Raw genomic sequence first — 98339 nt, forward strand, 5'->3', positions numbered from 1 at the left:
CGAGAAGAAAGAGCAAGAGAAAGAACAGAAAGAAAAAGTCAGAGTAAAAGACAGAATAAAAGACAGAAAAAAAGCCGAATTATCCTGGCGGCGAGAGTGCAATAGGACCACCTGAATCCATGCCGAACTCAGAAGTGAAATGTTGTAACGCCGATGGTAGTGTGGGAAGTTCCCATGTGAGAGTAGGACACTGCCAGGTTTTTGAATTAGAGAGAGCCTCCGTAGCGATACGGAGGTTTTTTGTTTTTGTTTTTTTGGGGGGGAGTAGGTAGGATTTTAAGCTTTCTTTTTTATCTTATCCTTTTTCGCTATCCTCTCTTTCTGCTCTATCCACTACTTACCGCTCTCTGTTTTGTTTACATAACCTTTATTGGTTTTGGTTGTTTATTGGAGAGTTACAAAAGAAGAAGCTAATAAAAGGGAAAGCTATCAGAGAGGATAAAACAGAACAGCCCACAAAGACAGAGAAAAAACAGACAAACAGACAAGAAAAAACGCTAACTATTCCTAAGTTAGCGTTTTATTATTTCTGGGAATTGAGTTGTTTTAAAACCCATAACATTACAAATCGGTTAGTTTATTGTCATAGGTTTTTAGTATAAAAATTAAAGATCTTCTTCTGCGTCTTCTTTTGCCCATTCTAATGCACGTTTAACTGCTTTTTTCCAACCTTTATAACGACGCTGTTGTTTAGCTTCATCATGATCTGGTATGAAAGTTCTTTCGATAGCGGCTTTATTTCTTAGTTCTTCAAGATCTTGCCAAAATCCTGTTGCTAAACCTGCAAGATATGCAGCCCCTAAAGCCGTTACCTCTTTAACTGTTGGGCGTTCTACTTGTGTATTAAGAATATCAGCTTGGAATTGCATTAAGAAATTATTAGCCGTTGCACCCCCATCTACCCGTAAGGTCTGTAATTTTTCTCCTGCATCAGATTGCATTGCCTCTAGCACATCACGGGTTTGGTAAGCGATAGATTCAAGTGTAGCTCGAACAATATGATTACGGTTTGCACCACGTGAAAGTCCAACAATTACTCCTCGTGCATATGGATCCCAATAAGGCGCTCCTAAGCCTGTAAAGGCTGGAACAACATAAACACCATTACAATCTGAAACTTTTTGCGCAAAGTATTCCGTATCAGAACTATCATGAACAATTTTTAATTCATCACGTAGCCATTGGATAGATGCGCCTGCAACAAAAACAGAACCTTCTAATGCATAAGCAGGCTCACCTTGCGCATTACAACAAATAGTTGTTAATAGACCATTGTTAGAGGTAATCGCTTTTTCACCAGTATTCATTAACATGAAACAACCTGTGCCATAGGTATTTTTTGCTTGTCCTGGATTTACGCAAAGATGTCCATATAATGCAGCTTGTTGATCGCCTGCAATCCCTGCGATTGGAATACGAATACCACCTTTACCACCGATATTAGTTTGCCCATAGATTTCTGAAGAGTTTTTCACTTCTGGTAACATAGAATGAGGAATGTCTAGAATTTCCAACATTTTTTCGTCCCATTGTTTGGTATGAATGTTAAACATCATGGTACGAGAGGCATTTGTATAATCAGTAACGTGGACTCGACCTTGAGTTAATTTCCAAATTAACCAAGTATCGACAGTGCCGAAAAGCAATTCACCTCGTTTAGCTTGTTCTCTTGCCCCTTCCACATTGTCTAAAATCCACCTTACTTTTGTACCAGAGAAGTAAGGATCAACTACTAAACCTGTCGTATTACGAATATAGTCAGTATATCCAGCCGCTTTTAATTTATCACAGAAGTCAGCTGTGCGGCGGCATTGCCAAACAATGGCGTTATAAATAGGTTTTCCTGTGTTTTTATCCCAAACAATCGTGGTTTCACGTTGGTTAGTGATACCAATAGCGGCAATTTGATCAGAACTAATACCTGTTTTGGCAACAACTTCGTTTAAAGTAGAACTTTGTGTTGCCCAAATTTCCATTGGGTCATGTTCTACCCAACCTGCTTTTGGATAAATTTGTGTAAATTCACGTTGAGCAATACCAACAATATTAGCGTCATGATCGAGTAGTACTGCACGAGAACTGGTTGTTCCTTGATCTAATGCAATGATATATTTTTTATCTGTCATAGTAGTTACCTTTGAAGAGAATAATTAATTATCAATTTTACAACGATTACAAGGAAGATTATTACCAATAAAATAGCGATAACCCCAAGCACCAAATAAAGCACCTATAATAGGAGAAATGATTGGAATTAATGCATATGGAATAACCGTTCCGCCGGTTAAGGCTATATCTCCCCAACCGAAGAGAGTTGCAAATAGTTTCGGTCCGAAATCACGCGCGGGGTTCATTGCAAAACCAGTTAAAGGACCCATTGAAGCACCTAATACAGCAATCAAAATTCCGATAAGCAGTGGGGCTAATGGACCACGAGGCACGCCATTACCATCATCTGTTAGTGCTAAAATGAGTGCCATTAATGTTGCTGTTAGTACAATTTCAACCAGTGAGGCAGTTAATAAATCAATATGAGGATTAGGATAAGTAGAGAAAATGCCTGCGGTAAATAGGCTATCAACTGAACCTCGAGTTATATGTTGACTTGTTTCGTAATCAATAATGACACCTCGATAAAGAAGATAGACAACTGCTGCACCAAAAAAAGCACCTACAATTTGAGCAATGATAAAGGGAACAACTTTTTTACCGTCAAAACAGGCAAATTTCCAAAGTGCAATCGTAACTGCTGGATTAAGATGTGCACCAGATACGCCAGCTGTGAGGTAAACTGCTAAAGCAACGCCCATACCCCAAACAATACTAATTTCCCAAAGACCAAATTGTGCGCCTGCAACACGTACTGCAGCAACACAACCACAACCGAAAAATATTAATAATGCAGTACCAAGAAATTCAGCAATACATTGACCTTTAAGTGAGTGATCGCGTGTCATAAAGACTCCTTAAGTAGAAAAGTAAGGTTATTTACGTTCGTAATAGAATCTTTATGAGGTATTTAAGTATTAAATCGAAAGTTTATAAAGTGTTCTTTTTGTTAATTGAGAAGTATGTCAAAAAAAGTTAGCAAGTTTTCTTAAAAAATGAGTGATAATTCACAAAATCATTAAAATAAAATGTGAACAATTTCGTTAAAAATAAAAACTCTCTCGTTTTAGCTCAAAGAAGCGTAATAATAAGAGAGTTTTTTAATTAACCACCAGCTAGTTTGACTTTAAAACCTTTACTTTCAAGGAGTTGTTTGATTAATTCTCGATTTTCACCTTGGATTTCGATTGTGTTATTCTTTACCGAACCACCACAACCACAACGCTTTTTTAGCTCTGACGCAAGTTGGGTTAAAGCTGTATTGTCGAGATCCAGACCAGTAATGACACAAACACCTTTGCCCTTGCGCCCAGATGTTTGTCGTTGGATACGAACAATACCATCACTTTTTGGGGGTGGTATTGTGGTTTTTTCTGGTTTGATACGACCAAGTTCAGTGGAATAAACAAGCTGACTATCTGACATAGACTATCCTTGAATAGAAGCATTGATTTGTTTTAATACTGCAATCGGATCTGCTGCTTGGGTAATTGGGCGACCAATTACTAAATAATCAGATCCTGCTTCAATCGCTTCTTTTGGTGTCATAACTCGGCGTTGATCTCCTAATTGACTACCTTCTGGACGAATACCTGGTGTAATTAATTTAAAATCAGCCCCACAGCGTTGACGTAAAATTTCCACTTCTTGTGGAGAACAAACCACACCATCTAACCCAGCCCGTTGGCTTAAACGTGCTAAGCGAATAACATGTTCTTCTGGTGAGGTATTTACACCAATTTGTAATAAATCAGCATCTTCCATACTAGTTAAAACAGTAATAGCAATAAGAATTGGCGCGTCCTTTCCATAAGGTTCAAGAATTTTTTTTGCTGCTTCCATCATTCTTAAACCACCACTAGCATGCATATCAACCATCCATACACCTAAATCAGCTGCAGAGCGTACTGCTCGCGCAACAGTATTTGGAATATCATGGAATTTAAGATCAAGAAAAACATCAAAATGACGTTTTTGTAATTCTTTAACAAATTCCGTACCTAAAGTGGTAAACATCTCTTTCCCCACTTTTAGACGACATAGGCTTGGATCAAGTTGATCAACCAGCTGCATCGCTTCTTTTCTCGTTTCGTAATCTAAAGCAACAATAACTTTATTTTCCATGATTTTCCTCATTATGTTTTAAGGTTAATTATCAATCGGCGTAATGGTTTCCCAATGACGGCAAGATGGACATTGCCAAATTAATTTATGGCTTTGAAATCCGCAATGATGACAGCGATATTTAAAGCCTTGTTTTAAACGTTCATCAACAATATTGTAGAGTAATTTTAAGCTTTCCTTACCATTACCATCTTCTACTTCGTCAATTTGATATTGAATAAAGCGATGGAATAAGCGCATAGTAGGTTGCTTTTCTAATTGATGGTAAAGGTAATTTTTGGCAGCAAGTGTACCTGATTTTTTTTCAAGATAATGAGTCATCGTTAATACGACAGTACTGCTTGCTTTTTGTTGTTGTAAATGGATTAAATAATGTTCAAATTCGCTAAGGTGTTCTGGGAGATGTTGATAATATTGGATTAAAGCAGGTAATGATTCACTGACATAATCAATATTTTGTTTTGCCACTTTTTGTAATGTGTTAATTGCTTGTAAATAATTATTTTGTAAAGCATATTCTTGCGACAAAATAAGCGTTGCTCGGACGCAGTTGGGTGATACGGTTAAGGCTTTGGTTAAGTAAGTAATAATTTGCTGGCGATTTTTTTGTTCTTGTTTCTGTTGTAAAGCTAATTCACAGTAGTAATGTGATAGGGAAGTATTACTTTCAGATTGTGTTAATTTTCGATAACGTTCCCCTATTTCAATAGCTTTATGCCATTCTTTTGTTCGTTGATAAATATTGGCAAGTTCATGTAATGCGTTTTCGGTATAATCAGGTTCTTCGCAGAGTTCTAGATAGAGTTTTTCAGCACGATCTAAAAAACCAATGAACATAAAGTCTTTAGCAAGTTGTTGTTTGGTGAGCAGCTTTTGTTCATATGTATAATTAGGATTGCTATCGATATTTTGGTGGATTCGTAATGCTCGATCAACTTCACCACGAGAACGGAAGAGATTGCCTAAGGTTAATTCAGCTTCAAATTGTGAGCTATTATCGATAGCATTTTCAGATTCTTGCTTTTCCAACATTTTTAAGAAAAGATCGACAGCCTTTTCTTGTTGATTAGAAAGTAAAAAGTTTACCCCTGTCATATAATCACGGGATAATTTATTACTAATTTCCTCTTGATCTTTTTTGGCACTCCGATTTCCCATATACCAGCCATAAGCAGCTGCAATGGGGAGTAGGAGAAACAGCAGTTCTAGCATTATGCGTTTTTATCTCTTGCCGTCATTAATTCATTAATTTGTTGTAATTGTTTTTTATTCTGACGATTAAGTACAATATTTTTCATTTTTAATTTAAGGTAAAAGAATCCTGTTACTAACCAGCCGAGTAAAAAGCCGAAGCCAAAGAGAATTGCAACGAGAGAAGAGAGTTGAATATTACTTTTTGCAATAATGTAATTTACAGCAATCACTTGATCATTATTTGCGCCGACTGTAATACCTACAATTATTAAAGCAATGATAATGACGAGTGTTAGAATATATTTTAATTTCACGTTGCCTCCTAGGATAAACAGACTTGAAGATAGTTCATTATGCCAAAAATAGTGCAACTATAATAGTGAAATTCTGAATTTAGAAAAAAGAGATAAAAAATAAAAGCTGTTAATTAGAATGAATTAACAGCCCTATGAGAGAAAATAGATCATAATAAATTAATTATCAACACGTTCACGCAATTCTTTTCCAGCTTTAAAGTGCGGAACTGATTTTGCTTCAAGACTAACTTGAGAGCCAGTTTTTGGATTACGACCAGTACGAGGTTGACGATAACGTAATGCAAAACTACCAAAACGGCGGATTTCAATACGATCCCCTTCTTCTAAGGTAGTAGAGAGATGTTCTAAAATTTCTTTCACAGAACATTCAATTTGTTTAATCGGCATAGCTGGGTGGCGATTAACTAACTTTTCAATTAATTCTGACTTTGTCATGTTAGTATCCTTCTGTAAAATCGTAGAAAATCCGATATGCTAGACATATCGGATTTTTTTCAATCAATAGATGATCAAGGATTATTCACCTTTTGCAGCTTTGAAAGCTTCAGCCATTGCGTTAGGAATAACAACGTCTTCTTGTTTGTTATTTACGTTTGCTAACGCTGCTGCTTCTTCAGCTTCATCTTTTGCACGAACTGATAAGTGAACAATACGTGCTTTACGATCAACGCCAGTGTATTTAGCTTCAACTACATCACCAACATTAACATCGCCGTTTAGATCTGCTGCACGGATATAACCTTCAACACTGTTGTCTAGCTCAACTTTCACGCCTTTAGAATCAGCTTCAACGACTTTCGCACTTACAACACTGCCTTTTTTGTTTACAGCAACAAAATTGTTGAATGGATCTTCTTCAAGTTGTTTGATACCTAAAGAAATACGTTCCTTAGCAGCATCAACTTGTAATACGATTGCTTCAACTTCATCGCCTTTTTTGTAGTTACGAACAGCTTCTTCACCAGGTATATTCCAAGAAATGTCTGATAAGTGAACTAAACCATCAATACCACCTTCTAAACCGATGAAAATACCGAAGTCAGTGATTGATTTGATCTTACCTGATACTTTATCACCTTTGTTGTGAGTATCAGCGAATTGTTGCCATGGATTTGGTTTGCATTGTTTTAAACCTAAAGAAATGCGACGACGTTCTTCATCGATTTCTAATACCATTACTTCAACTTCATCACCTACGCTAACAACTTTAGATGGGTGAATGTTTTTGTTTGTCCAATCCATTTCTGAAACATGAACAAGACCTTCAATACCATCTAAGATTTCAACAAAGCAACCATAATCAGTTAAGTTAGTAACTTTACCAGTTAATTTGCTATTTACTGGGTGATTTTCAGAGATAGCCGCCCATGGATCTTGACCTAATTGTTTTAAGCCTAAAGAAACACGGGTACGATCACGATCGAATTTTAATACTTTAACAGTAACTTCATCACCAACGTTTACGATTTCGCCAGGGTGTTTAACACGTTTCCACGCCATATCAGTGATGTGTAATAAACCATCAACACCACCTAAATCAACGAATGCACCGTAGTCAGTTAAGTTTTTAACGATACCTTTAACTTCCGCACCTTCTTGTAAGGCTTCTAATAATTGATCACGTTCTTGGCTATTTTCTGATTCGATAACAGCACGACGAGAAACAACTACATTATTACGTTTTTGGTCTAATTTGATAACTTTAAATTCTAATTCTTTACCTTCTAAGTGAAGTGTATCGCGCACTGGGCGAGTATCCACTAATGAACCAGGTAAGAATGCACGAACGCCATTCAACTCAACAGTAAAACCACCTTTTACTTTACCATTAATTAAACCAACAACAGTTTCTTGAGCTTCGTAAGCTTTTTCTAATGCGATCCAAGATTCATGACGAACAGCTTTTTCACGAGAAAGTTTAGTTTCACCGAAACCATCTTCAACAGCGTCTAACGCAACTTGAACTTGATCACCAACTTGAACAGTGATTTCACCTTGTGCATTTTGGAATTCTTCAGCAGGGATAGCTGCTTCTGATTTCAAACCAGCATCAACGAAAACAAAACCTTTGTTGATAGCAACAACGGTACCAGTAACGATTGAACCTTGACGAGTTTCAAGTTCTTTTAGTGATTCTTCAAAAAGTTGAGCAAAAGATTCTGACATATAAATTAATCTTCAATAAGTTAATAACGACCGTCTAACTTCCTATTAAACGGGGCTGATAATAATTGTTTATTCGTCCTTGAATAAACACAGGAAAATGATTTATCCCAAATGAGGGAGTCGTTGACGAATATGTTGTAATGCCAACGCAAAGACTTCATTGATAGAAAGGGAAGAGGAGTCTAATAGAATCGCATCGTCCGCTGGAACAAGCGGCGCTACAGCGCGATTTCTATCACGATAATCTCGCTCCTGAATTTCGGATAAAATCTGGGCAAAATTACCATTAATTCCCTTTTCCTGCAACTGTTTTAAGCGTCTTTTTGCACGTTCTTCTGCAGTGGCATCAAGAAAAAACTTAATATTGGCTTGAGGAAATACAATCGTTCCCATATCTCGTCCATCAGCGATTAAACCTGGTGCAATAGCAAAATCACGTTGTTTTTGTAATAGTGCTGCACGGACTTGTGGGAATACTGCAATTTTTGAAGCATAATCAGCAACTTGTTGTGTACGAATTGTATCACTTACATCTTGTTGATCTAATAGTGTGCGTACACCGTTTTCATCTGGAATAAAGTGAATTTGAATCTTTTGAGCTAGCTGTGCTAATGCTTCTTCATTATTAAAATCAAGCTGATGCTGCCATGCGGCTAAACCAAGAATGCGATAAATAGCACCAGAATCAAGTAAGTGAAAACCGAATTGTTTAGTGAGCGCTTGACATAGTGTTCCCTTACCTACGCCACTTGGACCATCAACAGTAATAATGGTTGCTGTCATTGTAATTACCTGTATAACTAAGAAAAGATGCCGCACAGCATTTGTGCGGCGAGATAGGTAAATTATACTGATTCTTCTAATAGCGAGCAAAATTATTTATGTGCAGATACTTGGGAATCAAAGTGGCTGCTTGGTGTGAGATACTCTTCACGGTTTGGATCTACTAATTTAGATTTTTTGATCATTTTCTCAATCGTAACACCTTGTACTAAGATTGAAAATACGACAACGGCATAGGTCATAATTAGGATAATATCTTTTACGTCTGTTCCGTTAACAAAAACCGTTTTTGCTGGTAATGAAAGTGCCATAGCTAAGGCAAGTCCGCCACGCAAACCACCCCAAGTCATAATTTTTAATGTATATGGATTGTAAGTACGAAAGCGTTTTAAAACAGAATATGGTATCCATAGGCTGATATAACGTGCGATTAGACAAATTGGAATTGCTAATAACATCATTAAGAAACCTTTAAAAGTAAAATCGATCAGTAATAATGCGAAACCAATAAGGAAGAATAGGAGTGAATTTAAGAAGTGATCAATCATTTCCCAAAAATGATCGAGGTAGCGTTGACTTTGTTCTGAGAAACCACGATGTCGAGTCCAGTTACCTACCATAATACCAGATACAACCATCGCCAATGCACCAGAAACACCTAGCATATTCGCTAACATAAAACCTGCTGTTGGAATAGTGAGAGTTAATAAAATTTCTAAACTACCATCATCTGTTGCGGAGATAAGTAAATGCGCAATTAAACCGAGAATAAAGCCAAATAAAACACCTCCGATTGCTTCATGTAAAAAGAGATGTAAAACTTCACTAGCTGTCATTTTTTCAGAACTAAATGCAACGGTAAGAATTGTTACGAAAATAACAAGACCAACACCATCATTAAATAATGACTCCCCTTCAACTTGCATAGAAAGGCGTTTTGGTGCACGTAAATTCTTGATAATTGCCAATACCGCAATAGGGTCGGTTGGTGAAATTAACGCGCCAAATAATACACAGTAAATGAAATCAATAGGGAGATTAATAAGATTGGCGAAAAGATAAATTAATGTACCAATAACAAAAGTTGAGGCTAAGGTTGAAAAAAGGGCAAAGATTGTAATTTCCCATTTTTGATCACGCAATACAGGAATTTTGATTCCTAGTGCGCCAGCAAATAATAAAAATCCAAGTATTCCATCAAGGAGGAAACTTTTGAAGTCAATTTTTTGCATAACTTCAATCGCAATAGAATCTATTTGAAACCAACCGAGATAGCCAAGGAGTAATAATAATAAAGAACCAACCATTGCTGCTGCTGTAATAGCAATCGTGGACTGAATTTTATCGCTAATCTTGCTAGTTACAAAACCGAGTATAATTGAGATAGCGGATAAAAAACAAATATAAGTATAGATACTCATAGTACGCCTTCTGGAGTAAAGTCATTAACGCACGCTATTAAAGCAATTCAATATGGATAAGTAAAGTAGTAGTATGTAGGTATATTTAAAAATTACTTGAGTAAGTAGGTAAAGTTTGTTGAAAAAGTATTGATGTGCGCATTTGTTGGCAAGATGCTTGCGTGAAGCAATAAGATGCTATTTCACCGAATATTTAGACTTCTGTTTGCGTATATTTTTATGCTGTATAGGCAGAAAATCTTACCCCATGATTCATTGCGTTATCCCTAGATGCTTAAACCATAAAATACTCAAAAATCTCAGGCAATCGTTGCAATAACGTTTCTTTACCAGCGATATTTTCGTCTTTCCAAGCATTCAGTAAAATTTCTGGTGTGAACTGCTGCTTAGCTATATCTGCAAGTGGTGAATAACTAAGGTGCCAATATTCGATGCCTATTTTCTTATTACTAGGAAGATTAACAAAAGGTAAGGAAAAACCATAATGCTCAATATTTTCTACTAAAAACTCAACAAGTGGGGTAAAGTACCCATCATGTTGATACTCTTGCGGTTCAAGAAGAAGAGATTGTCCAATAGGGAGTAAATTAGGGGCAAATACATCAATTTCCGTTCCCCAGTGATGACGGCTGGCTCCTGGTAAAGTTGACCAACGTAAAATCGCCTCGCATTTTTGCCATTCAGAAAAGAGAGTAATATTGATGAGATTCCCTTGGTCATCGTGTACTTTACGTATGCCATTAAATTTATGATTCCAAATCCATTGTTGGCGTCCAAAATCACGAAAACTACTTGCTGGTTGGAGATCAATGCCTGCTTTTTTAGCAGCTTGTTGTAGCGCAAGGAATGCTTTTACCGCCTCTTTTTGTAAAAAATGGGCTGTAGAATGATTAGAGGGTAAAGGAGATAAATGTTGGCGAGATTTTCCAGTTAAACAGTCAACGGATAACATATATTATTCTCCTAATAATCGTTTTAGTATTTTAGTGTGTACTTGTGCTAGCGTATGCAAATCTTGGCAACTGACACATTCATCAACGCGATGAATCGTTTTGTTTAAGGGACCTAGTTCAACGACTTCAGCGCCCATTAAAGCGATAAAACGCCCATCGGAGGTGCCACCACTAGTTTCAAGTGTTGGTGTAATGTTGGCAACCTGTTGAAGTGATTGTACCACTGCATCAACCAATTTGCCTTGGGCGGTTAAAAAAGGTTGCCCAGATAACCACCATTCAATTCGATATTTAAGGTGATGTTGTTGTAATAGCTGTTCTACGCGTTGTTTGATTTTGTCATCAGTGGTTTCAGTATTAAAACGCAGATTAAATTGCAGATAGAGTTCACCTGGAATGACATTATTTGATCCAGTACCAGAGTGAATATTTGCAATTTGTAAACTGGTTGGTGGAAAAAATTCATTACCTTGATCCCATTCAATATTGACTAAGTCATGGATAAACGCAGAGGCCTTATGGATTGGATTTTCTGCAAGATGTGGATAAGCGACGTGTCCTTGAATACCTTGAATATACAGATTGCCCGTGATTGAACCTCGACGACCATTTTTCACAATATCCCCTAATTTTGCAGTACTAGATGGCTCGCCGACTAAACAATAATCAACTTTCTCACCACGATCCATTAAAGTTTCAACAACTTTTACCGTACCATCTTTTGCCGCTGCTTCCTCATCAGAGGTAATTAAGAACGCAATGCGCCCTTGGTGGTCGGGATATTGTTGGACATAGTGTTCAGCTGCCACAATCATTGCTGCTAGTGAACCTTTCATATCAGCGGCACCACGACCATATAAAAGATCACCGACAATTTCAGCCGAAAATGGCGGGTAATGCCATTGTGTTTCATCGCCTGTTGGAACCACATCAGTATGCCCAGCAAAGACAATAGTTGGTGAAGAATCACCATGAGTTGCCCAGAGATTTAAGGTTTCACCAAATGGCAACCATTCAATGTTAAACCCAAGTTTTGCTAAGCGATCTGCAATTAATTGTTGGCAACCTTCATCTCTTGGGCTGAGCGATGGGCGACGAATTAATTCTTGTGCTAAGGCAATCACTTGTTGTTTCATTTTGTTACCCCAAATGCAGCTGCATACTGTTTTTCATTAAAACCAATTAATTGGATTTGTTTGCCTAATACAATAGGACGTTTAATTAAGGTAGGTTGTTGGAGAAGTAGTTCGATCACATTGTGCGAATTTATGTTGTTTTTAGTTTGTTCATCTAAATTTCGCCATGTCGTACTACGTTTATTAACTAAATTTTCCCAGCCAAAAATCTCTGTTACGTGTTGTAAAAATTGGTGATCAATGCCGTGTTGTCGATAGTCATGTAATACAGCTTCGAGTTGATGTTGTTGTAACCAAGCAAACGTTTTTTTCACCGTATCACAATTTTTAATGCCATAAACAGTTAACATAATTATTCCTAATTAATAAAATTTTTTTTATTTGAAATCGCTTTATACTAACAAAGAAACCTCATATAAGGAAACAGAGCAGATAATTTTAATAGGAGAAATCAATGACACAACATATTGATAAACTGGCTTGGATTTTTGTAGAGCAACGTCGAGTATTAATGACCAGATCTTATGGCAAGGATCAATATTACCTCCCAGGTGGTAAACGAGAGCAGGGAGAAAGTGATCAGCAAGCATTAATCCGTGAAATTAAAGAAGAATTAAATGTTGATTTGATACCTGAAACATTATCCTTAGTTGAAGTGTTTCAAGCACAAGCTCACGGTAAAGCAGAGGGAGTAATGGTAGTAATGCGGTGTTATCAAGGTGATTATCAAGGACAATTACAGGCAAGTGCAGAAATCGAAGAACTTCGTTGGTTAACTACCACAGATAAAACAATTTGTTCGCAAGCGGCTTGTTTAGTATTGGATTATTTGGCAGAGAATGGGTTAATTGATTAAGTATAAAAGCCAGATACTATGATCTGACTTTTAAGATTAGCTAACAAACTGGTACACAATTTGATGATGATAAGGTTTATTCGCTTTTTGAATCCCGCCATATTGATACCATTCTGGGTGGTTTGGTGTGTCTGGTAAGGCTTCTGGCTCAAGCGCAATCGCTTGATAATTTTGATAAGTTCCAAAATGGCTTGGATTACCTGCTAAGAAATTACCTGTATAAACTTGTATTGCAGCTTGATTTGTAGATAACAATAATGTGAGGTCGCCAGTTGCAGAAATTAATTTTGCTGCGGGCTTTAACTCTCCCAATGTGCCCTGTAATAAGAAAGCATGATCATAACCACCAACAGCTAATTGATCTTGATCGCATAAAAAATCTTGGGCTATCGTTTTGGTTTGACGAAAATCAAATCCAGTTTGTGCTACTGTTGTTAAAGGGCGATTGGGAATACCCTCGTGATCAACAGGTAAATAGTGATCGGCAAATAGCTGTAATTGATGTTGGCGTACATCAGAATTTGTGCCATCAAGATTGAAATAAGCATGATTGGTTAGATTTAATGCGGTATCTTGGTCGGAAATAGCGGTTAAATCTAATACTAATCGATTATCTTCTGTTAAATGATAGCGGGCTTGTACAGAAACATTTCCAGTAAAACCTTGATCACCATCAGCAGAAAATAGTGAAAAGAGCACCGTATTTGCAGTAACGTGGCTAACTTGCCAACGGCGTTGATCAAACCCGTTTCCACCATGTAAGGTATGACGATTTTGTTGATTTTTGACGATCTGTTCAGTTTTGCCATTTAGGCGGAATTTACCTCGATGAATGCGGTTGGCGAAACGCCCAATAGTTGCGCCTAAGTAGGCTTGATTTTCCGCTAATTTTTCTAAAGGGCAACTGCATAATGTTTCACGTAATTGACCATTAACAGGAACTTTTATTGATAATAATGTTGCTCCCCAATCAGTTAACTGAATTTGCATTCCTTTGTGATTACCTAGCGTAACTAATTGATAGGGTTGTTGATCAGATGCTTTTGTCCGACTGTGAGTTAACATAAATGTACTCCTTGAGAAGCAGTACAAACATAAAAATCCTCTTTTAATCCAGTACGTATTTCATAATTATCGGCAATAATTTTACGCACAGCGTCAACACGATCATGTGGGGCAATCGCAACAATGCAACCACCAAAACCACCGCCTGTCATACGTGCACCACCAGTATCACCTATAGCGAGTTGTGCTAGTTCTACGAGGTAGTCAATTTCAGGTACGGTGATTGCAAAATCATCGCGCATGGAGTCATGTGATTGTGCCATTAATTCACCTAAACGCTTAATATCATTATGTTGTAAGGCTTCAACCGCTTCTAATACCCGTTGATTTTCGGTAACAATATGCTTAGCTCGTTGGTAGGCTAATGGATTAGTTTGTTTAAGCTCTAGAGCTTTTGCGTTAAATTGCTCGACAGAAACATCTCTTAAAGCTTTTACACCAAAGAAAGCGGCAGCTTGTTCACATTGTTGACGGCGAGTGTTGTATTCACCATCGACTAAGTCGTGTTTAACATGTGAGTTGATAATCATAATTGCAAGATTATCTGGGATTGGCGTTGGAACTGTTTCTAAACTGCGGCAATCAATCATTAATGCATGATGTTCTTGACCTAATGCAGAAATTAATTGATCCATATTGCCACATTGACAACCAACGAAAAGATTTTCGGATTTTTGTCCAATTAAGGCTAATTCTGTATTGGTAAGCGGTAAATTACCTAATTGTTGGCAGAATTTTCCTGTTGCGACTTCTAAGGCAGCAGAGGAACTTAATCCTGAGGAGAGAGGTACATCACCACTAATCACTAAATTTGCCCCTTGTTTAAATTCAGGACAAGCTTGCTGGATAAAATGAACCACGCCACGAATATAGTTGCACCACTTACGTTCAACAGGTTTGATCTCTTCTAATAATGAAAATTGATCAGTTTCATTGAGATCGGCGGCAAAAATATGGAATTGGTGATCATCACGGGTACTACCACAGATTGATGTACCATAATTAATGGCACAAGGCATCACAAAGCCATCATTATAGTCAGTATGTTCACCAATTAAATTAACTCGCCCTGGTGCATAAACTTGTAAAGTTGGTTGAGTAGCAAAATGTTCAGTAAAAACTTGTTTAGCTTGTTGAATTGGGTGCATAAATTCCTCACTCATTTAGTGTTGGCTATAATGGATAGTTGATAGTGCAGCAAGGCGTGCGGCGGCTTGTTCGGCAGTTAAATCTCGTTGTGATTCGGCTAACATTTCATAGCCAACCATAAATTTACGCACAGTGGCAGAGCGTAAAAGTGGTGGATAGAAATGCGCATGTAACTGCCAATGTTGGTTGCCTTCTTGATTAAATGGGGCACCATGGAATCCCATTGAATAAGGGAATGAAGTAGAGAATAAATTATCATATTTAGTGGTAAGTTGTTTAATCGCTATCGCTAAATCATCTCGTTGAGCTGGTGTTAAATCGGTTAGACGTTGAATATGTTCTTTTGGTAATAATAATGTTTCAAATGGCCAAACTGCCCAAAATGGAACGACTGCAACCCAGTGTTCGGTTTCAACTACAATTCGTTCTTTGCGTTGCAATTCTTGTTGAACATAATCTACTAATAAGATAGATCCATGTTGTTGTAAGTATTGGCGTTGCATCAGATCTTCTCGGGCGATTTCATTCGGCAGAAAACTATTTGCCCAAATTTGTCCATGTGGGTGTGGATTTGAGCAACCCATCGCAGCGCCTTTATTTTCAAAGATTTGCACCCAAGGATAGTGTTGTCCTAATTCAGTTAATTGTTCTTGCCAAACTTTAATCACTTCGACAATTTCTGCTTCACTTAATAAAGGTAATGTTTTGCTGTGATCAGGTGAAAAACAGACCACACGGCTTTCTCCCGTAGCTTGAGAAACTTGGAATAGTGGATTATCACTGACGGGAGGTGTTGGTGTTTGATGCAATAAAGCAGAGAAGTCATTTTTAAACACAAAAGGTTTGGAATAAGTTGGATTTTCTTCCCCCGTAATGCGTTTATTCCCTGGACATAAATAACAAGTGGGATCATGGCTAGGCTTTTGTTCATCTGCAATTTTTTCTTGTTGACCTTGCCAAGGGCGTTTGGCGCGATGAGGTGAAACGAGGACATATTCGCCTTTTAAAGGATTATAGCGGCGATGTGGGTGTTCAGTAGGATCAAAAAAATCACTCATAATCTTTTCCTTGTATCTGCGACAAAATGAAAACGTTTACAAAATTTTATGTAAGATACCAATTATTTGTCAAAGAAACTGTTATCTAGATCACAAAAAGAAGATATTTATCGCTTTATATCTTTATTTAGCGTTATTATTTAACCAAATTATGTAACAAAGTCATTGAAGGGTTGAAGATATGGTAACAATTCGTGATGTCGCTAAACTTGCAGGTGTTTCAGTCGCTACGGTTTCTCGAGTTTTAAATAACCATGAGAGTATTAGTGAGAAAGCAAAAAATAAAGTATTACAAGCTGTTACAGAATTAAATTATCAGCCAAATGCGAATGCACAAGCATTGGCTTCTCAAAGTATTGATACTATTGGTGTTGTTGTAACAGATGTAACCGATGCTTTTTTTGCTATTTTAGTAAAATCAGTTGATCAAGTTGCTGAAAAATATCAGAAAAATATCTTAATTGGTATTGGCTATCACAATGCAGAGAAAGAGCGCAAGGCTATAGATAATTTATTACGTAAACGTTGTACTTGCTTGGTAGTGCACGCTAAAGCTTTATCTGATGATGAGTTAGCAAATTATCTGAAAACCGTAAAAGGAATGGTGGTCATTAACCGTATAATTCCTGGGTTCGAGAATCGCTGTGTTGGGTTAGATAATACGAAAGGAACAGAGATTGCTACGGAAACTTTAATTAAATATGGACATAAAAATATTGGTTATATTGGTTCTAACCACCCAATTCACGATGAAACTGCCCGCTTACAAGGTTATCTCAATATGTTACAAAAATATAATTTACCCATTCGTAAGCTTGCGATAACTAAAGGTTCTCCTAATTTTGAAGGGGGAGAAGAAGCGATGATTAATCTACTTAGTTATAGTAGTGATTTAACAGCGGTAGTTGCATATAACGATTCAATGGCTTCAGGAGCAATGTCTGTCCTTAGTGAAAACGGTATTATTGTACCAAAAGATTTTTCTGTGATTGGTTTTGATGATATGCCAATCGCTAATCATTTGATTCCGAAATTAACGACAATTCGATATCCTATTGATTTAATGGCTAATTATGCAGCTGAATTAGCTTTGAGTTTGGCAAATGATGATACAAATCTACCAAAATCGATTCAATTTAACCCAACGTTAGTTAGACGATTTTCTGTAGAAAGATGGCAAAAATAAAAAAATTGTAATGGAGTTACATTTTTGTGAAACCGATCACATCAAAATGAAAAAAAAATCGGTATGCTATTAATAGTTATATTTCTACAGAAGTGGTATGGAAAGATAACAAAACAGTTGGTTAGTGAATAATGAACTGTAATAAAGAAGGAAATAGTTGTTAGCTTTAACACAATGAATTTCCAGTAAAATTACCATCAGGAGATCTGTATTATGAAGAAAATTATTTTAAGTACGATTGCTTTATCATTAGGTTTGGGTTTAGGTTCTGTAGCACAAGCAAAAGATGTTCGTATTGGTGTAACCATTTATAAATATGATGATAACTTTATGTCATTAATGCGTAAAGAAATTAATAAAAATGCAGAGCAAATTTCAGGCATTAAATTGTTAATGAATGACTCACAAAATGCACAATCAATTCAAAATGACCAAGTAGATGTGTTACTTTCTAAAGGTGTTAAAGCATTAGCCATCAACTTAGTTGACCCTTCAGCTGCACCAACCATTATTGCTAAAGCGAAATCAAGTAATGTGCCAGTGGTATTCTTCAATAAAGATCCAGGTCAAAAAGTTATTGATAGTTATGATAAAGCGTATTATGTCGGTACAGATCCAAAAGAATCAGGATTAATTCAAGGCGACTTAATTGCAAAACAATGGCAAGCGAATCCAGAATGGGATTTAAATAAAGATGGTAAAATCCAATTTGTTTTATTAAAAGGTGAGCCAGGCCACCCAGATGCAGAAGCACGTACTAAATATGTTATTGAAGCGTTAAATGCAAAAGGTATCCAAACTGAGCAACTCTTCTTAGATACAGGTATGTGGGACGCTGCAATGGCGAAAGATAAAACTGATGCATGGTTATCAAGTTCTAAAGCGAAAAATATTGAAGTCATTATCTCTAACAACGATGGTATGGCAATGGGCGCATTGGAAGCAACGAAATCTCACGGTAAAAAATTACCAATTTTTGGTGTAGATGCGTTACCTGAAGTTTTACAATTAATTAAGAAAGGTGAAATTGCGGGTACAGTATTAAACGATGGGGTAACGCAAGCTAAAGTTATTGTGGATTTTTCTAACAATCTAGCACATGGTAAAGAAGTAACAGAAGGAACGCAATGGGAAATGAATAATCGTTATATTCGTATTCCATATGTTGGTGTAGATGTAGATAACTTAGGTGATTTTTTAAAGTAATACCGTAATGTAAGTTCCTAGAGGGGATAATTTCCCCTCTTTCGTTAGTTTGGGGTTAGATATGTCAATGCAAGTCGAAAACCGAAGTGAAATACTGTTGGAAATGAAGAATGTGAGTAAATCATTTCCCGGTGTGAAAGCGCTCGATCATGCAAACTTAACGGTACGTTCATATTCCGTGCATGCATTAATGGGTGAAAATGGTGCAGGGAAATCAACATTACTGAAATGTCTGTTCGGTATTTACGCTAAAGATGAAGGACAGATCCTTTATCTTGGAAACACAGTTAATTTTAAAACATCAAAAGAAGCACTAGAGAATGGGATTTCGATGGTGCATCAAGAGTTAAACTTAGTTCGCCAAAGAAGTGTAATGGATAACCTTTGGTTAGGTCGCTATCCTTTAAAAGCAGGATTTGTTGATCACGGTAAAATGTATCGTGATACTAAAACTATTTTTGAAGAGTTAGGAATAGATATCGATCCAAAAGAAAAAGTCGCTAAATTATCTGTTTCACAAATGCAAATGATTGAAATTGCGAAAGCTTTCTCTTACAACGCAAAAATTGTGATCATGGACGAGCCAACCTCTTCTCTCTCTGAAAAAGAAGTGGATCACCTATTCAAGATTATTGATAAATTAAAAAATCGTGGTTGTGGGATCATTTATATTTCTCACAAAATGGACGAAATTTTCAAAATTTGTGATGAAGTAACCATTTTACGAGATGGTAAATGGGTGAATACAGTTGCGATTAAAGATACCAATATGGATCAACTGGTGGCAATGATGGTAGGACGTGAGCTCACACAACGTTTCCCAGAAAAACATAATGTGCCAAAAGAAACAATCTTAACGGTAGAACATTTAACAGCTAAAAACCAACCCTCAATTCAAGATGTCAGCTTTGAATTGCGTAAAGGGGAAATCTTAGGGATTGCAGGGTTAGTCGGAGCGAAACGAACAGATATCGTGGAAACCATTTTTGGTATTCGTGAAAAGAGAAGTGGTACGATCACTTTACATGGTAAAGAAATGCGTAACCGCAATGCGTTAGAAGCCATTAATAATGGTTTTGCATTAATTACTGAAGAGCGACGTTCAACAGGGATTTATGCAAATTTAAGTATTGAATTTAATTCATTGATTTCAAATATGAAAGCTTATCTAGGTAAGTTTGGTTTATTGAGTACTTCAAGAATGAAGAGTGATACACAATGGGTAATTGATTCAATGAATGTGAAAACGCCATCTCATCGTACTAATATCGGTTCATTATCAGGTGGTAACCAACAAAAAGTGATTATCGGTCGTTGGTTATTAACACAACCCGAAATTTTAATGATGGACGAACCAACTCGTGGGATCGATGTTGGCGCGAAATTTGAAATTTACCAATTAATGATGCAGTTAGCCGAAAAAGATAAAGGAATCATTATGATCTCCTCTGAAATGCCTGAATTATTAGGTGTAACCGACAGAATTCTAGTGATGAGTAATGGTCGTGTTGCGGGGATTGTCGAAACGGCAAAAACTTCACAAGAAGAAATTTTGCAACTTGCTGCGAAATATTTATAAGTTGATAAAAGGATTGAATTATGGCTGGTATTCAACAAAAAAAATCACTAGATTTTATGAAACAAAATGCGATTTATTTTGTTCTTTTAATCTTATTAGGTGTTATCGTTTCTCAAGATGATACTTTCTTAAGCTTACTTAACTTTAGTAACATTCTTACGCAATCATCAGTTAGGCTAATTATTGCACTTGGTATGGCAGGAATCTTGATTAGCCAAGGAACAGATTTATCTGCAGGTCGTCAGGTTGGTCTTGCAGCGGTAGTATCAGCAACCATGTTGCAGGCATTAGATAATACCAATCGTGTTTTCCCTAATTTAGCTGAAATGCCAATTCCTGTTGTGATCTTAATTGTCTGTGGAATTGGCGCTATTATTGGTATGCTCAATGGATTAATTGTTGCTTATCTCAATGTAACCCCGTTTATTGCAACATTAGGTACAATGATTATCGTATACGGTGCTAACTCACTTTACTATGATGCAGTAGGTTCTTCTCCTATTGCTGGTTTTAGCAAATCATTTTCTGATTTTACGCAAGGGTTTATCCAGCTAGGAGATTTCAAACTCTCCTACATTACTATTTATGCTGCGATTGCGGCGTTTTTTATCTGGGTAGTATGGAACAAGACTCGTTTTGGTAAAAATATGTTTGCTATTGGCGGCAATCCAGAAGCTGCACGTGTATCAGGGGTAAACGTTGCCCGTAACTTAATCTTTGTTTATGTCCTAGCTGGGGCATTCTATGGTTTTGCTGGTATGTTAGAAGGTGGACGTATCGGTAGTGCAACAAATAACCTTGGTTTTATGTATGAGTTAGATGCTATCGCTGCTTGTGTAGTTGGTGGGGTATCTTTCGCTGGTGGTGTAGGAACAGTAATTGGGGTGATTACTGGGGTAATTATCTTTACTGTTATCAACTATGGTTTAACATATATTGGCGTTAACCCATATTGGCAATATATTATCAAAGGTACCATTATTATCTTAGCGGTAGCAATTGACTCATTAAAATATGCTAAGAAGAAATAATTGCTAATAAACTCATTGTAAATTCCTTGTTAATTTTAAAGTCGGTTTCTGCACCTTAACAGTTATTGTGAGGTGCAGTTTTTTTATTGTGCGAGTAATTAAGAATACCCTATTCATCAATGAGAATTGATAGTATGCTTATGCAGTATTATTCAAGTAAAGGTGAATTACTATGAAAAAAGCACTTCCACTGATCATTTCTATTGCTTTACTTGCTGGTTGTGCATTATCGCCAGAAGAACAGCGAGCAATGGAAAAGGCAAAAATTCGTCAGCAGCAAGCCTTACAAGTATCATTAGCAAAACAATGTGATGTAGAAACTGCCTCACTGATGCAGCGCCATTTTGATCAAGATATTGGCTTAACTGAAAAACAACAGAAACGATTTGAAGCAGAATATACCAAGAAAGTAAATGCCCCCATGTTCCAAGCTTGCTATAAATTAGCCTTGCAAAATTATATGGCAGAAAAACAAATTAGACAGATGGAATTAGAAAGACAATTTTATGATGATTATCCTCCTTATGATTTAAGACCTCGTTGGCGAAGACATCGGTTATATTGGTGAGAATATTGAATTGTAATAATATAAATAAGGTCGGAAAGTATCCGACCTTAATTTTAGGATTAATAGCCTAAAGTTGCTCCATCAGGATTACGTGGATCAGATGCACCATAGAAACCATCATCTCTTGCTTGGATAATTTGTACACGTCCCATAGTGGCTTTAGTAACTACTTTATATCCTTGTTTTTCAAGGAGATGAATTGTATCGGGGCTAATTCCCTCTTCGATACGTAATTCATCTGGTAACCATTGATGATGCACACGAGGGATATTGATTGCTTCAGCAACATTCATATCATAATCAATGGTATTTAAAATACTTTGTAACACGGTTGTAATGATGCGGGCACCACCTGGACTACCTGTAACTAACCAAGGTTTGTTATCTTTCATCACAATGGTTGGTGTCATAGAAGATAACGGTCTTTTCTTCGCTTCAATTGCATTCGCTGTACCGCCAATTAAGCCAAAGGCATTTGGTACACCAGGTTTGGAAGAAAAATCATCCATTTCATTATTGAGTAAGATTCCTGTACCTTGGGCAACAATGCCTGTTCCAAAATTGAGATTTAGGGTGTAAGTTACGGCAACAGCATTACCAAATTTATCCATAATGGAGTAGTGTGTGGTTTGATCACTTTCGTAAGGCTGAGGTTTACCTGGTTTTATTTCGCTAGATGGAATAATTTTATCATCTTGGATTTTTTGTGCTAATTCGTTAGCATATTTCTTTGAAATTAACCCTTGTAATGGAATTTTAACAAAGTCAGGATCGCCTAAATATTCGGAACGATCTGCATAAGCTAATTTCATCGCTTCCGCATAATGCTGAATTGCTTTAGCACTATTTACGCCATATTCATTTAATGGATAACGTTCTAAGATATTTAAAATTTGTACTAGATGAGCACCGCCTGAACTTGGTGGCGGCATAGTAACAATTTTATAACCACGATATTCACCTGTAACAGGTTTGCGTTCTGCTACTTGGTAACTTTTCATATCTTCTAATGAGATTAAACCACCATGTTTTTCCATTTCTTTCACAATTTTTTCTGCGATTTCACCCTCATAAAAGGCTTTAGCTCCTTGTTTTGCGATCAAACGTAAGGAGTGAGCAAGATCTTTTTGAATTAAGCGATCACCACTTGTTAACGGTGCCTCATCTTTAAAGAAAATTGCTTTTGTGCTTTCCCATTTACCCAAGTTATCTTTTTCGACTGCAAGGGTTTTACCGAGAGTATCACTAATAATGAAGCCGTTTTCAGCTAGTTTAATAGCAGGTTCAATGACTTTTTCTAATGGCATTGTTCCCCATTTTTTCAGTGCGTATTCCATACCTGCAACGGTACCAGGAACACCAACAGCAAAGTGAGTAAAGAGGGATTTTCCATCTACCACATTACCTTTTTCATCTAAGTACATATCTTTATCTGCTTTTAGTGGAGCAACTTCACGGAAGTCAATAGCAAAATCTTCACCTGTTTTGGCATCATGCAGCACCATAAAACCACCACCACCGATATTGCCCGCATTTGGTAACACTACTGCTAAAGCAAAACCTACTGCTACCGCAGCATCGATAGCATTACCGCCTTGTTTTAGAATGGATAATCCAACTTCTGTGGCGAGATGTTGTTCAGTTGCAACCATTCCATTCTTACCATAGATAGGATGAAAAATATCTTTACTACTGTCATAGCGTTGAGCTGCGGCAATAGTTTGAGTGCTTATTTGATCATTGGCAAGTACTATATTCGCTTGAACATTCAGGGTAATTAGAGGAAGAGAGAGCAATAATGGTAATAAACTTTTTTTGAAAAGTGATGAGTGTTTTTTCATATTATTTTCCTTGTTTATGATAGTAATTGTAAGAAATTATTTTTAACAAATTGATTACAATATTGCAAATAAAAAATGATGAGCGAAATAGTATTGGGATTAGTTAATATTGTTTTATGCTCCGCTGAGAATAATGCCTTGTTTTGTAATTTCTGTGTAGTCCAAAGCCTGTGCTCCGTTTTGCCGAAACCCACGTTGCATAAGATTTTTTTGTCCATTTTAATAACTTCTCAATCATGCCAATGTAAATGAATTGGGAAGAAATATGTTGCTCTCAAAGGGTAAGAGCTTGCCCAAAATTATGATAAATAAGGTGAAATTAAGAGAGTAGTTTGCTATCGCCCTTATGAATTAGACAGAGAAAATGATTGCTAATACATTGAGAGTTAGTAGTGTTAAGGACTAGTTATCAGGAAAAAGGCTACTGAATGGATTAGATTTAATTGCATTAATGGGTATTTCTCCTCATATTAGGCAACTTATTTGGGGAACATCTAAAGTTGAACAATGTTATCAAGATGTGCAAATAATTATTACAACAAATATAATGTCTCCTACTTAATAATATATAACAATCAGAAAATATTTCTTATGATATAAAAATAGTTTAAAGCACTTATAGCGCTTTAAACTATTTTGAATCAAGAATATATTTGATATGGAATAAATTAGTTAAGGTTTTTTATTTTCAGAAGATGATTCATTTTGTTGTGTTTCATGTAGAATCATATTAGCAATAGCTGTACTAATTTTACTACCTTTTATTACTGCACCATTTAATGTGGCGTTTTTACCATCACGTAAAGTTGCTTTATTACCTTTTGTAATAGTAGAAAGTTTCGTAATAAGAGTATTATCTTCGTCAGCATTTTCATTTTCTTCTGTTTCTTCTATTTGAATTTCTTCTATATCAATGGTTACTGCCTCATTATTTAAATTCGCTATACTCAAATTATTATTTATATTTCTTTGAATATAAAAATTACGTAATGCGGTATACATATAATCTGAGTTAAGCCAAGTTTCCTTATCAGTAAATAGCAAATTATCCTCTATTTTTGGATTAGATGGATATAGAGTATTTTCTGGTATACTATTGTTATTTTCTGATGGCTGATCAGAGACTATTGGTAATTTATTTGTGGTAGTGATTGGGCGCTGTGCCAAATCTTTCACTATTTGTTGATAGTTTGTATGTTCAACATATTGCGCAACAGGAATATCCATATCCTCGCGGACTTCCTTTTGATATGGTTTATTATCGCTCCAATGGCGTGTGTAATAACGATCTAAACCACCATTCCATTGGATATAACTCCGACGTTGGATACCCTTATCAATATTTATTTTAATTCCGGTGGCATCAATATTTTGGGCATGTGTTTGATCAGGTAAATGCGCTGCAATAATAATACTTTTATCATTGATAAAATTTTCTCCTTGAAATGTAATATTTCCTTTAGCGAGAATTTTGCCTGGTTTACTTGTGTTAATAACATCTTGTATTACTTGTCTCTCTTCAACAACAATATCGTCAAAATTGGTATAAATATTTGTTTTATTTAATTTGCTATTATGTTGATCAATAGCTTTCCCTAACTTGAGATATTTCTCTGCAATTTTATTATTCCAATCATCAGATGATACACCTGTAGGTGCTGTAGTCGGAGCTTCAATATTAAAATATGTCCAGATAGGGCTATCTGCTGAATAAATTGAAGCAGGATTAATTGGACAATCGCCTCCAGAATTATTGGTAGTACAAAGTTGTGTATTTGGATATGGTAATAAATGTCCATCAAATACATTATTTTCAGGTAATGTAGTTGGCATTGAATAATTGTGTGGAGCAACTCTTCCTGCTTTACTAAAATCAATCCATTTTAATAAATTCCAATTAATGAGTTGTTCACTATTCTCTGGACGGAGATAGTGATATGTTAAATTATCAGTGCTAATTACTTCAGCTTTCGTTGTGAAATGACGATTAGTGTTGTTTATATTATTAATATTTAAACTAATATTTTTTTCTGCTTCAATAATACTACTGTCATTATCTAAACGCTCCCCCTGCCCCGTTGCATGGTTATCCTTATCCAACGTACGACCAAACACAATGTCGCCACCACTGTAAATCGAGGCGCCACCTTTTTTATTGGCTTCATACTGTGTCGTTCGATTGGTAACATTCATAACTCCAATGTCTAACCGTTTTCGTGCTGCAATCACCGCAGCATGGGTATCCTCAGTACGTTCATCTTGATTGAGGAGACTGTCTGCTTGTAACGCAATGTGGTCGCCATAAATGCGTCCTGTGCCAATATTGTCAATGTGCTTGGCTTGAATGTGCGTTATGCTGCTATTGTCATCAGCATAACTGTTAATCAGACCACGATTGTCTAAGGTATCTTCAAGGGTGAGCGCGACCGCACCACTTTGTATTTCACCACTTGTGGGTTGTTGTAAGGTGCGCGCTTGAATGGTTGTGCTTTGTTTAGCGCTCACTGTCCCTGCTTGGCGAACCGCTTTTGGCGTATGTAGCGTGATATTCCCTTGCTGCGCAAGCATGTTGGCGTTAGCTTGGTTTTCGATTGTGTCGCGGGTAACGATGTTCACATTTTGCTTTGCCCCAATATACCCACTATTGATAATCTGCCCTTGACTATCAATCACCACATCGCCCGCTGCTGCACCAATATGTCCTGCATTGCGCACACCTAACCCGCTTTCCGTCCCAATCAGGTGGATTTGATTGGCATACATGCCACCTAACTCAGCAACATCTACCGCATACCCCTGAGATGCTGTTACTTCACTGCCACGAATCACTTGGAGGCTACTGGCACTTTTTGTTGATTGTGCTGGAACCTGATTTTGCCCCGTGGTAACCGTTAATTGATTTGCCCAAATCCCCGCATTGACATTCACTTCTTTGGCGATAATCTCGGTGTAGTCTTGTCGATGGCTATCTAACCCTCGCCCCGATACCGTTATCTCACCCTGTTCAACTCGATACCCTTTTACTTGCCCATTTTCAAGCTGAACTTGCCCTGTGGTCATTGTACTGCGTCTTGCATTGATAAAACCACACCCCTCACAATGAATACCATTCGGGTTGGCGATAATCACCTCTGCTTTGCTTCCCGCCACTTCAATATAGCCTTTTAATTGACTTGGCTTGCTGGCATTGACTTCGTTTAAAATCACTTTTGCTTCACCGCCCACTAAGTAAGGATTGGCTTGTACCCAACCACCTTGTTCGGTTTTTACATTTTTGCGGCTGTTATTGAGAATCGCCCCACGAGTATTGACATCAAATTGTTGGTATTTGTTATGTGATAAGCCTTTGTCATTGGGCGTTTGGATATTAACTTGTGGTAAGCCATTGGCGGTTTGTAACACAATCGGTTGTTGGCTTTTTGGTGCCTGACTATCGGCACGGATTTGGAGTTCATCAGCAACTGCGCTAGCGGAAAAAGAGGAGACCGCCAAAACGCCTAACAGGCTATAAAGTCCCATCATTAACGGGGTTAATCTCCAGTGAATCAGCATGCGAGAGAGATTGGTAAAAACGCGATTGCCTGATTGAGGTGCTTTCCCTATTTTAGTTGTTATCTCGGAAACGACAACGAAACGTTGTAAGAGTCTGTTAAAGATGATGCGGTAACAATGTTTGTTCATTACTTTTCTCCTTAACGTTAGAATGAATAACTCAGGCTAAAGCCTGTCGTTACATGTGAAGTACGAAAACCTGATGGTTTATGTAGCGGTATACCAGCAAAATACTCATAAGATAATCCCCAAAGATTACCTCTTAAACCGATAGCGCTCCCGAGTAGATTTTTACCGAGGAACTCACTTGTATAGTTACCACTAACATGACCACCATCTAATGCGAGATAAATTTCATGCCCTTTATTGGCAATATTCCAGCCTAATTCATTACGCCATACCCAACCACGCTCTCCTGTGAGGGTTAATTCACCATCGAAACCTCGCACGGTATAACGTCCTCCAATACTAAACATATCTTGTAAAATCAATGGGGTTTTATTCCATTGGGCTTGCCAATAGCTGTTAAATTGTAGAGGTTGTTGCCCAAGCGTGAATGGTTGTCTAAACGCTAAAGAAGCCGTAATAATTTTAGGACGTGATGTTCCTTCTCCCCATTTTTCTTCTGGTGCAGGGATAGAACGATAAGCGCCAGTTCCTTGCTTGTAGTTGAGAGCAATATTTAATGTCGCATTTCCTAAACGCTCTTGATGAGCTAACCCAGCGGTCCAACCTGCCATGCGGCGATGTTGAATGGCGATTTCTGCATTATCAACAAAGTTTCGACTTGCTCGATGCCAAACGCCGAAAGTGGCACTGGTTTTTCTTATATTATTACGGTACAGCATACGAGAAAGCGCAATGTTAGTTGTTTTATTGCGTCCCGCGTATTCATAATTGGTAAATGCGCCAAAAACAGTTTGATGATAGCGGTTTTGGGTAGAAGAAAAGTTTAGTAACCACTCTTTCCAAGGAATGGCATAATATAAACTGCTGCTACGGCTACCATGTCGACCTGGGGCATCGCTATCTCGGGAAATGCTTTGTGTCCAAGAGGCATAAAAAACATCATTGAGTGAGAGTAAATTTTCTATTGAAATTGTTGCGCCAGCTTGTAAACGACCAGTGGCTTTACTACCACTATCATCTAATGATAATGCTAAGCGATAAGGAAAGGCTTGCTTGAAATCAATCTGTATATCACTTTCACCTGGTAAAGCATTTATATCTTTCGCTGGTACAATCTGAATATTGGCATCTACATGAGGTGGGCGTTTTAAATTCTCTAAGCCTTGTTCAACATCACGAATATTAAGTAATTCCCCTTGAGAAATGGGTAAAGCAAACCAAATTGTGCCTTTATGCGCTTTTAATGCTGCACTATGATCGCGTAATTGAATATTACGTACTTTACCTGGTACCACAGTTAAAACTAAACGCCCACTACGTAAATCTTGCGGTTGAGCCAAAACTCGGGTTGTAACAAAGCCTTTTTCAATAATGGCATTTTGTACTCGTTTGATAATCTCGCTGATGCCTTGACTACCTAAACAATGTGGCAAGGTGAGGTCTTTTGGGGCATATACGGCTGGTAATGCCCAATCAAAGTTGGTCTTGAATTTGTCTGTTGGTAGATTATCAATAGCATTATTTTCTAGCGAAAACTCTGTTAAATAGAGAGCGGAAATGGTAAAACAAGGCGTGTCTATAGGAAAAGATTGAACCTTATCACCTTGCGTATCTATATGAACTTCTCGATGTTCGTCAAAATTTGTTTGACGAGCTTGTTGTTGTTTTTGTTGTAACCGCTGTTGCTGTGCATCTAGGTGTTGTTGTTCTTTATATTTTATTAAATCCATAGATGAACTATTCTCTATAGCAATAGCACTATATGCAATAATGCTGAGACAGCATAATAAAGAAAGTGATGAAACTTTACTCATCTTAAATGTATAACCTTTTGTATGTATAATTGACAAATCTTGTTACTGAATTTTAATTTTGTATAAATTTTCTCTTGAATGTTTATAGATGTAAAGCTTCTTTACTTTTCTAACTAAACATAAGTAGGAGAAATGGGGTGTTTTTTGTATTATCTAAGTTATAGATGATCAATTTCCTCTATTTTTTGCATATTGTGTTGCAGAAAAGGCTTAATAATTTCAGTTAATAATTGTCCATCAGGAAATATCAAGCTTGGTGCAATATCAAATAGCGGAATTAACACAAATTCACGCTTTTTCATTTCACAATGTGGAATAGTTAAACGTTCTGATTGAATTATGTCTTGATTAAATAGCAATATATCTAAATCTAAAGTACGCTCACCCCAACGACGCAATCTTACTCGTCCTTGTGCTTGCTCAATAGATTGTAATACATCTAATAATGCCAATGGTGTAAGCGCTGTGTGTAGTTGAGCAACGGCATTGACATAATCAGGTTGATCTTGTGGACCTAATGGCTGACTAGTATAAAAAGGGCTGACGGCAATTAATTGCAGATCAGAATGATGCTTTAAAGTTTGTAAGGCAGTAATAAGCTGTTGTAATGGTTTATTCAAATTACTGCCCAAGGCGATATAGACATTATTCATATCATTTACTATTTATTGGTAACAGAAGCTGTTTTTCTTTTTCGATTCTGTGAACGATAACGGCGGCGAGGGCGACGTTTTTTTTCTCTATCATTCTCTGCATAGCGTTTTTGTTGTACTTGAATTAATTCGTTGCGCTGAGCAGTATTACTTTGTTGATATTCATACCACCAAGCAGCTAATTCAATAGTTTCACCATGTTCAATTTCAGCACGCATCGCTAATAAATCATAGGCTGCACGGAATTTTTGATGTTCTAATGTTAATTGAGGGCGCTTACCTGTGCGTTTAGTAAAGAGTAATTGTAACGACCAAATATCTCGAATTGTTGCTGTATGGCGACGTAAAATTGCGACACGTTGACAGATAAGGTGAAGTAAATCATTACTCGCTAAAGAATAAGCATCAAAATTATTTAATCCACCTTCATTTTTTAAAACTTCAATTCGCTCACGCAATGGATACCAAAAAAAAGCAGCAAAAATAAAAGCTGGATTAATACGTAAATTATCAGCAATACGTTCGTCAGTAGAGCGCAATGATTTTAATAACATCTTTTCCGTAAAAGAGTCGCCTTTTTCAGTAAAAAATGGCATTAATGCTGGGAATAATTGCTGGAATAGTTGGTATTTATATAAAAGTAGATAAGTTTTTTCACCTTGTCCTGTTTGTAATAATTTTAATGACTCATCGAATAGGCGAGCAGCAGGAATATTTTGTAATAACGGGGCTAACTCATAAATGGGTTGCTCACACTGCTTATCTAAGAACATATCTAATTTCGCCATAAAGCGAACTGCTCGCAGCATTCTAACGGGATCTTCTTGATAACGTTGTACTGGATTACCAATAAGCATTAAACGACCCGCTCGCAAGTCTTTGAGTCCATTAAAGAAATCATATAGTTGATCTTTATTTGGATTGTAGTAAAACGCATTAACAGTGAAATCACGACGTGCAGCATCATCTTCTAATGTACCGTACACATTGTCGCGTAATAACATTCCTGCGGCACTTTGTTTGGCAAATTTGTCATTATTAACATCATCATGTGCAGCACGGAAAGTAGCTACTTCAATAATCTCTTTACCGAAAAGAATATGGGCAAGGCGAAAACGGCGACCTACTAAACGACATTGTCGTTGAAATATTTTTTGTATTTGTTCTGGACGAGCATTGGTTGCAATATCAAAATCTTTTGGTGTTTTATTTAATAATAGATCGCGTAAGCAACCACCAACAACATAAGCTTCAAAGCCATGTTTTTGTAATTTCTCAACAACTTGAAGGGCTTGACGGCTAATAAGATGTGGATAGATGCCGTAATTTGATGCTTTAAGAATATACGAAGACGCTACTGACTTATTAGGTCTGCGAGAGAGAGCTTTCTTTTCAGTTGGTTTATTTTTAATACTAGTGTTTATGATTGATTCACTAGTAGGTTGCATACTTTCTTCTTTCGTATTTTTTTTCTGAAAGAGTTTTCGAATATAGTTAAAAATAGTTCACCTCAAAAAATGTTTCATTAAAAGTGTACATGGCTATAAATAATAAACTCTCCCTAAATGAGGGAGAGATGTCTAGTTGTACAAAGTTGAAATTATAGGAGTTAACCACCAATTTGCTTTTCGCGGATCTCTGCAAGCGTTTTGCAATCAATGCAAAGATCTGCTGTTGGTCTAGCTTCTAAGCGTTTAATGCCAATCTCAATACCGCAAGACTCACAATAACCGAAGTCTTCAGACTCAATCTTTTTAATAGTACGTTCAATTTTCTTTAAAAGTTTACGTTCACGATCACGATTCCGTAACTCTAGGCTAAATTCTTCTTCTTGAGTTGCACGATCTGATGGATCTGGGAAATTAGAGGCTTCATCACGCATATGAGCTACAGTACGATCAGCTTCCCCTACGATCTGGGTATGCCATGCAGTTAAAATCTTTTTAAAATGAAGTAGTTGTGCTTCATTCATATATTCTTCATTTTTTTTCTCTTGATAAGGCTCAACACCTGCAAGAGCTAAAATACTGAGTGATGATTTTTGCGTGTTTGCGGTCATTTTTTTAATCTCTCCTAGATATCAAATTTTATAGTACAAGTAACTTACGGAATTCCAAAATGAGCAAATAATGCACTAAGAAGTAAGAAAGATTTGAGAATGAATTTCCGTCAATTTTTATATTACTTGTAAGGTGGCTTTCAAAAAGCCGCATATAAATAGCAAAACTTCTACTGTTTAGCAAATAAATTTTTCTAGCTTATTGAAGAAAGCGAAAGCAATTTTTATCTTTTTTGTGAAATTTCGAGGAAGCTCACATTTTTGTTGATTGTTTTTTGCACTGTCATAAAGCGTAATTAAAGTGTTACGTTATGTAAAAATAATGACAAAAATAACTTTACTTAAGTTAGCCAATATGGAGCGTATCTGTTTACTTTTTTTCTTTAGTACTTTGTTCATTTTATATTTACCGATGGTATGGTTAGACTCCGTTTATTTTATCGGTTGCATTGGTTTATGTTTATTATTGGGCTTAGGGCTGTTGTTAATTCGACATTATAGAAATGTAGGAATTTGGATATTAGTAGTTAGTTTGTCTTGTTGTTGGGCGATTTATCAAGTAAAAGATTTATTACATCAGCAACAACAGCTCCATAATTTAAATGTTACGTTAAAACAGGTGGAGTTACAGATTGAAAAAGTATTGCATCAAGGCGATTATCAAACTGCATTTGGCTTATTAAATCTACCTCAGGAAAAACAATTATATCGAGTTTATGTTAATTGGCAGCCTAATGAACAATTACAGGCAGGGCAAGTTTGGCAAGCTCAGATAACATTAAAACAAATGGCGGCACGTTTAAATGCTGGGGGTTTTCAACGACAAAGGTGGTTTTATGCAAACCGAATTGTTGGAAATGTAACGGTGAAACAGGCAACCTTAATTAAAGATCAACCCTCTGTACGTGAACAACTTTTGCGCTTTGCAGAAACTAAAATATCCTCACAGTTTGCTAAGGGACTATTACTGGCATTGGGGTTTGGTGAAAAATCACAACTTACCACAGCACAACTACAACTATTTCAACAAACAGGTACAGCACATCTGATTGCAATTTCGGGGTTGCATATTGGATTAGTTATGTTGCTAGGTGTGATGATCGGGCGAGGAATGCAATATCTATTGCCTACACGCTGGATTACGCCTACTTTGCCGCTGTTATGTGGGCTTGTGTTAGCCACGATTTATAGTTATTTAGCCGATTTTTCAATTCCAACTATTCGTGCGTTATTAGCACTTTCTCTATTATTGTTGTTACGTTTGCAACGTAGTTATTTAAATTGGTGGCAGCTCTATTTACGTTGTATTGCGTTATTTGTGTTATTTGATCCATTAATTTTATTGAGCGATAGTTTTTGGCTGTCGGCTTTAGCTGTTTTATGTTTATTGCTTTGGCAGACTTTATTACCTTTATCTGCATGGCAATGGCGAGGACAGGCTCTTTCTCAGTTGGGTAAATTACGGTATTACATTATTGCTTTAATACATTTACAAGTTGGCTTGATGTTACTATTTACTCCTGTTGTGTTGTTTTTCTTTTCAGGGATTAATCTACAAAATCTGTTGATTAATTTATGGATTGTCCCTTTATTTAGTTTTGTCCTGATCCCTTGTATTTTAACGTCAATTTTAACCTTTGATCTCTTTAATAGTTGGCAATGGTGTATAACTGTTGCCGAATTTAGTATTAAAGCATTAACTTGTTGGCAAAGCACTTGGCGAGATTTATCATTAATTGAAGTACGTTGGGTGAGTATAGGGTGTGTATTATTTTGTGTATTGATTGCTAGTTATCTCTATTTCTATCGTCAAACACCAGTAGTTCAATCCAATTTAATTACTCAATTACACCCTAAAAAATTACAACTTAAAGTAGAGTTACTTACATCACATCATAACTTAGCGCGTCTGTTGTGCTTTTTCATATTGATGTTATGTGGGCAACTTACATTGCTTGGTTACAGCTATTATCAACAGTGGCAAACAAAATGGTCATTGGAAATGTTAGATGTTGGTCAAGGGTTGGCGATCTTAATTCGCCAAGGTAATTATGGAATATTATATGATACGGGCGCGAGTTGGGACGGCGGTAGTATGGCGGAGTTAGAGATATTACCTTATTTGCGCCGACAAGGTATTCATCTAGAAAAAATAATGTTAAGCCATGATGATAATGATCATAGTGGTGGTGCAAACAAATTATTCCAACATTATCCGCAAGCAACACTATTCACTCCTTCGCAGGTCAGTTATGCCGATAAAAGACCATTGCCTTGTGAACAAGGACAATCTTTTCAGTGGCGAGCATTGCGATTTACCATTTTAGCCCCGTTAGCTATTGTTCCCACTGCACGCAACCAGCATTCTTGCGTGGTATTGATTGATGATGGTACCTATCGTGTATTACTCACAGGTGATTTAGATCGTCGTAGTGAATTACGTTATTTAGCCTCATTTCCTCCAGTGGATATTTTGCAAGTCGCCCATCATGGGAGTAAAACCTCAACTAGTCAGCCTTTTTTACAGCAGATTCAACCTAAAATAGCATTGATTTCGTCAAGCTTAACAAATCGTTGGCGCTTCCCTCATCAGGAGGTCTTAGAGCGTTTGCAGCGACAGCAAGCCAAAATATTGAATACTGGTTGGGACGGACAGATTTCAGTACGCATTACGCGAAATAACCAATTAGAAGTGATTCGACAGCGTAATTCAGCTAAAGCGTGGTTTACGGATTTACCTAATTTACAGCGACCATCGCTTGAGTTGGAGAAATAACAGAATAAGGGTAGAATAACGCCTTAATGCTATTTTTAAAGTGAATAAATTGTCTGTATGAATGATCAAGACTTTTCTACCAAAGAAACTTTTAAACGTTTATGGCCAATGATTTGGCAATATAAATCTGGAATATTAATTGCGATTGTTGCTTTAGTGTTTAATGCTTTAACAGAGGCTGGCTTACTTTATTTATTAAAACCATTACTTGATGAGGGGTTTGGTAAAGCCGATCTTTCCTTTTTAAAATGGTTACCCTTTATTGTGATTGGTCTCATTATTTTACGTGGATTAACCAGTTTTGTTTCTGATTATAGTTTGTCTTGGGTATCGGGAAATGTTGTGATGGTGATGCGTCGAATGTTATTTAAACATTTGATGTATATGCCAGTCAGTTATTTTGATCATCAAGCGGCAGGGAAATTGCTTTCTCGTATTACCTACGATTCAGAGCAAGTGGCAAACTCTTCTTCAAATGCGCTGATTACTATTGTCAAAGAAACCGCAACAGTGATCTCGTTGTTAGCCTTGATGTTATATACCAGCTGGCAACTCTCATTAGTATTGTTTATTGTTGGGCCCATTATTGCCGCTTTAATTAGTGTAGTCTCTAAGCATTTCCGCCGTTTAAGTAAAAATATGCAAAACTCAATGGGCGAGTTGACGGCAAGTGCAGAGCAGATGTTGAAAGGACATCGCGTGGTGTTATCTTTTGGCGGACAAAAAATTGAAGAGGAACGTTTTGATGTTGTCAGTGATGATATGCGACGCAAGAGTCTGAAAATGATGGCTATGAGTGCCATTTCAGATCCTATTGTGCAAATTATTGCCTCGTTTGCATTGGCAGTCGTATTGTATTTAGCGACGGTACCAACCATGATGGGAGGACAACTGACCGCAGGTGATTTTACCTTAGTTTTTTCCTCAATGTTTGCATTATTGCGTCCATTAAAATCATTAACAAATGTTAATGCACAATTCCAACGAGGTATGGCTGCTTGTCAAACACTATTTGCTATTTTAGATTTAAAAACGGAAGAAGATCAGGGACGTTATATTACTGAACAAGTTAAAGGTGAAGTACGTTTTCATGATGTGAGCTTTTATTATGAGGGCAAAGATGAACCTGCGTTATCGCATATTTCTTTCTCGATTCCCGCAGGGAAAACCGTTGCTTTAGTGGGGCGTTCAGGCTCAGGGAAATCGACAATCGCAAATTTAATGACACGTTTTTATGATATTCAACAAGGTGAAATCTATCTAGATGAACGAAATATCAAGGATTATACCTTAGCGAATTTGCGTCAACATTGTGCAGTGGTATCACAACAAGTACACCTATTTAATGATACAGTTGCCAATAATATTGCTTATGCAGCGACTGATAAATATAGCCGTGAAGAGATTATTGCGGCGGCAAAAGCAGCGCATGCAATGGAATTTATTGAAAAAATGGAACATGGTTTGGACACGATGATCGGCGAGAATGGTGTATCGCTATCAGGTGGACAACGGCAGCGTTTAGCGATTGCACGAGCATTGTTGCGTAATGCCTCAGTACTTATTTTAGACGAAGCAACATCAGCATTAGATACGGAATCTGAACGAGCAATCCAACGTGCATTAGAAGAATTACAACAACACAAAACCTTGTTGGTGATTGCACACCGTTTATCTACGATTGAGCGTGCCGATGAAATTTTAGTTATTGATCAAGGACAAATTGTTGAACGTGGTACGCATCAACAATTATTGCAGCAAGGGCAAGTTTACGCACAACTGCATAAAATGCAGTTTGATGGCTAAACAAGGGGCGATATGAAATTTTGGTATCAACAATCATGGTTACAGTGGCTGTTATTGCCATTGGCTTGGTTATTCCAATTCATCACTTTTTTACGCAGAAAAGCTTATCAAACAGGGTTATTTGCTAGCTGGAAAGCACCTTGCCCTGTGGTTGTGGTCGGTAATTTGTCTGTGGGCGGTAATGGGAAGACACCGCTAGTTGTTTGTTTAGTAGAGCAGTTACAAGCAAGGGGTATTCGTGTTGGGGTAATTTCTCGCGGTTATGGTGGTGAAAGCAATGACTACCCGTTTTTGGTTTGTGCAAGTGCTGATCCTCGAAAAACAGGTGATGAGCCAGTCCTGATTGCAAAACGAACAGCTGTACCTGTTGCCATTTCGCCGAATCGTCGGGAAAGTATCGAACTGCTTTATAAAGCTTATCACCCACAAATTATTATTAGTGATGATGGGCTACAGCATTATAAATTACAGCGAGATGTTGAATTAGTGGTAGTTGATGGTGAACGTCGTTTTGGTAATGGGCATTTATTGCCAGCAGGACCATTGCGTGAATTACCACAACAACGTTTAGCAACGGTAGATGCGGTAATTTGTAATGGTGGGACGGCACAAGCCGATGAAATTGCGATGCAGCTCACAGCTAAGATGGCAGTGAATTTATCTACTGGAGAACAACGAGCATTAACAGAATTTTCTCAAGTGAATGCAGTGGCGGGGATCGGGTATCCGCCACGTTTTTTTGCCACTTTGCAACAACAAGGTTTAACTATACTTGAACAACAAGCTTTTGCGGATCACTACGCCTTTCAAGCGGCTGATTTAGCGAAAATTGATCATAAAGATATTCCACTATTTATGACGGAAAAAGATGCGGTGAAGTGTGCTGCTTTTGCTCAAGAAAATTGGTGGTATGTGCCTGTTACAGCAGAAATTGCTCACAATGAATTAACCTCTTTAATTGACAAAATCATAGCTAAAGTAGGTATAGCAACTTACAAGGAGTCTTGATGAAATCTTCTGTTATTACAATGTTGGCTTGTCCACGTTGCCATCAAGCATTATGTTTTGATGCAGAACAACAACGCTTTATTTGTGAAAATGAACAAGTGGCATACCCGATAAAGAATGGTATTCCCGCCTTATTACCAGAAAATGCCATTTCTCTAACGATTACAGATGAACATTCCAATCACAATCCCACAGAAGGAGCGTAAAATGAGTTTTACTGTCATTATTCCTGCTCGCTATGCGTCTAGTCGTTTACCTGCCAAACCATTAGCCGATATTGCGGGTAAACCGATGATTCAACATGTATGGGAAAAAGCACAATTATCAGGAGCGACACGCGTTATTGTTGCCACGGATCACCCGCAAATCGTTGAGGTGGTTCGAAGTTTTGGTGGTGAAGTTTGTTTAACCTCAGAGGCACACTCCTCTGGTACAGAGCGTCTTGCTGAAGTCGTGAGTCAAATGAAGTTGCCTGATGATGAAATTATTGTGAATATTCAAGGTGATGAGCCTTTAATCCCCCCTGTGATTGTGCAGCAAGTTGCGGAGAACTTACAAAAATATCAGGTTAATATGGCAACCTTGTCGGTAAGTATTGATGAGCCACAAGAGCTATTTAATCCTAATGTGGTGAAAGTGTTAACGGATAAAAATGGCTATGTCTTGTACTTTTCCAGAGCAGTGATTCCTTGGCAACGCGATCAATTCACTACGGTTTACCAACAGCCATCACAAATTCCCACTTTATCCATTGAAGAGCAAGATTATCAGCGTCATATTGGTATTTATGCTTATAAAGCAGGGTTTATTCGTCAATATGTGGCGTGGCAACCAACGAAGTTAGAAAAATGTGAATCGTTAGAACAGCTGCGTGTGCTATGGCATGGTGAGCGTATTCATTGTGAACAAGCAAAAGAAGTGCCTGCGGTTGGCGTGGATACAATGGAAGATTTAATTAAAGTTCGTGAGTTACTAGCACGTTAATCCTATGTTTGATGCAAAAGTTTTTCTGCGAGATGCACCAGAGCAACCTGGTGTTTATCGAATGTATGACCGTAACAATACGGTCATTTATGTCGGTAAAGCAAAAAATCTGAAAAAACGCCTTTCTAGTTATTTTCGTAAACAAGTTAGTAGTAAAAAAACAGAAGCATTGGTTGCCGCAATCGATCATATTGATACAACAATTACCCATTCAGAAACCGAAGCGTTATTACTAGAGCATAATTTTATTAAGCAGTACCAGCCTCGTTATAACGTGTTGTTGCGTGATGATAAATCTTATCCATTTATTTTATTAACTAATGAACGTCATTCACGGATTACCCCCTATCGTGGAGCGAAAAAAATTGCGGGGGAATATTTTGGTCCTTATCCACACTCTTCTGCCGTGCGGGAAACCTTATCATTGATGCAAAAATTATTTCCTATTCGTCAATGTGAAAATAGTGTGTATAACAATCGGTCTCGTCCGTGTCTGCAATATCAGATTAAACGCTGTTTAGCACCTTGTGTTGCTGGGTATGTGAGTGATGAAGAGTACCAGCAACAAGTAGAGTTAGCTCGCCTGTTTTTACAAGGTAAAGATCAACAGGTTGTTACACATCTGATTAAAAAAATGGAGCAAGCTAGCCAACAGTTAGCGTTTGAAACTGCGGCACGTTTTCGTGATCAAATTCAAGCGGTACGCTCGGTAATGGAAAAACAATTTGTTAGCAATGATCGTCTAGATGATATTGATATTATTGCGATTGCATACAAATCAGGATTAGCTTGTGTACAAGTATTATTTATCCGTCATGGTAAAATTTTAGGAAATCGCAGCTATTTTCCCAAAATTCCAGCTAATACCAGTTTGACGGAAGTGATTGAAACTTTTCTTGGACAATTTTATTTACAGGCACATCAAGGCCGTAGTATTCCAGATAGTATTGTCTTGGATCATACCTTAGCAGAAAAAGTGATGTTGGAAACGTTATTAAGTGAACAGGCGGGGCGGCAAATTCAGATCCAAGATAAAGTGAAAGGAGAAAAAAATCGTTATCTACAATTAGCGCAAACCAATGCTAAAGTCGCATTGACTACCCAATTACAACAACAAGGGAGAATTGAAGAACGCTATCAGGCGTTACAAGTTTTATTAGGAATAGAGAATATTCAACGTATGGAATGCTTCGATATTAGTCATACGATGGGGGAAAACACTGTAGCTTCTTGTGTGGTATTTGGGGCGGAAGGTCCATTAAAAGCAGAATATCGTCGTTTTAATATTGAAGGCACGCATGGCGATGATTATGCTGCGATGGAACAAGCTTTGCAGAAGCGCTACGACAAAGATCTCACTGCCGACAAAATCCCAGATATTATTTTTATTGATGGCGGCAAAGGACAGTTGAATCGCGCATTAGCTGTCTTTGACAATCTAAAGGTAGATTGGGATAAGCGTAAACCTAAATTAATTGGTGTAGCGAAAGGCGTTGATCGTAAAGCAGGGTTGGAAACCTTATTAATTGGGCATACAGATCGAGAGATTCATTTAGCGCCAGATGATCTAGCCTTACATTTAATTCAACATATTCGCGATGAATCACATAATCATGCGATTTCTGGACATCGTAAAAAACGGCAAAAGGCTTTTATGCAAAGTGGTTTAGAAAGTATTCCTGGTGTAGGAGCCAAACGTCGTCAAGCATTATTAAAATATTTAGGTGGTTTACAAGGGGTGAAAGCGGCTTCGGTGGAAGAAATAGCTTCAGTGAAAGGAATTTCTCGTGCATTGGCAGAAAAAATCTTTGAAATTCTAAAACATTGATTTTGTTTATAGGAAAAGTGCGTCTTATGCTTTACAATAGCGTCGCATAGTGTTAAATGATCTGGTGATCAAGATGAAGTTAAATATTCCAACCTTTTTGACCTTTTTCCGTGTGGTACTCATTCCATTCTTTATTCTCTTGTTTTATCTTCCATTTAGCTGGGCACCGTTATGGACTGCTATTATTTTTACAGTGGCGGCAGTAACAGATTGGCTAGACGGTTTTTTGGCGAGAAGATGGAAACAAACAACAAGGTTTGGGGCATTTCTTGATCCCGTTGCTGATAAAGTAATGGTCGCAGCGGCGTTAGTTTTAGTGGTGCAACATTATCACGTTTTCTGGATCACCATTCCTGCAATCGTTATGATTTCTCGAGAAATTATTATTTCAGCCTTGCGTGAATGGATGGCGGAGTTAGGCGATCGTAATAAAATTGCTGTTTCTTGGTTAGGCAAAGTAAAAACAACTTCACAAATGATCGCGTTAATTGGTTTATTATGGCGTTATAATCCAACAATGGAGATTATTGCGATTATAGCGCTTTATATTGCTGTTATTTTGACAGTGTGGTCGATGTGGCAATATTTAACTCTAGCGAAAGAGAGTTTATTAAGTGAAGATGAATAGTTAAATTAATATTGATGAAATCGCCCTCAAATGGAGGGCGATTTTTTTACATAGATTTGCGATTGTAGAAGTAGGGGTTTTTGCATACAATAGCAAGCCGTTTTTAGCGACAGGATAAGAATTGTGGCAAAAATTAAATTAATTGTAGGTTTGGGGAATCCAGGCAACAAATATAGCGATACTCGCCATAATGCTGGCGAATGGCTAATAGAGCGACTCGCGCGTCGTTTTAATGTAAATTTAAAGGAAGAAAATAAATTCTTCGGCAAAACGGCAATGGTTACTATTGCAGGGCAAGATGTACGTTTATTAGTCCCAACGACATTTATGAATTTAAGTGGAAAATCAGTAGGGGCATTAGCAACTTTTTATCGTATTTTGCCAGAAGAGATTTTGGTTATTCATGATGAATTGGATTTACCACCAGGCAGTGCCAAATTAAAACTTGGCGGTGGACATGGTGGACACAACGGTTTAAAAGATATTATTGCGCAGTTAGCAAATAGTAAAAATTTTTACCGTTTACGTCTAGGAATTGGTCATCCTGGTGATAAAAATTTAGTGGCTGGTTATGTATTAAGTAAAGCTTCGCCACAAGATCAGCAGTTAATTGATCAAGCGTTAGATGAAGCAGAACGTTGTGTTGAAATTTTGATTAAAGAAGGAATCGATAAAGCGATGAATCGCTTAAATGGATTCCATGTAGCATAAAAAGGACAAATTATGGGGTTTAAATGTGGTATTGTCGGTTTACCAAATGTTGGTAAATCAACGTTATTCAATGCGTTAACTAAAGCTGGAATTGAAGCAGCAAATTATCCGTTTTGTACCATCGAGCCAAATACAGGGGTTGTACCGATGCCAGATAGTCGTTTAGATGAATTGGCAAAAATCGTGAATCCACAACGAGTGCTACCAACCACGATGGAATTTGTGGATATTGCTGGTTTGGTTAAAGGTGCATCAAATGGCGAAGGACTCGGGAATAAATTCTTAGCTAATATTCGGGAAACAGATGCGATAGGACATGTGGTTCGCTGTTTTGAAAATGATGATATTGTGCATGTTGCAGGGAAAATTGATCCTGCTGACGATATTGAAGTAATTAATACAGAATTAGCATTAGCCGATTTAGAAAGTTGCGAAAAAGCAATTCAACGTTTGCAAAAACGTGCTAAAGGTGGCGACAAAGAGGCAAAATTTGAATTATCTATTATGGAAAAATGTTTGCCCGTTCTCGAAAATGCAGGCATGATTCGTTCGATTGGTTTAGATAAAGAAGAATTACAGGCAATTAAAAGCTATAACTTCTTAACGTTAAAACCAACAATGTATATTGCCAATGTGAATGAAGATGGATTTGAAAATAATCCGTATCTTGATAGAGTGCGTGAAATCGCAGAGAAAGAGGGGGCTGTAGTAGTTCCTGTATGTGCGGCGATTGAAGCAGAGATTGCAGAACTAGAAGACGAAGAAAAAATAGAGTTTTTGCAAGAGCTTGGGCTAGAAGAACCTGGTTTAAATCGTGTGATTCGTGCGGGTTATAAGTTATTAAATTTACAAACTTATTTCACTGCAGGGGTAAAAGAAGTGCGTGCTTGGACAGTTCCAGTTGGGGCGACAGCGCCAAAAGCTGCTTCAGTGATTCATACCGATTTTGAAAAAGGGTTTATCCGCGCAGAAGTGATTAGTTTTGCGGACTTTGTGGAGTTTGGTGGTGAAAATGGCGCAAAAGAAGCAGGTAAATGGCGTTTAGAGGGGAAAGAGTATATTGTGCAAGATGGTGATGTAATGCACTTTAGATTTAATGTCTAACTTTGTAATAATAGTGATGAAAAAGGAGAGGTGAAATCCTCTCCTTTTTTATAAACTTACATATTCTGCATGATATCTTCGGCAAATTCACTGGTAGAACGTAACGTTGCGCCCTGCATCATATTCGCAAAATCTGCGGTAACTGTTTTATTAGCAATAGTTTTTGCAACCGCAGAAACCACTAAATCGGCTGCTTCAAACCAGCCTAAATGACGCAACATCATTTCACCGCTCAAAATTAATGAACCTGGATTAGCAATATTTTTACCAGCAATGTTTGGTGCAGTGCCATGTGTTGCTTCAAAGATAGCGGCATCTGTACCAATATTTGCCCCAGGAGAAATACCGATACCACCTACTTGTGCAGCAAGTGCATCAGAAATGTAATCACCATTTAGGTTTAATGTCGCAATGACATCATAATCGGTCGGGTGTAGGAGAATTTCTTGCAGAAACGCATCTGCAATGCAATCTTTAATGATAATTTCTTTGCCTGTTTTTGGATTGGTAAGTTTTAGCCAAGGACCTTGATCAATGAATGTCGCCCCGAATTCAGTAGCAACTTGGTATCCCCACTCTTTAAATGCACCTTCAGTAAATTTCATAATATTACCTTTATGCACTAAAGTTAATGAATCACGATTATTATCAATCACATATTGTAAGGCGGCTCTCACCAAGCGTTGTGTGCCTTGTTTAGAAACTGGTTTAACACCGATACCACACTCTTCTGTAAAACGGATCTTTTTTACGCCCATTTCTGTTTGTAAGAAATGAATTACTTTTTTTGCTTCATCAGAACCAGCCGTCCATTCAATGCCAGCATAAATATCCTCAGAGTTTTCACGGAAGATCACCATATTGATTAATTCAGGGTGTTTTACGGGACTTGGTGTACCATCATAATAGCGAATCGGACGTAAACAGTTATAGAGATCTAATCCTTGACGCATAGCCACGTTTAAAGAGCGAATTCCACCGCCAACGGGTGTCATAAGTGGACCTTTAATTGCAACATGATATTGACGAATAGCCTCAATCGTTTCATCAGGCAACCAAGTATTTTCACCATAAACTTGATTTGCTTTGCCACCTGCGTAAATTTCTAACCATTGGATTTTGCGTTTTCCTGCATAAGCCTTAGCGACTGCGGCATCAATGACTTTCTGCATTGCTGGGGTAACATCAACTCCAATGCCATCTCCCTCAATAAAGGGAATAATTGGTTGATCAGGTACAATTAATTGACCATTTGCAGTAAGTTGGATAGGTTTACCTTGGGTTGGCTTTTTTATATGAGTTTGCATGAGTTGTCCTTCCAATAAGAAATTTAAGAAAACAAAGGAAAAATAATTTTTTGAAGGCTGCTTTTGCTAAGAAATTTAGTCAGGGATAGTCAGCAATCAAATAGGTTTTAGTATAGAATAAATGCCTAATTGGAACAGGTATCTACATCACATTTTTAACATTCTTTTAATAATTTAATGAGAAATTTTACGCGTACAAATTATCGAAATTCACGAAAAGCATCAGGAATAAAACGGCAACCTACTTTGTCAGAAACTAAGGTTGTTTTATTTAATAAACCGTATGATGTATTGAGTCAATTCAGTGATGAAGCAGGACGACAAACCTTAAAAGATTTTATTTCGATAGCAGATATTTATCCTTGTGGTCGGCTTGATCGTGATAGTGAGGGGTTAATGATCCTGACAAATCATGGTGAGATTCAGCATCGGTTAACAACACCTAAATTTAAATTAGCGAAAACATATTGGGTGCAAGTCGAAGGCATTCCGACAGAGGAAGCGCTTACTGAGTTGCGTAAAGGTGTGATACTAAATGATGGTAAAACCTTGCCCGCAAAGGTGAAATTAATCCCTGAACCGATAAATTTATGGGAACGTCATCCACCCATTCGAGAACGTAAGCATATTCCAACCAGTTGGTTAGAAATTACTATTCATGAGGGACGTAATCGACAAGTACGCAGGATGACTGCACATATTGGTTTTCCGACTTTGCGTTTAGTGCGTGTATCATTGGCAGGTTTTCGTTTATTTGATTTTCCAGAACTGGCATTAGGTAAAAGTTATTTATTAAATGAGAAGGAAAAACGACAATTATTACAACGTTTGAAATTAGCGGAGGAGATATGTTAAATCCAAGAATTACTATGGCTTGTGTCGTACATTGCCAAGATAAATTTTTATTTGTTGAGGAATTTGAATACGGCAAGATGACGCTTAATCAGCCAGCAGGTCATTTAGAAGAAAATGAAACCTTGTTGGAGGGGGCAAAAAGAGAATTATTTGAAGAAACAGGGATTGTTGCGGATATGCAGGCGTTATTGGGTGTTTATCAGTGGCACGCACCTCGTTCAGGAAAAGATTATTTTCGTTTTGTGTTTATTGTTGAATTAGATGAGTGTGTTGAGCCACAACCGCATGATAGTGATATTAGTGGTGCATTATGGCTTACAGTAGAGGAGTTTCAACACTATATTCAACAAGAGGGAAATGCTGCACGTAATCCGTTAGTCTGGCAATCTGTATCAGATTATTTAGCAGGAAAACGTTATCCGTTAGCGGTATTACAGAGTTTTAATTTTGTTTAAGCTATCTAATAAATTCCCTCTCTTGTTAATTTAGTGTGAGTGAAGAGAGGGAATCGTTTTCAAGGAAATGATGTATTTATTGCAACTCTTGTTTTGCCTGTTTGTAGATTAACCACGCCGCTTTTAGAGCGAGATAAGACATACAAGCCGCCACGATCAGATCAGGTAAATTGCTTTGAGTATAGAATACAGCGATTGCGGCTAAAATAACCATTAAGTTACCAATCGCGTCATTCCGAGAGCAAAGCCAAACACTTCGCATATTGCTATCTCCCTCTCGGAAAGCATAAAGTAGAAATGCAATAAGCAGGTTGGCAACAAAGGCTAATATACCAATAATTCCCATTTCGTGATAGTTAGGTATTTCTCCCTGCCATAGTTGGTAGAGGGTAGAGAATACAATACAAATACCAAAAATTCCCATAGTATAGGCTTTTAATAATGATGCTTTTGCTCGTAAATTTAGCGTTTTGCCCAATACAAATAGACTGATGAGATAATTAGCACTATCACCTAAAAAATCTAAACTATCGGAGAGGAGTGATACAGATCCTGCTTTAATACCTCCAATAATTTCTACAATAAACATAAGTGCATTAATAGAGAATGCCCACCAAAGTATTTTTCGATATTTTTCCGATTGTATGGTTGTTGAGCAACAATGTTGATGTTCACACGCCATAATAAACTCCTTTACTTGAAAAGAAATAGGACTAGACTATAAAGCCTGTAGTCATTACAGGGTCAAGCGTATTATGCAATTTTTTACAATTAAACAACTGAGTTTAAAAAGTGGCATTCATATTGAAACAATTCGTTTTTATGAAAAATCACAGCTAATTTTTCCTGCTCAAAGAGCAAGTAATGGTTATCGACAATTTACTGTAACGCATTTGCAGCAATTAAAATTTATTAAATCTTGTCGTACGTTAGGTTTTGATTTATCAGAAATTAAAACGTTGTTGATGTTACAAAATTCTCCAGAAACAGATTGCCAAGATGCTAATCAGATTGCAGAACATCATCTATTGTTAGTAGATGAGAAAATTAAAGAGTTACAAAAAATTCGTGAGTTATTAGAGAGCATGGTGCAGTGTGATCAACATACAGTTAAGCAGTGTTTAGTAATTAATACCTTGAAAGATAAGGGGTAAAAATAACGCTTGCCTATAGTAGTAAGACAAGCGTTTGATTTACACACAGGAGAAAGAGAAATTAAATCTCAATATCTGCGAATAATGCAGTACTGAGGTAACGTTCCGCCGCAGACGGTAAAATAGCAACAATTAATTTATCTTTAAATTCTGGTAGTTTTGCAATACGATCCGCAGCAGCTACTGCAGCACCAGAAGAAATTCCTACTAAAAGACCTTCTTTTTCAAGTAACAAACGAGCAGTTTTAATTGCCGTATCACTATCTACTTTTTCAACACGATCAACTAATGATAGGTCAAGGTTTTTTGGAATAAAACCTGCTCCAATTCCTTGAATTTTGTGTGGACCTGGTTTTAATTCTTCCCCAGCAAGATATTGAGTAATAATTGGTGATTCTTCTGGTTCAACAGCAACTGAAACAATGTTTTTCTTCTGGTCTAATTTAATATATTGTGAAATACCAGTAATGGTACCACCAGTCCCTACTCCAGCAACAAGCACATCAATTTTACCTTCACTATCATTCCAAATTTCAGGACCAGTTGTTTGGCGATGGATAGCAGGGTTAGCTGGGTTTTCAAATTGTTTAAGCATCACATAACGATCTGGATCAGAGTTTAAAATTTCTTCTGCTTTCGCAATGGCACCTTTCATACCTTTAGCACCTTCAGTCAAAATAAGGTTTACACCAAGGCTTTTTAGGAGTTTTTTACGTTCATTACTCATGGTTTCAGGCATTGTAATAGTAATTTTATAACCACGAGCAGCAGCAACATAGGCAAGTGCAATGCCAGTATTACCACTGGTTGCATCAATAATTTCTTTATCTTTAGTTAAAATACCATCTTTCTCTGCTTGCCAAACCATATTGGCACCAATACGGCATTTTACGCTGAAACTTGGGTTACGACCTTCAACTTTCACCACAAGATTACCGTTTTGTCCAAAATGTTGTAAACGAACGAGAGGAGTGTGGCCAATACTTAATGTGTTATCTGCATAAATAGTCATAATTAATTTCTCCGAATGATATATTCATTGATTAAGATGCAAGTAGATTACTCTTAAGCAGAAAAGATGAACAATGCCTATTGGCTATATTTTATAACTGAATGGAATTTATCTTAGAGATGATACGCTTTTTAGCTATAAAAAAGCCAACAAACAGCAAGTTTGTTGGCATAGATGAAATAAAGAAAATTATAAAATTTGGCGTTGTAGTTGCCCAATAATTTGCGGATTTTCTAAGGTAGAAATATCTTGTGTGATGACTTCATTTTTCGCAATCGAACGTAATAAACGGCGCATAATTTTACCCGAACGTGTTTTTGGTAAGTTTTCTGCAAAACGAATATCTTCTGGTCGGGCAATTTTGCCAATTTCTTGTGCCACCCATTGTTTGAGTTCTTCGGCGACGTGTTTAGCCTCCTGATCATCAGGAATTGAACGGTTTAATACCACGAACGCCACAATCGCTTCCCCTTTGATTTCATCTGGTTTACCAACAACAGCCGCTTCTGCGACTTTTTCATTAGCGACTAATGCTGATTCAATTTCCATGGTGCCAAGACGATGCCCTGAAACATTGAGTACATCATCAGTACGACCAAGAATCCAGAAATAACCATCTTCATCACGATGAGCTGAGTCGCCAGCGACGTAATATTTACCACCGAGTTCTTCAGGAAAATAGGTTTTCTTATACCGTTGATCATCATTCCAAACCGTACGCAACATAGATGGGAAAGGGCGTTTTATGACTAAAATACCACCACTGCTATCGGTAATTTTTTGTCCAGTTTCATCAACAACATCTGCCATAATGCCTGGCTGTGGTAAGGTACAAGAACCTGGTTTTAAGGACGTAATACCAGGTAATGGGGATAACATTATTGAACCCGTTTCAGTTTGCCACCAAGTATCAACAATCGGGCAGCGCCCTTGCCCAATAACATCATATAACCATATCCATGCCGATGGATTAATTGGTTCCCCTACGCTACCTAATAAACGTAATGAGGAGAGATCATATTTACGTGGAATATGATCACCAAAGCGAGTTAAAGCACGAATTAAAGTCGGCGAGGTATAAAAGACATTGACTTTATGGCGCTGGATAATCCGCCAGATCCGTCCCGCATCAGGATAACTTGGTACCCCCTCATAAATGACTTGTGTTGCGCCATTGGCTAATGGACCATAACAAACATAGGAATGCCCTGTAATCCAGCCCACATCAGCACTACACCAATAAACATCTTCTGGTTTATTGTCAAAGATATTGCGGAAAGTATTAATTGCGCCGAGTAAATAACCAGCGGTACTATGCACAATGCCTTTTGGTTTACCTGTTGAACCTGAGGTATAAAGGATAAATAAAGGATCTTCGGCATCTAACCATTCAGGCTCACAAAATGCAGGTTGATTTTTTGATAATTCGTGCCACCAAAGATCTCGTCCTTTTACCCAAGGTGTATCAATATTTAAGCGATAATAAACAATCACTTTTTCAATGGTTTCGCAGCCCATTTCTAAGGCATTATCGACAGTTTCTTTTAGTGGAATAATTTTACCACCGCGTAAACCGCCATTAGCGGTAATGACTATTTTCGCGCCAGCATCTTCAATACGATCACGTAATGCACTGGCAGAGAAGCCGCCAAAAACAACGGAATGGATTGCCCCAATTCTGGCGCATGCTTGCATAGCAATCACAGCTTCGACAACCATCGGCATATAAATCACGATACGATCACCTTTACGAACACCTTGTTCACGCAGCGCATTAGCAAAACGACAAACACGATTATGTAGTTGTTGGTAAGTAAAGGTATTCACTTGCCCAAAATCAGATTCAAAAATGAGAGCCACTTTGTCAGATTTATCAGGTAAATGCCGATCTAAACAGTTATAGGAGGCATTGAGTTTGCCATCAATAAACCATTTATAGAAAGGGGCATTACTGCCATCAAAGATGGTCATAAATGGTTTTTTCCAACTAATTAATTCTCGTGCTAAATCTGCCCAATAATTTAAATAATCTTGATCAGCAAAGTCCCAAAGTTGTTGATATTGTTCATTATTACCGATATTCGCTTGTTGACGGAATTCATCGCTAGGAGGGAATATACGGTTTTCTTTTAAGATTGAATCTAATTGTTGCATAAGCATCTTCTCCTTAGTGAGTGAGTAAGAGCGATGCACGGCTTAACGAATCGCTTAGGTATTAACAACTTACAGAAAAGTTAAATAATAATCAATTTTTTGTTAATAAAATGTTTTAATCAAGATCACAAATTTGATAAATTTTTGCCGAAAAATAAATATATAGGGGGAAATGTGATAATTGGAAAGAAATGAGCAGATGGTAAGATTGAATTTCTATCAATATAAGAGAATATCTTTATAGCAAAAGTTTGATAGTTTAGAGGTCGGATACAAGTCTCCGACCTACACTTTATTTTCTAATCACATCATTTGATGATACAAATTTAATTGAAGAGAAAAACAACTCGGATTTTTTTTGGGGGGGGGGAAATGGCAATTTCAAGCATCACATCAATCATCAAAAAGGATATTCACAAAGTTTGGGAACTTATTTTAGCGGTGGAGAACTACCCTGCTTGGCGGAGCGATATTCGCAAAACGAAAATAATTAATGACAAGCAATTTATCGAATATAGCAAAGAGGGATATGCCACGACATTTACCATTACCGCCCAAGAACCCTATAAACGCTGGGAATTTGATATGGAAAATAGCCATATCAAAGGGCATTGGATTGGGGTTTTTATTGCTAAAGGAGATGAAACGCAAATTGAATTTACAGAAAATGTCATTGCCAAAAAGTGGTTTATCAAACCTTTTGTCAAATTTTATTTAGCAAAACAACAAAAGCACTTTGTGCTTGATTTAAAAAAGGCGTTGGAATAGTCATCTCACTCGAATTTTTAAATCCAACAATTTTTGGTAAGGGTTTGAAAGCGTCGGATACAAGTATCCGACCTCTTTGTATTTTATAGTTTTATTACTAATTGATCATAAGCGCGTTTTGCTTTAGCCCGTGCTTGTTCTGTTTCTTCTGCACTGGCTAAAATTACTCCTAACCGACGGTGTCCGTTCACTTCGCCTTTACCGAATAAACGTAAGCCTGTATCAGGTTCAGCTAACACTTTTTCTAAATTAGCAAAACTGACTTGTGTTGATTTACCCTCAACAACGATTGCTTTGGACGCACTTGGTGCAAGTAATTTAATTTGTGGAATTGGTAAGCCAAGAATAGCTCGCGCGTGTAGTGCAAACTCAGACAGATCTTGTGAAATTAGGGTAACCATACCTGTATCATGTGGACGAGGTGAAACTTCATTGAAAATAATGTCATCACCACAAACAAACAATTCAACGCCAAAAATGCCGTAACCACCTAATGCACCAGTGATTTTTTCAGCGATTTGTTGGGCTTTCTGTAAAGCCACTTCACTCATTACTTGTGGTTGCCAAGATTCACGATAATCGCCATCTACTTGAACGTGCCCTATTGGGGCGAGGAAAGCGGTGCCATCACGATGACGAACGGTTAATAAAGTAATTTCATAGTCAAATTTGATAAATCCTTCGACAATGACCCGACCACCGCCAGCACGCCCACCCTCTTGGGCATATTGCCATGCTTTTTCTAAATCATTTGAATTTTTTAGAATACTCTGCCCATGCCCAGAAGAGCTCATAATTGGTTTGACTACACAAGGTAAACCAATATCCTTCACTGCTTGTTGAAAATCTGTGAAGTTATCAACAAAACGGAATGGTGAGGTAGGCAAACCTAATTCTTCAGCCGCTAAACGTCTGATTCCCTCACGATTCATCGTTAATTTCACTGCTTTTGCCGACGGAATGACGTTAAAACCTTGTTGTTCTAACTCGACTAACGTATCTGTTGCAATCGCTTCGACTTCTGGGACAATATAATCAGGTTTTTCTTTTTCAATCAATGCTTTGAGTGCTGCACCATCTAGCATTGAGATAGTGTAGGAACGGTGTGCTACTTGTTGTGCAGGCGCATTGTCATAGCGATCGACTGCAATCACTTCGACGCCAAGGCGTTGTAACTCAATCACAACTTCTTTCCCTAATTCGCCTGATCCTAGCATCATTACTTTTGTTGCTACAGGTGTAAGCGGTGTACCCAATGTTGTCATAAAATATCCTCTGTTGTGTGCAAATATAGTCTATAGATCTAGTAAAAAATAAAAAGCCAAGTTAGAAAACTTGGCTTAAAAAATTAGTGATTTAAAAAACTGTCATCAAGGAGTAAATCCTGATTATTATTAATGCCAATGCCCAGTTCTAATACTTTTTGGGCGGCAATTTTAGCATCAGCGAGTGAATGTTCGGTATAGGTTCCACACTGATATTCATTTAATTCAGGAATCTGTTTTTCACTTTCAACTTTTAATACATCTTGCATGGCTTTTTCCCAAGCAAGAGCAACTTGTTGTTCAGTTGGAGAGCCAATTAAACTCATATAGAACCCTGTACGGCACCCCATTGGTGAAATATCAATAATTTCTACATTACTACTATTTAAGTGATCACGCATAAATCCAGCGAAAAGATGTTCAAGGGTATGAATGCCTTTCGGACTGATGCTATCTTTGTTTGGTTTGCAAAAGCGTAAATCAAAAACGGTAATTTGGTCGCCTTTTGGGGTTTGCATCGTTTTAGCAACACGTACGGCAGGTGCTTGCATTTTGATATGGTCAACTTTAAAACTGTCTAGTAATGGCATGAAAAAATCCTTATTTTTAATTTAATTGAACTTTTCTAAAATCGCTTTGTCTTATAAGCTGCAACATAATGGTTGTTTAAATTAGTTCCTTAGGTTATTGCCGCTCAGATGAGTGGCTTTTTTTATTTTAAGATCGGAGACTTGTGATTGTATAGTCATTTCTTAGAACAAATTTTTATTTCTTATAAAGAAATACTCACTTGTTATAAATAATTAAGATCTAAAATAATTTTTCCTTGTGTAGCACCTGTTTCTAATAAACGGTGTGCCGTTTGTATTTCTTTAAGTGGAAAAATTTGTGCAATCTGTAAATGTAATGTGTTATTTGCTAAGTAACCTAACATAGTAGCGAGATCATCTCGGCTTGGTACGGCAAGCATTTTTTCCACAATCAGTTGTTGTTGTTCACCAGCCTGTTGTAATAAAGGGACATAAATGGTTGGAATACAGATCACACGTCCACCTTTTTTCACCATTTTTAACGCATTTACACCACTTTCACCACCGACTAAATCAATAAAGAGATCAGCCTGTAAATCGGGATAATTTTTTGGCTGGTGATAATCAAACCATTGTGTTGCACCTAATGCTAATGCCGCTTCACTTTTGCCTTGAGAGCAGATAACGGAAATTTTCACTGGTTGTTTAGCAAGTAATTGCAACAATAAATGACCTACACCACCTAATGGTGCAGAAAGCAGAATATGTTGCTCTGGTTGTAAGTTAGCTTGTTTTAATATTTGGTAAGCAGTTACTGCAACGGTTGGCATTGCACCTGCGGCAAGTAATGAAACTTGTTCAGGCACATTTGCCACTAAAGCTGCATCGACCGCGACATAACGCGCATAACCGCCACCCTCAAAAGTGAGGGCGGTAACACGATCACCAATGGTAAAACCACTTTCACTACCCGCCTGAATCACAATTCCAGCAACATCAAATCCTAAAATAGCAGGAAAGCGTGATTTAAATTTTTCTGCTCCCCACCCTAACCCTTTGCGTGTTTTAAAATCAACAGGATTAATGCCTGCAAAATGATTTTCAATTAATACTTGCTGTGGAGAAATTTCTGGAAGAGGTAAATGTTCTTGAAAGATAAGAACATCTGCTTCACCAAACTGACTAATGGTTGCACCGTAATTTTGCATAATATTGTCCTAATATTTCAGTAAATAATATGATTTATAATTATTTTTTATTGTGATCATTTTTCCCCATAATCCTGATTGCCAGTATATCAGAATGTACTTTAACCGCTTTTATAATATTTCATTATATTAAAGTGATTTTTCATATTTAGAAATGTGATGTGGGTCATTTATTATTTTTGCTAACCCTATTTATAAATGAATATACGAGGATTAAATTATGTCAGTATTCCCAATTCACACGATTGAAAGCGCACCTGAATCTACTCGCTCAGTATTAGAGGCAGTAAAAAAAGCAAATGGTTTTATTCCTAACTTAATTGGCGTATTAGCCAATGCGCCTACTGCATTAGAAACTTACCGTACTGTTGGCGAAATTAATGGACGAAATAGTTTAACAGCAGAGGAAAGAGAAGTGGTACAAATTACGGCGGCTGTTGTAAATGGCTGTGGGTTTTGTGTGGCGGGGCATACAAAAATTTCATTAAAGTTACTGCGTATGCCTAAAGAGGTGGTCGAGGCGATTAGAACAACGGCGAGAATTGATGCGTCTGCAAAACTTGATACGTTAGCGCGTTTTACACTTGTTGTAATTTTGCAAAAAGCAAAACTGACGCAAGCGCAATTACAGGCGTTTTTTGCTGCAGGGTATACACCACAAAATGCGATTGATGTTATTTTAGGGGTGAGTCTTGCTACATTATGTAATTATGTTAACAATCTTGCAGAAACGCCAATTAATCCAGAATTGCAGGAGTTTATTTAAATTTATGGGGGATTAATGATACTTAGACTACTGACAAATCAGAGTTAAGTAAGATCTTTATAAAATACTCAATGGGTTCCCTTGTGTCTTTCCCGAATGGAGGAAAGATTTTTAGGCAAAAAACGTCTAATTTTTCAGAGTTTTGTGAAGAAAAATATCAGTTTTTTGCCGCCCGAAAAATCTTGACGAAATGAGGAAGTAGCATGGTACTAGGGTGTCTATTATTCACAAGTTCGTTCAGCTCACTTGTTCACCCTTCGGGTCGCTGCAAGCAGCGCTCAAAAAGCAATGCTTTTTGTTTTTCCCACTTTTCTTTGCACGAGCAAAAAATGGAGCGCCCTTTAGGGTGAAACCTAAATCTCAATGTGAGTGAAAAATAAACCCAAAATGAATATGACTTGTCAACAAACTGAATAATTATATTGCTAAATTCATTATCTATTTTGCGCAAACAAGATCTTAGCACTCTGATTATTTTTCTATTGCAAGATAAAAATAAACATATATTATACAACCCTATTTTTACTTGGGTTCCCTCACCCCAAATGATATATGTAATAAAAAGGACACAAGATGATTTCAGCACAAACACTATTTAGCGATCGTGAAAAACGTCGCGCACTTATTTTATTAACCTTTTTCCATATTTTTATCATTGCGATCAGCAATTATCTCGTGCAAATTCCCTTTACAATTAACCTAGCTTGGTTCGATTTTAGTTTTCATAGCACATGGGGAACATTAACTTTCCCATTTATTTTTCTTGCTACGGATTTAACCGTACGAGTATTTGGAGCAAAAGAAGCGCGCTGGATTATTTTTTGGGTGATGTTGCCTGCATTAGTCGTAAGTTATGTGATTTCTACATTGTTTTCAGATTCGCAGTATCAAGGTGTGGTGGCATTAGCAACTTTTAATCTCTTTGTTTTTCGCATCTCTTTTGCTAGTTTTGCGGCGTATGTATTTGGTCAATTATTGGATATCCTTGTTTTTAACCGACTCAGACAATTAAAAACGTGGTGGATTGCGCCAGCGAGTTCAATGGTATTTGGTAGCCTTTGTGATACTTTTGCGTTCTTTGCGATCGCGTTCTATCACAGCACAGATCCTTTTATGGCAGCAAATTGGGTAGAACTTGGTTTTGTGGATTACGTATTTAAGCTTTTTATTGGATTACTCTTTTTTGTGCCAGTGTATGGTGTGGTGTTAAATGCCATTATGCGTAAGTTAGCTATACTAAGTCTGACGCAAACAGCAGAAAATCATGGCTAATTGGCAATATAAATATCAAAACGATGGTTTTTCGTTTTCTGGCTAAAATGAGGGATTTTATTAGCTAAATAATTGGCATAATCGGGGCGTTTAACAACAACTCGGTGTGCCAATTTCAATGCGATTTCCAGTAACTGATCGGCATCTAAATCTGCACCTACCAACGACTGAAAGACGCGCATCTCTTTTTTCACTAAGGCACTTTTTGTTTTGTGTGGGAACATAGGATCTAAGTAAACCACATCAAAATGGTTGGTTTGCGGATCTAATTCTGCGATCGTTTTTATTGGCAATAATTGCATTCGTTGCTGCATAAACTCACCAATTTCTGCATCTTGATAAGCACGTTGCAAACCATCTGCTAATAGTGCTGCTACCACAGAATGACGCTCGACTAATGAAACGTGGCAACCAATCGAGGCTAACACAAAGGCATCTCGCCCTAATCCTGCTGTTGCATCAAGTACGTGTGGCAATTTACCTTTTTTTATGCCAACAGCTTTAGCCACGGCTTCACCTCTACCGCCGCCAAATTTACGCCGATGTGCCATCGCGCCTTCAACAAAATCTACTGTAATTGGACCTAATTTTGCTTCATCTGTTTTACGCAACTCTAAGCGTTGCTCAGTGAGAACTAAAGCAAATAGCGCGTTATCTTGATGTATGAATTGCCATTTATCAATTAATTGTTGGAATTTTTCTGGCTGTTGACTCTCATTAATTAATTGAATTTCCATTATTTCCTCACCAAATAAACACCACTTTCGATATGGTGGGTATAAGGGAATTGATCAAAAAGTGCTGCTTTTTCAATGCGATGTGTTTGGCATAAGGTTGCTAAATTCTGTACTAATGTTTCAGGATTACAGGAAATATATAAGATATTGTCGTACTGCTGTACCATTTGCAACGTTGCTGGATCTAAACCTGCTCGCGGTGGATCAACAAAAATTGTATTACATTGGTAATCTTGCAGATGAATGCCTTTTAAGCGATTAAATTCACGCACACCTTGCAATGCTTGCGTAAACTCTTCGGCAGACATGCGGATAATCTGCAAGTTGTCGATATGATTTGCTGCAATATTAAATTGCGCTGCTTGCACAGAGGGTTTAGCGATTTCTGTAGCGAGCACTTTATTAAAATTTTGTGCCAACGCAATCGAAAAATTGCCGTTTCCACAGTAGAGTTCCAATAAATCGCCTGTAGCATTTTGTGTACAAGCCAATGCCCATTCAATCATCTGACAATTTATGCCTGCATTTGGTTGAGTAAAGCTATTTTCTACTTGACGATAAACATAGTTTTTACCATTGATTGGCAATATTTCATCAATAAAATCCTGATCTAAACAGATCTTTTGTTTATTAGCACGACCAATCAACTGTAAATTAAAACCCTGTTGTTCTAATTGGGTTTTTAGCTGTTTCGCAGCAGCAAGCCATTCGTCATCTAACGTTTTATGATAAAGCAGGCTAACAATAATCTTATTGCTTAACGTACTCAAATAATCAATTTGAAACAGCTTATAGCGTAAAACGGGTTGCTGCTTTAATAATGGCAACAGAGCTTGCATCATTTGATTGATTAATAAACTCGCAATCGGGAATGTATCGATACGTTGTCGCTGTTTGGTCTGCTGATCAAACATAATGTGATATAACTCTTCTTGCTCGTGCCATACACGAAATTCTGCACGCATACGATAATGTTGTCGTGCAGATGAAAATAGCGCAAGCTCAGTTTGGGTGTAAGGAGCAAGTAGTTGAGTTAAATAGTTTTTTTTCTGTGCTAATTGTGTTGAATAAGCTATTTCAGAGAAATCAGTCTGCATAATTTTTTTAATAAAACAAAATAATGGCGGAGATTTTAACATAAAAAATAGCTTAGGCTGAAAAACAGGAAAATTATTCGTTAAGTTTGATTTACTTCACTATTCTGAAAAATAAACGTAAAAAGGCTTGAAAAGAGAATGTTCTCGCATTATGTTCTTAAACAAGAACAGGATTTTTTTCTTGGCTGGAAACAGCCTTCATACAAAGAGAGGTAAATGTTATGACCCTAAATATTACTAGTAAACAAATGGATATTACTCCTGCAATTCGTACTCATATTGAGGAACGTTTAGCTAAATTAGGTAAATGGCAAACCCAATTAATTAATCCTCACTTTATTTTGCAAAAATTACCAAAAGGATTTGGGGTAGAAGCGGTGATTGGAACACCTTTTGGTGAGCTTGTCGCCAAAGCAGAACACGAAGATATGTATTGTGCAATTAATGATGTACAAGAGAAATTAGAACGTCAACTTAATAAACTACAACATAAAGGGGAAGCGCGGCGTGCTAGCGAACGCTTAAAAGATTCATTTAATTAGTTTTTATATTTGAAATGGAGGTCTAGCAAGCGCTAGACCTTTTTTATGGGATATTAAAAACCTATTACCCTATAGTAATAGGTTTTTTGTAGGTTATTTTTTATAAATATATGAACCATTGTCTTGGCGGATAAATTTCGCGCCATTTGGTAATTGGAGTTCAGATACACGCCCTGCATTATTCACTTTAACCGCAACTTTATCCCCAGGTTTAAAACTACTTAATGCATTACCCGCTCCGTTTGCTTTTGTCATCGCATTCACATCGGCAATATTTAATTTGTTATCACGGAAAACTTGCATGAGTGAGGTACCTGCTGGAACAGTTAAATATTTAGTGGTACCACTTGATGAGGTAGATGGTGTTGATGCCGTCGCTTTAGGTGTTTTTGCAACGGGTTTTGCTTCAACCACAGGTATATTTTTTCCCTCAAGTAGCGCTTGAGCTCGACGACTTTCTTGTTGTTTTGCTTTGAATTCTTCGCGAGCTCGTTGTTCTGCTTTTGCTTTCGCTTGAGCAATTAACCGCGCTTGTTCTGCTTCATAAGCTTTTTGTTCAATTTGATTAAGTTGTTCTTGTGTCAGGGTTGGTTGTGTTTCTACTGCGTTTGCACTATTTTCTGCCGTATTAGCAAGAGTATCTGTTGTTATTGAAGAATGGGCTGAGCTTTGAGGTGCTCCTTTATGACTATCTTGTGTTAACGCGTTAACCTCTGCCACATTATTTGCTGCGGTATCTGCTACTGCTGGTGTTGATGTTGTTGCGCCATTTGCTGGGGAACTTTGCTGCGCAGCAAGGTTTGTTTCTGAAATTTCGTTTGGGTCAATCGGCTGAAACTCTACTGGTAAAGTATTCTCTTGTGATAATAAGTGATCGACTGGTTGACTACTCGGTTTTAGCCAAATAAATAGGCAGATAATTAGAATTAAAGCAATAGATGTTATGGCTAAACGGCGATAACGTGTTGGTAAATTTGTGATTACATGAGTTTTATTCTGAGTGGTTGGTTCGTTCTCAGAATCTTCATTCTCATCTGTTGTTTCAAAAGATTGAGTTGTTGTATCTTGCTCTAGTGATCTTTTAGCTAATAACGCTTTAAGTTTATCCAAAAATGAAAGGTGTGATGACGGTTTTTGAGGAGATTTCTTCGGAGTAATAGGTTCAAACTCATCGAAATCTAAATTCAATTCATTTTGTTTGTTGTCTTGTTGTTCAGGTTGTTGTTCCTTGTCTATATTGCTCACGATATACCTCAAACTATTAAAAATAGGGAAATATTTTTTGTTTTTGGTAAGGCGCATTGTTCAATTTGCCTTACAGAAAATTCATTAGTTCACCCATTGTGGGTTACAGAGTGTTTACATTTAGGTGTGCTATTTTAAAGGAAAAAATAACGTATTACTAAGTTTATCTTGAGTTATGTCAGAATATTTTTAGCTGTACCATGTTTTACTTTTTTCACCTGCAATTTCGCGCGCTAATTTTGGTACGAGATAACCTGAAGAAATCGCAATTAATTCACGATAAATGGTTAATGCTTGTTGATCATTTAGCCAAAAATGGCTTGCGCCTTCAACTTTATCCAATAGATGTAAATAATACGGTAAGACGCCAACGGAAAATAGCTTATCACTTAATGCTTTTAAGGTCTGGGCGCTATCATTAATCCCTTTTAATAATACCGATTGATTTAACAACATGACGTCTGCTTGTTTGAGTTTTGATAGATGCGTGGCAAGTAGATCATCAATTTCATTAGCATGATTAATATGCAATATCATCACTTTATTGAGTTTAGATTTTGCAAAAAGTTGTTGTAATTCATCGGTAATCCGTTGCGGAATAACAACTGGTAGGCGAGTATGAATGCGCAATGTTTTAACATGTGCAATTTGTTCTAATTGTTCCATTAACCAAGCAATTTCGTGATCCTTTGCCATTAAGGGGTCGCCGCCTGAAAAAATGACTTCTTCAATTTCAGGGTGTTGCGCAATGTAGTTTAAAGCTTTTTTCCAGTTGGTTTTATTACCAGGATTATCCGCATAAGGGAAATGGCGGCGAAAACAGTAACGACAATTCACTGCACAACCACCTTTGACCATTAATAACACCCGATTATGATATTTATGCAATAAGTTTGGCACAGGATTATCTTGTTCTTGCAAGGGATCTTTGACAAAACCAGCAACAGGTAAAAATTCTGCTTGCGAGGTCATTACTTGTAAAAAAAGAGGATCATTAGGATCGCCTTTTTGCATTTTTTCTACAAAGGGCAAAGGAACACGCATCGCAAATAAACGGCGCGCAGCAATATCTTGCTGATAATTTTCCATGGGTAGTTTGAGATAGTTTATGAGTTCAACAGGATCAGAAATCGCCGTTGTTAGATAATCTGTCCAACTTGATACTTCTCTAATCAGGTAGTTTTGGGTTATCATAAGCACTTTTAAAAACGTGAGCCTTTTATGCAAAACAAAGGACACTATTTTTTCATTAATGAGGATATTATGGCAAGTTATTCTACCAGTGATTTCAAACCAGGTCTTAAATTTATGCAAGACGGTGAGCCTTGTGTAATTGTTGAAAATGAATTTGTGAAACCTGGAAAAGGGCAAGCATTTACGCGTACTCGTATTCGCAAACTGATTTCTGGCAAAGTGTTAGATGTAAACTTTAAATCAGGTACAACAGTAGAAGCAGCAGATGTTGTGGATACTAACTTAACATTCTTATATAAAGATGAAGAGTTCTGGCACTTCATGAACAACGAAACCTTTGAACAACTTGCAGCAGATGTAAAAGCGATTGGCGATAATGATAAATGGTTGTTGGATCAAGCTGATTGTATCGTAACGTTATGGAACGGTTCGCCAATCAGTGTAACCCCACCAAATTTTGTTGAGTTAGAAGTTGTGGATACTGACCCAGGTTTGAAAGGAGATACTGCAGGTACTGGTGGTAAACCAGCAACATTAAGTACTGGCGCAGTAGTGCGTGTTCCATTATTCGTACAAATCGGTGAAGTGATTCGTGTGGATACACGTTCAGGTGAATATGTTTCACGTGTGAAGGATTAATTTAAACTTAATCTTGTAGATGAAAAATCCTCTGAAACCGAGTAGGTAAAGAGGATTTTTATTTATGGAGTTTAATCAGTAAAAGGATAATGAAATGAGTGCAAAATTGCCAATTAGCGTTACGATGCTAGTCAAAAATTCAGCGAAATATTTAGAGCAAGTATTAAGTGCATTAGCACAATTTGATGAAGTCGTACTATTAGACAATGGTTCAACGGATAATACGCTCGAGCTTGCACAAAAATTTAATAATGTCGTGGTTAAACACTCGCCTTTTATTGGTTTTGGTCCATTAAAAAATCTTGCCGCCGAGTATGCGAAGCATGATTGGATTTTAAATATTGATAGTGATGAAGTATTACCGAATGCGTTGGTAGAAGAACTTAGCACACTGGATCTAAACCAGACTAAAACGGTTTACGCATTATCTCGTTTAAATCACTATCGTGGTAAAGCCATTAAAACGTGTGGCTGGTATCCTAATTATGTACCACGTCTTTATCATCGCCAGTATGTACGTTTCAATCAAAAATTAGTGCATGAAGCATTAGACATTCCAACTGATGTGGCTGTTGTGCAATTACAGCAACCTTTTTTACATTATTCTTTTGCTGGTGCAGCAGATTTAATCCAAAAAATGCAGCAGTACACGACATTGTTTGCCGAACAACAAGTAGGAAGAAAAAAATCTTCTGTGTTTTCTGCCATTTCACATGGGCTTTCATCATTTATTAAGCATTATTTTTTGAAAAAAGGTTTTTTAGATGGGCAAGATGGATTTGTGATTTCCTGTGCAAATGCAATGGGCGCATATTATAAATATATCAAGTTAATGGAGTACAATCAGCGTATTACCACATCATTGATTATTACGACCTATAATCGTCCAGATGCGTTAGAGGCAGTATTGAATTCAGTATTACAGCAACAGCAATTACCCACAGAAGTATTAGTTGCTGATGATGGTTCAACAGAAGAAACCAAGAAAGTGATTGAACGTTATCAAGCACTATATCCAATTCCACTAATTCATTGTTGGCAGCCAGATGAAGGGTTTAAATTAGCGGAATCAAGAAATCGAGCATTAGCAACTGCCAAAGGTGATTATATTATTGTTGTCGATGGCGATATGGTGCTACACCCTTTATTTGTTCAAGATCATATCCGTTATGCAACACGTAACGTATTTGTTCAGGGGAGTCGGGTTTCCTTACCAGCAGCAAAAACAGATGAGATTTTACGCCAACCAAGTCATTATCCAACGATAAAATGGTACCAATCTGGGATTGAAACTCGGTTTGAAAAACGTTTATCAGCCTGCCATCTCTATTGGTTAAACCGTCTATTACATAAAGCAAAAACCAATTATTACAAAGGGGTTCGAGGGTGCAATATGGCATTTTTCCGTGAAGATGCCTTAAAAGTAAATGGTTTTAATAATGATTTTGTTGGTTGGGGGCGGGAAGATAGTGAGTTTGTCGCGCGTTTTTTTAATGCAGGCATGAAACGTCGGGATATTCGTTTTGCCGCGATTGCTTATCATTTATGGCATAAGGAAGAAGCAAGAGATGCGTTGCCACAGAATGATCAACTGTTAGCGCAAGCAATTAATGACAAAATAATTTACTGTAAAAATGGTGTGGATCGTTTTTTAACTGAGAAATCATAATGCTACGCCAACTCTATACAATATTGTTATATTTATTACTGCCTGTAGTGTTAGCCCTATTCGGCTGGAAAAGTCGCAAAGAGATTGGCTATCGCCAGCGTTGGCGAGAACGGTTTGCTTGTTGGCAACAGGCATTACAACCAAATAGTGTTGTCATTCATGCAGCTTCTGTTGGCGAAGTATTACTTGTTGCGCCATTAATTCGCCAACTCTTAGCCCAATATCCTGCCACGCCACTTACTATTACTACTTTTACGCCAGGTGGTTCAGATCAAGTACACACATTATTTGGTAAACAAGTGCAGCATTGTTATCTGCCTTTTGATTTACCATTTCTAATGCGTCGTTTTATCACACAATTACAACCGAGAGCCTTTATTATTGTCGAAACGGAATTATGGTTTAATTTATTACATCAATTACGTTTACAAAAGATTCCAACGTTATTAATTAATGCACGTTTATCAGCGAAATCCGCTAAACATTATCAATATTTTTCTGCTGGATTAACTGAGGTTTGGCAAGGTTTAACAGCTGTTGCTGCACAAGATCAATTAAGTGCAGAACGCTATCAAGCCTTAGGTGTGCCCAAAGACAAAGTGCTTTGTACAGGGAATTTAAAATTTGATCTGGTCCTCTCTGATCAGGAGATTGAAGAGTATCGAGCAGCGAAAAAACACTTGATTGGTGAACGTCCTGTTTGGATTGCAGGCAGTACACACGCAGGTGAAGAAACATTGATTTTAGCGGCTCATCAACGTCTGTTAGCAACCTATCCTGATTTATTATTAATTTTAGTGCCTCGTCATTCTGCCCGTTTTAGTGAAGTTGAAAATTTACTACAAGCAAATTCACTGCATTATCAAAAACGGAGTGAATGTCAGTATATTGAACCGATGACCCAAGTTTTATTAGGCGATACGATGGGTGAGTTATTAAAATTGTATGCGTTGGCAGATATTGCCTTTGTTGGCGGCAGTTTAATTGAACGTGGTGGGCATAATCCATTAGAACCACTGTTGTTTAAAATGCCTGTCGTAACAGGGAAATATACCTTTAATTTCAAACAGATTTATAGCACGTTAGTTTCTTTATCAGCGGTACTTGTGGTGGAAAGTGCAGTTGATGATTTAACTGCAACCATTACCACTTTATTGGTCGATTCAGTAAAAGCAAGCCAATATGGTGAGCAAGGATTTGCTTTTTTACAACAGAATCGTGGTGCATTACAGCGCACATTAACTTTATTAACACCCTATTTAAGTGAGAAAAAAGAGAATGATTACAATGATTTATCCAGGAACATTTGATCCCATTACTAACGGACATCTTGACATTATTTGTCGGGCGGCTAAGTTGTTCCCTAAATTAATTGTAGCGGTTGCAGCGAGTCCGAGTAAAAAGCCAATGTTCTCATTACAACAACGTTTGGCAATGGTACAAGCGGCTACCGCTGATCTGGATAATGTGGAAATTCTTGCTTTTGACGGCTTGTTAGCACATTTAATTTTACAGCGTAAAATTCAAGGCATTATTCGTGGTGCTAGAACATCTAGTGATTTTGACTATGAATTACAACTGGCACATCTAAACCGTTTATTAACCAATGGCGTGGAAAGCCTATTTTTCCCACCATCAGAAAAATGGTCGTATGTTTCCTCAACAATGGTGCGTGAAATTCTATTGCACGGTGGGGATATTCAAAAATTAGTACCAGAACGTGTATTTGCTCAAATTACTCAAGCGGCTTGATAGCCTTGTAGCAAAGCCTGCCAATTCTGTTCAGTAAAATGAATTTGGTAGCGCTGAATTTCTTTTTGAAATGAACGATATAGCCGCTGTAAGTTAGCGGCTTTCCATTCATCTCCCGCACGAAAATTGCATTTATCAAAATCAAGTAACCAAAATTTATATTGTTGCTGATGCGTTTGTAACAAAATATTGTGTGCATTGAGATCACTATGGAACACTTGTTGATCGTGCAGCTGTTTAATCAGTTGTCCAATTTGTCGCCATAATGCGTCAGGTAAAGCACGTTGTTGTAGTACCGCAACGAGATCTTGTCCATTTTCAATTAACTCAATCAAAATATCGGCACGATAGCAACAGAAAGTGCGGGTAATTCGTGCGGCGATAGGCGTAGGAATAGGTAAACCTTTTTGTGTAAGTTGTTGTAATAGCTTAAATTCTTTAATGCTTCGACTACGAGATAAACCTAAATATAAAAAATGGTCTTTAATCAATTTACCGAACAATCCACCTCGATAATAATGGCGTAAGGCACTATTACACCCCACTTCTGCTTGTGTATTGATAAACCACGTGGTACCTCGCCCTTTTGCTGAACCTAAAATTTTGTGCTGTTGTTGCCAAAATTCAGGATCAAAATAACGGCTTAAATCGGTATCCTTTAGTGCAGGGTGAAATAAATAGTGGATTTTACGCATTTTTATCCTCGTATTACTGCGTAGAAAACGGTTTTTGATTAAAATAGTTGGCAATTTTAGCATATTAAGAGTGAATTCCATGAGTCTATTTTCTCAACCACCAAAATCATTATGTATTTTACGCCTCTCTGCGATTGGTGATGTATGTAATGCCTTGGCTGCTGTACAGCAAATTCAAGCCTATTATCCGACAACGAAAATTGTATGGATTATTGGTAAAGTTGAAGCACAACTCTTTAAAAATATTCCTAATATTGAATTTATCGTATTTGATAAAAAACAAGGTTGGCAAGGGGTATTTGCTTTATGGAAACAATTACGAGCCTATCAATTTGATGCTTTGTTGGATATGCAAGTTGCCATTCGGGCTTCAATTTTGTCATTAGGTATTAAGGCAAAATATAAAATTGGTTTTAATAAAGAACGCGCTAAAGAAGGACAATGGTTATTTACTAATCGTAAAGTTGGGGCTGCGCGAGGTTATCATGTATTAGATGGTTTTTTGAGTTTTGCGGAATATATTGGTGTACCGATACAAGCGCCTTATTGGCACTTTCCAATTAGTGATGAGGATCGTCAATATGTACAAAAATTTATTGATCCTACACGAAAAACCGTTGTTATCTCTCCTTGTTCGAGCAAAAAAGAGAAAGATTGGCTATTAGAGCGTTATATTGAAATCGCTCGGTTAGCGGCAGAAAAAAATCTCCAAGTCATTATTACTGGATCGCCTAATGCGTATGAAATGTCTGTGGCAGAACAGATATGTCAAGGCTGTCCATTACCTATTTTGAATTTGGCAGGGAAAACTTCATTGCAACAGTTAGTTGCTTTATTGGGCGAAGCTGATCTGGTGATTACCTCAGATTCAGGACCAGCACATATGGCAACGATGCAGCGAACCCGAGTATTAGGTTTATATGCTTGTCATAACCCACAACGTACAGGTCCTTATTACGATGTTGATAATGTCATCTCGGTATATGCACAGAATGCACAACAACAATATGGAAAACATTGGCAGGCATTACCGTGGGGTACAAAAGTTTATGGAAAAGATTTAATGGCGCAGATTACTGTAGAACAAGTCGCTGAAAAAATGTTCCAGCTTTTAGCAATAAAGTAGTTTTTTAACTTGCTTTTTAAGCAGATTTGAGTACAATTTGCGACCTTACAGTCGTTCCGTTTTTTCGTTCCTTGCTTCCGCAGATTGGCGACTGGTCTATAGTCGGAGGCTGATTAACCCGTAAGGAGCAGTAATGCGTCACTACGAAATCGTGTTTATGGTTCACCCAGATCAAAGTGAACAAGTACCTGGCATGATTGAACGCTACACAGGTTCTGTAAAAGAAGCTGGTGGTCAAATTCATCGCTTAGAAGATTGGGGTCGCCGTCAGTTGGCTTACCCAATTAACAAACTACATAAAGCACACTATGTGTTAATGAATGTAGAAGCACCGCAAGAAGTCATCGACGAGCTTGAAACAACTTTCCGTTACAACGATGCAATTCTTCGTAACGTAATTATTCGTACTAAGCACGCCGTAACAGAAGCGTCCCCAATGGTTAAAGCAAAAGATGATCGTAAAGCTTTAGCTGATGTTGATAACAACGATTTTGAGGATGCTGAAGAGTAATTTGAAGATTGATAATCGTTTTTCGCTGATTGGAACCGTTGTTTCACAGCCAAAACGACATCAAAGCCCAAGTGGAATAGTGCATTGCCAATTTTGGTTAGAACATCGTTCACAACAGCAAGAAGCTGGATTAACTCGGCAAGCATGGTGCAAAATCCCTATTCAACTTAGTGGTCATCAATTAACAAGTAAAACTCAAGGCATTACGGTCGGCAGTAAAATTTGTGTATTAGGATTTATCCATGCACATAAAACTAAACAAGGTATTGACCAATTAGTATTACATGCCGAGCAAATCGAATTTATAGATTAGGAGAATCGCCACATGGCACGTTATTTCCGTCGTCGTAAGTTCTGCCGTTTCACAGCGGAAAATGTAGTTGAAATCGATTATAAAGATATTGCTACATTAAAGAACTACATTACAGAGAGCGGCAAAATTGTCCCTAGCCGTATTACCGGTACTCGTGCGAAGTACCAACGCCAATTAGCTCGTGCAATCAAACGTGCACGTTATTTAGCGTTGTTACCGTACACTGACAATCATCAGTAATTAACAAGAGAGGATACGGTAATGCAAGTCATTCTTTTAGATAAAGTTGTTCACCTAGGTAATGTTGGTGATCAAGTAAATGTAAAATCTGGTTATGCACGTAATTTCTTAATCCCACAAGGGAAAGCAGTTATGGCAACTAAAGCAAATATCGAGTATTTTGAATCTCGTCGTGCTGAATTAGAAGCAAAAGCAGCAGCATCATTAGCAGCAGCGCAAGCGCGTGCAGAAAAATTAGCTGCATTAGCAACAGTAACTATCGCTTCTAAAGCAGGAGACGAAGGTCGTTTATTTGGTTCTATTGGTACTCGTGATATTGCTGAAGCAATTACAGCGAAAGGTGTTGAAGTTGCGAAGAGCGAAGTTCGTCTTCCTAATGGTGCATTACGCACTCTTGGTGAACACGAAGTGCGTTTCCAATTCCACGGTGAAGTGTTTGCTTCATTAAATGTTGTTATTGTTGCAGAATAATTACGTTTAATTGTTCTTAAAAACATTAAAACCCTAGCTATTTGGCTGGGGTTTTATTTTTTATTACCAAGCTAATTTAATCACTATTTTTACAGGATAAATGTTATGCAATGCCCTTGCCAATCGGGTTTAGCCTATACAGATTGTTGTCAATCATTACATCAACATCATCAATTTGCCCAAACCGCTGAGCAATTAATGCGTTCACGTTATGCCGCTTTTGTGTTAGCTGAGATTGATTATATTGTAGAGACGACAGTACCTGCCCAGCAGACATTACTAAATAAAAAGGCGCTACGTCAGTGGTCATTGAATACACAATGGTGTGGTTTAGAAATCATAAAATTTATTCCTGAAGCAGATAAAAATCACGCTTTAGTTGAATTTAAAGCCTATTATCAAGAAAACGAGAATATACAAGCCCATCACGAGCTTTCTACTTTTGTGAAAATAGCTGAAAAGTGGTATTTTCTTGATCCAACAGTACCTTGCAAATTAACAATGAAACAGCCTTGTTTATGCCATTCAGGGAAGAAATTTAAACAATGCTGCGCCCCATTTTTATCTTTACACTAAAACTATGACGATACCTTTTTTCTTCTTGATTGATTTTGAACAACAGCAGTCTATTGTTGTGCCATTGGAGAAGGCAGCCGAACAAGGGCTTTATTTTGATATTTTCGGTAAAAATAATGTACCCTCAACTTTTTCTGTACCAGAAGACGCGCTGCAGTTAGGCATCTCGCCAATGGATTTTTCGAGCTATAAACAGGGGTTCTCTTTAGTTCAGCAAGAAATTCAACGTGGCAATAGTTATTTACTAAATTTAACTTACCCCACACAGATTAAAACGAACTATTGTTTGATTGATATTTTTATGCAGAGTAATGCCCCATATAAATTGCTCTATCAGGATAAGTTTGTCTGTTTTTCACCAGAATGTTTTGTGCGGACACAAGGGAATAAAATTTATACTTATCCAATGAAAGGAACGATTGATGCAACGTTGCCAGATGCAAAAGCACAGCTATTATCTTCGCCAAAAGAATTATGGGAACATCATACGATAGTGGATTTGATGCGTAATGATTTAGCGATGGTGGCGAGCAATATTGAAGTCTTGCGTTTTCGTTATGCGGAATTAATTCAGACTGAACGAGGGGCAATTTGGCAAACAAGTTCAGAAATTGTTGGTGATCTTCCTGTAAATTGGCGCGATGATCCGTTAGCGATTATCAAAAAAATGCTGCCCGCAGGTTCAATTAGTGGCGCACCAAAAGCGAAAACCGTCGAGATTATTCAGCGTGCAGAACAGCAGCCAAGAGGCTTTTATACGGGGGTATTTGGCTATTTTGATGGTGAATGTTTAGAAAGTGCGGTATGTATCCGTTATATTGAGAAAACGGAACAGGGTTTACAGTTTCGTAGTGGTGGTGGCATCACTCGTCATAGTGATGTAATGAGTGAATACCAAGAGTTGCTAGCGAAAATATATATTCCAACGCAACGAGGATAGAGAATGTTTTTTTGTTTTGAAACGATTGCCATTCAAAATGGAGAGGTACAGCATTTAAGCTATCATCAAGCACGCTACCAGCGAACGGTACAACACTACTATCAAATGAATTATCAACACTTTGATTTTTCAACAATTATTCAAGTGCCAACTGAATTTCAACAAGGATTAGTACGCTGCCGCATTGACTATAACCAAACTGATTTTCAAATTCAGTTTTTTCCCTATCAACGACGCCAATTTCGATCTTTTCACCCAGTGATTGCAGATCAGATCGACTATCAATTTAAATATTGTCATCGTGAACCGTTAAATCAGTTATACCAACAACGACAAGGCGCCGATGAAATTTTAATTGTACAGCAAGGACAAATTACAGATTGTAGTATTGGTAATCTTGTTTTTTTACGGCAAGGAGAATGGTTTACACCAGCACAACCTTTATTAGCAGGAACCCAGCGACAACGTTTACTAGAACAAGAAAAAATCCATTTACGCACTATCTTATTAACGGAACTCGAGCTCTTTGAAGAAATTAGATTGATAAATGCCCTAAATCCTTTAGATAACGTATGAAAAACACAGAAGTATTCACGGAATTTCCGCTATAATAGCCAGCGGAAAAAGGCATTGTTATACAGTCGCATGTTGATAGTTAAAAGAGGCATAAAAAATGATGCAGACTATTCAATCACAAGATCAAGGTTATTGGTTATTAACTCAAGGTTCAGCTCTCTATTTACGAGAAAGTGAGTTGCCTTATGGTAATGCAGTGGAACATGGCGTTGCAGGGTTACAAGGGTGTGTGATTGGGGAGTTTCATCAGCAGCCATTATGGTTAGTGGCAGAAATACCAAATGATCAACAGCGTGAGTACACCTCATTACGTACACAACTGTATCGTGATGAAGACGTGTTTAATTTGTTAAATCGAGGTGTGGCTCTGAATTATTTTTTTACCACTCATCGTTTTTGCAGCAAATGTGGTGAGCGTAATTATTTACCTACTGATGAGTTTGCGGTGGAATGTCCAAAATGTGGTTATCGTCATTATCCAGTGATTTGCCCTTCAATTATTGTGGCGGTAAGACGAGGAAAAGAAATTTTGTTAGCCAATCATCGACGCCATATTGGGGGAATTTATACCACATTAGCTGGGTTTGTTGAATCAGGGGAAAGTTTAGAACAAACTGTGCAACGTGAAATTTTTGAGGAAGTTGGACTGAAAGTAACAAATATTCGTTATTTTGGCAGCCAGCCATGGGCATTTCCAAATTCATTGATGGTCGGTTTTTTGGCGGATTATGAAAGTGGTGAGATTTGTTTACAAGATAGTGAGATCCATGATGCAAAATGGTTCCGTTATGATGAAACACTGCCAATGTTACCACCAGAAGGAACGATAGCGCGCAAATTAATCAAAACAACATTAGCACTCTGTGCAGAGGATTAAAAATTTATGACTGAATTAAAAAATGATCGTTATTTACGTGCATTATTACGTCAGCCAGTGGATATGACACCTGTTTGGCTGATGCGACAAGCAGGGCGTTACCTGCCAGAGTATAAAGCGACACGCGCCCAAGCAGGCGATTTTATGTCATTATGCCGTAATGCGGAATTGGCTTGTGAAGTAACGTTACAACCATTACGGCGTTATGCGTTAGATGCAGCGATTTTATTCTCTGATATTCTGACAATTCCTGATGCAATGGGGCTTGGATTAAGCTTTGGCGCGGGAGAAGGACCAAAATTCGCTAAACCCATTACCAGTAAAGCAGATATAGCACAATTACCAATTCCTGATCCTGAAGATGAATTAGGATATGTGATGAATGCGGTAAGAACAATTCGTTGTGAATTACAAGGCTCAGTTCCATTAATTGGTTTTTCTGGAAGCCCGTGGACATTAGCGACTTATATGGTTGAGGGGGGCTCAAGTAAGTCATTTAGCAAAATTAAGAAAATGCTTTACGCGGAACCACAGCTATTACACCTGTTGCTTGATAAATTAGCTGATAGTGTCATTTTGTATTTAAATGCCCAAATCAAAGCAGGCGCGCAAGCCGTAATGGTGTTTGATACTTGGGGGGGCGTATTAGGACATCAGGAGTATCGAGAGTTTTCGCTACGTTATATGGAAAAAATTGTCGCTGGATTAATACGTGAAGCAGAGGGACGCAAAGTTCCCGTTACGCTCTTTACCAAAGGTGGTGGTTTATGGCTGGAAGCGATTGCGGCAACAGGGTGTGATGCAATAGGACTAGATTGGACGATTGATATTGCGGAAGCCAAAAGACGTGTTGGTGATCGTGTTGCGTTACAAGGGAATATGGATCCAAGTGTATTATATGCACCAGCAGAACGTATTGAACAAGAAGTCAAAACAATTCTAGCGGGGTATGGCGAGGGCTATGGACATGTCTTTAACTTAGGGCATGGTATTCATCAAGATGTGCCTGTTGAAAGTCCAAAAGTCTTTGTTGATGCGATTCACCGCTATTCTAAATCCTATAAAAAAGCATAAGGAAAGAGAATGCGTAATCCAATTCAAAAACGATTAGCTAATCTAGAAAGTTGGCAGCAACTCGTCTTTATGGCGTGTTTATGTGAGCGTATGTACCCAAATTTTGTCATGTTTTGTCAGATTGTGGAACAACCGCAACACGCTAAGATGTATCACAATATCCTAAATCTTGTTTGGGAATACTTAACAGTAAAAGATGCCAAAATTAATTTTGAGCATCAGTTAGAGAAGTTTGAAGAAATTATTCCAGATATTAACGATTACGATTTTTTTGGTATTGTGCCAGCAGTAGATGCGTGTGAGGCTTTATCCGATTTATTGCATACCATTATTGCGGGGGAAGCATTGGAGCAAGCAGTCAAAGTAAGTGTATTATCATTACAAACCGTTGTTGTCTCATTAGAAATAGAAGAGAACCGAAAGCTTAGTGAAAAAGAACTGAAAGAACATGAACTCATTACTGCTGAATTAGATATACAATGGGCAATTTATCGCACATTAAATTCGTTAGAAAATCGTGATATTTCAGTAATTAACCAGTTAAAAAATGAGATCCGTGCCACAAAAATGAGTAATATTGGAGTTGAAATAAGCAATTAATGTAATTTTTTTCTAATTTTGTGAATAAAGGGCTTTTAATCTGACGCAAGTTAGATTAATCTGTTGGTTCATGACAAGGCTTGAGCTGGGGTGGAATAGGGGATCTTCACCAATTAAAGCTATCTCGGCTTGCGATAAAAGAGATTGAAAAAGAGATAATCTATTCAATTTGTAACCATAGTAAATTTATAGAGGGTAATTATTTATGAACAAGACTGAATTAGTTGACGTAATTGCACAACGTACTAACTTAAGTAAAAAAGCATCTAAAGAAGCATTAGAAGCAACTTTAGAAGCAATTACAGAAAGCCTTAAAGCAGGTGATCCAGTACAATTAATCGGTTTCGGTACATTCAAAGTGAATCAACGTCAAGAACGTACTGGTCGTAATCCACAAACTGGTAAAGAAATTAAAATCCCAGCAACTAAAGTTCCAGCCTTTGTTTCAGGTAAAGCATTAAAAGATGCTGTTAAATAATTAAGATTGAGAGAGAAAAAGTCGCTGTATAGCGACTTTTTTATTATCTTTACTTTACTTAGAGACTGTGGACTGCTGATAAAATAGACGCTATCCAATGTAGGATTTTACTGCAGGTTGAGTAAAATATTGTTTATCTTCCCAACGTAACATGGTCATCTTATTTCCCCAAACACACCCTGTATCTAATGGATAAATATTTTTTGCTGTTGGATAATTAATTAGACTAGCCCAATGTCCAAATAGTAGATTAACTTGTTGATAGAGTGGATTTTGTAACTCAAACCAAGGGATTAAATCATCTGGTGCCGCTTGTGGTGGGCGTTTACACGCAAATTCTAATCGTTTGTTATGAAAGCAAAAACGCATTCTGGTAAAGACATTAATACTATAACGTAATCGTTCAATACCAGTGAGGGTAGGTCGCCAATGATCGGGCTGATCGCCATACATTTCTGCAAGTAAGGTTTGATAATCGCCATTTTGTAAAACTTGTTCTACTTCATGCGCACACTGTTTTGCGGTGGCTAAATCCCATTCTGGGCTAATTCCTGCATGAGTAATCACAAAGCCTTGTTCCTTTGAACGATCAATTAATAATGGTTGCTGACGTAACCAAAAGATAAGATCTGCAAAATCTGGTGCAGAGAAGATAGCATCAACACGATCTTTTTCTTTTACTTTTTTGATGCCGTAAGCGGTAGCAAGTAAATGGAGATCGTGGTTGCCTAAAACAGTTTGTGCCGCGGAACCAAGTGATTTTACAAAGCGTAAACATTCCAATGACTTATCGCCACGAGCAACCAGATCACCGACTAAATAGAGTTTATCTTGAGTTGGATTGAAGTTCACTTGTTGTAATAACAGTTGTAACTCATCAAAACAGCCTTGTAGATCACCAACAATATAGGTTGCCACAATTTCTCCTTACAAAGTGCTTAATAAATATGCCAGATAAAAGAAGTAAGTTGTGAGTAATATTCCTCCCTCTAAGCGTGTAATTTTGCGTCCTGTTGCGGCAAACCACCAGAGTAATAAGGTGCTAATAATTAACATGGCAAAATCCAGATATGATACTTCGCCCACTTCGAGAGGGAATATTGCTGCACAAGCCCCCATGACAAAAAAGAGGTTAAAAATATTGCTACCGACAACATTGCCTATTGCAAGATCTGAACTCCCTTTTTTTGCTGCAAAAATTGAAGTCGCTAATTCTGGTAATGATGTTCCTGTAGCAACAATAGTTAAACCAATAACAGCATCACTAATACCAAAATTATGCGCAATTTGTATTGCAGCCGAAACAAACAGATCACCTCCCCAGATTAAAGCGATAAGTCCAATAACGAGAAAGAAAATTACTTTTGTCATGGGAAGTAGGGCTGTGATTGCTTCCTGTTCAGTATCTTGTTGCTGTGTAGTTGAGAAAGTAAAACTCAGAAAAAGAATGAAAAAAAGGAGTAAAATTAAACCATCTGCGCGTGAGATTGTGTCGATGAGTTGTATATTTAATAGCTTATCAAAGCATAAAATAATAAAAGCAATAGCTGCTAATAGTGAGAAAGGGATTTCTTTTTTGATGGAACTTGCTTTTATTAAAATGGGAGTGGCTAATGCACTTGCCCCTACGATGACCAGTGTGTTGAATAAATTACTGCCAATGATATTACCAACAGAAATCCCCGCGTTTCCTTTTAATGCTCCCCAAAAGCTAGTAATAAACTCAGGTAATGATGTGCCAAAGGCAACAATCGTTAAGCCAATAACAAGTTCATTAATATGAAAGCGTCTTGCTAAGGCAATCGCGCCATCGGTAAAACGATCAGCCCCCCAGAGAATAAATACAATACCAATAAGTAGCGTGAGATATTCCATTCTAATCCTCAATCTTCTCTACATTCTCATTTTTCATCTGAGGAGGATTATCAGCTAACCAGTTTGCTAAACGAGCATAGTCAGCAATACTCAGGTTTTCCGCACGATCCGTTAAATTAATATCTAATACGGTTAATTGTTCAGCAGAAAAGAGATCCATTAAGGAGTTACGTAATGTTTTACGACGTTGATTGAATGCTTGAGTACATACTCGATTTAGCCAATAGAGATCCTTTACTGGGTGAGGTAACGTTTTATGCGGTACCAAACGTACAACAGCAGAATCTACTTTTGGCGCAGGTTTAAATGCGGTTGGTGGTACTTCTAACACAGGAATAACCTGACAAAAATATTGTGCCATAATGGTTAATTTTCCATATGCCTTGCTATTCACCCCTGCGCATAAACGATTAACCACTTCTTTTTGTAACATAAAGTGCATATCTTGAATCACATTATGATACTGGAATAAATGGAACATTAATGGAGTGGAAATGTTATACGGTAAATTACCAAAAATTCGTAATGGTTTTTGGTGGTTAGTGGCAAATTGCTTAAAGTCAAAGTGCATTACATCTTGTTCAATGACAGTAAGTTTTTGATGTAAGAATGGGTGATGACGTAATCTTTCTGCGAGATCTCTATCTAATTCAATCACTGTCAAATGATCAATTTGATCTGCAACAGGTTCGGTTAATGCACCTAATCCAGGTCCAATTTCAATAAGGAAATCTTCTTTTTGTGGATTAATCGCGGCAACAATGCTTTGGATAATATGATCATCATGTAAGAAATTTTGACCAAAACGTTTTCGAGCGGTATGTCCAAGGTGAGTTTTTGAATTCATAAGTTTTTATACTATTTTTTACGTTTAATTATGGAAAAAATGACCGCACAAAATGTGCGGTCGGTAATAGCGTGCAGTTTATGCTACAAAGATTATTTTTGCAAAATCTTAATGTCTGCTGAACGGCGTAAAGTTTTTACCCAATCTTTAGACGCTTCCATCGCTTGTTGATTAACAATTTGCTGGTAGGCTTTCTGCATATAGCTATCTTTGGTTCTATCGCCTTGGCGAGTATCAACAACTTGCAAAATATGCCAACCATATTTTGTTTTAAAAGGTTGGGAAATTGCCCCTTTTTTTGTATTTTTAATCATGGCTTGAAATGCAGGTTCATAGATTTCTGGAACATTCCAACCTAAGCTCCCCCCATTTGCGCCAGACAGGTAATCTTTGGAGTAGGTTTTTGCAGCATCTGCAAAAGAGGTTTTATTGGCAAGAATATCGGCGCGTAAAGAACTAAGTTGTTGTTTCGCTTGCGCATCATTTAATAATGGATTTGTCTTGATTAAGATATGATTGACTAAGTATTCAGGTACGGTAACTGTTTTAAGGGTGCCTTTTTGCTGCGCATCGTTGAACATCTGTTTTGCTAATTGTTCAACTTGTTCACGTGATACAGAAATATTCTCACTAATCGCTTTATCGCGAATTTGCCCCATAATAATTTGATGGGCGATTTGCTGGCGGAATCTTGCTTCACCAATGCCTTGGTAATCCAACGCATCTAAAAATTGACCATAAGTTAAGCCATTTTGTGCGGCAATTTGCTGCATAATTTGTTGAATCTGTTGTGGAGAAACAGAAATTTTCGCTTCAGCAATCGCTTTTTGTACTAGCATATCATCAATAATGCCTTCCAATGCGGCGGCACGGTTTTCTGGGGTATTGGCTTTCTTGCCTAAAGCTTTTGTTACTTGGCTATTAAGAATCGGCGTGCCATTGATCGTTGCCACAACTTTTTCTACAGCATAGCTGGTTGCAGTGAAAGATAAACAACCTGCCAGAAGAATGTATTTGATCCATTTATGTTTCATATAATGTTGTCCTTTGCAATGTAAAGTTTGTATTAGAGTTTTAAAATGATAAAAGGTTTCAATCAGATCGTAATAAATCCACCTGAAAACAACCATCAAATTTCATGGTTTTGACTTGGATTTGTTCTTGTCGCGAAGTTGGAATGTTTTTTCCTACATAATCAGCTCGAATAGGCAATTCTCTATGCCCACGATCAACAAAAATAACCAATTCAATCTTTGTTGCTCGTCCAAAGTCAATTAACGCATCTAATGCAGCACGAATCGTTCTCCCTGTAAATAAAACGTCATCAACCAAAATGACATTTTTATTTTGAATATCAAGCTGTTCTGAGGCACCACGATAAACAGGGAGTTCAGTAGCATCAGCATACTCTAGGTCATCACGATAAAATGTAATATCTAATTCCATATATGGCAATGTAATGTTGGTAAGTTGAGCAATTTTTTGTCGTAGCAACTCAGCAATTTCTGCGCCTCGTCGCTTAATACCAACAATAATCACATCATCAAGTGATTGATGTTTTTCTATAATTTCATGAGAAATACGAGAAATGGTACGAAAAAACTGATTCTCATCGATAATCACTTTTTCCATAAATTAACTGACCTTATCTAAGATAATAAACTGCTGATAAAAATAGCATAAAATCGGGAGTAACGCACATTGAAAACGCATTTTTGGTGAGAAAATAACCGTGTATAAATAATTTATTTATACACGGTTAGCACTAAAGGTTAAATTGCCCAATGCCCTGCATAAAAGATCACAAGGACGATAGCAATGACTACCGTACCAACATTGAGTTTTTTCCATTCACCAGATATGATACGACCGATAACTAATGCGGCAAAACCAAGCATAATACCTGTTACAATATTGGCTGTTAGCACGATAAATACAGCACAAATTAAGCCACTCATTGCGCCAACAAAATCATCAAAATCTAATTTTGCAACATTACTAAGCATTAATAAACCAACATACATCAACGCAGGTGCAGTAGCATAACCTGGTACTAATGCGGCTAATGGTTGGAAAAATAACATTAAGAGGAATAATAGCCCAACGACAATCGCGGTAATGCCTGTTTTACCACCAGCCGCAGTACCTGCAGCCGATTCTATATAGACAGCAGCAGGCGCAGTGCCAAATAATCCAGAGAAAAGGCTACTTACAGAATCAGAGGTTAATGCTTTTCCCCCATTGATAATTTGCCCATCTTTGTCTAATAGATTTGCTTGTCCAGCAACGGCGCGAATGGTTCCTGTGGCGTCAAAGACAGCGGTCATCACTAACGCAAATACGGCAGGTAATACCATCGGTTGTAACGCGCCAGCGATATCTAATTGTAAGAAGTGAGAGGTTTCACCAAATGATGGTAATTTGAAAAATTGCCCTGCAAATTTGACACTTGGATCAAAAATTAAGCCAATGATAGTAATGGCAATGATCACTAATAGGATACCACCTTTTACTTGCAAACGTTCTAAGCCGATAATTGCCGCTAAACCTAATAACGACATCATTACGGGGAATGAGGTAAACTCACCGAGTTTTACTGGTAATCCTGCATTATTTCCAACCACTAAGCCAACGCCATTGGCAGCAATTAATAAGAGGAATAATCCAATGCCGATTCCTGCACCGTGAGCGATACTGGCTGGCAGATTACGTAAAATCCAAGCACGGATTCCTGTGGCAGAAATGACACTAAACAAGATCCCCATTAAAAATACCGCACCTAATGCAACAGGGATACTTACTTGTTGTCCTAATACTAAACTGAATGCGGTAAAGGCCGTAAGTGAAATAGCGACGCCGATTGCCATTGGTGCATTTGCCCAAAAACCGATTAAGATAGATCCTAAGCCCGTTACTAAACAAGTGGCGATAAAGACAGACTCAGCAGAAAACCCCGCATTGCTTAACATTCCTGGTACGACGATTACGGAATAAACCATTGCTAAGAAAGTTGTGAGTCCCGCGATTACTTCTTGACGTAAAGAACTTTTACGGGCTGAGAGTTCAAAACGTTGTTCTAGCATATTAGCCATTGAATTACCTTTAAAAATGGATACTGATAAAAAATGAGGTGTGAATTTTACCTGAGATGAAAAAAATCTACTATCGAAAAATGCAAACGTTTGCCTATTCTGTTAAAAATTAAACGAAGATAATACGTTTAGTAAGAAATCCCCTTTAGTCTTTACCAAAAGTTCCGAGTTGATTTAACAGTGGTATCTCTAAAGAGGATTTTATTTAACCTTATAATGCTATCTTTCTTGTAATGATTGCTTCATTCGCGTGATTGGTTTAATCAGATATTGGAAAATGGTTTTTTCGCCTGTTTTAATATCAACAGAAGCGATCATACCTGGTAAAACGGGTAATTCATGCCCATCTTTATCAGTTAAATGACTACCTGATGTTCTGATTAATACACGATAGAAAGAGTTATTGGGGTTCAAGTTAAGATCGCTTGCTTGACGTTTATCTTGTAACGTACTTGGACTAAGCAGTGTAACGATACCCTCTAACCCGCCATAGATAGCATAATCATAGGCACTCAATTTAACGACAGCTTTCATACCAGGGCGAATATATGCCACATCTTTTGGATTAATATACGCCTCAACTAATAAGTTATCCTCGACGGGAACAATCTCCATAATATCTTGCCCAGCGGAAATTACTCCGCCAATCGTATTGACCCGAATATTTTTTACAATACCTTTTAATGGCGCGCGCAGCAAAGAACGCTCCACAGGATCCGCTCGCGCAGCAAGGTTCTCTTTTGCTTGATCAAGATCGCCCTGAATACGTACTAATTCATTGCTGGCATCGGTGATATATTTATGTTCACGCTCAGAAATTTGCAATGCCATATCATTGGCTGATCGTTTCATGCGCAGTAATTCAACTTGAGAAACCGCGCCTTTGTTTACCATGGGTTCAGTGAGTGCAATTTCAGAATCGAGTAATATTTTGCTTTCGCGTAGCGTTTTGATAGCCTCATCTAACGCCTCTTTTTTCGCTCGGTAAACACCCATTTCACGTTCACGCATTTCAACAGGAATATTTTCAGGGAAGAGTAAAGGCTTACCAGAAATTTCTGCTTTGAGACGGATAGCGATTGCTTCTAAGTTATCTACTTTCGCTTGTGTTTCTCGCAGAATCGCAGAGCTTCGGGTATCATCAAGTTTTAGCAGAACTTGTCCTTTTTCAACTAAATCACCCTCTTTGACCATCATCTGACTTAGGATACCAGGATCTAAACTCTGAATAATTTGTTCACGGCTATTTGGAATAATTGTACCTTGCCCACGGGTAACTTCTTCAATTTTGCTAAAATAAGACCAAGTGATAAAAACGATGAGGAATGCCGTTAATAGCCAAATCATCGCAAATAAACCAGTATGCTTTTCTTCTTGCAATGCTGCGTGTAAATCATTGAGTAAATGTAAGTCTTTACTGGCGATATTTTCCTTAACTTCTTGCTGACTGGTATTGGTTTGCACAGAGCGAGTTGCTATATTTTCTTTGATCTTACGTAAAAAAGATAAGATTTTATGTAATTGCTTATTTATCATTTCTAATATCCAATACTACGCTTGATTATTGTCTGGCTGCTTTTGTGTTGCATCTTGATTTTCAGAAACTGTGTGAGAGTTTGTTTGTTCCTGATGCTGTACCGCAGGCGCAGCTAATTTTTGTAAGATAACCTCTTTTGGACCGTCCATCACGACTTTACCGTTTTCTACTACCACAATTCGGTTGACTAATTGCAGCACCTGAGGACGATGAGTAATGACAACCAATGTTCGATTTTGTAGCCATTGTGCAAGTCCAATGAGCGCTTGTTGTTCATGGAATTGATCTAATCCTGTCGTTGGCTCATCTAATAACACGACTTTAGGATCTTTGAGAGTCATTCTTGCTAGGGCGATAGCTTGTTTTTGCCCACCAGATAACCCTAAGCCATTTTCACCTAGCTGCATATCTAAACCACGTGGGTGAGATTGAATTAAATTTAATAGCCCAAAGCGCTGTAACGCTTGTAATAAGGTTTGATCCGATGGGAAAGAATCCATTCTCCCAATATCAAGATTTTCTCTTAATGTACCTAAAAAGAGGCGAGGGCTTTGTTCTAATAATAAAACTTGATTACGTAAGAAATAAGGATCTAACTGTTGTAAGTTAATTCCATCTAAGGTAATGCTGCCTGCGTTTACATCGTATAGCCCTACGCCAAGTTTCAATGCGGTGGATTTTCCACTACCAATTTTCCCTAAAATGGCAACTTTTTCACCTGGTCGAATCGTTAAATTGAAATCTTGTAGTACAAATTGACCATCTTCTTGGTATTTAAAGCTGACATTTTTAAATTGTAAATGCCCTGAAACTTGCTGTAGGCTGATGTAATCCCGATCGATAGATTTATCAATCGGCTTTGAGACGATGCCATCAACCCCTTTGAGGGCAGTCCATGCTTGTTGGAAACGATTTGCTAAACCTGCGATTTGTCCTAATGGTGCTAAAGCACGACCCGATAGAATAACCGACGCAATTAATGCTCCCATGGTGATACGAGAACTAGGATCCTCGCTATGGATCAAGTAGGTACCAACAATGACGAGAATGACCGTATTTAACTGCTGTAATGCGGTGATAATATTGACGACAAAGTTACTAATATCTTTTACTTTAATAGAAGAGTAAGAACTTTTCGCTGTATAGTAATCCCAACGTTTTTGCGCCCATGACATGGCATTATTGGTTTTAATTGTTTCAATTCCCTCAATCGCCTCAACAACTAAACCTTGACGTTGAGATGATTCTCGCATTGATTCATTAATGGCTTTTGCTAAAGGGAATTGCGCAACGATACCAATAATAATTACAGTAGGAATAATCATTGCTGGTACAATAGCCAGTTTTCCCCCAACAATACCAATAACACTAATAAAGAGAATTAAAAATGGAAGATCGACGATAGTTAGTAAACTTGCACTGGTTAAAAATTCCCGTACTGCTTCAAAATCACGTAGATTATTGGCATAAGAACCAGAAGAGGCAGGGCGATTTTGTAAACGTAAAGACATGACGCGCCGAAAGAGCATTGAACTAATAATTAAATCGGCTTTTTTCCCTGCAATATCCGTTAAACGCCCGCGAATCATTTTCGCCATAAATTCAAAAGAGATGGCAAGTATCACGCCAATACTTAATACCCATAAGGTTTCATAAGCTTGGTTAGGGATAACACGGTCATATACATTCATCACATATAATGAACTGATCAGGGCTAATAAATTGATAACAAAGGTTGCCAAAATAACCTGATAATAATATTTCTTAAAGCGCCAAATAATCTTAAAAAACCACGTTTTAGGCAGCGCATATTCAGGCAGTTCAGAGCGAGTATCTTTTGCCAAGCGAGGTTTAATAAACCAGCAATAGCCAAGATATTTTTCGGCTAATTCTGCTTCATTTAGTTGGGAAGTAAGATTGTCTGTGTGTGTAATGGTATAAACGCGATTTCCTTTACTATCTTGATCGATATGCGTAATAACAACCGCTTCCTCATTATGTAATAACGCTAAAACGGGAACAGCGAGAGAAGGAATATCCTGTAAAGAGCGTTGTGAAAGATTATTATCAAACCCCTCGCTACGCAAATATTCACAAAGCACAGAAAAATCAATACTATTTCCCGTACGACGAATAGAATGTGTCGCCAATGTTGGTACAGATAATGGCGCCCCTAATAACTGAGTAACCAGCGCAATATTTTCAATAATAAGTTTCATAATAATTGAGAGATTATTTTAAATTTGTTGCCCAGTGATATGTCATACCTTGCGAATAAAGATAATCTAAATAAGTATGACGGAATTGATACTCGGTACTTACTCGACTTAATTCTGCATTTAATAATTCATTTTCTGCATTAAGTAGATCAAGTAGCGAACGTTTGGCAATCGAAAATTGCAATTTGTAATATTTTGTTACTTCATTTAGCGAGTTGACTTGATTGCTCAGTGTTTTCAGCTGTTTGTGATATTCATCTAAATTAATCAGCGCGGTACGTGTTTTTTCTTGTAAGTCTAATACTGTTTTATCTAATCGATTTTTCTCTGCATTGAGTAGTTGAGCTTTCTCTTGCACACTATAAGAATTAGAACGATTAAACATATCCCAAGAAACATTTAAATAGACCTGACGATCATCTTTAGTAACCTGCCCAACAAGATCTAATTTAGGATAATGGCTTGCTTTTTCCGCTTCTAGATCGGCTTGTGCTGTTTTGATATTAGCATTAGCTGTTTGATAAGAGGGGTGCAAGTTTTCTGCTTGAGAATAGCTTGTTTCCAGTAAAGCACGCGTCATGGTTTGGAAAGGATTACTTAAACTGTTTCGGCTCACTTTTGTACCAGAATAACGTTGTAATTGACTCAAGGTATCTTGTAATTCACGTTCTGTTGCATTCATTTGTTGTTCAACAGCAAAGAGTCGGGCTTGTGCCTGTACAAACTCCGAACGTCGTCCCTCATCGTTATCTGCAATCGCGCCAATTTCCTGAATAATACTTTGTAAACGAACTAATCCGCGAGATTGTGCCGCGATAGAGTCTTTATGTCGTAAGGCATTTAAATATAACTCGGTTATACGATAAGTCAGATTCTCTTTACTCTCATTATATTTATGGCGTAAAGCATCTTCATTAGCAACAGAATGAGCGATTTTCTTCTCTACTGCGCCAAAGGAATAAATATTTACTGATGCTGATACACCAGGCGTGAATTGGTGCTTATTAGATGTATCACTATTTCTAGAATACTCATCTAGTGATTGGCGTCCAAAAACAGATAACGTTGGATAATGTCCAGAAATGGCTTGTTCCGTTTGATTACGAGCAACCATTGTATTGGTTTTAGCTTCAAGTAATTCGGGATCTGTCGCAAAAGCATTGTCTAAAATTTGTTTTAAAGTTGTTTTATTAGCAAAAGCATTATTTATACTTGTTAAATAAAATATACAGCTAATCATTGAATATATTAAAGTTTTTCTTTTCATATAGGTATGCTCCACTTTCGTCTCTATTCGTAACTTTATAATACTCGTAAGCAATAAAAATTGCGCATTATAGGATAAGTTTTACGTAAGCTTACTTTATATAAACTATCAATAAAATAGGCAATTCCTATTATTTATAATAATTAACAAAATGGAAACAATATTTGTTGATTGGGGGGGGGTAAATTGGTTTTTATTTTATTTATCAATAAATTACATTTAGATTATTAATTGATTATTAGTGAAAATAAAATTAAATAAACAAAAGTTTAAATATAGAATCTTAATTTTTAACATTATATATACATTTTAATAGTTGAATTATATGAATAATTTCTTATAGCATAGCGCACCATTTTTTACATAAGACAACATAAACTTACTTAACGAAAAGGTAAAAGGTAGTTATTTGTCAACTGATAGATTCAGTGTGTAATGAAAATGAAAGTTTCTAGTTCAAGTAGAAGAAAAATACATTAAGTAATATTTAGGTATTTCAATTCTACGATCAAGTCTTAATAAAAATAGATTGGAGAATTTTTTATATGGATTTATTGTTAAAAATTAAGCAAATGAAGATAACTATAAAGCCAGGGAAAACATATATAGAGAACGCAGTACCAGGAGAAACTTATCAATTAGTCGATCCTAAAACAGGGAAAACGCCAGAGCATATCAAAACGATGCGCAATGGCAACGATCTTATATTCAAAAATGAACAGGATAATAGTGAAGTTATTATTAAAGGTTTTTGGAAACACTGTTCAGAAGATAATCAATGTTTTGCTGTGTTAGATGTTCCTGCACAAGAGGGAATTGAAGCAGGACAAGTTATTATTACTCAAGTTGAACATGAATTAACTTCTTTTACTGCCGGCGAAGTAGGCACACTAGCAGAAAGTCAAAGTAATTATTGGTGGACATTAGGTGGATTGGTTGGTTTCGGACTACTTGCAGGTGGCTTATCACTTGGCGGCGGCGGTGGCAGCAGCGGCAGTAGCAATGGGGGGGGGAAAATAAACCTTCATCATCAGAAAATATAGATAATTCAAATTCAGATAGTACTACTCCTACGGCAGAAGATACAAAGCCAACTCAACAAGGAAATAACTCAGGAGAGAATACAAATATTCCTGAGGATCAAACAGATTCAACACCTAATCCCAATGATGATCCTACATTAGATACAGATACAGGGGCAACAGGTGAAAACCCTAACGAACCAGCGCAGCCAGAAGCGCAACCAGCAGTCGATACGGCACCATTAGAGCAAGCGCTTGAAGATGCTAAAGCTGCGGTAGGTACTGCGAATACAGCGATTGGTGAAGTGGATACAGACAATAATGGACTAATCACCCCAGCAGAAAAAGCAACTGTAACAGAGGCGATTGCCGATGTTGCAACGCAGAAAGCTGAGGCTCAAGCAGAACTTGATAAGATCAAAGATCAATTAACGCCAGAACAGGTGAAATCGTATCAAGATAAGATTGATGCGATTGTTGCACCAGAAAATACGGTTGAAGTTACAGATAATGATGCAGATGGTTACTCAAATGCAGATGAAACTACAGCCGGTTCAGAAATTGATAATGATAGTTCAACACCGAAGAGTGTCGCAGAAGCATTAAAAGAACAAGCGGCAGCGTTAGCAGCAGAAGCAGAACAAGCGAAAACTGCAGCGGGAGAAGGATATACTGATGCAGAGGTTGAAGCATTACAAGAAAAAGCAGACGCTATTGACGCGTTAAAAGCGAAAGCCTTAGCTGCAGCAAATCTCGTGAAAGAAGATGAAGGCAAAACTGCTTTAATCGATGAAATTAATGCGATTAGCTTTGATGTACCAGTAGCGAATGACGTAGATGGGGATAATAAGCCTGATGAAAGCGAATTAGCGGCAGCAGAAAGTGCTGTTAATACAGCGAAAGAGGCGAAAGACGCTTATGAAGCTAAGAAAGCTGAATTAACTTCTGACGATGAAGTAACGCAAGAAGACTTAGACGCATTGCAACCATTGAAAGAGGCAGCAGATGCAGCACATAACGCAGCAGTAGAAGCAGTGAATGAGGTTCCAGAGGGAACAACAGGAGATAATGGTGTAAGCAAAGCGTCATTAGAGGGACGTTTAGCTGAGGGGGGCGATGCGGCACCAGTGGGTGAGTTACCAGCGCTTACTACATCAACAGGTTCAACTGAAGAACCTGTTAGTGAGCAACCAGCAGGAACAGAGACAGAAGCAGGTGGCAATGATAGCACAGATACAACGTCATCACCGACAGATCCAACAGAATCATCAGATACAGGTGCAAATACTGGTGAGACATCAACCGATGGACAACCAAATACTGAGCCAACTGCAGGTGATAATGGAGGAGATGGTTCAGATGATACTTCTAATGGCACAGCGCAACCAGTAGTCGATACGGCACCATTAGAGCAAGCGCTTGAAGATGCTAAAGCTGCGGTAGGTACTGCGAATACAGCGATTGGTGAAGCGGATACAGACAATAATGGACTAATCACCCCAGCAGAAAAAGCAACTGTAATAGAGGCGATTGCCGATGTAGAGACGGCGAAAGAAAAAGCGCAAGCAGAACTTGATAAGATCAAAGATCAATTAACGCCAGAACAGGTGAAATCGTATCAAGATAAGATTGATGCGATTATTGCACCAGAAAATACGGTTGAAGTTACAGATAATGATGCAGATGGTTACTCAAATACAGATGAAACTACAGCCGGTTCAGAAATTGATAATGATAGTTCAACACCGAAGAGTGTCGCAGAAGCATTAAAAGAACAAGCGGCAGCGTTAGCAGCAGAAGCAGAACAAGCGAAAACTGCAGTGGGAGAGGGATATACTGATGCAGAGGTTGAAGCATTACAAGAAAAAGCAGACGCTATTGACGCGTTAAAAGCGAAAGCCTTAGCTGCAGCAAATCTCGTGAAAGAAGATGAAGGCAAAGCTGCTTTAATTGATGCAATTAACGCGATTAGCTTTGAGGTACCAGCAGCGAATGATAAAGATGCAGACGGTACGATTGATACAGTAGAAGTTGCAACTGCGAAAGGGCTAGTTGATACGGCGGCAGAAAAAGTTGCACAGTATGAAGCAGCGAAAACAGAAGCAGAAAAAGATGGTGTTATTAGTCAAGCTGAGCTTGATAATTTAACTACTCTGAAGAATGCTGCTGAAGATGCACGAACAGAAGCTAACAATGCGATCACTGTTGTAGCAGGAAAATCGGGCTCAGGTATTCCAGATGGCACAACAAATACCGATCCAGAAGTAAATACAAGCAAAGCGGAGCTAGAGACTCGTTTAGCTACAGGTGATGCAAAAGCAACATCGGCTTTACTAGTCGTGAATGATAAAGATGCAGACGGTACGATTGATACAGTCGAAGTGGAGAATGCAGCATCGTTATTAGATGAAGCAGACAAACTGCTTAGACGTTATGAAAATATTGCAAATAACGTGAGAACAGGCACAACAGTAGCAAATCCAGATTTAATTAAGTCATTAGACAATTTAAGAAAGCAAGCAATTGCTAAATTGAATGAAGCAAAAGCTGCAGTTAATGGTATTCCAGATGGAACAGAAGGGAAGGACAGTGTTGTAGCACGTGCAAATGGAATGATGGAGCCAAGTGCATTACCAGAAGCGAATGATAAAGATGCGGATACAAAACTGGATACGCAAGAAGTTGTAGAAGCGACATCTGCCGTTGATAGAGCTGCGGAAGCAAGAAAAGCTTATGAAGATGCAAAAACAGCAGCATTAGGAGATGGTAAGTTAACACCAACAGAGTTAGCTGATCTAACTCGTAAGAAACAAGCAGCCGATGACGCACGTCAAACTGCATTAGGTGATAGAACGCAGAATACAGGTGTAAACGGTATTCCTGATGGTACAGAAGGAAAAGATGCATTAGTAACTCGTTTAACCAGTGGTGATGCAGCCCCAGCATCTGAATTACCAGTTGTGAATGATAAAGATGCAGATGGTACGATTGATACAGCTGAAGTTGCAAATGCGAAAGGGTTAGTTGATACGGCAGCACAAGCAGTTGCTAAGTATGAAGAGGCGAAAACAACTGCATTATCAGACGGTAAAGTAACGCCAGAAGAGTTAGCAACCTTAACTAACCTGAAGAATGAAGCTGAAGCAGCACGTACAACAGCGCTAGGTAGTACAACGGATAATACTGGTGTAAGCGGTATTCCAGATGGTACAACAAATACTGATCAGAACGTAAATACAAACAAAGAAGCGTTAGCAGAGCGTTTAGCTACAGGTGATGCAAAAGCAACATCGGATTTACCAGTTGTGAATGATAAAGATGCAGATGGTACGATTGATACAGTTGAAGTTGCAAATGCGAAAGGGTTAGTTGATACAGCGGCAGAAAAAGTTACACAGTATGAAGAGGCGAAACGCCAAGCTGAGTCAGATGGTAAAGTAACGCAAACTGAGCTTGATAACTTAACTAACCTGAAGAATGAGGCAGAAGCAGCACGTACAACAGCGCTCGGTAGTGCAGAGGAAAATACTGGTGTAAACGGTATTCCAGATGGCACAACAAATACCGAAGTAAATACAAGCAAAGAGGCGTTAGCGACACGTTTAGCTACAGGTGATGCAAAAGCAACATCTGAATTACCAGAATTAACGGCAACAGTAGATACACAACCGTTAGATGACGCAATTCAGCAAGCGATAAATGCGGTGAATGCGGCAAAAACGGCTATTTCAGGAGCAGATCAGAATAGTAATGGCTTGATTACACCAGCTGAGAAACAACCTGTTACTGATGCGCTTAATGATGCTACTGCGAAGAAAGCTGCTGCTCAGGCGGAGTTTGATAAGATTAAGACACAATTAACCCCTGAACAGGTAGAAGCCTATCAAGCGAAGTTAGATGAGATTACTGTGCCAGCAGATACGGTTGCCGTAACCGATACTGATGCAGATGGCTATTCAAATGATGTGGAAAAATATGCAACATCTGATCCAAATAATACTTCTTCAACACCGAAGAATGTTGCTGAAGATCTTTATCAGAAAGCACTTGACATTAAAAATGCAGCAGAAGCGTTAAAAACTCAGTATGGTCCAGGATATACCGATGGTGAAGTGGCGGAGTTAGAAGCTAAGTTAAGTGAGCTAGAAGCCGCTAAACAGAAAGCGTTACAAATCGCAAATGTTGTTAGAGAAGACGATGATGCAGCTGGCTTAAAAGCGAAGATTGATGAGTTATCATTTGACGTTCCTGAGGCGGGAGATAAGGCTGATTCGTTATGGTTCTCAGCAAAAGATATGGAAGACTATATAAGTCCGTTGGGAGGAGATAAAAGACTTCAAAAAGTGGATTATACTCAGGCGAGAAGTAATACGGAGGCAGATGAATACGGCGCTGAGCAACCTGCTGATGAAAACGGTATTATTTGGCGAGAAGTCAAAATTCCATTAGCGGATACACAAGTCTATAACCAAGATATGGGAACAACGGAAACATTAAAACCAACAGATGGTTGGATTAATGCGTTAACCTATTCGGGCGGTCATGGAGGCTATGTTCGTTATAAAGTTGATGAAAATGGTCAATTAATTATTCAAATTGATCAAGAAAAGGCGAGTAAGTTGAATAGTACGGAAATTGAGGCTTTAAAAGTTTCTGCTCAAGATGGTACCGAGTTGACTTATAGTTACGTATTAAAAGGTAAGTCTTCTACATTCTCATTCAGTGGTATTGATATTGCTGATGATGTTGGTTTATTCCGAGATACAATGACAGTAAACTCACCTAATCGTTTTACTGATGATCAAAATTGGGCAAACATTAAAGTAATTTCACAAGGTACGACTCCATCTGGTGCATATGTGAAGTTGTCGATTATCGATCAAGCAACGGGTACAGCTGTTTGGAGTGAGAACCAAGCGATAACATCGACGCAGACAACATTTAATGCAAGTGCTGTTACTTTAGAAAATGGACATAAATATGTGGTGAAAGCTGAACAAACTGATGCGGCTGGTAATGTGGTAACAGGGGGCGCATCGTTAACTGCTCAACCAATTACGATTGATACAGTACAGCCTGATTTACGTTATTCTATAAATGTCGTTAATGGGACTGTATCGTTAGCGGTTAATTCGCCAGGTGAACAGTTGTATTCAATAACTAATGAAACCGATAGTGGTGTAGCGAATACCGAATTACAAAAAGAAAATGCATCAAATCAGGCTAGTGCGTATAAAACAGGTGGTTTACACGGTTCAATCACTATTAATGAAAGTGATTTAGCTAATCCTGATGTATATACCTTTGTGGCTGATGAGGCTGGTAATAAGATCGAAGTACCGAAATTTAAGTTAATTAAGTTACCTCGTTTAACAAATGACTTAACACCGACGTTAGCGCCATCAGTGGCAACCGCACAAAATGCTAACCGCGATGGTCAATCAAGTACTCAAGATAGCCCATATCGTACTACAGAGGGTAACGATATTGTTGTGATTACGCCAACATCAGGGGATACAGAAAAATTCCGGGGCTCGATTAACTACAATGGTAGTAATTCAGCGAGTGGAGATCAGATCTTGAATCTTAATACAGCGGGCGGCGATGATATTATTTCTGCAACGAATATCTACTCTAAAGTAGTTGCGGATACAGGCACAGGTAATGACTCAATTATCTTGTCAGGTGGTATCGGTGGTGAAATTGGTGATGCAGGGCATTACGATCAACGTATCAATATGGGTGATGGTAATGACATATTGCAAATCAAGGGTACTTTCCCTGGAGAAATCAATGCAATGCACTATACGGCAACTAAGATTTCGATGGGAACAGGTAGTGATGTGGTTAATATCGAAAAATCAATTTATGCAGCGGATCCAAGTGGAAAGTTACGTTCTAACTACTTCGACTTAGGTCAAGGGGACGATAAGATAAACCTAAATGAGCATCTAAGATCGTTTGAATCACTGACAGCTGAGGGAAGATATGGTTCAAATATTATCAATCTTGGTAAAGGTAATGATACGTTAACTATCAACAAAGATGTATCTGGATTGACATTAATTGCTTCACGCGATAGTAGTACCATTACGATTAAGGGTAAGGTCGAGGATAGTGCGGTGTTCTATTTAGGTAGTGGCGCCGATCATGTTACTCTCTCTGGTGGTTACTCTGCAGATGATATTGAGTTGAACAGTGGCTTTGCGGGTGGCTCAGATGGGGCTAGACAGCGTATGGATTATCTAAGAACTCAATTAACACCTAACGGTGAGCGTGCAGGTTGGTATGATACGATTAAGGTTGCAACTAGCAGTGATCAAGTGGCGACACTTGAAGCAGATCCGAATGTTACTGCGGTACAACTTGGTTCTCGCCCAGAAATTCACTTAGGAGATGGTAACAATAGCTTAACTATCAATAATGGCGTGTACTTAGTTAATATTACGTCTGGTAGTGGAGATGATACTATCCGTTTAAGTGGGGTGAATGGTGCAAATCAAATTCATCAGAAGGATTATATTGAAGGTACTTCAGTAAACACTGGTGCAGGTAACGATCGTATTGTGTTAACTAATCTGTATGAAATAAGTAATACGATTTCTGCAGGTAAGGGAAATGACGTTATCGAAATCAATGGTCAGATAGGTCGTGTTCCTCAAATAGGAATAACCGTTAACGGCGTTACCACAATTGGCGGTGGTGAAGGTAGAGATGAATTAGTTTGGAATAGTTCTAACTATGAATTTACTTATGGAAAACCAAGTGCCCATGATAAATTAAATTTAACTGATATGATTGAACAGATTCAGTTAAATGGTCAAGGTAATACCTTGAACTTTGGACAAATGTTTGATTTTGGTACAGCTACAGGAACTGTTGGTCATGCGATTGTATATACCAATAGTGCAGATAGAGCTAACAAAGTGAAATTTGACGATAATTACTGGAGTAAAGTCGCCGATAACGTCAATTACTTTGATGATATAAGTGGTATCGGCATACAAACTGTTGCTGGTACAGCAAAAGGAAATATCGCTGCCCAAACCAAATATCAATATAATGATGGTAAGGTAACGTTCGATGTTTATATTGAGCAAGGTATTAATATCGAAATGTATTAATCTGTTCTTTAGTAGATAACTTATAAGCCTATCCAGTTGGATAGGCTTTTTTACGTATATAAAAAGGAAATATAAAATTAAAGGAAATCCTCCACTATCTTAGGAGATAGTAGAGGATTGAGAGATTAGTCTTGTAGTGAATAAATGCCGAGTTGTTCTAATTTATCTAAACCACTGACTAATGCAGATGCACCATTTGCAGTTGTGAGAACCATCACTTTATGGTGTAACGCATTACGGCGAATAGAGTGGCTATCGGCAATGGATTCTGGCTTTCCATCAACGGTATTGATCACTAATGCAATTTCATCATTTTTAATTGCATCAACGATATGAGGGCGACCTTCACGTACTTTATTAATATGTTGCACGACAATACCGTGTTCAGCTAAGAACTGTTCTGTACCGTAAGTTGCACATAGCCCAAAACCTAAGCGTTGTAATTGTTTCACCACAGGTAAAATACGTTGTTTATCTTGATCGGCAACGGATAAGAACACTTTGCCTGTTTGTGGAATACGTTCACCTGCACCGAGTTGTGCTTTAATAAAGGCTTCTTCAAAGGTTATGCCTACACCCATCACTTCACCGGTAGAACGCATTTCAGGTCCCAAAATCGTATCGACACCTGGGAATTTGATAAATGGGAATACAGCTTCCTTCACTGCAAATTTTTCTGGAATCACTTCTTTTGTGAAGCCTTGTTCTGTGAGGGAGATGCCAGCCATCACACGAGCGGCAATTTTAGCTAATGGTACGCCAGTTGCTTTACTCACAAATGGGACAGTACGAGATGCGCGCGGATTGACTTCAAGGACATAGATTGTCTCATTTTGTACTGCAAACTGTACATTCATTAAACCAACCACTTTTAAGGCTTTTGCCATTGCCGCAGTTTGACGACGAATTTCATCTTGGATTGTTTTAGTTAATGAATAGGCTGGTAATGAACACGCGGAGTCGCCACTGTGAATACCTGCTTGCTCAACGTGCTGCATAATACCGCCAATCACAACAATTTCACCATCACAAATACAGTCCACATCGACTTCAGTGGCATTATCAAGGAAGTGATCTAATAAGATCGGACTATCTTCAGATACTTGTACAGCTTCACGCATATAACGATTTAATTCCTCTTCGTTATAGACGATCTGCATTGCACGTCCGCCTAATACATAAGATGGGCGAACGACTAATGGATAGCTAACTTCCTCTGCTAATTTAGCGGCTTCTTCACTATTGCGAGCAGTACGATTAGGTGGCTGTTTTAAGTTAAGATCATTAAGAATTTGTTGGAAACGTTGGCGATCTTCTGCCGCATCAATGCTATCCGCTGAGGTACCTATAATATTGACACCATTGGCGTGTAGTGCGTTAGCCAGTTTTAATGGTGTTTGTCCACCATAATGTACGATTACCCCAAATGGTTGTTCGAGATGAATAATTTCTAATACATTTTCTAAGGTAAGTGGCTCAAAATAAAGGCGATCTGAAGTATCGAAGTCAGTAGAAACTGTTTCTGGGTTACAGTTCACCATAATGGTTTCAAAACCACTTTCTCGTAAGGCTAAAGCAGCGTGGACGCAACAATAGTCAAATTCAATCCCTTGACCAATGCGGTTCGGACCACCACCAAGAATCATAATTTTCTTACGAGTAGATGGATTTGCTTCGCACCCTTCTTCATAAGTTGAATAGAGATAAGCAGTATCTGATTTGAATTCACCAGCACAAGTATCGACACGTTTATACACTGGGTGCAGATTGAGTTCATAACGGCGATTTCTTACCTGTTCTTCGCTAACTTTAGTCAGTTGTCCGATACGTTTATCCGAGAATCCTTTACGTTTTAAACGGCGTAATTCAGCATAATCTAATTGCTCAAAGGTTTTCTTTTCTAATGCGAGTTCTTCTAAAACAAGATCTTGAATTTGTCTTAAAAACCAAGGATCGATTTTGGTATAGCGATAAACTTCATCTAAAGACCAACCTAAACCAAAAGCATCGGCAACATAGAGTAAGCGTTCTGGCCCTGGGTTAGAAATTTCATGGCGTAATTTTTCGTTGTCTTCTGAACGTAAATTAAAGCCACAAATGCCTGTTTCTAAGCCACGCAAGGCTTTTTGTAATGATTCTTGGAAGGTTCTGCCCATTGCCATAACTTCACCAACGGATTTCATTTGCGTGGTAAGACGATCATCGGCTTGTGGGAATTTCTCAAAGGCAAAACGCGGTACTTTCGTAACCACATAATCAATAGATGGTTCAAAAGAAGCAGGAATTAAACCGCCAGTGATGTCGTTGCGTAATTCGTTTAGGGTATAACCTACGGCAAGTTTAGCTGCGACTTTAGCAATCGGGAAACCAGTTGCTTTTGATGCTAATGCAGAAGAACGACTCACACGAGGATTCATTTCAATCACAATCATTTCCCCATTTTCTGGGTTAATGGCAAATTGCACATTGGAACCACCCGTATCAACCCCAATTTCACGTAATACTGCAAGCGAGGCATTACGCATAATTTGATATTCTTTGTCGGTTAATGTTTGTGCAGGAGCAACAGTAATTGAATCACCTGTATGTACGCCCATTGGATCGAGGTTTTCGATTGAGCAGACGATAATACAGTTATCTGCTTTATCTCGCACCACTTCCATTTCATACTCTTTCCACCCGAGAACGGATTGCTCAATTAAAAGTTCGTGGGTTGGCGACGCATCAAAGCCACGTTCGCAAATTTCTTGAAACTCTTGGCGGTTGTAAGCAATTCCACCACCAGAGCCACCCATAGTAAAAGAGGGACGAATTAAGGTTGGAAAGCCGACTTCTTTTTGAGCTTGCCAAGCTTCTGCAAAGCTATGACAAACAAAAGATTTTGGTGTATTGAGTCCGATTTTTTGCATCGCTTCTTTAAAACGACCACGATCTTCTGCTTTATCAATCGCATCTTCAGTTGCACCGATTAACTCAACTTGATATTGCGCTAATACTCCGTGTTTAGAGAGATCTAAAGCACAATTTAATGCCGTTTGTCCCCCCATTGTTGGAAGAATGGCATCAGGACGTTCTTTTTCAATGATTTTTGCTAAGGTCTGCCAGCGGATTGGCTCAATGTAGGTTACATCTGCCATATTAGGATCGGTCATAATTGTTGCTGGATTTGAGTTGACCAAAATGACTTTATAGCCTTCTTCTCGTAAGGCTTTACAGGCTTGTGCGCCTGAGTAGTCGAATTCACAAGCTTGACCGATAACGATTGGACCCGCACCAATGATAAGGATTGATTTTATATCTGTACGTTTTGGCATAATCTATTTTCCATTAATTTGTATCTTGTTTAGTAACGAACCACATAAGGCGCAGCAGTATGAGTATGACGAGCAACTTCCATTTCATGAATAAATTTATCAAATAAGTAAGCTACATCATGTGGACCAGGACTTGCTTCTGGGTGGCCTTGGAATGAAAAAGCGGATTGATTCGTTAAGGCAATGCCTTGTACAGAACCATCAAATAGTGAGCGGTGGGTAATGCGCACGTTATTTGGTAGGCTGTCGGCATCGACTTCAAAACCGTGGTTTTGGCTAGTAATTAATACTTTATTATTATCAAGATCTTCCACTGGGTGATTACCACCGTGATGACCAAATGCCATTTTTTTGGTTTTTCCGCCAACAGCTAAGCCTAATAATTGATGTCCTAAACAAATGCCAAAGATTGGTTTTTTACTTTCAAGTAAGGTTTTGATAGCGGTAATTGCATATTCACAAGGTTCGGGATCACCAGGGCCATTCGATAAGAAAATACCATCAGGATTTAACGCCAATATATCTTGAGCTGGTGTTGTCGCTGGTACGACAGTAATACGACAACCACGCTCTGCTAACATTCTTAAAATATTACGCTTAACCCCGAAATCATAAGCAACAACGTGAAAACGAAAATGATCTTGCTGTGAATAACCAACGCCAAGTTGCCATACTTTTTCAGTCCATTCATAAGGGGTATCACAGGTTACTTCTTTTGCTAAATCTTTACCTGCCATAGAGCCAAAACCTTGCGCTAATTCTAAGGCTTTTTGCTCATCAATTTCACCAGCCATAATGCAACCTGACATTGCACCTTTATCACGTAATAAACGGGTTAAACGGCGAGTATCAATATCAGCAATCGCTACAACATTATTTTGTATAAGATATTGTTGTAAAGACATTTCGCTACGGAAATTACTGTGTAATAACGGTAAATCACGAATAATTAAACCTGCGGCATAAATTGCATTAGATTCAATATCTTCATTGTTTATGCCTGTATTACCAATATGTGGATAAGTTAAGGTAACGATTTGTTTGGTATATGATGGATCGGTAAGGATTTCTTGGTAGCCAGTCATTGAAGTGTTAAAAACGACTTCACCGATGGTATGCCCTAATGCTCCGATAGCTGTACCACGGAAAATAGAACCATCAGCAAGGACGAGAATAGCTTGTTCAGACATCAATTACTCCTAAAAAAATTTATGTGTTTGGTCGAACACTTACGAATGCTCATTAACCACAACTTAGATTACGTAATAAACTACAGTACGAATTTATCATGTTGGCTAAATCGCGTCTGAAAGTTTTTTCTATAAATGAAAAAATCGCGTTATTTTAATGGAGCAAACGTTTAAATACAAATGAAAGATTTTGTTTAAAGTGAAAAAATATGCGTTATTTTTGAATATTTATTCATTTAAAGCAAGTGTTATTTGCTCGAACGTTTTTTTATGGATAAATTTTGATTAGAATAAGGAAATGATTGAACAAGTGGGAAATTGTATGATGAAAAAATGGTTTAATAAAAAATCTTTGGTGGTCATTGCTGTGGTGTCGATGACGGTGGGGTGTGCGAGTCATAATGAAAATGGTGAGCGTAATGACCCTTTACAGAGCTTTAATCGCGCAATGTGGAATGTTAACTATAACTATCTTGATCCATATGTCTTACGTCCTGTAGCAAAAGGGTGGCGGGATTATGTACCTGCACCGGTGAAAACGGGATTGACCAATTTTGCGAATAATTTAGATGAGCCGATGAGTTTCGTGAATCGTTTGCTGGAAGGTAATTTTAAGCAAGCGATGGTACATTTCGATCGTTTTTGGATTAATAGTGTTTTTGGTTTGGGGGGCTTAATTGATATTGCCAGTGCTAGTGAACCATTGCGAGTACACGAAACACGCGAATTTGGTGATATGTTAGGGCATTATGGAATGGGCGCAGGAAGTTATGTTGTTTTACCAGGATATGGAGCCGCAACGCCTCGTCAAGATTTAGGGCATATTGTGGATATGAACTATCCAATGCTATCACTATTAGGTCCTTGGAGTTTATTAAAATGGGGTATTCAAGGCATAGATAAACGAGCAAGTGTATTAGATCAAGATGCTTTACTGAAGCAAGCTCAAGATCCGTATGTTACTTATCGGGAAGCCTATTTCCAAAACTTAAATTTTAAAGTTTCTGACGGTAAGGTAGAAAATAAGTCGAAAGAAACATTAGATAAAAATATTGTCGATGAAATCGATTAATCTGCTATTTTTTTGATTCAAATTAATGCGGCATCGTGTGTAATCTTTTACAGTATGTCGCATTAATTTTTTACTTTTTATCAAGGATAGCATCATGGAAATGACCTCCACTCAACGTTTAATTTTAGCCAACCAATATGAATTAATGGCATTATTGAATCCTGAACAAGCTGCATATTATCGCCGTTTGAAAACTATTGTACAAAGTGGCTTTGCGAAAGAGTTGCAAGAATTAGATAAAGGGTTTTCTTATCTAACTGAAGCAGAATGTAAAATGGTGCGAGATACGTTAGAAATGTATCATGCTTTGCAGGTGTCTTATAACAATCTACAAGATCCATCAGCTGTGAGTGCGCATCAAATTAAATTTGTTGGTTACTGTGCAGTGAGAGAGAAAAAATATTGCCAATATGTGAAGTTCTTACGTGAGACAGAGAAACTTTATACTGATGTTGTGTTCTATACAGAAGATAGCGATGCACAAGTTTGTATGGCAGAAAAATATCAAAAAATGTTAGCAATGTGGCGTGCTTGTCCACATGAGTATCATCTTAGTGTGGAAGAAATTCGTAAGATTTTAAATGCCTAAATTATTAAATTTTCGCTCTAAAGAGCGACCCACTTTTTTTTGCTCGTGCAAAGAAAAGTGGGCAAAAAAAAGCACGCCCTAGTGCCTTGCTAATTCCTCATTCCGTCAAGATTTTTCGGGCGGCAAAAAACTGATATTTTTCTTCGTAAAACTCAGAAAAATTAGACGTTTTTTGCCTAAAAATCTTTTCTCCATTCGGGCAAGACACAAGGGAACCTTTTAATATTTTATCAGACTCGTGCCGTAAAACTCCGTCCTTCAGGGCGGAGATATAAGGCACAAACGGCGTAAGCCATTTC

General features: G+C 37.8%; 89 protein-coding genes and 1 rRNA gene. 43 read left to right on the forward strand and 47 right to left on the reverse strand.

Going from position 1 to position 98339, the window contains the following annotated elements; translation table 11 throughout:
* Positions 1-83: 83 nt before the first annotated feature.
* A 5S ribosomal RNA gene (gene rrf, locus ACFFHK_RS06590) occupies positions 84-199 on the forward strand.
* A 406-nt stretch (positions 200-605) separates the two neighbouring features.
* Here the strand turns inward: rrf and glpK are convergent.
* The 13 genes from glpK to ACFFHK_RS06655 form a co-directional block, all read right to left on the reverse strand.
* Entirely contained in the window at positions 606-2126 is a 1521-nt protein-coding gene (gene glpK / locus ACFFHK_RS06595; RefSeq protein ID WP_382370774.1) for a glycerol kinase GlpK, read from the reverse strand.
* 24 nt (positions 2127-2150) lie between these two features.
* Positions 2151-2957 carry an MIP/aquaporin family protein gene (locus ACFFHK_RS06600; RefSeq protein ID WP_382370776.1) on the reverse strand — a complete coding sequence of 269 codons (807 nt, stop codon included), beginning with the start codon at positions 2955-2957 and terminating at the stop codon, positions 2151-2153.
* A 256-nt stretch (positions 2958-3213) separates the two neighbouring features.
* The gene (yciH, locus tag ACFFHK_RS06605; RefSeq protein ID WP_382370778.1) at positions 3214-3534 is read right to left on the reverse strand and encodes a stress response translation initiation inhibitor YciH; all 321 of its coding nucleotides are present in this window, start codon (positions 3532-3534) and stop codon (positions 3214-3216) included.
* Positions 3535-3537: 3 nt separating this feature from the next.
* Positions 3538-4233, reverse strand: a complete 696-nt coding sequence (gene pyrF / locus ACFFHK_RS06610; protein WP_382370780.1) for an orotidine-5'-phosphate decarboxylase — start codon at positions 4231-4233, stop codon at positions 3538-3540.
* Between the two features lie 24 nt (positions 4234-4257).
* Complete coding sequence (lapB, locus tag ACFFHK_RS06615) at positions 4258-5445, reverse strand: lipopolysaccharide assembly protein LapB (RefSeq protein ID WP_382370782.1); 1188 nt, start codon at positions 5443-5445, stop codon at positions 4258-4260.
* Positions 5445-5741: a LapA family protein gene (locus ACFFHK_RS06620; RefSeq protein WP_382370784.1), complete on the reverse strand. Its 297-nt coding sequence runs from the start codon at positions 5739-5741 to the stop codon at positions 5445-5447. The genes lapB and ACFFHK_RS06620 overlap by 1 nt, the downstream gene beginning before the upstream one ends.
* A gap of 159 nt (positions 5742-5900) precedes the next feature.
* A complete protein-coding gene (locus ACFFHK_RS06625) occupies positions 5901-6179 on the reverse strand; it encodes an integration host factor subunit beta (protein ID WP_382370786.1) in 279 nt (92 codons plus the stop codon).
* An 81-nt stretch (positions 6180-6260) separates the two neighbouring features.
* Positions 6261-7910 (reverse strand): 30S ribosomal protein S1, encoded by a 1650-nt coding sequence (gene rpsA / locus ACFFHK_RS06630; RefSeq protein WP_382370788.1) that lies wholly within the window; start codon positions 7908-7910, stop codon positions 6261-6263.
* Between the two features lie 102 nt (positions 7911-8012).
* Positions 8013-8693 carry a (d)CMP kinase gene (gene cmk / locus ACFFHK_RS06635; protein WP_382370790.1) on the reverse strand — a complete coding sequence of 227 codons (681 nt, stop codon included), beginning with the start codon at positions 8691-8693 and terminating at the stop codon, positions 8013-8015.
* Between the two features lie 92 nt (positions 8694-8785).
* Entirely contained in the window at positions 8786-10114 is a 1329-nt protein-coding gene (locus ACFFHK_RS06640) for a cation:proton antiporter (RefSeq protein ID WP_382370792.1), read from the reverse strand.
* A gap of 274 nt (positions 10115-10388) precedes the next feature.
* Complete coding sequence (locus tag ACFFHK_RS06645) at positions 10389-11066, reverse strand: M15 family metallopeptidase (RefSeq protein ID WP_382370794.1); 678 nt, start codon at positions 11064-11066, stop codon at positions 10389-10391.
* A 3-nt stretch (positions 11067-11069) separates the two neighbouring features.
* On the reverse strand, positions 11070-12203 hold the full coding sequence (gene dapE, locus ACFFHK_RS06650; RefSeq protein ID WP_382370796.1) for a succinyl-diaminopimelate desuccinylase: 1134 nt from the start codon (positions 12201-12203) through the stop codon (positions 11070-11072).
* Entirely contained in the window at positions 12200-12553 is a 354-nt protein-coding gene (locus ACFFHK_RS06655; RefSeq protein ID WP_382370798.1) for an ArsC family reductase, read from the reverse strand. The genes dapE and ACFFHK_RS06655 overlap by 4 nt, the downstream gene beginning before the upstream one ends.
* Positions 12554-12657: 104 nt before the next feature.
* Between ACFFHK_RS06655 and ACFFHK_RS06660 the strand changes: the two genes are divergently transcribed.
* Complete coding sequence (locus tag ACFFHK_RS06660; RefSeq protein ID WP_382370800.1) at positions 12658-13059, forward strand: NUDIX hydrolase; 402 nt, start codon at positions 12658-12660, stop codon at positions 13057-13059.
* Between the two features lie 36 nt (positions 13060-13095).
* Here the strand turns inward: ACFFHK_RS06660 and ACFFHK_RS06665 are convergent, their stop codons facing one another.
* From ACFFHK_RS06665 to galT, 3 genes are read right to left on the reverse strand one after another with little or no spacing between them, the layout of a single operon-like run.
* Positions 13096-14124: a galactose-1-epimerase gene (locus ACFFHK_RS06665; RefSeq protein WP_382370802.1), complete on the reverse strand. Its 1029-nt coding sequence runs from the start codon at positions 14122-14124 to the stop codon at positions 13096-13098.
* Positions 14118-15272 (reverse strand): galactokinase, encoded by a 1155-nt coding sequence (gene galK / locus ACFFHK_RS06670; RefSeq protein ID WP_382370804.1) that lies wholly within the window; start codon positions 15270-15272, stop codon positions 14118-14120. Before galK ends, ACFFHK_RS06665 begins: the two co-directional genes overlap by 7 nt.
* A 15-nt stretch (positions 15273-15287) precedes the next feature.
* Positions 15288-16331: a galactose-1-phosphate uridylyltransferase gene (gene galT / locus ACFFHK_RS06675; protein ID WP_382370806.1), complete on the reverse strand. Its 1044-nt coding sequence runs from the start codon at positions 16329-16331 to the stop codon at positions 15288-15290.
* A 181-nt stretch (positions 16332-16512) separates the two neighbouring features.
* Between galT and ACFFHK_RS06680 the strand changes: the two genes are divergently transcribed.
* The 5 genes from ACFFHK_RS06680 (at position 16513) to ACFFHK_RS06700 (ending at position 21901) form a co-directional block, all read left to right on the forward strand.
* On the forward strand, positions 16513-17517 hold the full coding sequence (locus tag ACFFHK_RS06680) for a substrate-binding domain-containing protein (protein ID WP_382370808.1): 1005 nt from the start codon (positions 16513-16515) through the stop codon (positions 17515-17517).
* A 213-nt stretch (positions 17518-17730) separates the two neighbouring features.
* Positions 17731-18723 carry a galactose/glucose ABC transporter substrate-binding protein MglB gene (gene mglB, locus ACFFHK_RS06685; RefSeq protein ID WP_382370810.1) on the forward strand — a complete coding sequence of 331 codons (993 nt, stop codon included), beginning with the start codon at positions 17731-17733 and terminating at the stop codon, positions 18721-18723.
* Between the two features lie 61 nt (positions 18724-18784).
* Positions 18785-20302 (forward strand): galactose/methyl galactoside ABC transporter ATP-binding protein MglA, encoded by a 1518-nt coding sequence (mglA, locus tag ACFFHK_RS06690; protein WP_382370812.1) that lies wholly within the window; start codon positions 18785-18787, stop codon positions 20300-20302.
* Between the two features lie 20 nt (positions 20303-20322).
* A complete protein-coding gene (gene mglC, locus ACFFHK_RS06695; RefSeq protein WP_382370814.1) occupies positions 20323-21333 on the forward strand; it encodes a galactose/methyl galactoside ABC transporter permease MglC in 1011 nt (336 codons plus the stop codon).
* Between the two features lie 172 nt (positions 21334-21505).
* Positions 21506-21901 carry a hypothetical protein gene (locus ACFFHK_RS06700; RefSeq protein ID WP_382370816.1) on the forward strand — a complete coding sequence of 132 codons (396 nt, stop codon included), beginning with the start codon at positions 21506-21508 and terminating at the stop codon, positions 21899-21901.
* A 59-nt stretch (positions 21902-21960) separates the two neighbouring features.
* Here the strand turns inward: ACFFHK_RS06700 and ggt are convergent, their stop codons facing one another.
* From ggt to dksA, 6 genes are all read right to left on the reverse strand, one after another.
* On the reverse strand, positions 21961-23742 hold the full coding sequence (gene ggt / locus ACFFHK_RS06705; protein WP_382370818.1) for a gamma-glutamyltransferase: 1782 nt from the start codon (positions 23740-23742) through the stop codon (positions 21961-21963).
* A 672-nt stretch (positions 23743-24414) separates the two neighbouring features.
* Entirely contained in the window at positions 24415-27423 is a 3009-nt protein-coding gene (locus tag ACFFHK_RS06710) for a two-partner secretion domain-containing protein (protein WP_382370820.1), read from the reverse strand.
* A gap of 17 nt (positions 27424-27440) precedes the next feature.
* Positions 27441-29153: a ShlB/FhaC/HecB family hemolysin secretion/activation protein gene (locus tag ACFFHK_RS06715; RefSeq protein WP_382370822.1), complete on the reverse strand. Its 1713-nt coding sequence runs from the start codon at positions 29151-29153 to the stop codon at positions 27441-27443.
* A gap of 242 nt (positions 29154-29395) precedes the next feature.
* Positions 29396-29890 (reverse strand): 2-amino-4-hydroxy-6-hydroxymethyldihydropteridine diphosphokinase, encoded by a 495-nt coding sequence (gene folK / locus ACFFHK_RS06720; protein ID WP_382370824.1) that lies wholly within the window; start codon positions 29888-29890, stop codon positions 29396-29398.
* Between the two features lie 8 nt (positions 29891-29898).
* The gene (gene pcnB, locus ACFFHK_RS06725) at positions 29899-31338 is read right to left on the reverse strand and encodes a polynucleotide adenylyltransferase PcnB (protein WP_382370826.1); all 1440 of its coding nucleotides are present in this window, start codon (positions 31336-31338) and stop codon (positions 29899-29901) included.
* A 161-nt stretch (positions 31339-31499) separates the two neighbouring features.
* Positions 31500-31949 (reverse strand): RNA polymerase-binding protein DksA, encoded by a 450-nt coding sequence (gene dksA / locus ACFFHK_RS06730; protein ID WP_382370828.1) that lies wholly within the window; start codon positions 31947-31949, stop codon positions 31500-31502.
* 322 nt (positions 31950-32271) lie between these two features.
* On the opposite strand from dksA, the gene ACFFHK_RS06735 reads away from it, so the two are divergent.
* From ACFFHK_RS06735 to ychF, 9 genes are all read left to right on the forward strand, one after another.
* Entirely contained in the window at positions 32272-34725 is a 2454-nt protein-coding gene (locus ACFFHK_RS06735; protein ID WP_382370829.1) for a DNA internalization-related competence protein ComEC/Rec2, read from the forward strand.
* A 57-nt stretch (positions 34726-34782) separates the two neighbouring features.
* The gene (msbA, locus tag ACFFHK_RS06740; protein WP_382370831.1) at positions 34783-36531 is read left to right on the forward strand and encodes a lipid A ABC transporter ATP-binding protein/permease MsbA; all 1749 of its coding nucleotides are present in this window, start codon (positions 34783-34785) and stop codon (positions 36529-36531) included.
* A 12-nt stretch (positions 36532-36543) separates the two neighbouring features.
* Positions 36544-37539 carry a tetraacyldisaccharide 4'-kinase gene (gene lpxK / locus ACFFHK_RS06745; RefSeq protein ID WP_382370833.1) on the forward strand — a complete coding sequence of 332 codons (996 nt, stop codon included), beginning with the start codon at positions 36544-36546 and terminating at the stop codon, positions 37537-37539.
* The gene (locus ACFFHK_RS06750) at positions 37539-37745 is read left to right on the forward strand and encodes a Trm112 family protein (protein ID WP_382370835.1); all 207 of its coding nucleotides are present in this window, start codon (positions 37539-37541) and stop codon (positions 37743-37745) included. The genes lpxK and ACFFHK_RS06750 overlap by 1 nt, the downstream gene beginning before the upstream one ends.
* 1 nt (position 37746) lies before the next feature.
* Complete coding sequence (kdsB, locus tag ACFFHK_RS06755; RefSeq protein WP_382370837.1) at positions 37747-38523, forward strand: 3-deoxy-manno-octulosonate cytidylyltransferase; 777 nt, start codon at positions 37747-37749, stop codon at positions 38521-38523.
* Between the two features lie 4 nt (positions 38524-38527).
* Positions 38528-40351, forward strand: a complete 1824-nt coding sequence (gene uvrC, locus ACFFHK_RS06760) for an excinuclease ABC subunit UvrC (protein ID WP_382370850.1) — start codon at positions 38528-38530, stop codon at positions 40349-40351.
* Between the two features lie 73 nt (positions 40352-40424).
* Positions 40425-40979 (forward strand): CDP-diacylglycerol--glycerol-3-phosphate 3-phosphatidyltransferase, encoded by a 555-nt coding sequence (gene pgsA, locus ACFFHK_RS06765; protein WP_382370852.1) that lies wholly within the window; start codon positions 40425-40427, stop codon positions 40977-40979.
* 123 nt (positions 40980-41102) lie between these two features.
* On the forward strand, positions 41103-41690 hold the full coding sequence (gene pth / locus ACFFHK_RS06770) for an aminoacyl-tRNA hydrolase (RefSeq protein ID WP_382370854.1): 588 nt from the start codon (positions 41103-41105) through the stop codon (positions 41688-41690).
* A 12-nt stretch (positions 41691-41702) separates the two neighbouring features.
* Positions 41703-42794, forward strand: a complete 1092-nt coding sequence (gene ychF / locus ACFFHK_RS06775; protein WP_382370856.1) for a redox-regulated ATPase YchF — start codon at positions 41703-41705, stop codon at positions 42792-42794.
* 56 nt (positions 42795-42850) lie between these two features.
* On the opposite strand, the gene icd is transcribed toward ychF, so the two are convergent.
* On the reverse strand, positions 42851-44101 hold the full coding sequence (gene icd / locus ACFFHK_RS06780; RefSeq protein ID WP_382370858.1) for an NADP-dependent isocitrate dehydrogenase: 1251 nt from the start codon (positions 44099-44101) through the stop codon (positions 42851-42853).
* A gap of 177 nt (positions 44102-44278) precedes the next feature.
* On the opposite strand from icd, the gene ACFFHK_RS06785 reads away from it, so the two are divergent.
* A complete protein-coding gene (locus tag ACFFHK_RS06785; protein ID WP_382370860.1) occupies positions 44279-44956 on the forward strand; it encodes an rRNA large subunit pseudouridine synthase E in 678 nt (225 codons plus the stop codon).
* Entirely contained in the window at positions 44950-45411 is a 462-nt protein-coding gene (locus ACFFHK_RS06790) for an NUDIX hydrolase (protein WP_065235327.1), read from the forward strand. The genes ACFFHK_RS06785 and ACFFHK_RS06790 overlap by 7 nt, the downstream gene beginning before the upstream one ends.
* Positions 45412-45487: 76 nt before the next feature.
* Here ACFFHK_RS06790 and ACFFHK_RS06795 read toward each other — a convergent pair whose 3' ends face one another.
* Complete coding sequence (locus ACFFHK_RS06795) at positions 45488-46093, reverse strand: cation efflux transmembrane domain-containing protein (protein WP_065235326.1); 606 nt, start codon at positions 46091-46093, stop codon at positions 45488-45490.
* Between the two features lie 73 nt (positions 46094-46166).
* Between ACFFHK_RS06795 and ACFFHK_RS06800 the strand changes: the two genes are divergently transcribed.
* Positions 46167-46565, forward strand: a complete 399-nt coding sequence (locus tag ACFFHK_RS06800) for a MerR family DNA-binding protein (protein ID WP_082985088.1) — start codon at positions 46167-46169, stop codon at positions 46563-46565.
* Between the two features lie 61 nt (positions 46566-46626).
* Here ACFFHK_RS06800 and cysK read toward each other — a convergent pair whose 3' ends face one another.
* Both cysK and acs read right to left on the reverse strand, forming a co-directional pair.
* Complete coding sequence (gene cysK, locus ACFFHK_RS06805; RefSeq protein WP_382370864.1) at positions 46627-47577, reverse strand: cysteine synthase A; 951 nt, start codon at positions 47575-47577, stop codon at positions 46627-46629.
* 189 nt (positions 47578-47766) lie between these two features.
* Positions 47767-49731, reverse strand: a complete 1965-nt coding sequence (gene acs / locus ACFFHK_RS06810; RefSeq protein ID WP_382370866.1) for an acetate--CoA ligase — start codon at positions 49729-49731, stop codon at positions 47767-47769.
* A gap of 372 nt (positions 49732-50103) precedes the next feature.
* Here acs and ACFFHK_RS06815 point away from each other — a divergent pair, with 372 nt between their 5' ends.
* The gene (locus ACFFHK_RS06815) at positions 50104-50499 is read left to right on the forward strand and encodes an SRPBCC family protein (RefSeq protein ID WP_382370868.1); all 396 of its coding nucleotides are present in this window, start codon (positions 50104-50106) and stop codon (positions 50497-50499) included.
* A gap of 83 nt (positions 50500-50582) precedes the next feature.
* Here ACFFHK_RS06815 and purT read toward each other — a convergent pair whose 3' ends face one another.
* From purT to ACFFHK_RS06830, 3 genes are all read right to left on the reverse strand, one after another.
* A complete protein-coding gene (gene purT, locus ACFFHK_RS06820; RefSeq protein WP_382370870.1) occupies positions 50583-51764 on the reverse strand; it encodes a formate-dependent phosphoribosylglycinamide formyltransferase in 1182 nt (393 codons plus the stop codon).
* A gap of 83 nt (positions 51765-51847) precedes the next feature.
* Positions 51848-52354 carry an S-ribosylhomocysteine lyase gene (gene luxS, locus ACFFHK_RS06825; RefSeq protein WP_382370872.1) on the reverse strand — a complete coding sequence of 169 codons (507 nt, stop codon included), beginning with the start codon at positions 52352-52354 and terminating at the stop codon, positions 51848-51850.
* A gap of 203 nt (positions 52355-52557) precedes the next feature.
* Positions 52558-53502, reverse strand: coding sequence for an NADP-dependent oxidoreductase (locus ACFFHK_RS06830; protein ID WP_382370874.1), 945 nt, complete (start codon positions 53500-53502; stop codon positions 52558-52560).
* A gap of 220 nt (positions 53503-53722) precedes the next feature.
* Between ACFFHK_RS06830 and ACFFHK_RS06835 the strand changes: the two genes are divergently transcribed.
* Positions 53723-54268 (forward strand): carboxymuconolactone decarboxylase family protein, encoded by a 546-nt coding sequence (locus tag ACFFHK_RS06835; RefSeq protein ID WP_382370876.1) that lies wholly within the window; start codon positions 53723-53725, stop codon positions 54266-54268.
* A gap of 573 nt (positions 54269-54841) precedes the next feature.
* Complete coding sequence (locus ACFFHK_RS06840) at positions 54842-55540, forward strand: 7-cyano-7-deazaguanine/7-aminomethyl-7-deazaguanine transporter (protein ID WP_382370878.1); 699 nt, start codon at positions 54842-54844, stop codon at positions 55538-55540.
* Here the strand turns inward: ACFFHK_RS06840 and ACFFHK_RS06845 are convergent.
* Both ACFFHK_RS06845 and trmA read right to left on the reverse strand, forming a co-directional pair.
* Positions 55537-56277 carry a class I SAM-dependent methyltransferase gene (locus tag ACFFHK_RS06845; RefSeq protein ID WP_382370880.1) on the reverse strand — a complete coding sequence of 247 codons (741 nt, stop codon included), beginning with the start codon at positions 56275-56277 and terminating at the stop codon, positions 55537-55539. The two genes, ACFFHK_RS06840 and ACFFHK_RS06845, sit on opposite strands and share 4 nt — an antisense overlap.
* On the reverse strand, positions 56277-57374 hold the full coding sequence (gene trmA / locus ACFFHK_RS06850; protein WP_382370947.1) for a tRNA (uridine(54)-C5)-methyltransferase TrmA: 1098 nt from the start codon (positions 57372-57374) through the stop codon (positions 56277-56279). The genes ACFFHK_RS06845 and trmA overlap by 1 nt, the downstream gene beginning before the upstream one ends.
* Before the next feature lie 221 nt (positions 57375-57595).
* On the opposite strand from trmA, the gene raiA reads away from it, so the two are divergent.
* Positions 57596-57916, forward strand: coding sequence for a ribosome-associated translation inhibitor RaiA (gene raiA / locus ACFFHK_RS06855; RefSeq protein ID WP_382370882.1), 321 nt, complete (start codon positions 57596-57598; stop codon positions 57914-57916).
* Between the two features lie 93 nt (positions 57917-58009).
* Here raiA and ACFFHK_RS06860 read toward each other — a convergent pair whose 3' ends face one another.
* Positions 58010-59161, reverse strand: a complete 1152-nt coding sequence (locus ACFFHK_RS06860) for a LysM-like peptidoglycan-binding domain-containing protein (protein WP_382370884.1) — start codon at positions 59159-59161, stop codon at positions 58010-58012.
* Between the two features lie 189 nt (positions 59162-59350).
* Complete coding sequence (gene epmB / locus ACFFHK_RS06865; protein ID WP_382370886.1) at positions 59351-60361, reverse strand: EF-P beta-lysylation protein EpmB; 1011 nt, start codon at positions 60359-60361, stop codon at positions 59351-59353.
* 63 nt (positions 60362-60424) lie between these two features.
* On the opposite strand from epmB, the gene efp reads away from it, so the two are divergent.
* From efp to coaD, 4 genes are all read left to right on the forward strand, one after another.
* Positions 60425-60994, forward strand: a complete 570-nt coding sequence (efp, locus tag ACFFHK_RS06870; RefSeq protein ID WP_382370888.1) for an elongation factor P — start codon at positions 60425-60427, stop codon at positions 60992-60994.
* 94 nt (positions 60995-61088) lie between these two features.
* Positions 61089-62663: a glycosyltransferase family 2 protein gene (locus tag ACFFHK_RS06875; RefSeq protein WP_382370890.1), complete on the forward strand. Its 1575-nt coding sequence runs from the start codon at positions 61089-61091 to the stop codon at positions 62661-62663.
* Positions 62663-63973: a lipid IV(A) 3-deoxy-D-manno-octulosonic acid transferase gene (gene waaA, locus ACFFHK_RS06880; RefSeq protein WP_382370892.1), complete on the forward strand. Its 1311-nt coding sequence runs from the start codon at positions 62663-62665 to the stop codon at positions 63971-63973. The genes ACFFHK_RS06875 and waaA overlap by 1 nt, the downstream gene beginning before the upstream one ends.
* Positions 63942-64415: a pantetheine-phosphate adenylyltransferase gene (coaD, locus tag ACFFHK_RS06885; protein ID WP_382370894.1), complete on the forward strand. Its 474-nt coding sequence runs from the start codon at positions 63942-63944 to the stop codon at positions 64413-64415. The genes waaA and coaD overlap by 32 nt, the downstream gene beginning before the upstream one ends.
* On the opposite strand, the gene ACFFHK_RS06890 is transcribed toward coaD, so the two are convergent.
* Entirely contained in the window at positions 64403-65110 is a 708-nt protein-coding gene (locus ACFFHK_RS06890) for a 3-deoxy-D-manno-octulosonic acid kinase (protein ID WP_382370896.1), read from the reverse strand. The two genes, coaD and ACFFHK_RS06890, sit on opposite strands and share 13 nt — an antisense overlap.
* Positions 65111-65189: 79 nt before the next feature.
* Between ACFFHK_RS06890 and ACFFHK_RS06895 the strand changes: the two genes are divergently transcribed.
* From ACFFHK_RS06895 to hbs, 12 genes are all read left to right on the forward strand, one after another.
* The gene (locus tag ACFFHK_RS06895; protein ID WP_382370898.1) at positions 65190-66236 is read left to right on the forward strand and encodes a glycosyltransferase family 9 protein; all 1047 of its coding nucleotides are present in this window, start codon (positions 65190-65192) and stop codon (positions 66234-66236) included.
* Positions 66237-66369: 133 nt separating this feature from the next.
* Entirely contained in the window at positions 66370-66747 is a 378-nt protein-coding gene (rpsF, locus tag ACFFHK_RS06900) for a 30S ribosomal protein S6 (RefSeq protein ID WP_065234351.1), read from the forward strand.
* On the forward strand, positions 66734-67060 hold the full coding sequence (priB, locus tag ACFFHK_RS06905; RefSeq protein WP_382370900.1) for a primosomal replication protein N: 327 nt from the start codon (positions 66734-66736) through the stop codon (positions 67058-67060). Before rpsF ends, priB begins: the two co-directional genes overlap by 14 nt.
* A 12-nt stretch (positions 67061-67072) precedes the next feature.
* Positions 67073-67300 carry a 30S ribosomal protein S18 gene (gene rpsR, locus ACFFHK_RS06910; RefSeq protein WP_005759927.1) on the forward strand — a complete coding sequence of 76 codons (228 nt, stop codon included), beginning with the start codon at positions 67073-67075 and terminating at the stop codon, positions 67298-67300.
* Between the two features lie 21 nt (positions 67301-67321).
* Complete coding sequence (gene rplI / locus ACFFHK_RS06915; RefSeq protein WP_382370904.1) at positions 67322-67771, forward strand: 50S ribosomal protein L9; 450 nt, start codon at positions 67322-67324, stop codon at positions 67769-67771.
* A gap of 105 nt (positions 67772-67876) precedes the next feature.
* The gene (locus tag ACFFHK_RS06920; RefSeq protein WP_382370906.1) at positions 67877-68347 is read left to right on the forward strand and encodes a YchJ family protein; all 471 of its coding nucleotides are present in this window, start codon (positions 67877-67879) and stop codon (positions 68345-68347) included.
* 4 nt (positions 68348-68351) lie between these two features.
* Positions 68352-69287 (forward strand): aminodeoxychorismate synthase component I, encoded by a 936-nt coding sequence (locus ACFFHK_RS06925; protein ID WP_382370908.1) that lies wholly within the window; start codon positions 68352-68354, stop codon positions 69285-69287.
* A gap of 3 nt (positions 69288-69290) precedes the next feature.
* On the forward strand, positions 69291-69863 hold the full coding sequence (locus tag ACFFHK_RS06930) for an aminotransferase class IV family protein (RefSeq protein ID WP_382370910.1): 573 nt from the start codon (positions 69291-69293) through the stop codon (positions 69861-69863).
* Positions 69864-69963: 100 nt separating this feature from the next.
* Positions 69964-70740, forward strand: coding sequence for an NAD(+) diphosphatase (gene nudC, locus ACFFHK_RS06935; RefSeq protein WP_382370949.1), 777 nt, complete (start codon positions 69964-69966; stop codon positions 70738-70740).
* A gap of 6 nt (positions 70741-70746) precedes the next feature.
* Positions 70747-71814 (forward strand): uroporphyrinogen decarboxylase, encoded by a 1068-nt coding sequence (gene hemE, locus ACFFHK_RS06940; protein WP_382370912.1) that lies wholly within the window; start codon positions 70747-70749, stop codon positions 71812-71814.
* Positions 71815-71823: 9 nt separating this feature from the next.
* Entirely contained in the window at positions 71824-72414 is a 591-nt protein-coding gene (locus ACFFHK_RS06945) for a YjaG family protein (RefSeq protein ID WP_382370914.1), read from the forward strand.
* 205 nt (positions 72415-72619) lie between these two features.
* The gene (gene hbs, locus ACFFHK_RS06950; protein WP_066104693.1) at positions 72620-72892 is read left to right on the forward strand and encodes a non-specific DNA-binding protein Hbs; all 273 of its coding nucleotides are present in this window, start codon (positions 72620-72622) and stop codon (positions 72890-72892) included.
* Between the two features lie 90 nt (positions 72893-72982).
* Here the strand turns inward: hbs and apaH are convergent, their stop codons facing one another.
* From apaH to ACFFHK_RS06995, 9 genes are all read right to left on the reverse strand, one after another.
* On the reverse strand, positions 72983-73810 hold the full coding sequence (gene apaH, locus ACFFHK_RS06955) for a bis(5'-nucleosyl)-tetraphosphatase (symmetrical) ApaH (RefSeq protein WP_382370917.1): 828 nt from the start codon (positions 73808-73810) through the stop codon (positions 72983-72985).
* Positions 73811-73819: 9 nt separating this feature from the next.
* A complete protein-coding gene (locus tag ACFFHK_RS06960; RefSeq protein WP_382370919.1) occupies positions 73820-74767 on the reverse strand; it encodes a calcium/sodium antiporter in 948 nt (315 codons plus the stop codon).
* Position 74768: 1 nt separating this feature from the next.
* Positions 74769-75614, reverse strand: a complete 846-nt coding sequence (gene rsmA / locus ACFFHK_RS06965; protein WP_382370921.1) for a 16S rRNA (adenine(1518)-N(6)/adenine(1519)-N(6))-dimethyltransferase RsmA — start codon at positions 75612-75614, stop codon at positions 74769-74771.
* Between the two features lie 92 nt (positions 75615-75706).
* Positions 75707-76648 (reverse strand): peptidylprolyl isomerase, encoded by a 942-nt coding sequence (locus tag ACFFHK_RS06970; protein WP_382370923.1) that lies wholly within the window; start codon positions 76646-76648, stop codon positions 75707-75709.
* Between the two features lie 58 nt (positions 76649-76706).
* Positions 76707-77246, reverse strand: coding sequence for a bifunctional pyr operon transcriptional regulator/uracil phosphoribosyltransferase PyrR (pyrR, locus tag ACFFHK_RS06975; RefSeq protein ID WP_382370925.1), 540 nt, complete (start codon positions 77244-77246; stop codon positions 76707-76709).
* Between the two features lie 140 nt (positions 77247-77386).
* Positions 77387-78706 (reverse strand): NCS2 family permease, encoded by a 1320-nt coding sequence (locus ACFFHK_RS06980; RefSeq protein WP_382370927.1) that lies wholly within the window; start codon positions 78704-78706, stop codon positions 77387-77389.
* 219 nt (positions 78707-78925) lie between these two features.
* Positions 78926-80242 carry a beta-barrel domain-containing protein gene (locus ACFFHK_RS06985; RefSeq protein ID WP_382370929.1) on the reverse strand — a complete coding sequence of 439 codons (1317 nt, stop codon included), beginning with the start codon at positions 80240-80242 and terminating at the stop codon, positions 78926-78928.
* Between the two features lie 15 nt (positions 80243-80257).
* Positions 80258-82462 (reverse strand): type I secretion system permease/ATPase, encoded by a 2205-nt coding sequence (locus ACFFHK_RS06990; protein ID WP_382370931.1) that lies wholly within the window; start codon positions 82460-82462, stop codon positions 80258-80260.
* 13 nt (positions 82463-82475) lie between these two features.
* On the reverse strand, positions 82476-83729 hold the full coding sequence (locus ACFFHK_RS06995; RefSeq protein WP_382370933.1) for a TolC family protein: 1254 nt from the start codon (positions 83727-83729) through the stop codon (positions 82476-82478).
* A gap of 572 nt (positions 83730-84301) precedes the next feature.
* Between ACFFHK_RS06995 and ACFFHK_RS07000 the strand changes: the two genes are divergently transcribed.
* The gene (locus tag ACFFHK_RS07000; protein WP_382370935.1) at positions 84302-84772 is read left to right on the forward strand and encodes a hypothetical protein; all 471 of its coding nucleotides are present in this window, start codon (positions 84302-84304) and stop codon (positions 84770-84772) included.
* Positions 84773-84869: 97 nt separating this feature from the next.
* On the opposite strand, the gene ACFFHK_RS07005 is transcribed toward ACFFHK_RS07000, so the two are convergent.
* Complete coding sequence (locus ACFFHK_RS07005) at positions 84870-85070, reverse strand: hypothetical protein (RefSeq protein WP_382370937.1); 201 nt, start codon at positions 85068-85070, stop codon at positions 84870-84872.
* Here ACFFHK_RS07005 and ACFFHK_RS07010 point away from each other — a divergent pair.
* Positions 85057-91875: a GA-like domain-containing protein gene (locus tag ACFFHK_RS07010; RefSeq protein ID WP_512700287.1), complete on the forward strand. Its 6819-nt coding sequence runs from the start codon at positions 85057-85059 to the stop codon at positions 91873-91875. The two genes, ACFFHK_RS07005 and ACFFHK_RS07010, sit on opposite strands and share 14 nt — an antisense overlap.
* 125 nt (positions 91876-92000) lie before the next feature.
* On the opposite strand, the gene carB is transcribed toward ACFFHK_RS07010, so the two are convergent.
* Both carB and carA read right to left on the reverse strand, forming a co-directional pair.
* Positions 92001-95189 carry a carbamoyl-phosphate synthase large subunit gene (carB, locus tag ACFFHK_RS07015; RefSeq protein WP_382370939.1) on the reverse strand — a complete coding sequence of 1063 codons (3189 nt, stop codon included), beginning with the start codon at positions 95187-95189 and terminating at the stop codon, positions 92001-92003.
* A gap of 29 nt (positions 95190-95218) precedes the next feature.
* Positions 95219-96379 carry a glutamine-hydrolyzing carbamoyl-phosphate synthase small subunit gene (gene carA / locus ACFFHK_RS07020; protein WP_382370941.1) on the reverse strand — a complete coding sequence of 387 codons (1161 nt, stop codon included), beginning with the start codon at positions 96377-96379 and terminating at the stop codon, positions 95219-95221.
* Between the two features lie 325 nt (positions 96380-96704).
* Here carA and ACFFHK_RS07025 point away from each other — a divergent pair, with 325 nt between their 5' ends.
* Positions 96705-97451: an MlaA family lipoprotein gene (locus ACFFHK_RS07025; RefSeq protein WP_382370953.1), complete on the forward strand. Its 747-nt coding sequence runs from the start codon at positions 96705-96707 to the stop codon at positions 97449-97451.
* A gap of 94 nt (positions 97452-97545) precedes the next feature.
* Positions 97546-98040, forward strand: coding sequence for a YfbU family protein (locus tag ACFFHK_RS07030; RefSeq protein WP_382370943.1), 495 nt, complete (start codon positions 97546-97548; stop codon positions 98038-98040).
* Positions 98041-98137: 97 nt separating this feature from the next.
* Here ACFFHK_RS07030 and ACFFHK_RS07035 read toward each other — a convergent pair.
* Positions 98138-98339, reverse strand: a 202-nt coding sequence (locus ACFFHK_RS07035) for a hypothetical protein (protein WP_382370945.1), incomplete at its 5' end; no start/stop codon positions are given.

The organism is Gallibacterium trehalosifermentans, assembly GCF_042433055.1.
GTDB lineage: Bacteria > Pseudomonadota > Gammaproteobacteria > Enterobacterales > Pasteurellaceae > Gallibacterium > Gallibacterium trehalosifermentans.

Excerpts from the sequence above, each read along its gene's own strand:
- ACFFHK_RS06750 (WP_382370835.1), top strand. The coding sequence starts at position 37,539 with ATGAAATCTTCTGTTATTACAATGTTGGCTTGTCCACGTTGCCATCAA.
- ACFFHK_RS06660 (WP_382370800.1), top strand. The coding sequence starts at position 12,658 with ATGACACAACATATTGATAAACTGGCTTGGATTTTTGTAGAGCAACGT.
- msbA (WP_382370831.1), top strand. The coding sequence starts at position 34,783 with ATGAATGATCAAGACTTTTCTACCAAAGAAACTTTTAAACGTTTATGG.
- ACFFHK_RS06845 (WP_382370880.1), bottom strand. The coding sequence starts at position 56,277 with ATGGAAATTCAATTAATTAATGAGAGTCAACAGCCAGAAAAATTCCAA.
- ACFFHK_RS06985 (WP_382370929.1), bottom strand. The coding sequence starts at position 80,242 with ATGATAAATAAGCAATTACATAAAATCTTATCTTTTTTACGTAAGATC.
- ACFFHK_RS06600 (WP_382370776.1), bottom strand. The coding sequence starts at position 2,957 with ATGACACGCGATCACTCACTTAAAGGTCAATGTATTGCTGAATTTCTT.
- rpsR (WP_005759927.1), top strand. The coding sequence starts at position 67,073 with ATGGCACGTTATTTCCGTCGTCGTAAGTTCTGCCGTTTCACAGCGGAA.
- ACFFHK_RS06925 (WP_382370908.1), top strand. The coding sequence starts at position 68,352 with ATGACGATACCTTTTTTCTTCTTGATTGATTTTGAACAACAGCAGTCT.
- lapB (WP_382370782.1), bottom strand. The coding sequence starts at position 5,445 with ATGCTAGAACTGCTGTTTCTCCTACTCCCCATTGCAGCTGCTTATGGC.
- ACFFHK_RS06680 (WP_382370808.1), top strand. The coding sequence starts at position 16,513 with ATGGTAACAATTCGTGATGTCGCTAAACTTGCAGGTGTTTCAGTCGCT.
- rsmA (WP_382370921.1), bottom strand. The coding sequence starts at position 75,614 with ATGAATTCAAAAACTCACCTTGGACATACCGCTCGAAAACGTTTTGGT.
- ACFFHK_RS07000 (WP_382370935.1), top strand. The coding sequence starts at position 84,302 with ATGAAGATAACTATAAAGCCAGGGAAAACATATATAGAGAACGCAGTA.
- ACFFHK_RS06645 (WP_382370794.1), bottom strand. The coding sequence starts at position 11,066 with ATGTTATCCGTTGACTGTTTAACTGGAAAATCTCGCCAACATTTATCT.
- pyrF (WP_382370780.1), bottom strand. The coding sequence starts at position 4,233 with ATGGAAAATAAAGTTATTGTTGCTTTAGATTACGAAACGAGAAAAGAA.
- dapE (WP_382370796.1), bottom strand. The coding sequence starts at position 12,203 with ATGAAACAACAAGTGATTGCCTTAGCACAAGAATTAATTCGTCGCCCA.
- ACFFHK_RS06990 (WP_382370931.1), bottom strand. The coding sequence starts at position 82,462 with ATGAAACTTATTATTGAAAATATTGCGCTGGTTACTCAGTTATTAGGG.
- nudC (WP_382370949.1), top strand. The coding sequence starts at position 69,964 with ATGCAGACTATTCAATCACAAGATCAAGGTTATTGGTTATTAACTCAA.
- ACFFHK_RS06625 (WP_382370786.1), bottom strand. The coding sequence starts at position 6,179 with ATGACAAAGTCAGAATTAATTGAAAAGTTAGTTAATCGCCACCCAGCT.
- ACFFHK_RS06875 (WP_382370890.1), top strand. The coding sequence starts at position 61,089 with ATGAGTGCAAAATTGCCAATTAGCGTTACGATGCTAGTCAAAAATTCA.
- efp (WP_382370888.1), top strand. The coding sequence starts at position 60,425 with ATGGCAAGTTATTCTACCAGTGATTTCAAACCAGGTCTTAAATTTATG.
- mglC (WP_382370814.1), top strand. The coding sequence starts at position 20,323 with ATGGCTGGTATTCAACAAAAAAAATCACTAGATTTTATGAAACAAAAT.
- priB (WP_382370900.1), top strand. The coding sequence starts at position 66,734 with ATGCTGAAGAGTAATTTGAAGATTGATAATCGTTTTTCGCTGATTGGA.
- purT (WP_382370870.1), bottom strand. The coding sequence starts at position 51,764 with ATGACAACATTGGGTACACCGCTTACACCTGTAGCAACAAAAGTAATG.
- galT (WP_382370806.1), bottom strand. The coding sequence starts at position 16,331 with ATGAGTGATTTTTTTGATCCTACTGAACACCCACATCGCCGCTATAAT.
- ACFFHK_RS06700 (WP_382370816.1), top strand. The coding sequence starts at position 21,506 with ATGAAAAAAGCACTTCCACTGATCATTTCTATTGCTTTACTTGCTGGT.
- ychF (WP_382370856.1), top strand. The coding sequence starts at position 41,703 with ATGGGGTTTAAATGTGGTATTGTCGGTTTACCAAATGTTGGTAAATCA.
- coaD (WP_382370894.1), top strand. The coding sequence starts at position 63,942 with ATGATTACAATGATTTATCCAGGAACATTTGATCCCATTACTAACGGA.
- carB (WP_382370939.1), bottom strand. The coding sequence starts at position 95,189 with ATGCCAAAACGTACAGATATAAAATCAATCCTTATCATTGGTGCGGGT.
- ACFFHK_RS07025 (WP_382370953.1), top strand. The coding sequence starts at position 96,705 with ATGAAAAAATGGTTTAATAAAAAATCTTTGGTGGTCATTGCTGTGGTG.
- mglB (WP_382370810.1), top strand. The coding sequence starts at position 17,731 with ATGAAGAAAATTATTTTAAGTACGATTGCTTTATCATTAGGTTTGGGT.
- mglA (WP_382370812.1), top strand. The coding sequence starts at position 18,785 with ATGTCAATGCAAGTCGAAAACCGAAGTGAAATACTGTTGGAAATGAAG.
- yciH (WP_382370778.1), bottom strand. The coding sequence starts at position 3,534 with ATGTCAGATAGTCAGCTTGTTTATTCCACTGAACTTGGTCGTATCAAA.
- ACFFHK_RS06835 (WP_382370876.1), top strand. The coding sequence starts at position 53,723 with ATGTCAGTATTCCCAATTCACACGATTGAAAGCGCACCTGAATCTACT.
- rpsA (WP_382370788.1), bottom strand. The coding sequence starts at position 7,910 with ATGTCAGAATCTTTTGCTCAACTTTTTGAAGAATCACTAAAAGAACTT.
- lpxK (WP_382370833.1), top strand. The coding sequence starts at position 36,544 with ATGAAATTTTGGTATCAACAATCATGGTTACAGTGGCTGTTATTGCCA.
- ACFFHK_RS06995 (WP_382370933.1), bottom strand. The coding sequence starts at position 83,729 with ATGAAAAGAAAAACTTTAATATATTCAATGATTAGCTGTATATTTTAT.
- ACFFHK_RS06960 (WP_382370919.1), bottom strand. The coding sequence starts at position 74,767 with ATGGAATATCTCACGCTACTTATTGGTATTGTATTTATTCTCTGGGGG.
- ACFFHK_RS06945 (WP_382370914.1), top strand. The coding sequence starts at position 71,824 with ATGCGTAATCCAATTCAAAAACGATTAGCTAATCTAGAAAGTTGGCAG.
- trmA (WP_382370947.1), bottom strand. The coding sequence starts at position 57,374 with ATGCAGACTGATTTCTCTGAAATAGCTTATTCAACACAATTAGCACAG.
- glpK (WP_382370774.1), bottom strand. The coding sequence starts at position 2,126 with ATGACAGATAAAAAATATATCATTGCATTAGATCAAGGAACAACCAGT.
- rplI (WP_382370904.1), top strand. The coding sequence starts at position 67,322 with ATGCAAGTCATTCTTTTAGATAAAGTTGTTCACCTAGGTAATGTTGGT.
- acs (WP_382370866.1), bottom strand. The coding sequence starts at position 49,731 with ATGCAACAATTAGATTCAATCTTAAAAGAAAACCGTATATTCCCTCCT.
- ACFFHK_RS06830 (WP_382370874.1), bottom strand. The coding sequence starts at position 53,502 with ATGCAAAATTACGGTGCAACCATTAGTCAGTTTGGTGAAGCAGATGTT.
- ACFFHK_RS06890 (WP_382370896.1), bottom strand. The coding sequence starts at position 65,110 with ATGCGTAAAATCCACTATTTATTTCACCCTGCACTAAAGGATACCGAT.
- ACFFHK_RS06970 (WP_382370923.1), bottom strand. The coding sequence starts at position 76,648 with ATGAAACATAAATGGATCAAATACATTCTTCTGGCAGGTTGTTTATCT.
- ACFFHK_RS06815 (WP_382370868.1), top strand. The coding sequence starts at position 50,104 with ATGGCAATTTCAAGCATCACATCAATCATCAAAAAGGATATTCACAAA.
- galK (WP_382370804.1), bottom strand. The coding sequence starts at position 15,272 with ATGCACCCAATTCAACAAGCTAAACAAGTTTTTACTGAACATTTTGCT.
- ACFFHK_RS06790 (WP_065235327.1), top strand. The coding sequence starts at position 44,950 with ATGTTAAATCCAAGAATTACTATGGCTTGTGTCGTACATTGCCAAGAT.
- waaA (WP_382370892.1), top strand. The coding sequence starts at position 62,663 with ATGCTACGCCAACTCTATACAATATTGTTATATTTATTACTGCCTGTA.
- ACFFHK_RS06655 (WP_382370798.1), bottom strand. The coding sequence starts at position 12,553 with ATGTTAACTGTTTATGGCATTAAAAATTGTGATACGGTGAAAAAAACG.
- carA (WP_382370941.1), bottom strand. The coding sequence starts at position 96,379 with ATGTCTGAACAAGCTATTCTCGTCCTTGCTGATGGTTCTATTTTCCGT.
- ACFFHK_RS06840 (WP_382370878.1), top strand. The coding sequence starts at position 54,842 with ATGATTTCAGCACAAACACTATTTAGCGATCGTGAAAAACGTCGCGCA.
- cysK (WP_382370864.1), bottom strand. The coding sequence starts at position 47,577 with ATGACTATTTATGCAGATAACACATTAAGTATTGGCCACACTCCTCTC.
- ACFFHK_RS06665 (WP_382370802.1), bottom strand. The coding sequence starts at position 14,124 with ATGTTAACTCACAGTCGGACAAAAGCATCTGATCAACAACCCTATCAA.
- ACFFHK_RS06895 (WP_382370898.1), top strand. The coding sequence starts at position 65,190 with ATGAGTCTATTTTCTCAACCACCAAAATCATTATGTATTTTACGCCTC.
- ACFFHK_RS06980 (WP_382370927.1), bottom strand. The coding sequence starts at position 78,706 with ATGGCTAATATGCTAGAACAACGTTTTGAACTCTCAGCCCGTAAAAGT.
- ACFFHK_RS06930 (WP_382370910.1), top strand. The coding sequence starts at position 69,291 with ATGTTTTTTTGTTTTGAAACGATTGCCATTCAAAATGGAGAGGTACAG.
- ACFFHK_RS06735 (WP_382370829.1), top strand. The coding sequence starts at position 32,272 with ATGACAAAAATAACTTTACTTAAGTTAGCCAATATGGAGCGTATCTGT.
- ACFFHK_RS06795 (WP_065235326.1), bottom strand. The coding sequence starts at position 46,093 with ATGGCGTGTGAACATCAACATTGTTGCTCAACAACCATACAATCGGAA.
- ACFFHK_RS06710 (WP_382370820.1), bottom strand. The coding sequence starts at position 27,423 with ATGAACAAACATTGTTACCGCATCATCTTTAACAGACTCTTACAACGT.
- ACFFHK_RS06715 (WP_382370822.1), bottom strand. The coding sequence starts at position 29,153 with ATGGATTTAATAAAATATAAAGAACAACAACACCTAGATGCACAGCAA.
- cmk (WP_382370790.1), bottom strand. The coding sequence starts at position 8,693 with ATGACAGCAACCATTATTACTGTTGATGGTCCAAGTGGCGTAGGTAAG.
- pcnB (WP_382370826.1), bottom strand. The coding sequence starts at position 31,338 with ATGCAACCTACTAGTGAATCAATCATAAACACTAGTATTAAAAATAAA.
- ACFFHK_RS06800 (WP_082985088.1), top strand. The coding sequence starts at position 46,167 with ATGCAATTTTTTACAATTAAACAACTGAGTTTAAAAAGTGGCATTCAT.
- raiA (WP_382370882.1), top strand. The coding sequence starts at position 57,596 with ATGACCCTAAATATTACTAGTAAACAAATGGATATTACTCCTGCAATT.
- folK (WP_382370824.1), bottom strand. The coding sequence starts at position 29,890 with ATGAATAATGTCTATATCGCCTTGGGCAGTAATTTGAATAAACCATTA.
- pyrR (WP_382370925.1), bottom strand. The coding sequence starts at position 77,246 with ATGGAAAAAGTGATTATCGATGAGAATCAGTTTTTTCGTACCATTTCT.
- kdsB (WP_382370837.1), top strand. The coding sequence starts at position 37,747 with ATGAGTTTTACTGTCATTATTCCTGCTCGCTATGCGTCTAGTCGTTTA.
- hemE (WP_382370912.1), top strand. The coding sequence starts at position 70,747 with ATGACTGAATTAAAAAATGATCGTTATTTACGTGCATTATTACGTCAG.
- ACFFHK_RS07030 (WP_382370943.1), top strand. The coding sequence starts at position 97,546 with ATGGAAATGACCTCCACTCAACGTTTAATTTTAGCCAACCAATATGAA.
- ggt (WP_382370818.1), bottom strand. The coding sequence starts at position 23,742 with ATGAAAAAACACTCATCACTTTTCAAAAAAAGTTTATTACCATTATTG.
- ACFFHK_RS06785 (WP_382370860.1), top strand. The coding sequence starts at position 44,279 with ATGAGAAATTTTACGCGTACAAATTATCGAAATTCACGAAAAGCATCA.
- rpsF (WP_065234351.1), top strand. The coding sequence starts at position 66,370 with ATGCGTCACTACGAAATCGTGTTTATGGTTCACCCAGATCAAAGTGAA.
- pgsA (WP_382370852.1), top strand. The coding sequence starts at position 40,425 with ATGAAGTTAAATATTCCAACCTTTTTGACCTTTTTCCGTGTGGTACTC.
- hbs (WP_066104693.1), top strand. The coding sequence starts at position 72,620 with ATGAACAAGACTGAATTAGTTGACGTAATTGCACAACGTACTAACTTA.
- ACFFHK_RS06640 (WP_382370792.1), bottom strand. The coding sequence starts at position 10,114 with ATGAGTATCTATACTTATATTTGTTTTTTATCCGCTATCTCAATTATA.
- dksA (WP_382370828.1), bottom strand. The coding sequence starts at position 31,949 with ATGACCGCAAACACGCAAAAATCATCACTCAGTATTTTAGCTCTTGCA.
- icd (WP_382370858.1), bottom strand. The coding sequence starts at position 44,101 with ATGCAAACTCATATAAAAAAGCCAACCCAAGGTAAACCTATCCAACTT.
- ACFFHK_RS06920 (WP_382370906.1), top strand. The coding sequence starts at position 67,877 with ATGCAATGCCCTTGCCAATCGGGTTTAGCCTATACAGATTGTTGTCAA.
- luxS (WP_382370872.1), bottom strand. The coding sequence starts at position 52,354 with ATGCCATTACTAGACAGTTTTAAAGTTGACCATATCAAAATGCAAGCA.
- uvrC (WP_382370850.1), top strand. The coding sequence starts at position 38,528 with ATGTTTGATGCAAAAGTTTTTCTGCGAGATGCACCAGAGCAACCTGGT.